At 71.7% G+C, this 113,203-nt stretch carries 102 protein-coding genes, 1 rRNA gene and 3 pseudogenes (1 of these 106 cut by a window edge); 36 read left to right on the top strand and 70 right to left on the bottom strand.

The window, feature by feature from the left end:
- The 5 genes in view from nuoE to ABZ386_RS26840 are tightly spaced (at most 13 nt apart) and all read right to left on the bottom strand, a layout consistent with a single transcriptional unit that may run on beyond the window.
- Positions 1-813: the 5' portion of an NADH-quinone oxidoreductase subunit NuoE gene (nuoE, locus tag ABZ386_RS26860; protein WP_351337811.1), read on the bottom strand. It extends 48 nt beyond the left edge of the window; 813 of the gene's 861 nt are visible here — the first part of the coding sequence; the start codon lies at positions 811-813; its stop codon lies off the left edge, out of view.
- Entirely contained in the window at positions 810-2,132 is a 1,323-nt protein-coding gene (locus ABZ386_RS26855; RefSeq protein ID WP_351337814.1) for an NADH-quinone oxidoreductase subunit D, read from the bottom strand. Before ABZ386_RS26855 ends, nuoE begins: the two co-directional genes overlap by 4 nt.
- Positions 2,129-2,869, bottom strand: coding sequence for an NADH-quinone oxidoreductase subunit C (locus ABZ386_RS26850; RefSeq protein WP_351337816.1), 741 nt, complete (start codon positions 2,867-2,869; stop codon positions 2,129-2,131). Before ABZ386_RS26850 ends, ABZ386_RS26855 begins: the two co-directional genes overlap by 4 nt.
- Positions 2,866-3,420, bottom strand: coding sequence for an NADH-quinone oxidoreductase subunit B (locus tag ABZ386_RS26845; protein WP_007383964.1), 555 nt, complete (start codon positions 3,418-3,420; stop codon positions 2,866-2,868). The genes ABZ386_RS26850 and ABZ386_RS26845 overlap by 4 nt, the downstream gene beginning before the upstream one ends.
- A gap of 13 nt (positions 3,421-3,433) precedes the next feature.
- Positions 3,434-3,793, bottom strand: coding sequence for an NADH-quinone oxidoreductase subunit A (locus ABZ386_RS26840; RefSeq protein WP_003992243.1), 360 nt, complete (start codon positions 3,791-3,793; stop codon positions 3,434-3,436).
- A 735-nt stretch (positions 3,794-4,528) separates the two neighbouring features.
- Here ABZ386_RS26840 and ABZ386_RS26835 point away from each other — a divergent pair.
- The gene (locus ABZ386_RS26835) at positions 4,529-5,368 is read left to right on the top strand and encodes a C40 family peptidase (protein ID WP_355717989.1); all 840 of its coding nucleotides are present in this window, start codon (positions 4,529-4,531) and stop codon (positions 5,366-5,368) included.
- Positions 5,369-5,555: 187 nt separating this feature from the next.
- Here the strand turns inward: ABZ386_RS26835 and ABZ386_RS26830 are convergent, their stop codons facing one another.
- Positions 5,556-7,409 carry an FAD-dependent oxidoreductase gene (locus ABZ386_RS26830; RefSeq protein WP_358966180.1) on the bottom strand — a complete coding sequence of 618 codons (1,854 nt, stop codon included), beginning with the start codon at positions 7,407-7,409 and terminating at the stop codon, positions 5,556-5,558.
- Between the two features lie 90 nt (positions 7,410-7,499).
- Between ABZ386_RS26830 and def the strand changes: the two genes are divergently transcribed.
- Positions 7,500-8,126, top strand: coding sequence for a peptide deformylase (def, locus tag ABZ386_RS26825; RefSeq protein WP_355717993.1), 627 nt, complete (start codon positions 7,500-7,502; stop codon positions 8,124-8,126).
- Here def and ABZ386_RS26820 read toward each other — a convergent pair whose 3' ends face one another.
- Positions 8,127-9,419 carry a geranylgeranyl reductase family protein gene (locus tag ABZ386_RS26820; protein ID WP_351337823.1) on the bottom strand — a complete coding sequence of 431 codons (1,293 nt, stop codon included), beginning with the start codon at positions 9,417-9,419 and terminating at the stop codon, positions 8,127-8,129.
- A gap of 256 nt (positions 9,420-9,675) precedes the next feature.
- On the opposite strand from ABZ386_RS26820, the gene ABZ386_RS26815 reads away from it, so the two are divergent.
- On the top strand, positions 9,676-9,987 hold the full coding sequence (locus ABZ386_RS26815) for a PASTA domain-containing protein (RefSeq protein ID WP_351337825.1): 312 nt from the start codon (positions 9,676-9,678) through the stop codon (positions 9,985-9,987).
- Between the two features lie 4 nt (positions 9,988-9,991).
- Here the strand turns inward: ABZ386_RS26815 and ABZ386_RS26810 are convergent, their stop codons facing one another.
- The 4 genes from ABZ386_RS26810 to ABZ386_RS26795 are packed head-to-tail and all read right to left on the bottom strand — an operon-like array spanning position 9,992 to position 14,625.
- Positions 9,992-10,687, bottom strand: coding sequence for a demethylmenaquinone methyltransferase (locus ABZ386_RS26810; RefSeq protein WP_114254693.1), 696 nt, complete (start codon positions 10,685-10,687; stop codon positions 9,992-9,994).
- A gap of 23 nt (positions 10,688-10,710) precedes the next feature.
- Positions 10,711-11,985: an acyltransferase gene (locus tag ABZ386_RS26805; RefSeq protein WP_358966178.1), complete on the bottom strand. Its 1,275-nt coding sequence runs from the start codon at positions 11,983-11,985 to the stop codon at positions 10,711-10,713.
- Positions 11,985-14,201: a bifunctional polysaccharide deacetylase/glycosyltransferase family 2 protein gene (locus ABZ386_RS26800; RefSeq protein ID WP_358966175.1), complete on the bottom strand. Its 2,217-nt coding sequence runs from the start codon at positions 14,199-14,201 to the stop codon at positions 11,985-11,987. Before ABZ386_RS26800 ends, ABZ386_RS26805 begins: the two co-directional genes overlap by 1 nt.
- A gap of 13 nt (positions 14,202-14,214) precedes the next feature.
- Positions 14,215-14,625, bottom strand: coding sequence for a hypothetical protein (locus ABZ386_RS26795; RefSeq protein WP_351337833.1), 411 nt, complete (start codon positions 14,623-14,625; stop codon positions 14,215-14,217).
- 208 nt (positions 14,626-14,833) lie between these two features.
- Here ABZ386_RS26795 and ABZ386_RS26790 point away from each other — a divergent pair, with 208 nt between their 5' ends.
- Complete coding sequence (locus tag ABZ386_RS26790) at positions 14,834-15,865, top strand: hydrolase (protein WP_355718003.1); 1,032 nt, start codon at positions 14,834-14,836, stop codon at positions 15,863-15,865.
- 30 nt (positions 15,866-15,895) lie between these two features.
- On the opposite strand, the gene ABZ386_RS26785 is transcribed toward ABZ386_RS26790, so the two are convergent.
- The 6 genes and pseudogenes from ABZ386_RS26785 to ABZ386_RS26760 form a co-directional block, all read right to left on the bottom strand.
- The gene (locus tag ABZ386_RS26785) at positions 15,896-16,342 is read right to left on the bottom strand and encodes a hypothetical protein (RefSeq protein WP_355718006.1); all 447 of its coding nucleotides are present in this window, start codon (positions 16,340-16,342) and stop codon (positions 15,896-15,898) included.
- A 17-nt stretch (positions 16,343-16,359) separates the two neighbouring features.
- On the bottom strand, positions 16,360-17,559 hold the full coding sequence (mqnC, locus tag ABZ386_RS26780) for a cyclic dehypoxanthinyl futalosine synthase (RefSeq protein ID WP_114254691.1): 1,200 nt from the start codon (positions 17,557-17,559) through the stop codon (positions 16,360-16,362).
- A gap of 70 nt (positions 17,560-17,629) precedes the next feature.
- Positions 17,630-18,388 carry a prepilin peptidase gene (locus ABZ386_RS26775; protein ID WP_358966172.1) on the bottom strand — a complete coding sequence of 253 codons (759 nt, stop codon included), beginning with the start codon at positions 18,386-18,388 and terminating at the stop codon, positions 17,630-17,632.
- Between the two features lie 353 nt (positions 18,389-18,741).
- Positions 18,742-19,308 (bottom strand): annotated as a pseudogene (locus tag ABZ386_RS26770) (hypothetical protein); the annotation flags it as partial.
- A gap of 407 nt (positions 19,309-19,715) precedes the next feature.
- Entirely contained in the window at positions 19,716-19,946 is a 231-nt protein-coding gene (locus ABZ386_RS26765; RefSeq protein ID WP_351337847.1) for a hypothetical protein, read from the bottom strand.
- Positions 19,947-20,254: 308 nt separating this feature from the next.
- Positions 20,255-20,464, bottom strand: a pseudogene (locus tag ABZ386_RS26760) (hypothetical protein); the annotation flags it as partial.
- Position 20,465: 1 nt separating this feature from the next.
- Here ABZ386_RS26760 and ABZ386_RS26755 point away from each other — a divergent pair.
- A pseudogene (locus ABZ386_RS26755) lies at positions 20,466-20,848 on the top strand (hypothetical protein); the annotation flags it as partial.
- Positions 20,849-20,958: 110 nt separating this feature from the next.
- Here ABZ386_RS26755 and ABZ386_RS26750 read toward each other — a convergent pair.
- The 3 genes from ABZ386_RS26750 to ABZ386_RS26740 form a co-directional block, all read right to left on the bottom strand.
- Positions 20,959-23,346, bottom strand: coding sequence for a PQQ-binding-like beta-propeller repeat protein (locus tag ABZ386_RS26750; RefSeq protein ID WP_358966169.1), 2,388 nt, complete (start codon positions 23,344-23,346; stop codon positions 20,959-20,961).
- A 125-nt stretch (positions 23,347-23,471) separates the two neighbouring features.
- Positions 23,472-25,286, bottom strand: coding sequence for a serine/threonine-protein kinase (locus ABZ386_RS26745; protein WP_358966165.1), 1,815 nt, complete (start codon positions 25,284-25,286; stop codon positions 23,472-23,474).
- A 94-nt stretch (positions 25,287-25,380) separates the two neighbouring features.
- A complete protein-coding gene (locus tag ABZ386_RS26740) occupies positions 25,381-26,229 on the bottom strand; it encodes a menaquinone biosynthesis protein (RefSeq protein ID WP_351337855.1) in 849 nt (282 codons plus the stop codon).
- A gap of 321 nt (positions 26,230-26,550) precedes the next feature.
- Here ABZ386_RS26740 and ABZ386_RS26735 point away from each other — a divergent pair, with 321 nt between their 5' ends.
- The 3 genes from ABZ386_RS26735 (at position 26,551) to ABZ386_RS26725 (ending at position 27,889) form a co-directional block, all read left to right on the top strand.
- Positions 26,551-26,754, top strand: coding sequence for a cold-shock protein (locus ABZ386_RS26735; RefSeq protein ID WP_004984723.1), 204 nt, complete (start codon positions 26,551-26,553; stop codon positions 26,752-26,754).
- Positions 26,755-26,887: 133 nt separating this feature from the next.
- A complete protein-coding gene (locus tag ABZ386_RS26730) occupies positions 26,888-27,127 on the top strand; it encodes a hypothetical protein (RefSeq protein ID WP_351337860.1) in 240 nt (79 codons plus the stop codon).
- 102 nt (positions 27,128-27,229) lie between these two features.
- Positions 27,230-27,889, top strand: coding sequence for a methyltransferase domain-containing protein (locus tag ABZ386_RS26725; RefSeq protein ID WP_356669337.1), 660 nt, complete (start codon positions 27,230-27,232; stop codon positions 27,887-27,889).
- 138 nt (positions 27,890-28,027) lie between these two features.
- On the opposite strand, the gene kstD is transcribed toward ABZ386_RS26725, so the two are convergent.
- The 6 genes from kstD to ABZ386_RS26695 form a co-directional block, all read right to left on the bottom strand.
- Positions 28,028-29,818, bottom strand: a complete 1,791-nt coding sequence (gene kstD / locus ABZ386_RS26720; protein ID WP_356614552.1) for a 3-oxosteroid 1-dehydrogenase — start codon at positions 29,816-29,818, stop codon at positions 28,028-28,030.
- Positions 29,819-29,900: 82 nt separating this feature from the next.
- Positions 29,901-31,073 (bottom strand): MFS transporter, encoded by a 1,173-nt coding sequence (locus ABZ386_RS26715; RefSeq protein WP_358966162.1) that lies wholly within the window; start codon positions 31,071-31,073, stop codon positions 29,901-29,903.
- Positions 31,074-31,185: 112 nt separating this feature from the next.
- Positions 31,186-31,785: a helix-turn-helix domain-containing protein gene (locus ABZ386_RS26710; protein WP_356502653.1), complete on the bottom strand. Its 600-nt coding sequence runs from the start codon at positions 31,783-31,785 to the stop codon at positions 31,186-31,188.
- A gap of 86 nt (positions 31,786-31,871) precedes the next feature.
- Positions 31,872-32,993 (bottom strand): substrate-binding domain-containing protein, encoded by a 1,122-nt coding sequence (locus ABZ386_RS26705; protein WP_351337874.1) that lies wholly within the window; start codon positions 32,991-32,993, stop codon positions 31,872-31,874.
- A 106-nt stretch (positions 32,994-33,099) separates the two neighbouring features.
- Positions 33,100-35,019, bottom strand: a complete 1,920-nt coding sequence (locus ABZ386_RS26700) for a long-chain fatty acid--CoA ligase (protein ID WP_351337877.1) — start codon at positions 35,017-35,019, stop codon at positions 33,100-33,102.
- Between the two features lie 231 nt (positions 35,020-35,250).
- A complete protein-coding gene (locus ABZ386_RS26695) occupies positions 35,251-36,534 on the bottom strand; it encodes an acetyl-CoA C-acetyltransferase (RefSeq protein WP_358966159.1) in 1,284 nt (427 codons plus the stop codon).
- Between the two features lie 94 nt (positions 36,535-36,628).
- Here ABZ386_RS26695 and ABZ386_RS26690 point away from each other — a divergent pair, with 94 nt between their 5' ends.
- A complete protein-coding gene (locus tag ABZ386_RS26690; RefSeq protein WP_358966314.1) occupies positions 36,629-37,936 on the top strand; it encodes a 3-oxoacyl-ACP reductase in 1,308 nt (435 codons plus the stop codon).
- The gene (locus tag ABZ386_RS26685) at positions 37,936-38,784 is read left to right on the top strand and encodes a MaoC/PaaZ C-terminal domain-containing protein (protein WP_358966156.1); all 849 of its coding nucleotides are present in this window, start codon (positions 37,936-37,938) and stop codon (positions 38,782-38,784) included. Before ABZ386_RS26690 ends, ABZ386_RS26685 begins: the two co-directional genes overlap by 1 nt.
- On the opposite strand, the gene ABZ386_RS26680 is transcribed toward ABZ386_RS26685, so the two are convergent.
- The 9 genes from ABZ386_RS26680 to ABZ386_RS26640 all read right to left on the bottom strand — a co-directional run bounded on the left by ABZ386_RS26680 (position 38,772) and on the right by ABZ386_RS26640 (position 45,149).
- On the bottom strand, positions 38,772-39,437 hold the full coding sequence (locus ABZ386_RS26680) for a TetR/AcrR family transcriptional regulator (RefSeq protein ID WP_114254674.1): 666 nt from the start codon (positions 39,435-39,437) through the stop codon (positions 38,772-38,774). The two genes, ABZ386_RS26685 and ABZ386_RS26680, sit on opposite strands and share 13 nt — an antisense overlap.
- A gap of 106 nt (positions 39,438-39,543) precedes the next feature.
- Entirely contained in the window at positions 39,544-40,845 is a 1,302-nt protein-coding gene (locus ABZ386_RS26675; RefSeq protein WP_351337885.1) for a dicarboxylate/amino acid:cation symporter, read from the bottom strand.
- Positions 40,846-40,907: 62 nt separating this feature from the next.
- Positions 40,908-41,009 carry a putative leader peptide gene (locus ABZ386_RS26670; RefSeq protein WP_343236404.1) on the bottom strand — a complete coding sequence of 34 codons (102 nt, stop codon included), beginning with the start codon at positions 41,007-41,009 and terminating at the stop codon, positions 40,908-40,910.
- Positions 41,010-41,156: 147 nt separating this feature from the next.
- The gene (locus tag ABZ386_RS26665; protein ID WP_031117074.1) at positions 41,157-41,456 is read right to left on the bottom strand and encodes a DUF4229 domain-containing protein; all 300 of its coding nucleotides are present in this window, start codon (positions 41,454-41,456) and stop codon (positions 41,157-41,159) included.
- 75 nt (positions 41,457-41,531) lie between these two features.
- The gene (locus tag ABZ386_RS26660) at positions 41,532-42,056 is read right to left on the bottom strand and encodes a GNAT family N-acetyltransferase (RefSeq protein ID WP_351337891.1); all 525 of its coding nucleotides are present in this window, start codon (positions 42,054-42,056) and stop codon (positions 41,532-41,534) included.
- Between the two features lie 16 nt (positions 42,057-42,072).
- Positions 42,073-42,723, bottom strand: coding sequence for a UdgX family uracil-DNA binding protein (locus ABZ386_RS26655; RefSeq protein WP_356502647.1), 651 nt, complete (start codon positions 42,721-42,723; stop codon positions 42,073-42,075).
- Positions 42,724-42,747: 24 nt separating this feature from the next.
- Positions 42,748-43,911, bottom strand: a complete 1,164-nt coding sequence (mqnE, locus tag ABZ386_RS26650; RefSeq protein WP_114254669.1) for an aminofutalosine synthase MqnE — start codon at positions 43,909-43,911, stop codon at positions 42,748-42,750.
- A 37-nt stretch (positions 43,912-43,948) separates the two neighbouring features.
- Positions 43,949-44,404, bottom strand: a complete 456-nt coding sequence (locus tag ABZ386_RS26645) for an Lrp/AsnC family transcriptional regulator (RefSeq protein WP_031117078.1) — start codon at positions 44,402-44,404, stop codon at positions 43,949-43,951.
- Positions 44,405-44,462: 58 nt separating this feature from the next.
- Positions 44,463-45,149 carry a UbiX family flavin prenyltransferase gene (locus ABZ386_RS26640; RefSeq protein ID WP_351337897.1) on the bottom strand — a complete coding sequence of 229 codons (687 nt, stop codon included), beginning with the start codon at positions 45,147-45,149 and terminating at the stop codon, positions 44,463-44,465.
- 91 nt (positions 45,150-45,240) lie between these two features.
- Between ABZ386_RS26640 and ABZ386_RS26635 the strand changes: the two genes are divergently transcribed.
- Positions 45,241-45,858, top strand: a complete 618-nt coding sequence (locus ABZ386_RS26635) for a rhomboid family intramembrane serine protease (protein ID WP_355715830.1) — start codon at positions 45,241-45,243, stop codon at positions 45,856-45,858.
- Between the two features lie 190 nt (positions 45,859-46,048).
- Here the strand turns inward: ABZ386_RS26635 and mqnP are convergent, their stop codons facing one another.
- On the bottom strand, positions 46,049-46,951 hold the full coding sequence (gene mqnP / locus ABZ386_RS26630; protein ID WP_356614557.1) for a menaquinone biosynthesis prenyltransferase MqnP: 903 nt from the start codon (positions 46,949-46,951) through the stop codon (positions 46,049-46,051).
- Entirely contained in the window at positions 46,948-48,399 is a 1,452-nt protein-coding gene (locus tag ABZ386_RS26625) for a menaquinone biosynthesis decarboxylase (protein ID WP_358966152.1), read from the bottom strand. The genes mqnP and ABZ386_RS26625 overlap by 4 nt, the downstream gene beginning before the upstream one ends.
- Positions 48,400-48,467: 68 nt before the next feature.
- Here ABZ386_RS26625 and ABZ386_RS26620 point away from each other — a divergent pair, with 68 nt between their 5' ends.
- Complete coding sequence (locus ABZ386_RS26620) at positions 48,468-48,761, top strand: PLD nuclease N-terminal domain-containing protein (RefSeq protein WP_351337907.1); 294 nt, start codon at positions 48,468-48,470, stop codon at positions 48,759-48,761.
- 3 nt (positions 48,762-48,764) lie between these two features.
- Here the strand turns inward: ABZ386_RS26620 and ABZ386_RS26615 are convergent, their stop codons facing one another.
- On the bottom strand, positions 48,765-48,875 hold the full coding sequence (locus ABZ386_RS26615) for a DUF397 domain-containing protein (protein WP_232840777.1): 111 nt from the start codon (positions 48,873-48,875) through the stop codon (positions 48,765-48,767).
- Complete coding sequence (locus ABZ386_RS26610) at positions 48,823-49,782, bottom strand: helix-turn-helix transcriptional regulator (RefSeq protein ID WP_356614561.1); 960 nt, start codon at positions 49,780-49,782, stop codon at positions 48,823-48,825. Before ABZ386_RS26610 ends, ABZ386_RS26615 begins: the two co-directional genes overlap by 53 nt.
- Before the next feature lie 106 nt (positions 49,783-49,888).
- On the opposite strand from ABZ386_RS26610, the gene ABZ386_RS26605 reads away from it, so the two are divergent.
- Entirely contained in the window at positions 49,889-50,497 is a 609-nt protein-coding gene (locus ABZ386_RS26605; protein ID WP_356502641.1) for a hypothetical protein, read from the top strand.
- Between the two features lie 14 nt (positions 50,498-50,511).
- Here the strand turns inward: ABZ386_RS26605 and ABZ386_RS26600 are convergent, their stop codons facing one another.
- Positions 50,512-50,928: a DUF6281 family protein gene (locus ABZ386_RS26600; protein ID WP_356668765.1), complete on the bottom strand. Its 417-nt coding sequence runs from the start codon at positions 50,926-50,928 to the stop codon at positions 50,512-50,514.
- Between the two features lie 111 nt (positions 50,929-51,039).
- Complete coding sequence (gene uvrA, locus ABZ386_RS26595) at positions 51,040-53,487, bottom strand: excinuclease ABC subunit UvrA (RefSeq protein ID WP_351337918.1); 2,448 nt, start codon at positions 53,485-53,487, stop codon at positions 51,040-51,042.
- An 81-nt stretch (positions 53,488-53,568) separates the two neighbouring features.
- Between uvrA and ABZ386_RS26590 the strand changes: the two genes are divergently transcribed.
- Complete coding sequence (locus ABZ386_RS26590) at positions 53,569-54,297, top strand: MerR family transcriptional regulator (protein WP_358966149.1); 729 nt, start codon at positions 53,569-53,571, stop codon at positions 54,295-54,297.
- Positions 54,298-54,400: 103 nt separating this feature from the next.
- Here ABZ386_RS26590 and ABZ386_RS26585 read toward each other — a convergent pair whose 3' ends face one another.
- Positions 54,401-55,039: a hypothetical protein gene (locus ABZ386_RS26585; RefSeq protein ID WP_198678250.1), complete on the bottom strand. Its 639-nt coding sequence runs from the start codon at positions 55,037-55,039 to the stop codon at positions 54,401-54,403.
- Positions 55,040-55,376: 337 nt separating this feature from the next.
- Between ABZ386_RS26585 and hemL the strand changes: the two genes are divergently transcribed.
- From hemL to ccsB, 7 genes are all read left to right on the top strand, one after another.
- Positions 55,377-56,693 carry a glutamate-1-semialdehyde 2,1-aminomutase gene (gene hemL / locus ABZ386_RS26580; RefSeq protein WP_351337923.1) on the top strand — a complete coding sequence of 439 codons (1,317 nt, stop codon included), beginning with the start codon at positions 55,377-55,379 and terminating at the stop codon, positions 56,691-56,693.
- Complete coding sequence (locus ABZ386_RS26575; RefSeq protein WP_358966146.1) at positions 56,690-57,412, top strand: histidine phosphatase family protein; 723 nt, start codon at positions 56,690-56,692, stop codon at positions 57,410-57,412. The genes hemL and ABZ386_RS26575 overlap by 4 nt, the downstream gene beginning before the upstream one ends.
- A 117-nt stretch (positions 57,413-57,529) precedes the next feature.
- The gene (locus tag ABZ386_RS26570) at positions 57,530-58,825 is read left to right on the top strand and encodes a hypothetical protein (protein ID WP_358966144.1); all 1,296 of its coding nucleotides are present in this window, start codon (positions 57,530-57,532) and stop codon (positions 58,823-58,825) included.
- A gap of 66 nt (positions 58,826-58,891) precedes the next feature.
- Positions 58,892-59,533, top strand: coding sequence for a TlpA disulfide reductase family protein (locus ABZ386_RS26565; RefSeq protein ID WP_351337932.1), 642 nt, complete (start codon positions 58,892-58,894; stop codon positions 59,531-59,533).
- Position 59,534: 1 nt separating this feature from the next.
- The gene (locus tag ABZ386_RS26560) at positions 59,535-60,308 is read left to right on the top strand and encodes a cytochrome c biogenesis protein CcdA (RefSeq protein ID WP_356614567.1); all 774 of its coding nucleotides are present in this window, start codon (positions 59,535-59,537) and stop codon (positions 60,306-60,308) included.
- Positions 60,309-60,311: 3 nt separating this feature from the next.
- On the top strand, positions 60,312-62,042 hold the full coding sequence (locus ABZ386_RS26555) for a cytochrome c biogenesis protein ResB (RefSeq protein ID WP_351337937.1): 1,731 nt from the start codon (positions 60,312-60,314) through the stop codon (positions 62,040-62,042).
- The gene (gene ccsB, locus ABZ386_RS26550; RefSeq protein WP_114254649.1) at positions 62,039-63,118 is read left to right on the top strand and encodes a c-type cytochrome biogenesis protein CcsB; all 1,080 of its coding nucleotides are present in this window, start codon (positions 62,039-62,041) and stop codon (positions 63,116-63,118) included. Before ABZ386_RS26555 ends, ccsB begins: the two co-directional genes overlap by 4 nt.
- A gap of 12 nt (positions 63,119-63,130) precedes the next feature.
- Here the strand turns inward: ccsB and ABZ386_RS26545 are convergent, their stop codons facing one another.
- A complete protein-coding gene (locus ABZ386_RS26545) occupies positions 63,131-64,543 on the bottom strand; it encodes a condensation domain-containing protein (protein ID WP_351337941.1) in 1,413 nt (470 codons plus the stop codon).
- A gap of 291 nt (positions 64,544-64,834) precedes the next feature.
- On the opposite strand from ABZ386_RS26545, the gene ABZ386_RS26540 reads away from it, so the two are divergent.
- Positions 64,835-65,434 (top strand): hypothetical protein, encoded by a 600-nt coding sequence (locus ABZ386_RS26540; protein ID WP_358966141.1) that lies wholly within the window; start codon positions 64,835-64,837, stop codon positions 65,432-65,434.
- A 39-nt stretch (positions 65,435-65,473) separates the two neighbouring features.
- Here the strand turns inward: ABZ386_RS26540 and ABZ386_RS26535 are convergent, their stop codons facing one another.
- The 5 genes from ABZ386_RS26535 to ABZ386_RS26515 all read right to left on the bottom strand — a co-directional run bounded on the left by ABZ386_RS26535 (position 65,474) and on the right by ABZ386_RS26515 (position 70,978).
- On the bottom strand, positions 65,474-66,739 hold the full coding sequence (locus ABZ386_RS26535; protein ID WP_356502628.1) for an ArgE/DapE family deacylase: 1,266 nt from the start codon (positions 66,737-66,739) through the stop codon (positions 65,474-65,476).
- Between the two features lie 294 nt (positions 66,740-67,033).
- On the bottom strand, positions 67,034-68,452 hold the full coding sequence (locus ABZ386_RS26530; protein ID WP_351337950.1) for a HAMP domain-containing sensor histidine kinase: 1,419 nt from the start codon (positions 68,450-68,452) through the stop codon (positions 67,034-67,036).
- The gene (locus ABZ386_RS26525; RefSeq protein WP_351337953.1) at positions 68,453-69,172 is read right to left on the bottom strand and encodes a response regulator transcription factor; all 720 of its coding nucleotides are present in this window, start codon (positions 69,170-69,172) and stop codon (positions 68,453-68,455) included.
- Positions 69,173-69,288: 116 nt separating this feature from the next.
- Entirely contained in the window at positions 69,289-70,365 is a 1,077-nt protein-coding gene (locus tag ABZ386_RS26520; protein WP_351337956.1) for an LLM class flavin-dependent oxidoreductase, read from the bottom strand.
- 67 nt (positions 70,366-70,432) lie between these two features.
- Positions 70,433-70,978, bottom strand: a complete 546-nt coding sequence (locus ABZ386_RS26515; protein WP_356614572.1) for a hypothetical protein — start codon at positions 70,976-70,978, stop codon at positions 70,433-70,435.
- Between the two features lie 165 nt (positions 70,979-71,143).
- On the opposite strand from ABZ386_RS26515, the gene ABZ386_RS26510 reads away from it, so the two are divergent.
- Positions 71,144-71,479 carry a YnfA family protein gene (locus ABZ386_RS26510; protein ID WP_114254642.1) on the top strand — a complete coding sequence of 112 codons (336 nt, stop codon included), beginning with the start codon at positions 71,144-71,146 and terminating at the stop codon, positions 71,477-71,479.
- Positions 71,480-71,499: 20 nt separating this feature from the next.
- On the opposite strand, the gene ABZ386_RS26505 is transcribed toward ABZ386_RS26510, so the two are convergent.
- Positions 71,500-71,934 carry a nuclear transport factor 2 family protein gene (locus tag ABZ386_RS26505; RefSeq protein WP_351337962.1) on the bottom strand — a complete coding sequence of 145 codons (435 nt, stop codon included), beginning with the start codon at positions 71,932-71,934 and terminating at the stop codon, positions 71,500-71,502.
- A gap of 118 nt (positions 71,935-72,052) precedes the next feature.
- Between ABZ386_RS26505 and ABZ386_RS26500 the strand changes: the two genes are divergently transcribed.
- Positions 72,053-72,829 carry an SDR family NAD(P)-dependent oxidoreductase gene (locus ABZ386_RS26500; protein WP_351337965.1) on the top strand — a complete coding sequence of 259 codons (777 nt, stop codon included), beginning with the start codon at positions 72,053-72,055 and terminating at the stop codon, positions 72,827-72,829.
- A gap of 10 nt (positions 72,830-72,839) precedes the next feature.
- On the opposite strand, the gene ABZ386_RS26495 is transcribed toward ABZ386_RS26500, so the two are convergent.
- Positions 72,840-74,033 carry an RtcB family protein gene (locus tag ABZ386_RS26495; protein WP_358966138.1) on the bottom strand — a complete coding sequence of 398 codons (1,194 nt, stop codon included), beginning with the start codon at positions 74,031-74,033 and terminating at the stop codon, positions 72,840-72,842.
- Between the two features lie 171 nt (positions 74,034-74,204).
- On the opposite strand from ABZ386_RS26495, the gene ABZ386_RS26490 reads away from it, so the two are divergent.
- From ABZ386_RS26490 to ABZ386_RS26480, 3 genes are all read left to right on the top strand, one after another.
- Complete coding sequence (locus tag ABZ386_RS26490; RefSeq protein WP_358966136.1) at positions 74,205-75,023, top strand: DUF3558 domain-containing protein; 819 nt, start codon at positions 74,205-74,207, stop codon at positions 75,021-75,023.
- 119 nt (positions 75,024-75,142) lie between these two features.
- On the top strand, positions 75,143-76,027 hold the full coding sequence (locus ABZ386_RS26485) for a DUF3558 family protein (RefSeq protein WP_356614576.1): 885 nt from the start codon (positions 75,143-75,145) through the stop codon (positions 76,025-76,027).
- A 115-nt stretch (positions 76,028-76,142) separates the two neighbouring features.
- Positions 76,143-77,390: a DUF2637 domain-containing protein gene (locus ABZ386_RS26480; RefSeq protein WP_358966133.1), complete on the top strand. Its 1,248-nt coding sequence runs from the start codon at positions 76,143-76,145 to the stop codon at positions 77,388-77,390.
- Positions 77,391-77,452: 62 nt separating this feature from the next.
- Here the strand turns inward: ABZ386_RS26480 and lysS are convergent, their stop codons facing one another.
- Entirely contained in the window at positions 77,453-79,195 is a 1,743-nt protein-coding gene (gene lysS, locus ABZ386_RS26475; RefSeq protein WP_358966130.1) for a lysine--tRNA ligase, read from the bottom strand.
- Positions 79,196-79,344: 149 nt separating this feature from the next.
- On the opposite strand from lysS, the gene argS reads away from it, so the two are divergent.
- The 4 genes from argS to ABZ386_RS26455 all read left to right on the top strand — a co-directional run bounded on the left by argS (position 79,345) and on the right by ABZ386_RS26455 (position 89,032).
- Complete coding sequence (argS, locus tag ABZ386_RS26470; RefSeq protein ID WP_114254634.1) at positions 79,345-81,108, top strand: arginine--tRNA ligase; 1,764 nt, start codon at positions 79,345-79,347, stop codon at positions 81,106-81,108.
- Positions 81,109-81,249: 141 nt separating this feature from the next.
- Positions 81,250-86,721, top strand: coding sequence for an FxSxx-COOH system tetratricopeptide repeat protein (gene fxsT, locus ABZ386_RS26465; RefSeq protein WP_358966127.1), 5,472 nt, complete (start codon positions 81,250-81,252; stop codon positions 86,719-86,721).
- Between the two features lie 5 nt (positions 86,722-86,726).
- On the top strand, positions 86,727-88,004 hold the full coding sequence (locus tag ABZ386_RS26460) for a hypothetical protein (RefSeq protein ID WP_358966124.1): 1,278 nt from the start codon (positions 86,727-86,729) through the stop codon (positions 88,002-88,004).
- The gene (locus ABZ386_RS26455) at positions 88,001-89,032 is read left to right on the top strand and encodes a hypothetical protein (protein WP_358966121.1); all 1,032 of its coding nucleotides are present in this window, start codon (positions 88,001-88,003) and stop codon (positions 89,030-89,032) included. Before ABZ386_RS26460 ends, ABZ386_RS26455 begins: the two co-directional genes overlap by 4 nt.
- Before the next feature lie 47 nt (positions 89,033-89,079).
- On the opposite strand, the gene ABZ386_RS26450 is transcribed toward ABZ386_RS26455, so the two are convergent.
- Positions 89,080-89,580: a DinB family protein gene (locus ABZ386_RS26450; RefSeq protein ID WP_351337992.1), complete on the bottom strand. Its 501-nt coding sequence runs from the start codon at positions 89,578-89,580 to the stop codon at positions 89,080-89,082.
- Between the two features lie 93 nt (positions 89,581-89,673).
- Here ABZ386_RS26450 and ABZ386_RS26445 point away from each other — a divergent pair, with 93 nt between their 5' ends.
- Positions 89,674-90,477: a DUF4253 domain-containing protein gene (locus ABZ386_RS26445; RefSeq protein ID WP_356502608.1), complete on the top strand. Its 804-nt coding sequence runs from the start codon at positions 89,674-89,676 to the stop codon at positions 90,475-90,477.
- Positions 90,478-90,558: 81 nt separating this feature from the next.
- Here the strand turns inward: ABZ386_RS26445 and ABZ386_RS26440 are convergent, their stop codons facing one another.
- From ABZ386_RS26440 to hemB, 4 genes are all read right to left on the bottom strand, one after another.
- Positions 90,559-91,389 carry an arylamine N-acetyltransferase gene (locus ABZ386_RS26440; RefSeq protein WP_351337996.1) on the bottom strand — a complete coding sequence of 277 codons (831 nt, stop codon included), beginning with the start codon at positions 91,387-91,389 and terminating at the stop codon, positions 90,559-90,561.
- A 72-nt stretch (positions 91,390-91,461) separates the two neighbouring features.
- Positions 91,462-92,709: a PLP-dependent aminotransferase family protein gene (locus ABZ386_RS26435; RefSeq protein WP_358966118.1), complete on the bottom strand. Its 1,248-nt coding sequence runs from the start codon at positions 92,707-92,709 to the stop codon at positions 91,462-91,464.
- A gap of 123 nt (positions 92,710-92,832) precedes the next feature.
- Positions 92,833-93,735: an SAM-dependent methyltransferase gene (locus ABZ386_RS26430; protein ID WP_358966116.1), complete on the bottom strand. Its 903-nt coding sequence runs from the start codon at positions 93,733-93,735 to the stop codon at positions 92,833-92,835.
- A gap of 103 nt (positions 93,736-93,838) precedes the next feature.
- On the bottom strand, positions 93,839-94,831 hold the full coding sequence (gene hemB / locus ABZ386_RS26425) for a porphobilinogen synthase (RefSeq protein ID WP_356614596.1): 993 nt from the start codon (positions 94,829-94,831) through the stop codon (positions 93,839-93,841).
- A 226-nt stretch (positions 94,832-95,057) separates the two neighbouring features.
- On the opposite strand from hemB, the gene ABZ386_RS26420 reads away from it, so the two are divergent.
- On the top strand, positions 95,058-96,446 hold the full coding sequence (locus ABZ386_RS26420; RefSeq protein WP_356614598.1) for an FAD-binding oxidoreductase: 1,389 nt from the start codon (positions 95,058-95,060) through the stop codon (positions 96,444-96,446).
- 23 nt (positions 96,447-96,469) lie between these two features.
- Here ABZ386_RS26420 and ABZ386_RS26415 read toward each other — a convergent pair whose 3' ends face one another.
- The 5 genes from ABZ386_RS26415 to ABZ386_RS26395 all read right to left on the bottom strand — a co-directional run bounded on the left by ABZ386_RS26415 (position 96,470) and on the right by ABZ386_RS26395 (position 102,247).
- The gene (locus ABZ386_RS26415) at positions 96,470-98,176 is read right to left on the bottom strand and encodes a bifunctional uroporphyrinogen-III C-methyltransferase/uroporphyrinogen-III synthase (protein ID WP_351338006.1); all 1,707 of its coding nucleotides are present in this window, start codon (positions 98,174-98,176) and stop codon (positions 96,470-96,472) included.
- The gene (gene hemC / locus ABZ386_RS26410; RefSeq protein ID WP_114254623.1) at positions 98,173-99,132 is read right to left on the bottom strand and encodes a hydroxymethylbilane synthase; all 960 of its coding nucleotides are present in this window, start codon (positions 99,130-99,132) and stop codon (positions 98,173-98,175) included. The genes ABZ386_RS26415 and hemC overlap by 4 nt, the downstream gene beginning before the upstream one ends.
- Complete coding sequence (locus ABZ386_RS26405) at positions 99,129-100,892, bottom strand: glutamyl-tRNA reductase (protein WP_358966112.1); 1,764 nt, start codon at positions 100,890-100,892, stop codon at positions 99,129-99,131. Before ABZ386_RS26405 ends, hemC begins: the two co-directional genes overlap by 4 nt.
- Complete coding sequence (locus ABZ386_RS26400; RefSeq protein ID WP_114254621.1) at positions 100,889-101,653, bottom strand: redox-sensing transcriptional repressor Rex; 765 nt, start codon at positions 101,651-101,653, stop codon at positions 100,889-100,891. The genes ABZ386_RS26405 and ABZ386_RS26400 overlap by 4 nt, the downstream gene beginning before the upstream one ends.
- A gap of 315 nt (positions 101,654-101,968) precedes the next feature.
- The gene (locus ABZ386_RS26395; protein ID WP_351338012.1) at positions 101,969-102,247 is read right to left on the bottom strand and encodes a glutaredoxin family protein; all 279 of its coding nucleotides are present in this window, start codon (positions 102,245-102,247) and stop codon (positions 101,969-101,971) included.
- 160 nt (positions 102,248-102,407) lie between these two features.
- Here ABZ386_RS26395 and ABZ386_RS26390 point away from each other — a divergent pair, with 160 nt between their 5' ends.
- The 3 genes from ABZ386_RS26390 (at position 102,408) to ABZ386_RS26380 (ending at position 105,957) form a co-directional block, all read left to right on the top strand.
- A complete protein-coding gene (locus ABZ386_RS26390) occupies positions 102,408-103,325 on the top strand; it encodes an HAD-IB family hydrolase (RefSeq protein ID WP_114254619.1) in 918 nt (305 codons plus the stop codon).
- A 377-nt stretch (positions 103,326-103,702) separates the two neighbouring features.
- The gene (locus tag ABZ386_RS26385; protein ID WP_031117141.1) at positions 103,703-104,473 is read left to right on the top strand and encodes an ECF subfamily RNA polymerase sigma factor, BldN family; all 771 of its coding nucleotides are present in this window, start codon (positions 103,703-103,705) and stop codon (positions 104,471-104,473) included.
- 236 nt (positions 104,474-104,709) lie between these two features.
- Positions 104,710-105,957 (top strand): DUF5667 domain-containing protein, encoded by a 1,248-nt coding sequence (locus ABZ386_RS26380; RefSeq protein ID WP_358966109.1) that lies wholly within the window; start codon positions 104,710-104,712, stop codon positions 105,955-105,957.
- Between the two features lie 65 nt (positions 105,958-106,022).
- Here ABZ386_RS26380 and ABZ386_RS26375 read toward each other — a convergent pair whose 3' ends face one another.
- The 9 genes from ABZ386_RS26375 to rrf form a co-directional block, all read right to left on the bottom strand.
- Positions 106,023-107,078 (bottom strand): lysophospholipid acyltransferase family protein, encoded by a 1,056-nt coding sequence (locus ABZ386_RS26375; protein ID WP_358966107.1) that lies wholly within the window; start codon positions 107,076-107,078, stop codon positions 106,023-106,025.
- A 14-nt stretch (positions 107,079-107,092) separates the two neighbouring features.
- A complete protein-coding gene (locus tag ABZ386_RS26370; RefSeq protein ID WP_358966104.1) occupies positions 107,093-108,154 on the bottom strand; it encodes an NAD-dependent epimerase/dehydratase family protein in 1,062 nt (353 codons plus the stop codon).
- Between the two features lie 200 nt (positions 108,155-108,354).
- Positions 108,355-108,453: an AURKAIP1/COX24 domain-containing protein gene (locus tag ABZ386_RS26365; RefSeq protein WP_003948845.1), complete on the bottom strand. Its 99-nt coding sequence runs from the start codon at positions 108,451-108,453 to the stop codon at positions 108,355-108,357.
- A 156-nt stretch (positions 108,454-108,609) separates the two neighbouring features.
- Positions 108,610-108,822 carry a helix-turn-helix domain-containing protein gene (locus ABZ386_RS26360; protein WP_004984898.1) on the bottom strand — a complete coding sequence of 71 codons (213 nt, stop codon included), beginning with the start codon at positions 108,820-108,822 and terminating at the stop codon, positions 108,610-108,612.
- Between the two features lie 129 nt (positions 108,823-108,951).
- Entirely contained in the window at positions 108,952-109,767 is an 816-nt protein-coding gene (locus tag ABZ386_RS26355; protein WP_356502596.1) for a phosphatase, read from the bottom strand.
- Positions 109,768-109,987: 220 nt separating this feature from the next.
- Positions 109,988-111,160, bottom strand: a complete 1,173-nt coding sequence (locus ABZ386_RS26350) for an acetoin utilization protein AcuC (protein WP_351338025.1) — start codon at positions 111,158-111,160, stop codon at positions 109,988-109,990.
- On the bottom strand, positions 111,111-112,331 hold the full coding sequence (locus ABZ386_RS26345; protein ID WP_351338028.1) for an MFS transporter: 1,221 nt from the start codon (positions 112,329-112,331) through the stop codon (positions 111,111-111,113). Before ABZ386_RS26345 ends, ABZ386_RS26350 begins: the two co-directional genes overlap by 50 nt.
- A gap of 75 nt (positions 112,332-112,406) precedes the next feature.
- The gene (locus ABZ386_RS26340; protein ID WP_358966102.1) at positions 112,407-113,051 is read right to left on the bottom strand and encodes an HAD family hydrolase; all 645 of its coding nucleotides are present in this window, start codon (positions 113,049-113,051) and stop codon (positions 112,407-112,409) included.
- A 61-nt stretch (positions 113,052-113,112) separates the two neighbouring features.
- A 5S ribosomal RNA gene (rrf, locus tag ABZ386_RS26335) occupies positions 113,113-113,203 on the bottom strand; the annotation flags it as partial.

The following is a 113,203-nucleotide window of genomic DNA, read 5'->3' as shown; positions in this document are numbered from 1 at the left end:
GGCCGACGTGTCCTGCGGCGCGTCGTGCGAGCTCAAGTGCTCCGTCGGTGACGGGTCGTGCGGCGCGTCGGTCCGGGCCGTCTCGCCGCGCGGGTGCACCACCCGGGCGGGAGCGCCCTCCCCCTTGGCGAGCTTCAGGCCGACCAGGGAGGCGGGTCCCGCGCTTCCCCCGGACTCGACGGCCCCGTCCCGCTCGTCGGGGAAGCCGGCCAGGATCCGGGCGGTTTCCTTGAAGGTGCACAGGGGCGCCCCGCGCGTGGGCGCGACCGGCCGTCCCGCGCGCAGGTCGTCGACGAGGCGCTTGGCGCTGCTGGGGGTCTGGTTGTCGAAGAACTCCCAGTTGACCATCACGACCGGCGCGAAGTCGCAGGCCGCGTTGCACTCGATGTGCTCCAGGGTGACCTTGCCGTCGTCGGTGGTCTCGCCGTTGCCGACGCCGAGGTGCTCCTGGAGCTCCTCGAAGATCGCGTCCCCGCCCATGACGGCGCACAGGGTGTTGGTGCACACCCCGACCTGGTAGTCACCGCTCGGCCGGCGCCGGTACATGGTGTAGAAGGTGGCGACGGCGGTGACCTCGGCCGTGGTCAGGCCGAGCATGTCCGCGCAGAACCGCATGCCGGTGCGGGTCACGTGCCCTTCCTCGGACTGCACGAGGTGCAGCAGCGGCAGGAGGGCGGACCGGGAGTCCGGGTAGCGGGCGATGACCTCGCGCGCGTCCGTCTCCAGCCGGGCCCGGACGTCGTCCGGGTAGGCGGGTGCGGGCAGTTCGGGCATGCCCAGGCTGACGCCCCGCTCGGAAGACGATGTGGTCACCGGTCGACGCCTCCCATCACGGGGTCGATGGACGCGACGGCGACGATGACGTCGGCGACCTGGCCGCCTTCGCACATCGCCGCCATGGCCTGCAGGTTGGTGAAGGACGGGTCGCGGAAGTGGACCCGGTAGGGGCGGGTGCCGCCGTCGGACACGACGTGCACCCCGAGTTCGCCCTTCGGCGACTCGACCGCCGCGTACGCCTGTCCCGGCGGGACGCGGAAGCCCTCGGTGACCAGCTTGAAGTGGTGGATCAGGGCCTCCATGGAGGTGCCCATGATCTTCTTGATGTGGTCGAGGGAGTTGCCGAGTCCGTCGGGTCCCAGGGCGAGCTGGGCGGGCCAGGCGATCTTCTTGTCGGCGACCATGACCGGGCCGGGCTGCAGCCGGTCCAGGCACTGCTCGATGATCCGCAGCGACTGGCGCATCTCCTCCAGCCGGATCAGGAAGCGGCCGTAGGCGTCGCAGGTGTCGGCGGTCGGGACGTCGAAGTCGTACGTCTCGTAGCCGCAGTACGGCTGGGCCTTTCGCAGGTCGTGCGGCAGGCCGGTGGAGCGCAGGATCGGGCCGGTGGCGCCGAGGGCCATGCAGCCGGCCAGGTCGAGGTAGCCGATGTCCTGCATGCGGGCCTTGAAGATGGGATTCCCGGTGGCGAGCTTGTCGTACTCCGGGAGGTTCTTCTTCATCTTCTTCACGAACTCGCGGATCTGGTCCACCGCGCCGGGCGGCAGGTCCTGGGCGAGTCCGCCGGGGCGGATGTACGCGTGGTTCATCCGCAGGCCGGTGATCAGCTCGTAGATGTCGAGAATGAGTTCACGATCACGGAATCCGTAGATCATGATCGTGGTGGCGCCGAGTTCCATGCCGCCGGTGGCGATGCACACCAGGTGCGAGGAGAGCCGGTTCAGCTCCATCAGGAGCACGCGGATGATCGAGGCGCGGTCCGGGATCTGCTCCTCGATGCCGAGGAGCTTCTCGACGCCGAGGCAGTACGCCGTCTCGTTGAAGAACGGCGTCAGGTAGTCCATGCGCGTCACGAACGTGGTGCCCTGCGTCCACGTCCGGTACTCGAGGTTCTTCTCGATGCCGGTGTGCAGGTAGCCGATGCCGCAGCGGGCCTCGGTGACGGTCTCGCCCTCGATCTCCAGGATCAGGCGGAGCACACCGTGCGTGGACGGGTGCTGCGGGCCCATGTTGACGACGATGCGCTCGTCGTCGGCGCGGGCCGCGGACTGGACGACCTCGTCCCAGTCGCCGCCGGTGACCGTATATACGGTGCCCTCGGTGGTCTCCCGAGGGGAGGCGTGGGAAGTGCTCATGAGTACGACCTCCGCTGGTCCGGAGCCGGGATCTGGGCGCCCTTGTACTCGACGGGGATGCCGCCGAGGGGGTAGTCCTTGCGCTGCGGAAAGCCCTGCCAGTCGTCCGGCATCATGATCCGCGTCAGGGCGGGGTGGCCGTCGAAGACGATGCCGAAGAAGTCGTACGTCTCGCGCTCGTGCCAGTCGTTCGTCGGATAGACCTCGAACAGCGACGGGATGTGCGGGTCGCTGTCGGGGGCGCTGACCTCCAGGCGGATCAGCCGGTTGTGGGTGATCGAGCGCAGGTGGTAGACGGCGTGCAGCTCGCGGCCCTTGTCGTTCGGGTAGTGGACGCCGCTGACGCCGGTGCACAGCTCGAAGCGCAGGGCCGGGTCGTCGCGCAGGGTGCGGGCGACGCGGACCAGGTGCTCGCGCTCGATGTGGAAGGTCAGCTCGTCGCGGTCGACGACCGTCTTCTCGATGGCGTTCTCGGGGAGCAGTCCCTGTTCCTCCAGGGCGCCCTCCAGTTCGTCGGCGACCTCGTCGAACCAGCCGCCGTAGGGGCGGGTCGCCGGTCCCGGGAGCCGGACCGAGCGGACCAGGCCGCCGTAGCCGGAGGTGTCGCCGCCGTTGTCGGCGCCGAACATGCCGCGCTGGACGCGGATCTCCTCGCCGCCCTGGCCGCGCTGGCCGGGGAGGTTGGAGGCCGACAGGTCCTTCTCGGGGTTGACCTCGTTGCCGTTCGCGTCGCTCACCGCAGCAGCCCCTTCATCTCGATCGTGGGCAGGGCCTTGAGCGCCGCCTCCTCCGCCTCGCGGGCCGCCTCCTCGGCGTTCACGCCGAGCTTGGAGGACTGGATCTTCTGGTGGAGCTTGAGGATGGCGTCCATCAGCATCTCCGGCCGTGGCGGGCAGCCGGGGAGGTAGATGTCGACCGGCACGATGTGGTCGACGCCCTGGACGATGGCGTAGTTGTTGAACATGCCGCCCGAGGAGGCGCAGACCCCCATGGAGATCACCCACTTGGGGTTCGGCATCTGGTCGTAGACCTGCCGCAGCACCGGCGCCATCTTCTGGCTGACCCGGCCGGCGACGATCATCAGGTCCGCCTGGCGCGGCGAGCCCCGGAAGACCTCCATGCCGAAGCGCGCCAGGTCGTAGCGGCCGGCGCCGGTGGTCATCATCTCGATGGCGCAGCAGGCGAGGCCGAAGGTGGCGGGGAAGACCGAGGCCTTGCGCACCCAGCCCGCGGCCTGCTCGACGGTGGTCAGCAGGAAGCCGCTCGGCAGCTTTTCTTCGAGTCCCATGACGTGTGGCCCCTCAGTCCCATTCCAGGCCGCCGCGCCGCCATACGTACGCGTACGCGACGAAGACGGTGAGCACGAAGAGCAGCATCTCCACGAGCCCGAAAATCCCCAGGGCGTCGAAGGTGACGGCCCAGGGGTAGAGGAAGACGATCTCGATGTCGAAGACGATGAAGAGCATCGCCGTCAGGTAGTACTTGATGGGGAAGCGCCCGCCGCCGGCCGGCGTGGGGGTCGGCTCGATACCGCACTCGTAGGCCTCGAGCTTGGCCCGGTTGTACCGCTTGGGCCCGATCAACGTGGCCATGACCACGGAGAAGATCGCAAAGCCTGCCCCGAGGGCTCCCAGTACGAGGATGGGCGCATAAGCGTTCACCGCTCCTCGCTCCTCTCAGTCGGCACTGACTGCTGGCGGTTTGCATCGGGCTCACATCCGCCCCACCCGTCACCCGAACCCCGCCCGCCCCGGCGAAGATCGGGAACATGTGAAGCAGGTCACAAGCCCAACCGCGTGCATCTTATGCCCGACGCTCTGTGATCTGCGACACGGGGTATTGCACAAGCTTTGTGATCTCCACCACCTGACGATCGATCATGAAGTCGGATGAGCGGTGATCTTCACACCCGAAGCGTCCGAGTGATCACCAGAGGTGACATTTTGGCTTGTCAGTGCAGGCCGGAGGGTATGCGGAGAGCGCGTCTCAATATCAAGAGAGTTCCCTTGCATGCAAATTGGTGCTGGACTTGATCTCTTGATAGTGGCGCGTTCACACCTCAGGGGGTGTGTGAAACGGGGCGTGAACGCGTGCACGCGTTCACGATCTTCGCGAGGTCGTGACCCGGCCGTGATCTACGCGCCGGGACGCGACCGTCGCGGCAACCGTTCCGTGACCTCCGTCACACGGATGAGAGGCGCATGAGAACGGGGCTTGGCCAATCAACGCAACCAGTGGTAGGCGCGGGGCAATTCGGGCGTATTGATCAAACACCGTGATCACAGGCCGGTTACGCCGCGCCCGCAATGTCCGTTACGGCGTCAATAAAGGGCCTCGTTCGGGGGTTTTGGGGGCCCGGTTGAACAACTGTGGCGCAGCACACGTTTCTTGAAGATATGAAGGAGCCCCTGGTACCGGTTGTTCCCATGTCCCACACCGCTCACATACGCAGCCACCGGAAGCCCCGCCGCAGCGCGACCTCGACGATCGCCATGCGTGCCGGAGTTGCCGGTGGCGTTCTCAGCATGGCAGCGGCGGGTGCGTCGGCCTCGGCGAACGCCGCCGAACCGGTGACGCAGACCATCGAACTGCCCACCCTGACGGCGGACATGTCCGCCCAGGTCGCCGAGTCCGCGGCCGCCACGCAGCAGGCCGCCGCGAACTACGAGCTGCGCGCAGAGCGTGACGCCGCCGCCGCCAAGGCCGCCGCGGAGGCCAAGAAGGACCTCGCCGAGGCGAAGAAGAAGGCGGAGGCCAAGAAGAAGGCCGCCGAGGCCGCCCGCAAGGCCGCCGCCGAGCGCGCCACCCGCAGCGCCGAGCGTGCCACCCTGTCCGCCTCCGCGTCCGCGTCCGCCTCGGCGTCGGTGTCGGCGCCCGCCAGCGGCAGCGTCGCGACGGTCATCTCCTTCCTGAAGGCCCAGCTGGGCGACGCCTACGTCATGGGCGCCACCGGTCCCAACGCCTGGGACTGCTCCTCCCTCGTGCAGGCCGCGTACAAGCAGGTGGGTGTGGACCTGCCGCGCGTCTCGCAGGACCAGTCGATGGCCGGCACGGACGTCCCGCTGTCCAGCATCCAGGTCGGCGACATCCTGTACTGGGGCGGCAAGGGCTCCGCGTACCACGTGGGCGTCTACATCGGGAACGGCCAGTACCTGGACGCGGCCAACCCGTCCAAGGGCGTCGTCATCCAGGACCTGTCGGGCTACCCGGCGTCGGGCGCGGTGCGCGTCCTCTGACGTCGCGCACGCGCCGCATTCACACATAACGGGCAAGAGGGCCGCTGCCGCTCGGGGGCAACGGCCCTCCCGACCGTCCGGGGATCCTCCCGGCCGTCCAGGACGCCCTCCCGGCCCGCCTGGAGCCCCTCAGGCCCCCGGGGTCCCCTCAGACCCCCCGGATCCCCCCAGGGCCCGCTCACGGCCTCTAGCCGAGGTCGAACGTGTTCGGCAACCCCAGCCGGTACCGCAGTTCGTCCACGCGCTTCAGGGGCTCCAGCTCCGGCGGCCGGTACAGCTCCCAGACCCGGCAGCGCTCCGTGTCCGAATCGTCCGCATCGAGCAGTGCGTTGACGGCGTGTCGCGCGGACTCGTTGGCGCCCTCCATCGACGCGAGGTCGACGTCGGTGCGGACGTAGTCGCCCGCGAGGAAGAAGTTGGGCACCTTCGTGCGGGCGGTCGGGCGGTTGTGGAGCGTGCCCGTGGGGTGGACGAGAAGCTGTTCGCGGTTCTGCGGGTCGGGGCCGCCCAGGCCCGTCACCGCCGGGTCCATGAACCAGCCCAGCCGGTCCTCGTCCCTGAGGACCGTCCTGCCGGTGTCGTTCAGGCCGTCCTTCAGCTGGGCCCACAGCTCGGCGACGACCTCCTCCTTCGTGCACTCCTTTGCTGGCTTCCCGTACAGGATGCCGGGCTTGTCCCACTCCGAGATGATCGCGGAGAGGCAGTCGCGGGCCCGCCCGTCGCCGTAGTCGCGCGGGAAGTCCCGTCCGTCCCAGAACTGGGCCTGGCCGACGGCCGTCACCGACCAGGGCGAGTCGAGGCAGTTGATGTGACCGTGCACGACCGGGGTCGGGGTGCGCAGGTAGAACATCACGCCGGTCATCCAGTCGGTCTGCAGCGCGTCGCAGCGGGCGAGCTGCGGGTCGGCGGCGCGCAGGGCCCGGCCCCAGGTGCGGCGGGCGTGTTCCACGGGCAGGGCGCTGACGTAGTGGTCGGCGGTGACCACGCGCTCCTCACCACCGTCGCGGCCGGAGACCCGTACGCCGGTCACGCGGCCGCCGTCGTAGAGGACCTCGTGGACGTGGGTGCCGAGGGCGAACTCGACGCCGAGGGAGCGCAGGTGGGTCTCCCACGGGTCGATCCACGCCTCGCTCGTGGGGGCGTTCAGCACGCGGTCGACGTCGGCGTCGGCGCCGTCCATGCCGCGGCCGAGCAGGCCCCACAGCAGCAGCGCCTCGATGATGACCCGGCCGACGGTCCGCGTGGACGCCACCTCCGCGCGCGTGGCGACGAGGTTGCGGGTCTGGCCGATGCCGAGGACGGTGCGGTACTCCTCGCTCATCTCCTCGGCGCGGATGAAGTCCCACCAGGCGACCTTCTCCCACTGGCCCTCGCGGCGGGCCTCGCAGCTGGTGAGGTGGACGAGGAGGCGGTTGGCGAAGTAGGCGGCCTCGTGGGCGGGCAGGCGGGTGCCGAGGTCGAGCACGGACAGGATCTGGTCGCGGATCCAGGACGGGGTCAGGTCGCCGGGGCGGGGCGGGGTGGTGGCGCGGCGGAGCGGGAAGTGCAGGTCGGGGCGGCCCGCGCCGCGGGCGAACAGGGCCTCGGTGCCGGAGCGGAGGTTGCCGCGGACGCCGTCGGCGTTGCCCGCGAAGGGGATGCGGCGCATGGTGTCCGGCAGGTTCCGGTAGAAGCCGGGGAAGAAGCGGAAGCCGTGCTCGCCGGGGAGGGGGCGGCGGCCGCCGGTGCCGGTGCCGGGGACGTCCATGGAGCGGGCCTTGCCGCCGAGGGCGTCGTAGTACTCGTAGACGGTGACGGCGTAGCCGCGCTCGGCGAGTTCGTGGGCGGCGCTGAGGCCGGAGACGCCACCGCCGAGGACGGCGACGCGCTTGCCGGCGGAGGCGGGCGCGGCGTTCACGACGCCGACACCCGGGCCTAAGGCCGCGACGCCGACACCCGGCCCCGAGGCCACGGCGCCCGCCGCTCCCCCGGTCGCGGCGAGGAAGCGTCTGCGCGTGTGGCCGGACCGCCCCTGGGACTGCTGCGCGTGTTCTGTTGTCATGAGTCCCGGAGGGTAGGGAGGGACTCCCGGTGCCGGAAGTCGGCTTCCCGCCACCCTCAGCATCCTCACCCACACAAGGAGAGACAGCAGATGCCGAGTGTCTTCGTGCAGGGACGGCCCGTCGACTCGTACCCGCGGCTCGCGCCCGAGGCGCGGAACGGGAAGGTGCGGCGGATCACCGAGGTCGGCGAGGAGGTCCTGCACAAGCCGTGCCGGGACGTCACCGAGTTCGGGCCGGACCTCGCCGCGCTCATCGACGACATGTTCCTGACCATGTACATCGCGGACGGGGCCGGACTCGCGGCCAACCAGGTCGGGGTCGACCTGCGGCTGTTCGTGTACGACTGCCCGGACGACGACGGGGTGCGCCATGTCGGGCACGTCGTCAACCCGGTCCTGGAGCCGCTCGACGCCTCGCGCAGGAGGCTCCTCGACGAAGCGGAGGGCTGCCTGTCGGTGCCGGGCGCGACCATGGGCGTACCGCGTCCGGACCGGGCGGTGGTGCGCGGGTACGACCGGGACGGCGAGCCGCTCGTGATCGAGGGCACGGGGTACTTCGCCCGCTGCCTGGCCCACGAGACCGACCATGTGAACGGGCAGGTGTACCTGGACCGGCTGTCCGGGCGGGAACGCAAGGACGCGCTGCGGCAGATGGCGGACCGGCGGGAGGCGGTGCTCGCGCGCCGGGCCGCCAACATCCAGGCCCTGACCGGCTGATCAGGCCTTCGGCGCGACCTTGCTCAGGCCGTTGATGATGCGGTCCATCGCGTCGCCGCCCGTCGGGTCGGTGAGGTTCGCGAGGAGCTTCAGCGTGAACTTCATCAGCAGCGGGTGCGTGAGGCCGCGCTGGGCGGCGATCTGCATGACCTTCGGGTTGCCGATCAGCTTCACGAAGGCCCGGCCCAGCGTGTAGTAACCGCCGTAGGTGTCCTTCAGGACGCGCGGGTAGCGCTGGAGGGCCATCTCCCGGCCGGCCGGGGTGGAGCGCGCGTGGGCCTGGACGATGACGTCGGCGGCGATCTGGCCGGACTCCATGGCGTAGGCGATGCCCTCGCCGTTGAAGGGGTTCACCAGGCCGCCGGCGTCGCCGACCAGCAGCAGGCCCTTGGTGTAGTGGGGCTGGCGGTTGAAGGCCATGGGGAGCGCGGCGCCGCGGATGGGCCCGGTCATGTTGTCGGGGGTGTAGCCCCAGTCCTCCGGCATGGACGCGCACCAGGCCTTGAGCACCTCGCGCCAGTCCAGCTCCTTGAAGGACTCCGAGGTGTTGAGCACGCCCAGGCCGACGTTCGAGGTGCCGTCGCCCATGCCGAAGATCCAGCCGTAGCCGGGCAGCAGACGGTCGACGGGGCCGCGGCGGTCCCACAGTTCGAGCCAGGACTCCAGGTAGTCGTCCTCGTGACGGGGGCTGGTGAAGTACGTGCGCACCGCCACGCCCATCGGGCGGTCCTCGCGGCGGTGCAGGCCCATCGCGAGGGAGAGCCGCGTGGAGTTGCCGTCGGCGGCGACGACCAGCGGGGCGTGGAAGGTGACCTCCCGCTTCTCCTCGCCGAGCTTGGCGTGCACGCCGGTGATGCGGCCGGTGCGGTCGTCGATGATCGGCGCGCCCACGTTGCACTTCTCGAACAGCCGGGCCCCTGCCTTCTGGGCCTGCCGGGCGAGCTGCTCGTCGAAGTCGTCGCGCTTGCGGACCAGGCCGTAGTCGGGGAAGGAGGCGAGATCCGGCCAGTCGAGCTGGAGGCGCACTCCCCCGCCGATGATCCTGAGGCCCTTGTTGCGCAGCCAGCCGGCCTCTTCCGAGATGTCGATGCCCATCGCCACGAGCTGCTTGACGGCGCGCGGGGTGAGGCCGTCACCGCAGACCTTCTCGCGCGGGAACTCGGTCTTCTCCAGGAGCAGTACGTCGAGTCCGGCCTTGGCGAGGTGGTACGCGGTGGTGGAGCCGGCTGGCCCCGCGCCGACGACGATGACATCGGCGGTGTTCTCGGAGAGGGGCTCGGTCACGACACTCACGGCGGGATCTCCCCAAGGTTCGGAATCGGTGTGCCGCCCGGGCACAGGACATGGGCAGTCTATGCAGCGGCATCGATCACCCGGTTGAAGGGCTGCCTCCGGGCTGCCTCCTCATCCGCACCCAACCAGTCGGCGACGTACAGTAATCGACTGTCACAGAAAGACACCTGTCGCTTCCGGCCGGTGCGGGGCGGGAGTTACCCTTCCTGTACCGCTGGGGGTGACATCTGTGCATATATCCCGCAAGACACCCGAAATGCGCGTACCGCGTCTGGTCGGTCTGATGGCCGTCGACGCGCGCGAGACGGCCCGGGCGCGGGGGCTGTCCCTCACCGCGCCGGACCGGCCCGACTTCCACCTCGCCGTCGTCGACTACGTCGTACGCCAGTACCCGCAGCCCGGAGCCGAGGTGCCGCGGGACGCGATGGTCTACGTGTGGTTCGACTTCGGTCCCGGCGAGGGCGGCGGAGGCGTGCACGAGCCGCGGGTTCCGCGACCGCCGAGGGGCGGACTCCAGCGCGAGCTGGACGAGCCGGGGGACCCGTCCATGGTCCTCAGCCCCCCATAAGGCCTCAGCTGTCCTTGAAGCCCCGGTGCAGGGCCACGATCCCGCCGCTCAGGTTGCGCCAGGCCACCCGCGACCAGCCGGCCTTGCCCAGGCGCTCCGCCAGGGCGGGCTGGTCGGGCCAGGCGCGGATGGACTCGGCGAGGTAGACGTAGGCGTCGGGGTTGGAGGAGACGGCCCGGGCGACCGGCGGCAGGGCGCGCATCAGGTACTCGGTGTAGACCGTGCGGAACGGTGCCCACGTCGGGTGGGAGAACTCGCAGATCACGATCCGCCCGCCGGGCCGGGTCACCCGGTGCATCTCCCGCAGCGCGGCGTCCGTGTCCTGCACGTTGCGCAGCCCGAAGGAGATGGTGACGGCGTCGAAGGTGTCGTCCTTGAAGGGCAGCCGCGTCGCGTCGCCGGCGGTGTAGGGCAGCCAGGGCTGCCGCTGCTTGCCGACCTGGAGCATGCCCTGCGAGAAGTCGCACGGGACGACGTAGGCGCCGGTGCGGGCGAAGGGCAGCGAGGAGGTGCCCGTGCCCGCCGCGAGGTCGAGGACCTTCTGCGCGGGGCGCGCGTCGACCGCCTTGGCGACCTCCTTGCGCCATCGCCGGTCCTGGCCGAGGGACAGCACGTCGTTGGTCAGGTCGTACCGTTCCGCCACGTCGTCGAACATCGAGGCGACTTCGTGCGGCTGCTTGTCCAGGGATGCGCGGGTCACGGGCCCATTGTTGCAGCACCCCCTCACGGCAGGAGCCTGGGCTTCCGCCGTGCCGCCACGTCCTCCACCCACCCGCACAGCAGCACGAACACGGCGATCAGCACCCAGCCCACGCCGAACAGGAACCACTGGCTGTCCAGCGGCAGGTACGCCTCGAAGGCCGGCACCTCCCAGAACCGGTCGATCAGCGGTACGGCGAGGACGAGCGCGATCTCGTGCCAGAGGTAGATCGTGACGGCCCGCGCGTTGAAGAGGGTCACGAGCCGGTCGAGGCGCCGGTGGCGCGCCGGCAGCGCGCGGGGGAAGCGGCCCTTCGCGTACATCAGCAGCGTCACGAACCCCGCCGACCAGAAGGCCTGCGCGAGCGGGTTCTCGTCGAGGTCGTACGTGCCGTACTCGGCCTGGTGCGCGAGGGCGTACCAGCCGCCGCAGGCCAGGGCGGCCAGCGCGAGCGGCACCACCGCGGCGGGCTTCAGCCGGGCCAGGACGCCGTCGTGGTGGGCGAAGCCGAGGAGCCAGCAGCACAGGAAGGTCGCCAGGTCCCACAGCGCGGCACCGAGCCGGTCGTCCGGCGGCTGCCACGCGAACCGGAAGACGAGGACCGGGGTGAGGGACAGCAGCAGCGCTGTCAGGGGCGCGAGCCGGAAGATCCGCAGCAGGAGCGGGGAGAGGAGCACGAACCACAGGTACGTCCGCAGGTACCAGACGATCTCCCAGGCCTGCTCGCCCCAGGCGTTGCCCGGCGGGTCGCCGAGCGGCACGACCCAGTAGAGGATCTGCCGGCCCGGCATCCAGCCGTGCACCAGCATCGCGCCGACGACGAAGACGCCCCAGAACCAGAAGGGCGGCAGGAGTCTGCGGATCCGGCTCCTGATCACCGTGAGCGCGGGGCGCCGGAGGGACCGGGCCATCAGGGTGCCGGCCAGGCCGAACATCACGCCCATGGAGGGGAAGACCAGTCCGGCCCAGGCCCAGCCGAAGGTGTGGTACGCGACGACCCGGACGAGGGCGACCGCGCGGAGGGCGTCGAAGTAGCGGTCGCGACCGGCCGGGGTCGACGGGGACGGGCCGACGACCGGCTCCTCATCGTCCGCCTTGCGGTTCGCCAGTTTGCCGACCGGCTCCTCACCGGGCCTCGCCCTCTTGCCGGCCGCCTCGCCGACCGACGGAGACGAACCCGCTACCGCCACCTCACCGGCGGCCGCCTTGCGGTTCGCCGCCTTGCGGTAGGCCCGCATGCCGTGGGCCCGCATGCCGTGGGCCCGCATGCCGTGGGCCCGCTTGCGGTGGGCTCCCATCAGCCCGCCCCCGCCGGGGTTCCGACCTCGCCCGTGCGCTTCAGTTTCTGCCAGCGCAGCCGGCCGCCGGTGAGGGCGGTGACGCAGGAGTGGATGAGGACGAGGTACATCATCTGCCGGTAGGCCAGCTGCTGGAGCGGCATCATCAGCAGGTAGCGGTACCGCTCGCGGTCGAGGCGGAAGGCGTACGCGGCGCACAGGAGCTGGACGCCCAGCACCGCGAACCAGGCCAGCAGGGACGCCTGGAAGTCCACGAAGATCATCGCGTAGAGCGTGAACACGTCGATGAGCGGCGCGAAGACGGGCGTGACGATCTGGAAGAGCACCACCAGCGGCATGCCGACCCGCCCGAAGCGGCCCGAAGGCCCCTTGTCGGTCAGGGACTTGCGGTGCTTCCACAGTGCCTGCATGGTGCCGTAGGACCAGCGGTAGCGCTGGGACCACAGCTGCTTGAGCGAGCCCGGCGCCTCGGTCCACGCGCGCGCGTGCTCCTGGTAGACGACCCGCCACCCCGCGCGGTGCAGGGCGATGGTGATGTCGGTGTCCTCGGCGAGGGTGTCCTCGCTCATGCCGCCCACCTGGAGCACCGCCTCACGGCGGAACGCCCCGATCGCGCCGGGGATCGTCGGCATGCAGCGCAGCAGGTCGTACATGCGCCGGTCGAGGTTGAAGCCCATCACGTACTCGATGTGCTGCCAGGCGCCGATGACGGTGGTGCGGTTGCCGACCTTGGCGTTGCCCGCGACCGCGCCGACCTCCGGGTCGGCGAAGGGCTGGACGAGCTGCCGCACGGTGTCCGGCTCGAAGACGGTGTCGCCGTCCATCATCACGACGATGTCGTACCGGGCGCTGCGCACACCGTTGTTGAGCGCGGCCGGCTTGCCCGCGTTGGCCTGGCGGATCACGCGGACGTTGGGCATGCCGAGGGACTCGGCGATGTCGGCCGTGCCGTCCGTGGAACCGTCGTCCACGACGATGATCTCGATCGGATGGGTGCTCCGCGCCAGCGAGTCGAGGGTGTTGGCGATGCACTCCTTCTCGTTGTACGCGGGGACGATCACACTCACCGGCCGGGTGACGGTCGGTCCCCAGCTGAAGCGGCGCCGGTTGCGCTGCCGGTGGTGGCGGCGGGCGAGGAGGAGCATCAGCCCGAAGCGGCCCATGACGGCGACGCCGACGACCATGAGTCCGACGGACAGCGTGGGCACGGCGGCCTCGGCGACGGCGACGGCCGCGACCAGGGCCTTGCCCTCGTAGAGGATCGTGCCGGTGGCCTCGCGGTGGGCGGCCTGGAGCCGGGCTCCCCGGTGCTGCGGCGCCCCGGCCGGCGCCTGCTGCCGCTCGGCGAGAACGCCGCTGACGGTGGTGAAGGTGTAGCCCTTCGCCCGCATCTTCTCGATGTACTTCGGGAGCGCGGCGATGGTCTGCGAGCGCTCGCCGCCCGCGTCGTGGAAGAGGACGGAGGCGCCCTTGTTCTTCTCGGGCGTCGCCCACTGGACGATCTTCGTCACGCCCGGCCGCTTCCAGTCGTCGCTGTCGGTGTCGACGAAGACGCTGGTGTAGCCGTCCTGGCCGAGCTTCTTGTAGACGGGCCAGCTGTAGTTGTCGATGGCGTCCGTCCGGGAGGAGTACGGCGCCCGGAACAGGGTGGTGGTGATGCCGGCCGCGCCCGCCAGCGCGAGCTGGGTCTGCTCCATCTCGCGCCGGACGCGGGCGTCGCTCTGGTACGACAGGTCGACGTGCGTGAAGGTGTGGATGCCCACCTCGTGGCCCTGCTCGACCATGTCCGCCACGATGCCGGGGTGGCGCGACACCATCGAGCCGACCAGGAAGAACGTGGCGGGCACGTCGTACTTCTCCAGGATCGCCAGCACCTCGGGTGTCCAGGTCGGGTCGGGGCCGTCGTCGAAGGTGAGCGCGATGGTCTTGTCCGGGACGGAGACGGTCGTGGCCTGTCCGCCGCGGAAGGTGACGATCGGCCCGCCGTTCAGGATGTCGTCCGGTACGTCGCTGGAGCTGGCGCCGGTGCGGACGCGCTGGTCGCCGCCGACCTCGGCGCGCAGGTAGCCGTCGAGGAGCATCACGCAGACCAGCGCGAGCAGGAGCAGCAGGGCGAGGATGACGCGCGGCCGCTGCAGCGCGGCGGCCTTGCCGGCGGCCCGCTCCATCCGGGAGGGGGCGCGGCGGCGGCCGCGGGAGGGGGTGGTCGTGGTCATACGGCGGCCCCGGTCAGTCGGTGGCCGCGGAGGACGCGGAGGGGAGCGGTGTGGGAACGACGGTTCCGGCGCCGGGCGGTGCCGTCCGAGCCCCCGAGCCTCCGGGCGCCCCGGAGCCTCCGGGCGCTCCCGAGGCTCCGGGCGCTCCTGGCCCGCCGGGCACACCGGGGCCGCCCTCCGGGCCCGCGCCCGCGAACGGCAGCAGCTGCGACGGCGTGAGCGACGTCCCCCAGCCCATGAAGGCCGCGCCCAGCACGGCCGCGTACCCGAGGCAGCCGGCCCCCAGCAGGAGGCCGATCCGGCGCAGCAGCCGGGCCCGGCGCCCGGAGTTGTCAACGAACACGGGTCCTTCGGCGGACTCGTTGCCGCGTTTGCGGCGGCGACCGCGAGGAGCGCGGTTTTCGATGGCAGGCTCGGAATGCATTCCCCGGACACTAGGGCGCCTTTATGTGCCCCAAACGCGGGTTTCCATGTGAGAGACCCATGAGAAACGGCCCAAGCTGTCCTTTCTCTGAGAGTTCCCGGGAATGCCCGCGGAACGCGCCGTCAGCGACCGGCCTCGTGAGACGTTTGCTGCCGGGAAACGTACTTCCCGTCGACCCCCAGACCTCGCGAGAACGGGAGCGCACCTCATGAGGAGTTACCGGAAACCGGCGGCGATCGGGCTGGGCTGCCTGCTCGCCCTCGCCACCGCGGGCTGCTCCGGGCAGGGCGACGCGGCCCCGGCGTCCCCCACGACTCCCCCGGTGACAACCGCGGCCCCCGGCACCTCGACGCCCACCGAGGCCGACACGGCGTACGCCCCGTACGTCAGCTCCACGGACGCCGCCGGCACCGACTCCGCGGGCTCCCCCACGACGTACAACCTGGCCTTCGTCATAGCCGACGGCAGCGACTGCACCCCGCGCTGGAACGGCACGCACGCCATCGGCGATTCGGCGGTCGCGGCCCGGATCGCGCGGCTCAAGGAGGACGGCGGCCAGGTCCGGGTGTCGTTCGGCGGCGCCTTTGGCAAGGAACTCGCGGCGAACTGCGACAGCGCGTCGGAACTGGCGGCGGCCTACGGCAAGGCCCTCGACGCGGCCGGCACCGGCCTGGCCGATTTCGACATCGAGGGCGACGAGCTGGCCGACTCCGCGTCCATCGCCCTGCGTTCGCAGGCGATCGCCCGGTTGCAGGCGGAACGGGAGGACCTGGAGGTCTCGTTCACGCTCCCGGTCATGCCCTCGGGCCTGGGGCAGGACAGCCTGGCGCTCCTCGCCTCCGCCAACGACAACGGCGTACGGGTCTCGACCGTCAACCTGATGACGATGAACTACGGCACGTCGTACGACGGCGACATGGGCGGCTACGCCCGCACGGCCGCGCAGGCCGCGCACACCCAGCTGAAGAAGGTGTTCGGCACCTCGGACGCGGCCGCCTGGCGGGGCATGGCGCTCACCTCGATGATCGGCGTCAACGATGTCGACGGTGAGACCTTCACGCTCGCCGACGCGGCCGAGGTCCGGGCCTTCGCCGAGGAGAAGGGCATCGGCTGGGTATCGATCTGGTCGGCCGCCCGGGACCGGCAGTGCGCGAGCGGCTCCCGGTCGGACCGGCCGGCGACCGACTGCAGCGGGGTGACGCAGAGTTCGGGCGCGTTCGGGAAGGCGTTCGCCGGCTGACGCGGGCCGTTGCCTGAGGCCGACTTCCGCTCAGCGCCGCCGGTGCACCAGCCGTCCCGCGCACACCGTCGCGAGGCACTCCCCCGCGTCGTCGAAGACGGCGAGGTCGGCGCGGCCGGTCGGGACGATCGCGGTGCGGCGGGCCCGCGGCAGGACGACGACGTCGTTCCGCTCGGCGGCGGCCCGGAGTTCCGCCGAGTCGACGTACTCCTCCAGGACGGCCACCGCGCCGAGTTTCAGCACGGCGTGGACGCGTTCGCGCGGGCTCGGGGCGTCCGGCAGCGGGCCCTCGTGGACGCGGGCCGGGCCGAGGGTGCCGGGCCAGCTGCGCACCCGCGCGTTCGGGAACGCCTCGCGCACGTCGTCGAGGGTCCCGACGGCACCGATCCGGTCCCGTCCGACGACGACGGCGCCGCCCTTGACGGGATCGGAGTCCCAGGTGACGCGGACCGCGTCCGCCGTGTGAATGGTCTCCAACTCTTCTCCCGGGCGGGCTAGTTGGAGGCGATCAGCTTGAGCTCGGGGTGAGCCGTGCCGCCCTCGATGGCCGTGGACGAGATGTGCGAGGCCACGCGGTCGTCGACGGGGTCGTTCGCCGGGTCGTCGTGGACGACGAGGTGCTCGTACGTGGTGGACCGCTGCGCGGGCACCCGCCCCGCCTTCCGGATGAGGTCGATGATCTCCATCCGGTTGGACCGGTGCTTGGCGCCCGCGGAGGAGACGACGTTCTCCTCCAGCATGATCGAGCCGAGGTCGTCGGCGCCGTAGTGCAGGGAGAGCTGGCCGACCTCCTTGCCCGTGGTCAGCCACGAGCCCTGGATGTGGGCGATGTTGTCCATGAACAGCCGCGCGATGGCGATCATCCGCAGGTACTCGAAGATCGTCGCCTGCGTGCGGCCCTTCAGGTGGTTGTTCTCGGGCTGGTAGGTGTACGGGATGAAGGCGCGGAAGCCGCCCGTGCGGTCCTGGACGTCCCGGATCATGCGCAGGTGCTCGATGCGCTCGGCGTTGGTCTCGCCGGTGCCCATGAGCATCGTGGACGTGGACTCCACGCCCAGGTTGTGCGCGATCTCCATGATCTCCAGCCAGCGCTCGCCGGACTCCTTCAGCGGGGCGATGGCCTTGCGGGGCCGCTCGGGCAGCAGCTCGGCTCCGGCACCGGCGAAGGAGTCGAGCCCGGCGGCGTGGATGCGCCGGATGGCCTCCTCGACGCTGACCTTGGAGATCCGGGCCATGTGCTCGACCTCGGACGCGCCCAGGCTGTGGATGACCAGCTGCGGGAATTCCTTCTTGATCGCCGCGAAGTGCTTCTCGTAGTACTCGACGCCGTAGTCCGGGTGGTGTCCGCCCTGGAACATGATCTGGGTACCGCCCAGCTCGACCGTCTCGGCGCACCGGCGCAGGATGTCGTCGAGGTCACGGGTCCAGCCCTTGGCGGTGTCCTTGGGCGCGGCGTAGAAGGCGCAGAAGCGGCAGGCCGTGACGCAGACGTTCGTGTAGTTGATGTTGCGCTCGATGATGTACGTCGCGATGTGCTCGGTCCCCGCGTACCGGCGCCGCCGTACGGCGTCGGCGGCGGCGCCCAGTGCGTGCAGCGGGGCGTCCCGGTACAGCACGAGCGCCTCGTCCGGGGTGATCCGCCCACCGGCGGCAGCACGGTCGAGGATGGGCTGAAGGTCGGCCTTCTCGGTCACCGGGCGTCCCTTTCGTAAGGGTTGTGGACGGACCAGCCCAGCGTACGCCAGGGGTTCGGGGGGCTGGACGTCAGGCCGTGTACGCCCCCGCCAGGAGGCCCAGGAGCGCGCCCGTGATCAGGAACGGGCCGAAGGGGATCGCCGTCTTGCGGTCGGCTCGGCGGGCGAGGACGAGGGCGGCGCCGTACAGGGCGCCCAGCAGGAAGCCGGCGAAGGTGCCGAGCAGCACCGTCGGCCAGCCGTACCAGCCGAGTACGGCGCCGGCGCCGAGGGCGAGCTTGACGTCGCCGAAGCCCATGCCCGCGGGGTTGATGAGGAAGAGGACGAGGTAGCCGCCGCCGAGGGCCAGGGAGCCGAGGAGGGATGTCGTCCACTCTCCCGCGTGCTCGGGGACCAGGGCGGTCAGCCCGAGCAGGGCCAGGGCCGCAGCGGCGAAGGGGAGGGTGAGCGGGTCGGGGAGGCGCCGGACCCGGAAGTCGACCACCGTGAGCAGGACACCGACCGGGGCGAGCAGCAGCCAGACGCCGATCTCGGGGCGGGTGCCGGTCGCGGCGGCGAGGGCGGCGCAGACGGCAGCGGTGGCTACGGCCAGGGGGGTCGTACGAGGACCGTGTCCGTGTCCGTGTCCGTGTCCGTGTCCGTGTCCAGGGTCCTCGCAGTCCCGGCAGGAGGCCGGGCCCAGCCAGCCCCGGACGGCATGCCCGCCGGGGCACGCCGCACGCCACGGCTCCCCCGAGGGCGCCGAGAACCGGTACGCCGCGCGCGGCAGCAGCGCTCCCGCCGCCGCGCCCCACAGCGCGGCGACGGCGACCAGCAGCCCGGTGCTCATCCCGCCGCGGCGATCGTGTCGCGCCAGGTCGGCAGCAGCTCGTCGAGCAGCGCCTCGGTGCGCGGCGGCAGCCCGCGGGCCCCGCTGCGGCCGACGAGGTCGGTGGCGAGCACGGCCAGCCGGTCCGGGTCGCCGGTCTCGGTGCCGACGAGGCAGCCGATGCCCAGCCGGCTGGCGTCCGCGGCGAGTTCGGCGAGCCTGACGGCGTCCTCGGCGGACGGCTCGGCGGCGAGCAGCACGAGGTGCGGGGCCCAACGCGTGTGCTGGGCAGGGCCGGTGCGCCCCGTGAGCACGGAGTCCTGCCCGGCGGCACCCGGCGCCCCGCGCCGCTGCCGGGTCTCGGCCTCCATGGTCTCGACGAGGGCGGAGGCGGCGCCGGCGGCCTGCTCCTTCTGCTGCGCGAAGAGCCCGGAGATCTGCTGGGCCGCGGCGACGGCCGGCCTCTGGTGGACGTCATAGCCCTGCCCGAGCTGCGACAGCCCGGGCGTGGAGCTGGCCGCCGTGGCGCCGACGAGCAGCAGCGCGGCGACGAGCTGCCGGGCGAGCAACTGGCTGGGCCCGGCGCCCGGGACCCAACCCGGCACGCCGACACCCGACAGCGCGGCCTTCATCTCGACCAGCACGCACGCCGTGAACTGCGCCCAGGCCAGCCACACCACGACGGTGAGGATGTTCAGGAACGCCTGGACGGTGATCGCCTGCCGCAGCCGGTCGAGGCTGGGCACCTCGTTCGGCAGCGGCCAGCCGATCTGCGTGGCCAGCGCGAAGGGCACACCCACGAGCAGCACGAACAGGGCGACGAACGCCAGGAACGCCTTGACGACGTCCCCGAACGACCGCTGCCGCACCCGGACCGGCTGCGGCGTCCTGTTCCTCGGGGCCGTGGTTCCCGTCGAGCTTGAGGTGGGGCGTCGCGGCATGGCGGGTGTCCTGGGGTCCTGTGTGAGGAGTGAGAGATGTGCTGAGCCTACAGAGATCTTATGGACTCTCCTGGGGGCGTCGAAGGGCGAAGGGAAACAGCCCCTGTTGACGTCCAGTTGACGTCCAATTTGCCACCTTCGCGTTCGCTACGACGGCTTCGACCCGAAGGTCACGCTCGCCGGGAACGGCAGGGGCGCGTCACTCGGCTACTGCACGGACGAGACCGACGCGAAGACCATGAACCGCCAGTAAGGCTCCCGCAGCCCACACGGATCGGTGCGGGTACGTTCCGGAATCAAACCGAGAATAATCCGTCGGCCGGAATAGCGGCATACGGGCCGTACGGGTATACGGGCATACGCAAAGGCCCCGGATCCCAGATCCGGGGCCTTTCGCGTGCGTGTCGTCAGGAAGCGACGGCGGCGTTGAGGTGCAGGTCGGCCGCGACGCCCTGGGGCGAGACGGCGAGGCCCAGGCCGCCGCCGACGCCCGCGGTCAGGCCGGCGGCCGTGGTCTCGACGTAGAGACCGGCCGCGGCGCCGGCACCCGCGGCGACGCCGCCCGCCTGGCCACCGGCGATGCCGTCCAGCTCGGCGTCGGACATCTGGACGGTCTCGATCTGCGGGGTGAAGGCCATGGGAGGCGGTTCCCTTCGTTTCAAATAATTCGAAGTGCTCGAGCGCGACCGATCAAAGCACGTGGGGAGAAGGGACGGCCAGTCAGTGGTTTGCCGCGTGCGATGGATTTCGTGGGGCGTATTCATGAGTGTGCCCATTCCGTCACCGGGCAGCGCACCCTCTCCACATATCCCGCCACTTCGCGGTACAGAAATGTACGGCGCACGGTGGGAGATGAGCCGTGCTCTACTCCTGCCCGCCTTTCCTCCGACCTCTCGGTGAACGGTGTGCAGATCCGTCGAAGGTTCCGGATCACGGCCGGCGGGCGTCAACCGACCTCGTTCCGCGCCACCGCCTGGCCGTGGACGACCACGTCACCGCCGTAGAACATCCCGGTGAAGACCGGGGAGTACGTGAGCTGCACCTCGACCTCGACCTGCTCGGCGTCGGCCGCGACGCAGTGGGTCGCCGCGATGTCCGGACCCGTCATGTCCATCTCGCGGGCGATGGCCTTCACACGGGCGTCGCAGTTCTGAAAGCGTGTGGTTCTCGCAGCACCTCGTCCGTCACCGCTGCGCGATCTGGAGGGTGAGGACGGTGTCCTGAAGGTCTTCACCGGCGGCCCGGCCAAGCCGGAGGACCCGGTCGTCCTGGTGGACGACGCCGAGGTCTTGGAGGACTGCGATGCCGAGGACGTCATGAAGCGCATCATCGAGCGCGGCGCCGAGGAGGGTCTGGCCCTCGTCATCGCCGGTGACGAGGACGAGATCTGTGACGGCTTCTCCGGCTGGCAGGTCGACGCGAAGAAGGCCCGCCGCGGTGTGCTGCTCTCCCCGCAGGAGACGTCGTCGGGCGAGCGCCGGGCAAGGGCATGCTGCACCTGGGCAGCGGGGACCCTCTCACGGTCACGACGCCGGCCTGACCTGCGCCGGCACGCCGGCCATCGGCACACGGGCCACGGACGACGGGCCACGGGCCACGGGCGACGGGCCACGGGATCGGCCGGATCCCGTGGTCCGTCGCCGTCCAGGCTCACACCGCCGGCAGCGCGTAGATCTCGGCCCCGTGGGTCGTGAGCAGCCGGTTGCCGGCCAGGGCGGCCTGCCACGGCTCGCCCGTCTCCTTGTTGTCGTCGTACACCCAGCGGGACTTGCCCGTCCTGGCGTTCAGGGCGAAGACGCCGCCGCCGTCCAGCGGCCCCGAGGCCCCGTACAGGGTCGTCCCTGCCTTCAGGAACGTCTGCGGAGGCTCGTCGGCGCCTGGGTCCTCGCACAGCCAGAGGCGTTTGCGGGTCTTGACGCTCACGGCCCAGACGCCGCCGTCGAAGTCGGCGGCGTAGAGCACACCGTCGATGACGGCCGGGTTGTGGAAACCGCGCCGGCCGTTCGGCGACAGGGCCCACTGCCTCTTCCCCGTCTCCACGTCGACGGCGGTGAGTTGCTCGCCGGGCAGGAAGACCAGTCCGTTCGCGACGGTGGGCCGCCAGCTCCACTCGTCACCGATCTTCTGGGTCCACAACTGGTCCCCGGTGGCGGTGTCGCGCACGGTGACGTTCTGGTTGGAGTCGGTGTAGACGAGGTACTTGCCCGAGACCGTGCCCTGGACGTCGTAGTCCCTGGTGCCCCAGTCGCGCCGCTGGACCCACACCTTTTTGCCGGTGGTGTGGCTGATGGCGGCAACGGCCGTGCGGTACTTGGTGGCGCTGCGGGACTCGCCGTAGTCCTTCGCCGTGACGTACACGTTGCTGTCGTCGATGGCGATCGTGCCCTCGACGGTCAGTGTCCTGCCGAGCCGACTGCGCCATGCCTCCGCACCGGTCCGTACGTCGTAGGCGACGAGGACGCCGTCGTAGTCGCCGTCGGCCAGGTACACCTTGCCGCCGTGGAACAGGAGCGGGGCGCCGGGGCGGCAGATGCCCGGCTTGGACCAGCGGGCGTCGCCGGTCTTCACGTCGTACGCCACCAGTGGGTCGCCGCTGACCAGCAGCAGGCCGCCGTGCGTCAGGAGCGGCACGTCGGTGGCGGTGCTGTCCGGGGTCGCGCTCTCATGCCACAGGGGCTGCGGCGCCACCCCGGCCGGAGGCGTCGTGAAGTTCTCGCCGACGGGCTCGGCCACGCCTCCCTTGCCGCCTGCCGTGTCGGGCACGTCCCCGTCCCGGCCGAGCAGCCATGCCGTACCGCCGCCGATCGCCGCGACGGCCGCCGCGCCGCCGAGGGCGAGCGAGAGTGCGCGTCGGCGGGAGGGGCCGGAGCCGGTGGGGGCGGCGGGGCCCACCTGCGCGGCGCCTGGCGGGGGCGCGCTGTAGGCAGGGGTCGGGGTGCCGTAACCAAGGGGGGTGTTGCCGCCGGGGGGCGTGCCGTAGGCGGGGGCGGGCGTGCCGCCGTAACCGGGGGCGGGCGTAGTGCCGTAGCCGGGTGTCTTCGGGTAGCCGTATCCCGGTGCCGGTGTGGTGGTGGGCGTCGGCCCGCTGTCCAGCGTCGTCGGCGCGGGACCGAAGGATCCTCCGGCGGGTGCCGGTTCCTGAGGGGCCTCCAGGTCCAGGATTCCCGCCGCGTGGGTGGCGATCGTCGACGCCACCGCTGACGGCAGCCAGTCCTTGAGCAGGCCCTCGACGCCCTGCGGGGCCAGCGCTGTGACGATCTCCGAGGGCGTCGGCCGCCCGGCGGGATCCTTGAGCAGACAAGCGCGGATGAGTCCCAGCACGGACTGCGGTACACCGGTCAGGTCCGCCTCGCCGTGCACCACTTGGTAGAGCATCGACGCGTGCGAGGCGGTGCCGTCACCGAAGGCCGCGTGTCCGGTCGCCGCGAAGGTGAGGACGGCCCCGAGCGAGAAGACGTCGCCCGCTGTGCCGACGTCCTGCCCCAGTGCCTGTTCCGGCGGCATGTAGCCGGGCGAGCCGACCACGACACCCGTCTGCGTCATCCGGTTCCCGTCCACGGCCCGCGCTATGCCGAAGTCGATGACGCGCGGCCCGTCTGCGGCGAGCAGGACGTTGGAGGGCTTGAGGTCTCGGTGAATGAGGCCGGCCGCGTGGATCTCCTGGAGGGCGGCGGCAAGGCCCGCGGCCAGCGCGCGTACCGTGTGCTCCGGCAGCGCGCCGTGCGCGGCGACCACGTCCGTGAGGTCCGGGCCGAGCACGTACGACGTCGCCAGCCACGGCAGCGGCGCGTCCGGGTCGGCGTCCACGACCGGCGCGGTGTAGCGGCCGGACACCGCCTTGGCTATCTCGATCTCGTGCCGGAACCGGGCGCGGAAGTCGGTGTCCGCGGCAAGGTCCTGCCGTACGACCTTCACGGCCACGGTCCGGCCACCGGGCGACCGGGCGAGGTAGACGCGGCCCATTCCACCGGCGCCGAGTCTTCGCAGAAGGCGGTAACTGCCCAACTCCCGCGGATCATCCGGTTGCAGTGTTTCCATGACGGGCCTTCCCCGTTGCGAACCGTTCCTGGAGCACCCGGTTCATGTGATGGTCTTCGCTATCGCAGACACAGTAGTGACCATGGGGAACGGGCCGGGCAGGTGGGAGTGCCGGCCGGGGACACCTACTCGACCTTCGACATCCGAGCCTGCGGACGGCCCGACTCCGCGCTCTCCGACCGGTATTGGAGGTCGTCGCCGACCCGCGTGAGGTGGACGGTCGTGGGGGCCGGGTTGCAGCCCCCGTGGTTGGTCTTCGCTCCGACGGACGTCGCGACGAGCTCCTTCTTCGTGACCTGCTTCAGGGTCAGTACGTCGACGCAGACGCCGCCGATCTGGTCGGTCTGGCGGAGCCGGCCCAACTCCTGGCCGACCGTGGCTCGTTCGACCGTGATCCGGAACGTGCCGAGGGGCAGCCTGCCGTCGAGGGCGGTGCCCTGGCCCTCCCAGGTGCCGAGGTAGGCGGCGGGCACCGTACCCGAGGGGGCGGAACTCGCGGTCGCCGCCGGTGGTGAGTCGTTGCCCGCTCCGGAGCCGCCCGAGTCGTCGTCCTGGGAGATCCGGCCCGGCAGCAGGTCGAAGACGAACACCGACCCGATCGTCACGGCCGCCATCGCCCCCGCGACCGCCAGCGCCACGGAGCAGCTCAGCTTCCGCACCCGCCCGCCGCCCTCCGGCACGGACGTGGCCGACACGGAGACGGAGACCTTGCCGGGGCGCCGCCCACCGGCGGGGACAGCCGTGTCGACCGTGTCGACCGCGTCCTGCCGGTGCCCGTCACGGGGTTCGGGTACGGCGGAGGGAGGCGCCGGGGTGGATACGGACGGCGGCGGGGGTGGCGTGGCCCGTCCCCCTTCCGCCGGTGCCGGCATCGCCGGTGGTGGGCCGAACACCCCGGCGTGACCGTCCCCGGCGTCACCGCCCCCCACACCACCGCCCCCGGCCGTCTCCGGCGCCCCCACCGAGGGGCTGCTGAAGGCGATCGGCAACGAGGGGTCGCTGAAGGCGATCGGTCCCGAGGGGGCTTCGGGCGCCCCCGGCCCCGTCGCCTCCAGGTTCAGCAGGTGCACGGCGCTCCGGCTCACCTGCTCCACCAGTGCCCCGGGGAGCCACCCGCCCGCCACCAGCCGGGCCGCGCCGTCGGGGGCCAGTCGGCGGGCCACCTCCGTGGGGGTGGGCCGGGCGGCCGGGGCCTTGGTGAGGCACGCTGCCGTGAGGTCCCGCAGCTCCCCGTCCAGCGCGCCGAGTTCCGGTTCCTCGTGGACGACCTTGTAGTGCAGGGCGGCCGAGGAGTCGCCGGGGAAGGGCGGGGCGCCGGTCGCCGCGTACGTCAGGACCGCGCCCAGCGAGAAGACGTCCGCCGCGCCCGTGACGCCGTGGCCCAGGATCTGCTCGGGCGACATGTAGCCGGGCGAGCCGATCGACACGCCCGTGGACGTCAGGGACGCCGTGCCGTCCGTGGCCCGCGCGATGCCGAAGTCGATCAGCAGCGGGCCGTCGAGCGTGAGCAGGACGTTCGACGGCTTCACGTCCCGGTGGACGAGGCCCAGCTCGTGCACCGCCGCCAGCGCCTCGGCGAGCCCCGCTCCCAGGGCCCGTACGGTGGGGGCCGGCAGGGGACCGACGTCGGCGACCGCCGCGGACAGCGACGGGCCCGCCGCGTACGCCGTCGCCACCCACGGCACGCGCGCCTCCGGATCGGCGTCCAGCACGGGTGCCGTCCAGGCGCCGCCCACCCGGCGCGCGGCGTCGACCTCGCGCCGGAACCGGGCCCGGAACTCGTCGTCCAGCGCGAAGTGCGGGTGCACGATCTTCACCGCGACCGTGCGGCCGCCGGCGCTGCGGCCCAGGTAGACCCGGCCCATGCCGCCGGAGCCCAGCCGGCCGAGCAGCCGGTAGGGCCCCACGGCCGTGGGTTCGTCGACGTCGAGCGGCCGCATGGGCGTCACCCCTCCCCCGTAGGCGCGCGCAGGCCTTCGCCGGCCCCCGTACGCGCGCACTGCACAGCAGAGTAGTGCCGGAGCGGCGCCCGGCTCACGGCTGGAGCAGGTCCACCTTCACGTCCGCCGGGAAGCCGGTCGTCGGGCCGACGCGGCGGGCGAACTCGGCGACGGCCGCCAGCTGCGGGCCGCCGAAGCGGAAGTCGAGGGTCGTGAAGTAGCGGGCGAGGGTCTCCTCGTCGAAGGCCTCCCAGCGGGCGGCCTGCTCGGCGACCTTGCCGACCTCTTCGAGGGAGAGGTTGCGGGAGTCGAGGAAGGCCTCGTGCACCCGGCGGGTGAGGACCGGCTCGCGCTCCAGGTAGTCGCGGCGCGCCGCCCAGACCGCGAAGACGAACGGCAGGCCCGTCCACTCCTTCCACAGCGCGCCCAGGTCGTGCACCTCCAGGCCGAAGCGCGGCCCGTCGAGCATGTTGGCGCGCAGCGCCGCGTCGCCGATGAGGACGGCGGCCTCGGCCTCCCGCATCATCAGGCTGAGGTCGGGCGGGCAGGTGTAGTAGTCCGGCTGGACGCCGTAGCGCTCGGCGAGGAGCAGCTGGGCGAGACGGACGGAGGTGCGGGAGGTCGACCCGAGGGCGACGCGGGCGCCGTCGAGCCGGTCCAGGGGGACCTGCGAGACGATCACGCACGACATGACCGGGCCGTCGCAGCCGACGGCGATGTCGGGGAAGGCGACCAGCTCGTCGGCGTGCTTGAGGAACTCGACCAGGGTGATCGGACCGATGTCGAGATCGCCCTGCACCAGCTTCTCGCTGAGCTTCTCCGGGGTGTCCTTGGTGAGCTCGAAGTCGAGGAGCGTGCCCGTTCTGGCGAGCCCCCAGTACAGGGGCAGGCAGTTCAGGAACTGGATGTGGCCGACGCGCGGCCGGGTGCGAGGATTGTCCACATCGTGAGGCTAGCCCGCACGGCGTACGGACCGGCGCGCGACCCCGGTGTCGGCGCGCGAGCGGGGGCCACGCGCCTTCACCGCCAGTCGGCGGGGGGATGTTCAAACATTCGGGTGACGTGATCTTGACCCCTATTGCATTCCGGTGTCCGCGTGCTAGGCTCGTCGCAAGTTGCAGTTTGGTTTCCCTTGCAGTACAGAGCCTGCGGAGCATGTGACCGCGGGCTCTCGTCATTCTCAGACGTATGCAGTTGTGCAGAATTCATCTTCACACTTGCTGGTTCTGGAGCAGGGCAACCCTTTTGGGCCCAAGGAGGGCTTATGGCTACCGGAACCGTTAAGTGGTTCAACGCCGAAAAGGGCTTTGGTTTCATCGCCCAGGAGGGCGGCGGCCCCGACGTCTTCGTCCACTACTCCGCGATCAATGCGACCGGATTCCGGTCCCTCGAGGAGAACCAGCAGGTGTCTTTCGACGTCACGCAGGGCCCGAAGGGCCCGCAGGCTGAGAACGTCACGCCGGTCTGATAGCAGTACCCAAGGAGCCCCGCGCCGTCAGGCGGCGGGGCTCCTGCCTTTTCCCGGCCCGCTTGCGGCCCGGCCTTCCGTGAATTCTTGGCGAATTCTCCTCCTCGACGGCCGGACTCGGGAGAATGTTCGGATGCGGAACGACGAACAGAACGGTGGCTCCCCCGGGAACAGCCACCTCGCGACCGGCCTGTCACTCGGCCTCTCACTCGGCACGGCGACCGGGCTGGTGCTCGGTATCACGGTCTTCGACAACCTGGGTCTCGGCCTGGCCCTGGGCCTGGGACTCGGCACGGCGATCGGCGCCGGAGCGGGCCTCGGCGCCGCACGGGCCCGAGAAGGCCGGGAGACCGAATCGCCGAGTGAGGGATAGGCCCCCAGGAACGCCGGGCGGAGGCCAGGGCGGTGTGGACAGCCAGGCCGGAAACGTGCGGTCGGGCGGTCGGGCGGTGAGCCCTGGTCCTAGGCTCCGCGCATGACCGATGCCGACTTCCTCATCGAGACCCGTACCTTCTACGACACCGTCGCCGAGGACTACGCCGAGCACTTCCGGGACGTCGGCGTGGGCACGGCCTTGGACCGGGGACTGCTGGCCGGTTTCGCGGAGCTCGTCGGCGTCGGGGGCGAGGTCGCCGACCTCGGGTGCGGGCCCGGCCGGGTGACGGCGTACCTGGCGGCCCGGGGGCTGTCCGTCTTCGGCCTGGACCTGTCGGAGTCGATGCTCGCGATCGCCCGCCGCGAGAACCCCGGCCTGCGGTTCGTGAAGGGCTCGATGCTGGAGCTGGACCTGCCCGACGGTTCGCTGGACGGTGTCGTGTCCTGGTACTCGACCATCCACACCCCGCTGGACCGGCTCCCGGACGTCTTCGCCGAGTTCGGCCGCGTGCTGCGCCCCGGGGGCCATCTGCTCGTCGCCTTCCAGGCCGGTGACGAGCCCCGCCGCTACGAGGAGGCCTTCGGCCACAAGGTGGCCCTGGACTTCCGCCGCCGCCGGCCGGAGCGGATCGCCGCACTGCTGGAAGCCGCCGGGTTCGCCCTGCGCTCACGGACGGTACGGGAGCCCGACGAAACCCTCGGCGAGCCGGTCGCCCAGGCCTGCCTCGTGGCCCGCAAACCGCCGACGGCTGTCGCATAGGGCCCAGGCAGGCCCCGGCGGCGGTCGCGTAGGGCCCAGGCGGCAGGCCCCGGCGGCCGCCACATAAGGTTCAGGCGGGCCCCGGCAGCCGGCGCGGACGGCCCTCGGCGCAGCCACCCGGGAAAGCGACCAGAGCCCCTACAGCACCCCCGCGACATCCCTCGCCGCGATGTACCCGAACGTCATCGCCGGGCCGATCGTCGAGCCCGCCCCGGCGTAGCTGTGGCCCATGACCGCCGCGCTCGCGTTGCCCGCGGCGTACAGGCCCGGGATCGCCGAGCCGTCCTCGCGCAGCACGCGGGCGCGGGCGTCCGTGCGGAGGCCGCCCTTGGTGCCGAGGTCGCCGGGGACGATGCGGAAGGCGTGGTAGGGCGGGAGCCGGAGGGGGGCCAGGCAGGAGTTCGGGAGGACCGACGGGTCCGTGTAGTAGTGGTCGTAGGCGCTGTCGCCGCGGTGGTGGTCGGGGTCCGCGCCGCGCAGGGCGTGGGTGTTGAAGCGGTCGACCGTGGTGCGCAGGGCCGCCGGCGGGACGCCGATCGACGCGGCCAGGGCGTCCAGCGTCCAGGCCTTGTGCGCGGCGCCGGAGTCGTACCACCCGGCGGGCAGCGGCAGCGTCGGGGCGATGTCCTTGAAGAGGTACCGGTTGCGGTAGTTCTGGTCGACGATCAGCCAGGACGGGATGGCCGGGTCGGTGTCGTGGACGTCGTACATGGTGTGGACGACGTCGCCGTAGGGGGCGGCTTCGTTGACGTAGCGCCGGCCCGAGGCGTTGACCAGCAGGCCGCCGGGGAGTGTGCGTTCCGCGAGGCAGAAGTACGGCTGGCCGGGCAGCGGGATCATCGGGCCCCACCACGCGTCGTCCATCAGGTCGAGGGCGGCGCCGAGCCGCTCCCCCGCCCGGATGCCGTCGCCGGTGTTCTCCTTCGCGCCGATCGTCCAGTCCGTGCCGATGGGCGGGCGCTGGAAGCGTTCGCGCATCGCCGCGTTGTGCTCGAAGCCGCCGGAGCCGACGATCACGCCCCGGCGGGCGCGGACCAGGCCGGGGGCGCCGTCGCGGGTGACGACGGCTCCGGTGACGGTGCCGTTCTCGACGTGCAGGTCCGTCAGCGGGGTGTTCAGCCACACCGGCACCCGGGCGGAGGCGAGCCCCGCGCGCAGGCCCGCCGCGAGGGCCTGGCCCATGGTGAGGGGTTTCTGCCCGAGCAGCGCCGCCTTCGTGCCCCGGGCGAGGCACTGCGCGGCGACCGCTGCGCCCCGGGCGTTCACGGCGGCCAGGGCGAGCCACTTGTAGTCGGCGCTGAAGACGACCATGCCGGCGGGGACGTCCATGTACGGCGGGTTGAGCCGGGCCAGTTCGGCGCCGAGGACCGTGCCGTCGAGCTGGTCGGGTTCGATGGAGCGGCCGTTCGGCAGGCCGCCGGGCAGCTCGGGGTAGTAGTCGCTGTAGCCCTCCATCCAGCGGAAGCGCAGGGGGCTGTGGGCCATGACGAGGGAGAGCGCCGCCGGGCCGTGGGCGAGGAAGGCGCGCTGCCGGTCGGCGGGGACGTCCGGGCCGACGACCGCGGCGAGGTAGGCGGCGGCCTTGGCGGGGGTGTCCGGGACGCCGGCCGCGAGGATCACCGGGTTGTTCGGGATCCAGATGCCGGCGCCGGAGCGGGCGGCCGATCCGCCGAAGGCCGGCGCCTTCTCCAGGACGACGCAGCTCAGGCCCTGCCGGGCCGCGGTCAGCGCGGCGGTCATCCCGGCGGCGCCCGACCCGATGACGACGACGTCGTACGTGCCGAGCGGGCGTAAGTCGGCGGCTCGGGCGCCCTGTTGGACTCCCGCGGCGACGGCGAGCCCGGCCCCGGCGGCGCCGGCCAGCAGTCGTCTTCGGGACGGCGTTCCCGGCGGTCCGGGAGTTGCTGCGGAGTTCGTACCTGCGGTCATGGCGGCTCCAGCCCGGCTCGGGAAGGTGAGAGGGGTGGGGACTGTCGCGCGGGGGTCTTGTGAAGTCAAGGCCCGTTGAACATCAAGGGAGTTCGGCCGCGACACCGGCAGGCGTCCTGGATCGCCCGGAGGTGAACTCCGGCAGCAGGGTCGCCAGTCCGAGGACGGCCATGCCCGCTCCGAGCCAGAGGGCGGCGCGCAGCCCCCAGGCGTCGATGGCGACGGCGCCGAGGGAGGAGCCGAGGATGACGCCGAGGGTGATGAAGGAGGAGTGGACGGTGTTGACCAGGGGGCCCGCGTTGGCGGTCCGCTGGACGCGGGTGACCATCGCCGGGTTCATGGTGACGCCGGCCAGCCCGATGCCCAGCATGCAGACGACGGCGGGGACGGGCAGCTCGGCGAGGAGCGCGAAGCCCGTGAGGAACAGCGCGTTGAGCAGCAGGCCGGCGGTGAGGACGGGTACGGTCCGCCGGTCGGCGAGGCGGCCGACGACGGTGTTGCCGACGACGGTGGCGGCGCCGTAGGCGATGAGCAGGGCGGGGACGGTGCCGCTGGAGAAGCCGGTGACCTCGGTGAGGATCGGGTTGAAGTAGCTGAAGGCGGAGAAGGTCGCGCCGATGATCAGGGTGCTGGTGGACAGCGCCAGCCACAGCTTCGGGTTCCGGAAGACGCCGAGTTCCTCGCGGAGTCCGCCCTCGCTGCCGGGGCGCTCAAGGCGCGCTACGCCGACGAGGGTCACGGCCGCGGCCACCAGGGCCAGGCCCGAGATCGCCCAGAACGCGGCGCGCCAGCCGAACCGCTCGCCGACCAGGGTGGACAGGGGCAGGCCGAGCAGCGTGCCGAGCATCAGGCCGTTCATGACGACCGCGATGGCCCGGCCGCGCAGCTCGGGGCGGGCGAGCTGGACGCACAGGGAGACGGCGACGCCGAAGAAGGCCTGGGAGGCCACGCCGGTGATGATCCGGGCGGCCGTCATCACGGCGTAGCCGGGTGCGGTCGCGGCCAGGACGTTGCCCGCCAGGAAGATCGCGAAGAGGGTCATCAGGGCGGTGCGGGGGGCGAGTTTCCCCACCGCCATGGTGAGGAAGGGGCCGCCGGCCGCCATGGCCGCGGCGAAGACGGTGATCAGGTAGCCGATCTGCGGGACGGTGACGTGCAGGCCCTCCGCCATCTGGGGCATCAGCCCGGCGACCACGAACTCGCTGGTCACCATGGCGAAGATGCCGAGCGCCAGGACGTATACGGCACGGGGCACGGTGAGGCTCCTTCTCTTCCGCGGCAGTTGTGTATCGAGCAGTTCAAAAGTTATGTATCGATCAGTTCAAAACATGGGCGTGCGAAAGCCCGAGGGCTCCCTCGGGGCGGGTTCAGGACGTCAGCGCGCCCATGGCGGTCTCGGCGATCATCTCCAGCTCGGCCCGGCCGGCGCCGCCCTGGCTGGAGACGCGCAGCCCGGCGACCGTCGCGTTGAGGAACCGGGCGAGCGCCTCCGGGTCACGCGCGGCGGTGATGCTGCCGTCGCGCCGGCCCTGCTCCAGCACGGCCCGGTAGGCGGCGAGGCGCCGCGCGGTGTCGCGCTCCAGCACCGCGGCCGCCGCGGGGTCACGGCCGGCCAGCTCCACGACGGTGTTGACGCCCAGGCAGCCGAGGGCCCGCCCGGAGTCGATCCGGCACTCCGCCTCGCTCTCGACGACCTGGGCGAGCAGCGCGCGCACGCGGTCGGCGGCCGGCCGCTCCACGTCGTCCAGCACCGCCGTCTGCACCGCCGTCATGGTGTCCAGGTAGTGCGCGAGCGCCCGTTCGAACAGGTCGTGCTTGCTCTGGAAGGTGTTGTAGATGCTGCTGCGCCCCAGACCGGTGGCGTCGCACAGGTCCTGGGTGGAGGTGGCCTCGTAACCCCTCTCCCAGAACACGCGCATCGCCGCGTCCAGGGCCCGCTCCTCGTCGAACTTCCTCGGCCGGGCCATGGCGGCACGCTAGCACGTTTTGAACTGATGGTTCCAATACCCTGGGGGCCGCCCCATGACCGCCCTATGACCGCCCAGCGGTCGCCCTACTTCAGCCCGATCGCAGCGCAGTCCGCCTTGTACTTCGGCGTGCAGATGTCCTTCACGGTGTACACGCCGTCCGTGATCACCGTCTCCTTGATGTTGTCCTTGGTGAGGGCGACCACCGGCACCAGCATCGCCGGGATGTTCTTCTGCGTCGGGCTGTCCACCGTCTCCCGGGTCAGCGCGGCGAACTCGATCGAGCGGCCCTGGACCTTCGCCACGGCGATCTTCGCGGCGTTCGTCGCCTCCAGCAGGAAGGACTTGTACACCGTCATGTACTGCTCCCCGGACACGATCCGCTGCACGGCGTCCAGGTTGGCGTCCTGCCCGGTCACGGGCGGCAGCTTGGTGGCGCCCGCCTCCTTCATCGCCTCGATGACGGCGCCCGCCATGCCGTCGTTGGCGGAGTAGACGGCGGCGATGTTGTTCAGCCCGATGGCCTTGATCGCCTTCTCCATGTTCGCCTTGGCGATCGCCGGCTTCCACTCCTTGGTGTCGTACTGCCGGACGATGTCGACCTGGCCCTGGAGTTCGCCGAGCGCGCCCTGCTTGAACCGTGCCGTGTTCGGGTCGGCGGGGTCGCCGTTCATCATGACGATCTTGCTCTTCTCGGCGTTCTCGCCGAGTTCGCCCAGGATGGCGCGGCCCTGCACCTGGCCGACGAGTTCGTTGTCGTGGGAGACGTAGGCGTCGATCGGGCCCTCGGCGAGCCGGTCGTAGGCGACGACCGGGATGCCGGCGTCCTTGGCCTTCTGCACGTCCGGGGCGATGGCCTTGGCGTTCAGCGCGTCGACGAGGATGACGTCCACCTTGTCGTCGATCATCTGCCGGAACTGCTCGCTCTGCCGGGCGACGCTCGCCTCGGCGTTGGCGTAGCGGACCTTGCCCTTGTTCTCGGTGAGGGAGGCGACCTCCTGCTTGATGAGCGGGTAGTCGAACTTCTCGAAGCGGGCCGTGTCCCGGTCGGGCAGCAGGAGGCCCACCGTGATGTCGTTGCCCTTCTTCACGACGGCGTCGTCACTCCCCTCGCCTCCGCACGCGGCGAGGGACAGGACCGACACGGAGACCGCCAGGGCTATCGCGACGGGGCGCACAGCGGTCCGGCGGGTGTTACGCGCTTTCACTGGTGGTGCCTTCCGATGGGGGGGCATCGCTACGAGGTGGCTGAAAGCCAACGGGCATACGCCTTGCGCCGTCAAGAAGCACGTGTGAAGGGATCGCAAAGGTGCGTCACCGCGTGTACAGGGCTTCCACCTCCGCCGCGAACGCGCGCAGGACCGCTTCGCGGCGGAGTTTCATCGACGGGGTCAGGTGGCCCGCTTCCTCGGTGAAGTCCTGGGGGAGGACGGCGAAGCGGCGGATGGACTCCGGGCGCGAGACCAGCTTGTTGGCCTCGTCGACGGCGCGCTGGAGGACGGCGCGGAGTTCCTCGTCGTCGACGAGGAGTGCGGGCGGCACGGGGTGTTTGCCGTTCATGCGGCGCCAGTGGGTGATACCGGCCTCGTCGAGGGTGATCAGGGCGGAGACGTAGGGGCGGCCGTCGCCGAGGACGAGGCACTGGGAGATCAGCGGGTGGGAGCGCAGCCAGTTCTCCAGGGGCGCCGGGGCGACGGACTTGCCGCCCGCGGTGATGAGGAGTTCCTTCTTGCGGCCGGTGATCGTGAGGTAGCCCTCGTCGTCCAGTTCGCCGAGGTCGCCGGTGGCGAGCCAGCCGTCGGGGGCGGCGGGGACGACACCGCCGGCCTGGGGGTCCCAGTAGCCGCGCAGGACGTGGTCGCCGGCGACGAGGATCTCGCCGTCGGCGGCGATGCGGACGCGGGTGCCGGGCAGCGGCCAGCCGACCGTGCCCAGGCGGGGTTTCAGGGGCGGGGTGACGGTCGACGCGCCGGTGGTCTCGGTCAGTCCGTAGCCCTCGAAGATCTCGATGCCGGCACCGGCGTAGAACGCGGCGAGGCGGCGGCCGAGCGGTGAGCCGCCGCAGATGGCGTAGCGGACCCTGCCGCCCATGGCGTTGCGGATGCGGCGGTAGACCAGCGGGTCGTAGAAGGCGCGGGCGGCCTTCAGGGCACGGGTGGGGCCGGGGCCGGTGCCCGTCTGGCGGGCCTCCATGGCCTCCCCGTAGCGCTGGGCCACCGCCACCGCGCGGTCGAACGACGTCAGCCGGCCGCCCGCCTCGGCCTTGGCGCGGGCCGTGTTGAAGACCTTCTCCAGCATGTACGGGATGGCCAGCAGGCAGGTCGGCCGGAAGCTCGCCAGGTCCGGCAGCAGGTCCTCCGCCTTGATGCTCGGCGCGTGCCCGAGCCGTACCCGGGCCCGGATGCAGGCGATGGCCACCATGCGGCCGAAGACGTGGGACATGGGCAGGAACAGCAGGACGGAGGCCTCTTCGCTGGTCCTGGCCCGGAAGACGGGGTAGAGCAGCTCGATGGCGTTGTCGACCTCGGCGAAGAAGTTGCCGTGGGTGAGCGCGCAGCCCTTGGGGCGGCCCGTGGTGCCGGAGGTGTAGATGAGGGTGGCGAGGGTGTCGGGGCCGAGCATGCCGCGCCGCACCTCCACCTCCTGGTCGGGCAGGTGCGCGCCGGCCTCCGCGAGCCGGTCCACGTGTCCCTTCTCCACGACCCACACGTGCTTGAGGTCGGGCAGGCGCTCCCGCTCGGGGCCGAGGGCGGCGGCCTGCCCGGCGGTCTCGGTGACGAGGGCGACCGCGCCGGAGTCCTGGAGGATCCAGCGGGCCTGGAAGACGGAGGAGGTGGGGTAGACGGGGACGGTGACCAGACCGGCCGCCCAGGCCGCGAAGTCCAGGACGGTCCACTCGTAGATCGTGCGGGCCATCACGGCGACCCGGTCGCCCGGCAGCAGCCCCTCGGCGATCAGCCCCTTCGCCACGGCCAGCACCTGGTCGGCGAACTGCGTCGCGGTGACGTCGCTCCAGCGGCCGTCGGCGTCCTTGCGGCTGAGCACCACGGCACCCGGGTGCGCGCTCGCGTTGTCGAACGGCAGGTCGGCGAGCGACCCGTGCGTCCACGGCGGCGCCAGCGGCGGCACGGACGCCTCCCGCACCGCGCCGTCGAGCCGCCGCACCTCGGGGGCGACCAGGGCCGGTCCGCCGTACACGTCGCCGTAGGCGGAGGAGGGATAGGCAGTGGACACGGGCGGCTCCTGGGGCGTGCAGCGGTGAAACTGCTTGCTGCATGACGTACGTGCCTCGCACGCCGAGGCGCTCAACCGGCGGAACCCCAAAAAAAGTGGTTACTGACGGTAGGAACGGGATCGTACGGCCCTTGCGTGGCGGGTCTGTGCGGGTTCGGGGGTGGTCCGGAGCCAGGCCTGTGCATTCTCGGGGGTTACGTGAGGGTCTCTCAGGTTCGGTTTGCCGTGCGGTCAGGCGCGCTCCAGGATCGCCGTCACGCCCTGCCCGCCCGCCGCGCACACGGAGATCAACCCCCGGGCGGGCGCGTCCCGTTCGGCGAGCAGCTTGGCCAGGGTGGCGACGATCCGGGCGCCGGTGGCGGCGAAGGGGTGGCCGGTGGCGAGGGAGGAGCCGGCGACGTTCAGCCGGGCGCGGTCCACCTGGCCGAGGCCGCGCTTCTCCCAGGCGGCGAGCGTGGCCAGCACCTGGGAGGCGAACGCCTCGTGGATCTCGACGAGGTCGAAGTCGTCCAGGCCGAGTCCGGCCCGCTCCAGCATGCGCGGGACCGCGTACGCCGGTGCCATGAGCAGCCCGTCCTCGCCGCCGGCGACATCGCCGCCCACGAAGTCGACGGCAGCCGTCTCGTACGCCGTCAGGTACGCCAGCGGTTCCAGGCCGCGCTCCCGGGCCCACTCCTCGCTCGCCAGCAGGACGGTCGCGGCACCGTCCGTCAGGGGTGTCGAGTTCCCGGCCGTCATGGTCGGGTCGGGGTGGCCGAGCCCGAACACCGGCTTCAGGGGGGCCAGTTTCTCCGGGGTCGAGCCGGGCCGCAGGTTCTGGTCGCGGGCCAGGCCGCGGAAGGGGATCACGAGGTCCTGGAAGAAGCCGCGTTCGTACACCGCCGCCAGCCGCTGGTGGCTGGTCGCGGCGAGTTCGTCCTGGGCCGCGCGGCCGATGCCCCAGGCGCGGGCGGTGACGGCGGCGTGTTCGCCCATGGACAGGCCGGTGCGCGGCTCGGCGTTGCGCGGGATGTCGGGGACGAGGTGGCCCGGGCGCACCTTCGCCAGGGCCTTCATCCGGCCGCCCAGCGTCTTCGCCCGGCGGGCTTCCAGCAGGATGCGGCGCAGGGAGTCGTTGACGCCGAGGGGCGCGTCGCTCGCGGTGTCGGCGCCGCCCGCGATCGCCGAGTCGGTCTGGCCGAGGGCGATCTTGTTGGCGGCGGCGATGACGGCCTGGAGGCCGGTGCCGCAGGCCTGCTGGATGTCGTAGGCGGGGGTGCGGGGGTGGAGTTTGGAGCCGAGGACGGTCTCGCGGGCGAGGTTGAAGTCGCGGCTGTGCTTGAGGACCGCGCCGGCGACGAACTCCCCGACCGCGCCCGGCTCCGTCAGGTCGTACCGCTCGACGAGGCCGTCCAGGGCGGCGGTGAGCATCTGCTGGTTGGAGGCGGTGGCGTACGGGCCGTCGGAGCGGGCGAAGGGGATGCGTGCTCCGCCGATGACCGCCACGCGCCGCACCGACATCTTCTGGGGGCTCATCTCGACCTGCTCCTCGCCTGTGACGTAGCCTTACCTCCGGTAACCTTACTCCAGAGTAAGCATGTGTGAGCAGTCATCCGAGCTGGGAGTCGCCATGGCCGACCGTTATCTGAGCTTCACCGCCACCGGGCCCGGCCGTTTCCTCACCCGCCGGCTCGGTCTTCCGCAGCCCGCGGCCCTGGCCCGCTGGTCCCCCGAGCGGCCCGCCCTGGACGGCGGACTGCGCCACCTCACGGCCGGCGCGTCCGGCCTGGACCTGGCGCCGGTCCTCGCCCGCACCAGGATCGGCCCGGCCGGCGCCGACCGGGCGGGCGCCGTCGTCCTGGACGCGACCGGGGTGCGGGACGTGGAGGGGCTGGCCGAGGTCCACGCCGCCCTGCACCCCGTCGTCCGGTCGGTCGCGGCGAGCGGCCGCGTGGTCGTGCTCGGCGCCCCGCTCGACCCGGCCGACCACCACCAGGCGGCGGCCCAGCAGGCCCTGGAGGGCTTCACGCGCTCGCTCGGCAAGGAGATCGGCCGGGGCAGGACCGTGAACCTGGTCCGCCTCACGGACGCCTCGGCCGCCGAGTCCACGCTGCGGTTCCTGCTGTCGCCCAAGTCGGCGTACGTGAGCGGGCAGGTGATCGACGTGGGCCCGTCCCAGGAGACCGCCGACCCCGTCGACTGGGACCGCCCCCTGACCGGCCGCACCGCGCTCGTCACCGGCGCCGCCCGCGGTATCGGCGAGGCCGTCGCCGAGACGCTCGCCCGGGACGGCGCCCGGGTCGTCGTCCTCGATGTGCCGCAGGCCGGGCAGGACGCCCGGCGCGTCGCCGACCGGCTCGGCGGCACCGCCCTGCTCCTCGACATCACCGCCGCCGACGCGGGAGCCCGGATCGCCGAGGCCCTGCCCGACGGCCTGGACCTGCTGGTCCACAACGCGGGCATCACCCGCGACCGGCGGCTGGTGAACATGCCGGCCGAGCGCTGGATCTCCGTGCTGGAGGTCAACCTGGCGAGTGTGCTGCGCACGACGGACGCCCTGCTGAAGGCGGGGACGCTGCGGCGCGGCGGCTCGATCGTGGCCACGGCCTCGATCGCGGGTCTCGCCGGCAACGCGGGGCAGACCAACTACGGGGCGAGCAAGGCGGGCGTCGTCGGCCTGGTCCGCTCCCTGGCGCCGCGCGCGCTCGCGGAGCACGGCGTGAGCGTCAACGCGGTCGCGCCGGGCTTCATCGAGACGAAGATGACGGCCGCGATCCCGCTGTTCATCCGCGAGGCGGGCCGCCGCATGAACTCCCTCGCACAGGGCGGACTCCCCGTCGACGTCGCCGAGACCACCGCCTGGCTCGCGCACCCGGCCTCGGGCGCGGTCAACGGCCAGATCGTCCGCGTCTGCGGGCAGAGCCTGCTGGGGGCGTGATGGCCGGCCCCACCGCTCTCGTCCTCACCGGGTCCCCCTCCCTGGCGCCGCTCCTCGCCCGCGGCGCCCTGCTGTCCCCCTTCAAACGCCCGGCCCCCGACGCGGAGTTCCCCCGCGCCCGGCTCGTCCTGCCCGGCCTGCGCGTCGACCTCGCGCGGCTGGCGGCGTACGAACGGGTCTGCGGGTTCCCGACCGGGGCGGACGCGCTGCCGGTGACGTATCCGCACGTGCTGGGTTTCCCCCTGGCGATGCGGCTGATGAGCGGCCGGGGCTTCCCGCTGCCGCTGCTCGGCCTCGTCCACACGTCGATCACGATCACGCGGCACGCCCCCATGCCGGCGTCCGGCGTCTACGAACTCTCCGTCCACATCGAGAGGTTGGCCCCCCACCGGCGCGGCACCCAGGCCACGGTCGTCACCGAGGCACGCGGCGCCGGGGACGTCGTATGGGAGTCGAAGAGCACGTACCTGGCCCGGCACCGCACGGGACGCCCCGCCGAGGAACCCGTCAAGGAGATACGCAAGCCGCTGCCCGCGGTCGCCGAGTGGCGGCTCGGCGGCGATGTCGGACGGCGTTACGCGTCCGCCTCCGGCGACCGCAACCCGATCCACCTCCACCCGCTCACCGCCCGGCTGTTCGGCTTCCCCCGGGCCATCGCCCACGGCATGTGGACGGTGGCCCGCTGCCTGGCCGCGCACGGCACGCCGGACTCCTGCCGGGTACGGGCGGACTTCAAGGCGCCGGTCCTGCTGCCCGGAACGGTCACGTACGCGGCGGAGGGCGGCCGCTTCGAACTACGCGGCCGGGAGGACCGGCCGCATGTGACAGGGGACGTCTACCCGACGTGAGCCTCCGGCGGCTCCTCCGGGGGCGACCAGGGCCGGTCCGCCATGAGGTCGCCGAGGCCGGCCCAGGCGAAGTTCATCATCGTGGCCGCCGCCTGGCGGGCGGTGACGCCCGGGGTGGCGTTGGCCCAGGCGGCGAGCGACTCGGCGGCGCCGACCAGCGCTTCGGCGAGCCCGGCGACCTCGCGCTCGGGGAGGTCGGGGTCGCGGTGGGCCTCGCGGGCACCGGCGAGGATCAGCTGCGTCACGAACGCGACGATCTCCTCGCGCATCGCGGCGACCTCGGCGGCGAACGGCTCGCCGTGCGTACGGGCCTGGAGGTGCAGGACCGACCAGGCGTCGGGGTTCTCGGCGGTGTGCGCGAAGAACGCGCGGAGGCCTTCCCACAGTTGCCGGTCGGCGGGCAGGTCGCGGCGGACGCCGGCCCGTACCGCCTCGACGAGGGCCCCCGCCTCCCGGCGGATGCAGGCGGTGAAGAGGTCTTCCTTCGAGTTCAGATACAGGTAGACCAACGGCTTGGAGACGCCCGCGAGTTCGGCTATCTCGTCCATCGACGCGGCCATGTAGCCGCGTTGGCCGAAGATCCGCACGGCGGCGTCCAGCATCTGCTGTTCACGGACCGCACGCGGCATCCGCTTCGTCTTCACGGCACCCATACCGCTTAGCGTACGGGCCTCCCGGCCGGCCCTCGGCCGGGAAAGCGCCAAGGCCGGCCCTCGACGGGGAAACCCGCCCAGGACCGGCCAGGGGGCCGTCGGTGCGTCAGGCCGCCGCGGGCACCTGCTCGGGCCGCGCGTCCCGCGGCTCGTCCAGGGAGGAGCCGTCGGCCGTGGCGTAGGCGTCCCGGTCGAGGAGGTTCTCGCGGGCCGAGACCAGGACCGGGATCAGCGCCTGCCCGGCGACGTTGGTCGCGGTGCGGATCATGTCCAGGATCGGGTCGATCGCGAGGAGCAGGCCCACGCCCTCCATCGGCAGGCCGAGGGTGGAGAGGGTGAGGGTCAGCATGACCGTCGCGCCGGTGAGGCCGGCGGTGGCGGCGGAGCCGACGACCGAGACGAACGCGATCAGCAGGTAGTCGCCGACGCCCAGCTGGATGTCGAAGATCTGCGCGACGAAGATCGCGGCGATGGCCGGGTAGATCGCGGCGCAGCCGTCCATCTTGGTCGTGGCGCCGAACGGCACCGCGAAGGAGGCGTACTCCTTCGGCACGCCGAGCCGCTCGGTGACCTTCTGGGTCAGCGGCATGGTGCCCACGGAGGAGCGGGAGACGAAGGCCAGCTGGATCGCGGGCCAGGCGCCCTTGAAGAACTGGACCGGGTTGGCCTTGGCGACGGTCGCGAGCAGCGTCGGGTAGACGCCGAACAGCACGATGAGGCAGCCGATGTAGATGTCGGCGGTGAACGTCGCGTACTTGCCGATCAGGTCCCAGCCGTAGGTGGCGATGGCGTGGCCGATGAGGCCGACCGTGCCGATCGGGGCGAGCCGGATGACCCACCACAGCGCCTTCTGGAGCAGGCTGAGGACGGACTCGCTGAGGGTGAGGATCGGCTGGGCCTTCTCGCCGAGCTGGAGGGCGGCGATACCGGCGACGGCGGCCATGAAGACGATCTGCAGCACGTTCAGCTCGGTGAACGGCGTGATGACGTCGGTCGGCACGATGCCGGTCAGGAAGTCGATCCAGGAGCCGGTCGTCTCGGGCTTCGCGCCGTCCTTGGGCGTGAGGCCGGTACCGGCACCGGGGTTGGTCACCAGGCCGATGATCAGGCCGATGCTCACCGCGATCAGCGAGGTGATCATGAACCACAGGAGGGTGCGCGAGGCCAGGCGGGCCGCGTTGTTGACCTTCCGCAGGTTGGTGATCGACACCAGGATCGCGAAGAAGACGAGCGGGGCGACGGCGAGCTTCAGCAGCCCGATGAAGGTGTCGCCGACCTTCTCCAGGGTCGTGACCAGCCAGGAGAGGTCCTGGTCACGGGCGAGCCACCCGAGCAGCACACCGAGGACGAGACCGGCGATGATCTGGGCCCAGAAGGGCACCTTGAAAGAATTCAGGCGTGAGGACACGGACTGACTCCGTTGGGGGACGCGTAGGGACTGACGTGGGAGACGACGGGGGTTGCGTTACGTCAGGGACGACAGAAAGCGGACGCGCACCGACAGAGATCCACGTGCAGACGCGCCACGAGCGGAAGGCTCCGGGGCGGAAGAGACGCGACTGCTGACTTCATAGCATCGACCTTAACACCTGAACTTTGAGGACCCCAAAGCCTGGCTTTGACAGGTGACGGGGCACACACACCCATACAAGGCAAAGCGCCCTGTTTCCGAGCAAGTACGGAAACAGGGCGCTGCGAGGCGTGTGTGCGGGGGGGACGTTACGAGGTCTGCCCCTGGGCCCGGGCGGTGTCGTCGGCCACGTCCTCCTGGCTGCGGTTGGCGTCCAGGTTGGCCTTCATCCGGTCGACCCGCTGGGCGACCTGGATGGACGCCCGGTCCCGCTCCTTGCGCAGCACGACGAAGCTGATCGGCGCGGAGATGAGCAGGGCGAGCAGCACGACCCACAGGCCGTTGCTCGCGCCGAGGCCGCGCGGGGCGAGGCCGGAGTAGACGGCGCCCCAGACGACCACGAGGCAGCCCACGAAGATTCCGAGGCGCATCAGCGTGTAGCGGAGCATCTCAATCCACTCTTCCGATTCCAAAAGGGGCCGGTGTTCAGTGAAGCACGCCGCACGGCCGATCTTGCACGGGGGTCAGCTCAGCGGCAGGAGCATGATCACGTCATCGCGGTCGTCGCCCGGCGCGACCCGGATGGCGCCCGGGATCCGGCCGACCTCCTTGTAGCCGCACGCCTCGTAGAACCGCTCCAGCCCGAGCCCGCCCCGGCACGTCAGCCGGATCGCCTCGATGCCCTCGCAGCCCCGGGCCGCGTCCGCCGCCGCGGCCAGCAGATCGCGGCCGTACCCCTTCCCCTGGTGCCGCGGATGCACCATCACGGTGTACAGCCACAGCCAGTGGGTCATCAGGTGGTGCGTGTTGAAGGTGAGGAACGCGGTCGCCGCGACCCGCCCCTCCTCGTCATGTCCGACGAGGAGCCTGACCCGCCCTTCCGCCATCGACGCGAAGTGCGTCAGCAGCTGGGGCCGAACCTCCTCACGCGTCACCGGGGGCACGAAGCCGACGGCCCCGCCGGCGTTGGACACGTCGGTCCACAGATCGAGGATGCCGTCGCGAAGATCCGGGGTGACGGCCGGGTCGAACGTGAAGGTAAGGGGCATGCAGGGATTCTAGCCATTACCCCAGGGCCTGTGCGGCCACTTTCAGATCGGAGACCAGCCCTCGGTAGGCGGCCTCGCGGTCGTCGGCCCGCAGCACGGAGGACGGATGCACGGTCGGCACCAGCCGCTCGGGCCGCCCGTGGATCTCCTCCTCCAGCACGGTGCCGCGCACCTGCGTGACCCGGAACGAGGAGCCGAGCAGCGCCTTCCCGGCGGTGGCCCCCAGCACGACGATCAGCTCCGGCTCGACGACCGCCAGCTCCGCGGCCAGCCAGGGCCCGCACGCGGTCATCTCGCGCAGGTTGGGCGCCTTGTGGATCCGCCGCTTGCGGGGCTCGGCCTGCGTGAACTTGAAGTGCTTCACGGCGTTGGTGACGTAGGCCTCGGCGGGATCGATCCCCGCCTCCGCCAGGGCCCGGTCCAGCAGCCGACCGGCCGGCCCGACGAACGGCTTGCCCTGCCGGTCCTCCTGATCCCCGGGCTGCTCCCCCACGAGCATGACCCGGGCATCCTTGCTGCCTTCCCCGAACACGGTCTGGGTGGCGTCCCGGTGCAGCGGACACCCCCGGCACTCGGCAGCGGCCCGCCGCAGCGCGGGAAGCCCACCGCGACCGGGAACGAAGGGCTCAGCGGTATAGGCGTCCTCAGGCGCCTCGGTCCTGACCATGCCCTCCGGGTACCCACCCCGGCTTCACACCCGCATGGGCTGAGGTGATTCCCTGCGCTCGGGGTCGGGCCCGTCGTACTCCCGGATGATCTCGTACCGCGTGTTCCGCTCCACGGGCCGGAACCCGGCGTCGCGAATCAGATCCAGCAGATCCTCTCGGGTCAGCTTGTTCGGCGTCCCGTAGTTGTCCGCGTCGTGCGTGATCTTGTACTCGACGACCGAGCCGTCCATGTCGTCCGCACCGTGCTGCAGCGCCAGCTGAGCCGTCTGCACCCCGTGCATCACCCAGAAGACCTTCACGTGCGGCACGTTGTCGAACAGCAGCCGCGACACGGCGAAGGTCTTCAGCGCCTCCGCACCGGTCGCCATCTGCGTCCGCGCCTGCAGCCGGTTGCGGACCTTCCCGTCCTGCATGTCGACGAAGTCGTGCTGGTACCGCAGCGGGATGAAGACCTGGAAACCGCCGGTCTCGTCCTGCAGCTCGCGCAGCCGCAGCACGTGGTCCACCCGGTGCCGGGGCTCCTCGATGTGCCCGTACAGCATCGTGCACGGGGTCTTCAGACCCTTCTCGTGCGCGAGCCGGTGGATGCGGGACCAGTCCTCCCAGTGGGTGCGGTGGTCCACGATGTGCTGCCGGACCTCCCAGTCGAAGATCTCGGCGCCGCCACCGGTCAGCGACTCCAGACCCGCGTCGATCAGCTCGTCCAGGATCTCGGACGCGCTCATCCCGGAGATCGTCTCGAAGTGGTGGATCTCCGTGGCCGTGAACGCCTTCAGCGAGACGTCCGGCAGCGCGGCCTTCAGCTCGCGCAGCGACCGCGGGTAGTACCGCCACGGCAGGTTCGGGTGCAGCCCGTTGACGATGTGCAGCTCGGTGAGGTTCTCCGACTCCATCGCCTTCGCGAGCTTCACGGCCTCCTCGATGCGCATCGTGTACGCGTCCTTCTCCCCCGGCTTGCGCTGGAAGGAGCAGTACGCGCAGGAGGCCGTGCACACGTTCGTCATGTTGAGGTGCCGGTTGACGTTGAAGTGCACGACGTCGCCGTTCTTGCGCGTGCGCACCTCGTGCGCGAGGCCGCCGAGCCAGGCCAGGTCGTCCGACTCGTACAGCGCGATGCCGTCCTCACGGGTCAGGCGCTCACCGGCCCTGACCTTCTCCTCCAGCTCGCGCTTGAGCCCGAGATCCATGCCCACACCTTTCTACGACGACGTCCCAACCGTACGACTACGCCTCTTCGGGCAGTTCCCCGACCCGGTTCTCCCACTTCGTGGACAGCACGATGGTCGTACGGGTCCGGGAGACGCCCTTGGTCCCGCTGAGCCGCCGGATGATCTTCTCCAGGCCGTCCACGTCCGCCGCCCGCACCTTGAGCATGTACGAGTCGTCGCCCGCGATGAACCAGCAGTCCTCGATCTCCGACAGGTCCCGCAGCCGCTGCGCCACGTCCTCGTGGTCCGTGGCGTCGGAGAGCGAGATGCCGATCAGGGCGGTGACGCCGAGGCCGAGCGAGGCGGCGTCGACGGTGGCCCGGTAGCCGGTGATGACACCGGCCGCCTCCAGCCGGTTGATGCGGTCGGTGACGCTGGGTCCCGACAGTCCGACGAGGCGGCCCAGCTCCGCATAGGAGGCCCGGCCGTTCTCCCTCAGGGCCTGGATGAGCTGCCTGTCCACCGCGTCCATTGCGATCGAAGCCTTCCGCTGAAGTTGTCTGTGAGTCCGATGGGGTCCGGGGTCGTGCTCAGTCGGCGCGGTGCGCTCCGCCGCCGAGCTCACCTTGCCAACGGCGGTAGAGCCGGTGCGGCACGCCCGCCGCGTCGAGTACGCGTCCGGCGACGAAGTCCACCAGGTCCTGGATGTGCGTCGCGCCCGCGTAGAAGGCGGGTGAGGCGGGTACGACGGCCGCGCCCGCGTCGTCGAGGGTGACCAGGTGCCGCAGGGTCTGGCCGTTCAGCGGGGTCTCGCGCACGGCCACGACGAGGGGGCGGCCCTCCTTCAGGGTCACGCTCGCCGCCCGCTGCAACAGGTCCTTCGACAGCCCGAGCGCGACCCCGGCCACGCTCGCCGTCGAGGCGGGCACGATGAGCATGCCCTTGGTGGGGTACGACCCCGAGGAGGGGCCGGCGGCCAGGTCGCCGGCGCTCCAGTGCCGTACGGCGTCGATGTCCACGGAGAACGTGGCGGGCTTGCCGTCGGCGCCCCGGGACAGCCATTCGCGCAGGTCGTCCTGCCAGTGGGCGTCCCGGAAGGAGATCCCGGTCTCGTCCAGCAGGGTGAGCCGGGAGGCCCGGGACACCACGAGGTCGACGCTCTCGCCGGCGGCGAGAAGCGCGCGCAGCACGGCAGCGGCATACGGGGTGCCGGAGGCGCCCGACACCCCTACGATCCAAGGCGTACGGGGTGTCTCGCCTGGCTTGACTGGGTTCACAACACCGAGCCTATCCGGCGTCGCAGGGTGGGAACCGGCCAAGGGGTGCGGGCCGTTGCACAGACGGGATGAGCGAGCACTGGGGGTCGCCATGTCGAACGTGGGAACCGGGTGGTCCCGGAGCGACCGTGCGCTGGCCGCGGGCAAGCTGATGCTGGCCTGGATCGCGCTGCTGTGGCTGCTGGAAGTGGTGGACGCGGCGACGGGTCACGCGCTGGACGGCTTCGGCGTCACGCCACGCGACCCGTCCGAGCTGGTCGACGTCGTCCCGTCGGCCTTCATCCACTTCGGCTTCGCCCATCTGGCGGCGAACACCCTGCCGCTGCTGGTCCTGGGCTTCCTGGCGGCCCTCGCGGGTCTGCGCCGCTTCGTCCTCGTCTGCGCGCTGATCATCCTCGTCGACGGCCTGGGCGTCTGGCTCATATCCCCGGCGCACACGAACACCGCGGGCGCCTCCGGCCTGATCTTCGGCCTCTTCGGCTTCCTCCTGGTCAGCGGCTTCGTCGAGCGCCGCCCCTGGGGCATCCTGGCCGGCGTCCTCATAGCCGCGATCTGGGGCGGCTCGATCCTGGCGGGCCTGGCCCCGACGCAGAGCGGCGTGAGCTGGCAGGGCCACCTGCTGGGACTGCTGGCGGGCGTCGCGGCGGCGTTCGTACTGCGCCGCCGGCCGGCTCGGGGCCCACGGGAAGCCGACTGGTCTCGACGGTGACTCAGCAAGACACCGAACCCCGCACCGGCGGGGATCACGAACCACCCCCGCGTCGGCGGGGACCACTTGACCGTGAACGGGTTCATGGGAATCGCCCTCGGACCACCCCCGCGTGGGCGGGGAACGCATGGCGAGGCTGCTCGCCGTGCGCGCCGCACAGGACGCGCCCGCCGCTGATCACCCGATCAGGTCACACCGTGAGCCCGCGCACCAGCAGATCGATCAGGGCGCAGATGAAAAGACTGATGCCGATGAAGCCGTTCGTGCTGAAAAACGCCCTGTTGAGGCGCGACAGGTCGTGCGGGCGGACGATCGTGTGCTCGTACACGAACGCGGCGGCGACGATGAGCAGGCCCAGCCAGAAGAAGGCGCCCGCGTCGGTGGCCAGGGCGTACCAGACGAACAGGGCCGTCGTGAGGGCGTGGCAGACCCGGGCGCTCCAGATGGCCGCCGGGATGCCGAAGCGGGCCGGGACGGACATGACGCCGATCTCCCGGTCGGTCTCCACGTCCTGGCAGGCGTAGATCAGGTCGAAGCCGCCGATCCAGATGCCCACGGCGAGACCCAGTATCACCGCGTCCCAGGACCAGGAGCCGGTGATCGCCAGCCAGCCGCCGACCGGGCCCATCGCCTGGGCGAGACCGAGGATGGCCTGCGGGAAGTTCGTGAACCGCTTGCCGTAGGGGTAGACCACCATCGGGATCACGGCGATGGGGGCCAGGGCCAGGCACAGGGGGTTGAGCAGGGCCGCCGCGCCCAGGAAGACCGCCAGGGCGATCAGCGCGCCCGTCCACGCGTGCTTCACCGACATCGCGCCGGTCACCAGCTCGCGGTGCGCCGTGCGCGGGTTCCGCGCGTCGATCTCCCGGTCGATGATCCGGTTGACGGCCATCGCGAACGTCCGCAGCCCGACCATGCAGACGGTGACGAGCAGCAGCCGGCCCCAGTGGATGTTCTTGTCCCACTGGTACATCGCCGTCAGCGCGGCGATGTACGCGAAGGGCAGCGCGAAGACCGAGTGCTCGATCATCACCAGCCGCAGGAACGCCTTGGTGCGTCCCGGCCGGGGGATCGCGGCGGAAGCGGAGGTCACAGGCCGTACTCCTTCCAGCGGCGGTCCACCTTCGCCGCCGTCTCCGGATCGGACTCCACCATGTCGGGCCAGCCGCCGTCGCGCGTGTAGCCCTCCTCGGGCCACTTCTTCGTCGCGTCGATCCCGGCCTTGCCGCCCCAGAACTGCTGGTAGGAAGCGTGGTCGAGGTGGTCGACGGGGCCTTCGACGATGCTCAGGTCCCGGGCGTAGTCCGTGTTGCCCAGCGCCCGCCACGCCACCTCGTGCAGGTCGTGCACGTCGCAGTCGGAGTCGACGACCACGATCAGCTTGGTCAGCGACATCATGTGCGCGCCCCAGATGGCGTGCATGACCTTCTGCGCGTGCTTCGGGTACTTCTTGTCGATCGAGACGATCGCGCAGTTGTGGAAGCCGCCCGCCTCGGGCAGGTGGTAGTCCACGATGTCCGGCACGATGATCTTCAGCAGCGGCAGGAAGAAGCGTTCCGTCGCCCGGCCCAGCGGCCCGTCCTCCGTCGGAGGCCGCCCCACCACGATCGACTGGAGCAGCGGCCGCTTCCGCATCGTCACGCAGTCGATCTTCAGCGCCGGGAACGGCTCCTGCGGCGTGTAGAAACCGGTGTGGTCGCCGAAGGGCCCCTCGGGCAGCATCTCGCCCGGCTCCAGCCAGCCCTCGATCACGACCTCCGCCTGCGCGGGCACCTGGAGCGGCACGGTCTTGCAGTCGACCATCTCGATCCGCTTGCCCGCGAGGAACCCGGCGAACAGGTACTCGTCGATGTCCCCGGGCAGCGGCGCGGTGGAGGCGTACGTCACGGCGGGCGGGCAGCCGAAGGCGATCGCGACGGGCAGCCGCTCGCCGCGCCTGGCCGCCACCTGGTAGTGGTTCCGGCTGTCCTTGTGGATCTGCCAGTGCATGCCGATGGTGCGCCGGTCGTGCCGCTGGAGCCGGTACAGCCCGAGGTTGCGGATGCCCGTCTCGGGGTCCTTGGTGTGGGTGAGCCCCAGGTTGAAGAACGACCCGCCGTCCTTGGGCCAGGTGAACAGGGCGGGCAGCTGGTCGAGGTCGACGTCGTCCCCGGTGAGGACGATCTCCTGCACCGGGCCGTCCTTCACCTTCTTCGGCGGTACGTGCGTCATCGCGCCGAGCTTCCCGAAGGCCTCGCGCACGCCGACGAACCCGTGCGGCAGCTCGGGCTTCAGCAGCCCGCCGATCCGCTCCGAGATCTCCGCGTACGACTTCAGGCCCAGGGCCTTCAGCAGCCGCCGGTCCGTGCCGTACACGTTCATCGCGAGGGGCATGGTCGACCCGCGTACGTTCTCGAAGAGCAGCGCGGGGCCGCCGGCCTTCTGCACCCGGTCGACGATCTCCCCGACCTCCAGATACGGGTCGACCTCGGCCTTGATGCGCTTGAGGTCTCCCTCGCGCTCCAGTGCCCTGAGCAGGGAGCGAAGATCGTCGTAAGCCATGGGGTCCAGTATCCCCGAGCGGCTACCCTGGCCTGGAACCGCCCACCGCTTTCGCTGAGAGGCCGCGCATGCTCCGGGTACTGATGTTCCTCGTGCCGCTGGCGCTGAGCGTGTACGCGTTCATCGACTGCATCAGCACGAAGGACGACGACATCCGTCACATGCCCAAGCCGTTGTGGGCGATCCTCGTGCTGCTGTTTCCGCTCGTCGGCTCGATCTCCTGGCTGATCGCCGGCAAGAAGCGGACGCCGGCGGGCCGTCCCCGTCCCGGGCAGTGGGTGGCGCCCGACGACAACCCCGAGTTCCTGAAGTCCCTGGACGACGAGAAGAAGGACGAGGATCCCAAGCGGGACGAGCCGTAGCGCTCAGAGAGCGGCCGTGAACGCGGACCAGGCGGACCGGGTGACGAGCAGGACGGGCCCATCAGGGTTCTTGCTGTCGCGGACGGGGACGGTTTCGGGGAAACCGGGGGCTATTTCGATGCAGTTGCCGCCGTTGCCGTCGCTGTAGCTGCTCTTGACCCAGGTGATCGCGCCGAGCTCGTTCCGGCCCATGATGCTCGTACCTCTCCATCGTTTCGTGGATCAGAGCGGCGGACTGGGGAGCTGACAGGGCGTCCGCCCTGAGCACATCATAGAACTGGTTATAGCGCTCGTAGAGGGCCGGATCGTTCGTGAAATGGCCGCGGTCGAGCGACTCCGAATACAGCCAGTGGCGCCCTTCGGGCAGCGTGATCAGCGACATGGAACCACTGGGGCGGACGATTTCGACGGGCCCTGCGGGGGCGACCTGGATCCGGATGTTGGGACGCCGCCCGAGGTTCAGCACGTGCGCGCACTGCTCTCGCATGACAGCCGGACCGCCCACCACGTTGCGCAGGCAGCTCTCGTCGAGAACGACGACGTACAGCGGTCCGCCGTCGGCGAGGAAGCGCTGCTGTCGACTGAGTCGAGCCCGCACACGTTCCTCCAGCTCCAGACCGCTCACGTAACGCGAGGACAGCGCCCGGGCGTACGCAGAGGTCTGCAACAAACCCGGCATCACGCGCTCCTGGTACTCCCGGAGGGTCACGGCCTCCTCATCCATCTCCGCCCGCCGCCGGAACCAGTCGGGATGCTCCACCTGCGGATACCAGTCGATCCGGCCCCACAACCGGAACAACACCCCACCCGTGCCCAGGAGTTCGTCGCAGGTCTTGGCGAACGAGTCCTGCGGCACCCGCGTGCCCGCCTCCACCCGCGCCACATGCGACCGGTCGCACGGGATCTGCCGCGCCAGACCCTCCTGCGTGAGCAGCGCCGCCTCGCGGAAGTGCCGCAGCACCTCCCCGAACACGGCCGCCGTACTCGCCCCCGACTCCGCCCCGCCGTTCCGTCGGCTCACCGCTCCCCCCCTCCGTGACAGTGCACCGGTGTCACACGCCAAGCATTGAACCGGACCATTCCCGTGCGCAACGCTCAGTACACCGAGAGTGACGGAGGTGCACGAAATGGAACCGGGAACGCTCGTCTACGACCAGCGGGCGCGCAGGGTCGGCGAGTACCAGGACAGGTCCGGCCCGCACGTGATGCTGCGCCCGGTCGGCGGCGGCCGCGAGTGGCAGGCGGACGTGGCCGAGATCCGGGTGGCGACGCTGGACGAACGGCTCAGCGCGGGCGTCCGCGCGCTCAACGAGCGGTCGAGGGAAGGGCTGTCGGCCGATCCGACCCGGCCCCCGGTGCCCGTGCCGGGGTGCGCGGCGTGTGAGGAGCTGGCCGTCCGGCGGGACAAGGCACGGGCGGCGTTCGACGGAAGTGCCGTGACGGACGCGAACGTCCTGCTGCGCCAGCACCAGCGCAAGGAGCACGGCGGGGAACCGGCGTCCGGCCGCAGGGTGTTCCGGTACGTGCCGTACACGATCGTGCAGGACGCGTCGGCCCTGCCGGAGTACCAGGCGTACTGCGTCTCCGGTGAGGACGCGGACTGCGGGGCGAGTTCGGGGCCGTGTCAGTCGCCCGGCGAGGTGGAGGAGTGGCAGCGCAGGCACACGCAGGAGACGCGGCACCTGCGCTACCGCCGCAGTTTCGCCGACTACGCGGTGCTGGAGCGGCAGGGCTGAGGCGCGGACGGGTGTCAGGAGCGGTCGGTCAGTTTCCGCAGCTCCGGCGGGAGTTCCTCGACGGTGTCGGCGACGACGAGACGGTACTCGCCGGGGTCCTCGGCCACCGCGATGGCGACCGCGGGGTCCACGCCCGGCAGGGCGAACGCGGTCATCGGGGCCGGGCCCTCCCCGTCGTCGCCGTCGCCGGGTGTGTCGTCGCAGGCCGCGCGGGTGGCGGTGCCGAGCGACTCCGCCACGGGGACGTCCGTCTCCTCTCTCCCGAGGTAGCTGCGGCTGTCGTACTCGACGACGTAGGCGCAGGACGCCTCGGGCCGCGCGCCGTCGCCGTCCGGGGACGCCGGCGCGCAGGCCACGGACAGCGGGGCGAGGGCCGTCGCCAGCAGGGCCCAGGCGGGTCCGCGGCCCGCGCGCTGGGGTGACGCCTTCATCGGTACGCCTTCATCGGTTCCATCGGTCCGCCTTCATCGGTACGCCTCCTTCTGGAGCCTCGGCTCCGGCCGGGTGATACGCACCGAAGACGCGCGGGCGGCCCGGTCGGTTCAGTTTCCGGGCGCTCCCTGCGCCACCAGCTGTCCCCCGCCCGCACCGCCCTGCGGTCCCAGGTCGATCAGCCAGTCGGAGGCCCGGATGACATCGACGTTGTGCTCGATGGTGACGACCGAGTGCCCGGCGTCGACGAGGCGCTGGAGGACGTCGAGGAGGCGGGCGGTGTCGGCGGAGTGCAGGCCCGTCGTCGGCTCGTCCAGGAGGTACAGGGCGCGGCCCGTCGTCCGCCGGCCGAGTTCCTTGGCGAGTTTCAGGCGCTGGGCCTCGCCGCCGGAGAGAGTGGTGGCGGGCTGGCCGAGAGGCAGGTAGCCGAGGCCGACATCGGCCATGCGGCGCAGCCGGGCGGCGACCGGCGGCACGTCCGCGAAGACGCCCAGCGCCTCGTCCACCGTCGCTTCGAGCACCTCGGCGATGTCGTGTCCCTCGTACCGGACCGACAGCACCTCCGGCCGGAACCGGCGGCCCTTGCACCCCGGGCAGCGCACCTCCACCGCCGGGAGGAAGTGCATCCGGACGGTGAGCACGCCCGCGCCCTCGCAGCGTTCGCAGCGTCCGCCCGGGACGTTGAAGGAGAAGTGCCCGGCGGTGAGGGCGCCCCGGCTGCGGGCCGCGAAGACCTCGCGAATCGGGGTGAAGACGTCCGAGTAGGTCGCCGCGTTGGAGCGTGGGAGGCGGCTGATGGGCTCCTGGTCGATGAGGACGGCCTTGGACAGGTGCTCCCAGCCGTCGATGCCGTCGTGCTCGGCGGGCAGTTCCCCGGCCCGGTGGAAGTGCCGGCGGGCGGCCCGGCCGAGGATGTCCAGCAGCAGCGTCGACTTGCCGGAGCCGGACGGGCCGGTGACCGTGACCAGGCGGCGCAGCGGTATCCGTACGGTCAGGTCCTTGAGGTTGTGGGCGCGGGCCCCGCGGATCACCACGGCCGTGTCGCTGTCGCCGCGTGCGCGGGACGGGGGTACGGAGAGCCGGCCCGACAGGTACGCGCCGGTCACCGAGCCCTCGGTCCGGGCGACCTCCTCGGGCGTGCCCGCGGCGACGATCCGGCCGCCGTCGCGGCCCGCGCCCGGGCCGACGTCGACCACGTGGTCCGCGGCGCGCAGCACCTCCAGGTCGTGCTCGATGACCAGCACGGTGTTGCCGAGGTCGCGCAGGCGGCGCAGGACGTCGACGAGGCGGGTGGTGTCCGAGGGGTGCAGGCCGATGGTGGGCTCGTCGAGGACGTAGAGAACGCCGGTCAGTCCGGAGCCGAGCAGGGCGGCCAGGCGCAGGCGTTGCGTCTCCCCGGCGGAGAGGCTGGGCGTGGCCTGGCCCAGGGTGAGGTAGCCGACGCCGACGTCCACCAGGCGCCGTACCCGCTCCTTGAGGTCGGCGACGACCGGCTCCACGAGCAGCCACTCGTCGCCGTCCGACCGGTGGCGCAGGCCGGTCAGCCAGGTGGCGAGGTCGGTCAGCGGAAGTCCGGCCGCGTCGACGATGGAGAGGCCGTGCACGGTCACCGCCCGGCTCTCCGCCCGCAGCCGCGTCCCTCCGCACTCCGTACAGGGCTGCTTCACCAGGCCCTGCTGCTCGGCCCGTTCGCGGTAGTCGGGGTCGTCGGCGCGCTCGGTGTAGCGGCGCAGCAGGGCCGTCGCGACGCCTTCGAAGCGGCCCGCGGAGACGGTGGCCGGTGGGGCGGTGTCGGGGAAGTGCCGCCGGAACTCGGGGCTTTCGACACCGTGCAGCAGCAGGTCCCGTAGCGGTGCGTCCATGTCGTCGACCGGCCGGTCGGCGTCGAAGGCGAGGCCGTAGTGCGCGGCGGCGGCGCGCAGCACGGGCAGGGCCCACTCGGTGTACTTGGCGTTCCAGCCGCGTACCGCCCCCTCGGCGACGGACCGGGAGCCGTCCAGGAGGCGCTGGGGGTCGGGCCGGATGACCTCGCCGAGGCCGGTGCAGGCCGGGCAGGCGCCGGCGGGCTTGTTGAAGGAGAAGGAGCCCATGACGAGTTCGGGCACGAGGGTGCCGCAGTGCGGGCAGGGCCGCTGCTCGGCCTCGGCGTCCTCGTCGGGTTCGGTGTCGTCGGCGTACGCGGGCGGGATGCCCTGCCCGCAGCCCGGGCACGGCCGTACGCCGATGCGCGACCAGAGCAGGCGCAGGTAGGTGAACACCTCGGTGACGGTGCCGACCGTGGAGCGCGGGCTGCGGTTGGTGTGGTGCTGGTCGACGCTGATGGACGGGGACAGGCCGGAGATCGAGTCGACGGCGGGCTTGCTGACCAGGCCGGTGACCATGCCCAGCGACTCCAGGTACTGCCGCTGGCCCTCCCGGTGGAGGGTGTCGAAGGCGAGGGTGGACTTGCCGGAGCCGGACAGGCCGGTCAGGACGATCAGCTTGTTCTTCGGGAGGGAGAGGGAGACGTTCCGCAGGTTGTGGAGGCGCGCACCGGTGACGTGAATGCAGGAGTCCATTCCTTCAAGTCTTCCATTGAAGTCCGATATTGAGACTTCAGAGCTGCCAATGCGGCCTCTCCTGCCATAACCTTCAAATCGATGACGAACGACGACCGCCGTCTGCGCCCAGTCGACCTGGCCCGCCTGGCCGGTGTCTCGACGCAGCAGATCCGCAACTACGAGGAAGCCGGGGTGCTCCCGCCGGCGGCGCGGACGGCGTCCGGCTACCGCGTCTTCGGGGAGGTGCACCGCCGTGCGCTGCTGGCGTACCGGACGATGCTGCGGGGGTACGGCCCGGTGACGGCGACGCGGATCATGCGGACCCTGCACGGCGGGGACACCCCGGGCGCCCTCGCCCTGGTCGACGCCGCGCACGCCGCGCTGCACGAGGAGCGGGTGTCCCTCCGGGCGGCGAGCGAGGCCCTGGAACTCCTGGCGGCGCAGCCCCCCGCCCCGCTCCCCCGCTCCGGCGGCGGCCTCCGCATCGGCGAGGTGGCCGCACTCCTGGGCGTACGGACGTCAGCACTACGGGTATGGGAGAGCGCCGGCCTCCTCACCCCGGCCCGCGAACGCGGCACGGGCTACCGGCTCTACGACCCCACCGACGTCCGCGACGCCCGCCTGGTCCACACCCTGCGCCGCAGCCACTACCTGTTCGACCAGATCAGACCGGTCCTGGAGGACCTGCGCCGGGAGGGCAGCACGGAGGCACTCCGCGCGGCGATCGCGGCGCGGGGGGAGGCCCTGACGGCGCGGACGCGGGGGATGATCGAGGGGGCGGGGGCGCTGCGGGGCTACCTGGAGGCGTGCGAGGGGGACGGGATGTAGCCGTGTCCTCAACGCGCCCTGGCCACCTGATGGCCCCTCCCGGTGCATGACGAGGGCGAGGCCCGAAAGCCCCGCCCGCATCTCATGAAACCCGAACTCCAGGTCAGGGCCACACCAGGCAGTACGGCTGGTGTCCCGCCTCGTGCAGTCGGTGGCTGAAGTCCTGCCACTCATGCAGCAGTTGATACACATTGAACGCGTCCCGAGGACCACCCCGGTCCGGGACCGTCGACCAGATGAACGCCGCCGCGCCGACCGCCTCCTCGCCGATGCCGCGCAGGGGGTCGACGACCGTCATGGGGAGTTTCACGACCGCGTAGTCGGGGTGCAGGACGACCAGTTCCAGGGGCGGGACCTTGTGCAGGGGGACGCCCTCGATGCCCGTGAGGACCATCGCCGCCATGGTCTCCGGCTTGATCTTCGTGAACATGCCGTTCATGCCGAGCTCGTCGCCGCCGAGTTCCTCGGGGCGCATCGAGATCGGGACGCGGGCCGCGGTCGCGCCGTCGGGCGCGCCGAAGTACTTGTACGTCACCCCCACCCGACCACCATTCCTGCTCCCCGCCCGAAGATCGTCCACTCGGCGTTCAGTACGTCCGTCGAGCCGCTCCGGTTCACCGGGCACACCCTGAGCCTGACGTGTTTCCTGCGTGTCCTCCGCTTCGCGCCGGTGCCTTCCCCGCCGGGCACGTCGAGGACCCAGGTCATCAGTCCCCTCGCCCAGTCCGCCACCGCGATGCATATCTCCACCCGACTGCTTTTTTCTAGGACGCGTCGCCCCCGCCGCGCAACCCGATCATCGTGTCAGTGACCTCCCCCACGGCCGCCCGCCGAAACGTGCGCTGAAACATCTGTCCGCAGGATCTTCGCAGCCTCTGACCACGCCGGGCCGTTCGAGCTGTGTGTATCAGGTCCCAGTCTCGCAGACGACGGCGGCCCGGGGACCGGTTGTCCGACCGCCCTTCCTCCCAGCCCCCTTCCTCCCACCCCCCTTGCGCCTACCCCCCTGGCCTACCCTGAACAGGTCACTGGCACCCGGAGCCCGACAACGTCGGAGAAGGTCGGAGAAGTCGCAGGTCATGAGCGAACTGTCATATCCGTATGAAGCACCGGCCTCGCAGGCTCTGTTCGACCGCGCGGCCGCCGTCACGCCGGGCGGCGTGAACTCGCCGGTCCGGGCCTTCCGGGCCGTCGGCGGCACCCCGCGGTTCATGGTGTCCGGGACCGGCCCGTACCTGACGGACGCCGACGGGCGGGAGTACGTCGACCTGGTGTGCTCCTGGGGCCCGATGATCCTCGGGCACGCGCACCCCGAGGTGATCGCGGCCGTGCAGGACGCCGTCGCGCGCGGTACGTCCTTCGGCACGCCCGGTGAGGGCGAGGTCGCGCTCGCCGAGGAGATGATCGCCCGGGTCGCGCCGCTGGAGCAGGTGCGACTGGTGTCCAGCGGGACCGAGGCGACGATGTCGGCCATCCGGCTCGCGCGCGGGTTCACCCAGCGGACGAAGGTGATCAAGTTCGCGGGTTGCTACCACGGCCACGTCGACTCACTGCTCGCCGCGGCCGGCAGCGGCGTCGCCACCTTCGCGCTGCCCGACACCCCGGGCGTCACCGGCGCCCAGGCCGGCGACACCATCGTCCTGCCCTACAACGACCTCGACGCCGTGCGCGAGGCCTTCCGGGCCCACCCCGGCGAGATCGCCTGCGTGATCACCGAGGCCTCCCCGGGCAACATGGGCGTCGTCCCGCCCGGCGAAGGGTTCAACCAGGGCCTGAAGGACCTCTGCTCCGAGAACGGCGCCCTGTACATCTCCGACGAGGTCATGACCGGCTTCCGGACCAGCCGCGCCGGGTGGTTCGGGGTCGACGGTGTCGTGCCCGACCTCATGACCTTCGGCAAGGTCATGGGTGGCGGCTTCCCCGCTGCGGCGTTCGGCGGACGTGCGGACGTCATGGCGCACCTCGCCCCGGCCGGGCCCGTCTACCAGGCCGGCACCCTCTCCGGGAACCCCGTCGCCACCGCCGCCGGGCTCGCGCAACTGCGGCTGCTCGACGACGCCGCCTACGCCAAGGTCGACGCCGTGTCGAAGGAGATCCAGGGTCTCGTCACCGACGCGCTGACCAAGGAGGGCGTCGCACACCGGCTGCAGACCGCCTCCAACATGTTCTCCGTGTTCTTCACCGACCGGCCGGTGCGGAACTACGAGGACGCCAAGGCGCAGGAGTCCTTCCGCTTCACCGCGTTCTTCCACGCGATGCTCGCGAACGGCGTCTACCTGCCGCCGTCCTCCTTCGAGTCCTGGTTCGTGTCCACCGCGCACGACGAGCGGGCCGTGCAGAAGATCGCCGACGCCCTCCCGACGGCGGCCCGTGCGGCGGCGGAGGCGACGGCATGAGCGACGCGATGAGCCCCAAGAGCGACAAGAGCAGCAGCAAGAGCGACCAGGACATCACCGTCGTCCACCTCATGCGGCACGGCGAGGTCGCCAACCCGGACGGCATCCTCTACGGCCGGCTGCCCGGCTACCACCTCTCCGAGCTCGGCCGCCGCATGGCCGACCGGGTCGCCGAGCACCTGGCCACGCGGGACGTGACGTACGTCGTCGCCTCGCCGCTGGAGCGGGCGCAGGAGACGGCCGAGCCGATCGCCAAGGCGCACGGGCTGGACCTCGCGACGGACGAGCGGCTGATCGAGGCCGGGAACATCTTCCAGGGCAAGACGTTCGGCGTCGGGGACGGGGCGCTGCGCAGGCCCGGCAACTGGCGGCACCTGGTCAACCCGTTCCGGCCGTCCTGGGGCGAGCCGTACGTCGACCAGGTCGTGCGGATGATGAGCGCGCTGGGCGCGGCGAAGGACAAGGCTCGCGGGCACGAGGCGGTCGTGGTCAGCCACCAGCTGCCCATCTGGATCGTGCGGTCGTACGTCGAGCGGCGGCGGCTGTGGCACGACCCGCGCAAGCGGCAGTGCACGCTCGCCTCGCTGACGACCTTCACCTACCGGGGCGACCGGATCGTCTCCGTCGGCTACACCGAGCCGGCCCGCGATCTCGTCCCGCCGCATCTCCTGGCCGGCGCCAAGCCGGTGAAGGGGAAGGCCAAGGCGTTCGGCGCGTAAGCCCTTCTGTTCCCTTCTGACGCCTCCGTTACGGAATCTGCAAATTTCGACGGAACCTCCCCGTTCATCACGTCCTCTGACTGGGTGACCAGCACGATGTGATGAATCGGGGATGCCATGCGCGCTCTCACCCGCAGGGGAATGCTCGGAATCGGCGCGGGAGCCGCCGCCGCCGTCTCGCTCACCGGCTGCGGAGGCGGCCTCACGGGCTCGGACGAGTCCGGCCACCCGGACGGTTCCGGCAGCGACAAGGCCCAGGGCGGATCGAAGCCCAAGCCCGCCGCCCGGCCCATCGGCGACGGCTCCACCGCCTACACCGGCAAGCAGCCCCACCAGCCCGCGAAGCCCGAGCCGCTGGAGCCGGGTCAGACCCCGCCGCAGTTCGTCGTGTTCTCCTGGGACGGCGCCGGCGAGGTCGGCAACGGCCTCTTCCCGCGCTTCCTGGACCTCGCCAAGGAGCACGGCGCGAGCATGACGTTCTTCCTGTCCGGGCTGTACCTGCTGCCCGAGTCGAAGAAGCGCCTCTACGACCCGCCGAACAACCCGCGCGGCGCCTCCGACATCGGCTACCTCACCGACGCGCACATCAAGGACACGCTGACGAACGTCCGCCGGGCCTGGCTGGAGGGCCACGAGATCGGCACCCACTTCAACGGCCACTTCTGCGGCGAGGCCTACGGCTCCGTCAAGAACTGGACGCCGCGGCAGTGGCGCAGCGAGATCGACCAGGCGAAGTCCTTCGTGAAGGAGTGGCGCACCAACACCGGCTGGAAGGACCTGCCGCCGCTGCCGTTCGACTACGACAAGGAGCTGGTCGGCGGCCGGACGCCCTGCCTGCTCGGCCAGGACAACCTGCTGCCCACCGCCCGCGAGCTCGGCTGGCGCTACGACGCCTCCTCCCCGGGCGGCCGCCAGGTGTGGCCGGTGAAGCGGCAGGGGATATGGGACCTGCCGTTGCAGCAGATACCTTTCCCCGGCCGGGGCTTCGAGGTCCTCTCCATGGACTACAACATGCTGGCGAACCAGTCGCTGAACTCCACCAAGGCGCCCGCGCACAACTACCCGGGCTGGCGCGAGCAGTCGGCACAGGCGTACATCCAGGGATTCAAGCGGGCATACGAGACAAACCGGGCACCATTCTTCATCGGCAACCACTTCGAGCAGTGGAACGGCGGCATCTACATGGACGCCGTCGAGGAGGCCTTCAAGCACATCGCCCGGGAGAAGGAGAAGGGCGCGGATGTGCGTCTCGTCTCCTTCCGGCAGTACGTCGACTGGATGGACGCGCAGCGGCCCGAGGTGCTCGCGAAGCTGCGCAGCCTGGACGTCGGGCAGCAGCCGGCGGGCGGCTGGCGGGAGTTCCTGAAGGCCACCCCCACCGGCTCCGGGACGCCCTCCGCAAACGCCGCCTGAAATGCGGTTTTCCGCCCGCAAGGGGGGTGGGCGAGATCCCCAGAACGGACATGCGAAACTTTTCACATGAGTGCCGCCAGCCGCGCCCCCCTGCGCTCGAACCGCACCCGTCGCACCTTCACGGGCCCCCGCCGTGCCACCCTGCTCACCGCCGGTGCCGCGGCGGCGGCGCTGACCCTGTCCGCGTGCAGCTCGGGCGGTACGTCCAGCGGAGGCGGTGACACCAACTTCGTCCTGGGCAAGGACGGCATCGCCACCGCGGACAAGGGCGAGCGCGCGGACGCCCCGGACCTGTCCGGCAAGACCATCGACGGCAAGCAGCTCGACGTCGCCGACTACAAGGGCAAGGTCGTCGTCGTCAACGTCTGGGGCTCCTGGTGCCCGCCCTGCCGCGCCGAGGCGCCCGGCTTCGAGAAGGTGTGGAAGGACCTCAAGGGCAAGGGCGTCCAGTTCGTCGGCATCAACACCCGCGACACCAGCACCGGCCCGGCCCTCGCCTTCGAGAAGGCGTACGGGGTGACGTACCCGAGCCTGTACGACCCGACGGGCAAGCTGATGCTCCGCTTCAAGCGCGGCACCCTCAACCCGCAGGCGATCCCCTCCACGCTCGTCTTCGACCGGGAGGGCAGGATCGCCGCCCGCTCGCTGCAGGCCCTGAGCGAGGAGAAGCTGCGCAAGATGATCGCCCCGGTCCTCGCGGAGAAGTGACGTGACCCCGGCAGTCACCACGCTCGCGGCGACGGGCTACAACGGCACGGTGCTCAACGGCGCCCTGCTGGTGGCCCTGCCCATCGCGCTCCTCGGCGGTCTCGTCTCCTTCTTCTCGCCGTGCGTCCTGCCGCTCGTCCCCGGCTACCTGTCGTACGTGACCGGCGTCACCGGCACCGACCTGGCCGAGGCCCGGCGCGGCCGGATGGTCGCGGGTGCCTCCCTGTTCGTGCTCGGCTTCACCGCCGTGTTCGTCTCCTCCGGGGCGCTGTTCGGCTACTTCGGCGACACGCTCCAGGCCAACCGGGGCGTGCTGTCCAAGGTGCTGGGCGGGCTCATGATCCTCATGGGTGTGTTCTTCATGGGGCTGATGCCCTGGATGACGCAGCGCGAGTTCCGCCTCCACAAGCGGCCCGTGACCGGGCTCGTCGGGGCGCCGCTGCTGGGCGCGCTGTTCGGGATCGGCTGGACGCCGTGCATCGGACCCACCCTGTCCTCCGTGCTGATCCTGTCCCAGGACCAGGGCAGCGCGGGCCGCGGGGCCCTACTGACCGTCGCGTACTGTCTCGGTCTCGGCGTGCCCTTCGTGCTCGCCGCGGTCGCCTTCCGCAAGGCCCTCGGCGCCTTCAGCTGGGTCAAGCGCCACTACGTCTGGGTGATGCGCATCGGCGGCAGCATGATGATCGTCACCGGTCTGCTGCTGCTGACCGGCGCCTGGGACCGCATCGTGCAGGAGATGCAGACCTGGTCCAACGGCTTCACTGTGGGGATCTGATCGATGAGCAAGACCAGCACCACCGACCCGGCCCCCGCCGGCGGCCCGGAGGACCAGGACCTCGGCGACGCGGGATCGCAGCTGTCCACCGCCCCCAAGGAGGACGGGCCGGGCCTGCCCTCCCTCGGGGTCATCGGCTGGGTCCGCTGGTTCTGGCGGCAGCTCACCTCCATGCGGGTCGCGCTGCTGCTGCTCCTGCTGCTGTCGCTCGGCGCGATCCCCGGCTCGCTCATCCCGCAGACCGGCATCGACGCCACCAAGGTCGCCGAGTTCCGCAAGAACAATCCCACCCTCGGCGACATCTACGACAAGCTCGGGATGTTCCACGTCTACAGCTCGGTGTGGTTCTCCGCGATCTACATCCTGCTGTTCGTCTCGCTCATCGGCTGCATCGTGCCCCGCACCTGGCAGTTCGTCGGCCAGCTGCGCGGCCGCCCGCCGGGCGCTCCCAAGCGGCTGACCCGGCTGCCCGCCCACACCACGTGGCGCACGACGGCCGAGCCCGAGCAGGTCCGCGAGGCCGCGCTCGCCCTGCTGAAGAAGCGCCGCTTCCGCGCGCACCTCGCCGGTGACGCGGTCGCCGCCGAGAAGGGCTACCTGCGCGAGGTCGGCAACCTCGTCTTCCATCTCGCCCTCATCGTGATGCTGGTCGCCTTCGCCTGGGGCCAGCTGTTCAAGGCCGAGGGCTTCAAACTGGTCGTCGAGGGCGACGGCTTCTCCAACACCCTCACCCAGTACGACGACTTCAAGTCCGGGAACCTCTTCACCCAGGACGACCTGAACCCCTTCAGCTTCCGCCTGAAGGACTTCGAGGGCACCTACGAGGCGAGCGGCCCGAACCGCGGCACCCCGCGCACCTACCAGGCGACGGTCGACTACAGCGTGGGCGCCTACGGCAAGGACGAGCACAAGACCATCAAGGTCAACGAGCCGCTCACCATCGGCGACACCAAGGTCTACCTCGCCAGCCACGGCTACGCCCCGGTCGTCACCGTCCGCGACGGCAAGGGGAACGTCGTCTACCGCGACGCCGTGCCGCTGCTCCCGCTGGACGGCTTCGCGACCTCCTCGGGCGCCATCAAGGTCATGGACGGCTACCGCAACGCCCAGGGCCAGAAGGAGCAGCTCGGCTTCCAGGCGTTCTTCGTGCCCACCTACAACGGCGGCGCGATGGTCTCCCAGTTCCCGGCGCTGACCCGCCCGGTCCTCGCGCTGAACGCCTACCACGGCGACCTGGGTGTCGACTCGGGCCTGCCGCAGAGCGTGTACCAGCTCGACAAGACCAACATGAAGGAGTTCAAGGACTCCAAGGGCCAGCTGCTGAAGAAGCTGCTCAGGCCCGGCCAGACGATGCAGCTGCCGAACGGCGCCGGCTCGATCACATTCGAGAAGGACATCAAGGAGTGGGCGCAGTTCCAGATCACCCAGCAGCCCGCCAGCGGCTGGGCCCTGGGCGGTGCCATCGCCGCGATCTTCGGCCTGGCCGGCTCGCTGTTCATCCAGCGCCGCCGCGTCTGGGTCCGCGCGGTCCGGGGCGCCGACGGCGTCACCGTCGTCGAGATGGCGGGCCTCGGCCGCAGCGAGTCGGCCAAGGTCCCCGAGGAACTGGGCGACCTCGCCGGGATCCTGTACGACCGGGCGCCCGGAGCATCCGACCCCGCAGATTCCCCCGACCCCGACCAGGAGCCGGGCACCGAAACCCCCGTACCTGCCGAAGGGGCTGAGAAGAAGTGACTCTCGCCGCCGCCACCAACGAACATCTCGCCAATATCAGCAACACGCTGATCTACTCCGCGATGGCCGTCTACACCCTGGCCTTCTTCGCGTACATCGCGGAGTGGCTCTTCGGCAGCCGCAGCAAGGTCGCCCGGACCGCCGCCGCGCTCACCACCGAGCAGGCGGCCAAGAAGGCGCCCGCCGTCACCGTGAACCAGGCGGGCGGCACCGCCGTGCTGGAGCGGCCCAAGGTCACCGTGCGGGCCGCGGCCGGTCAGCGCGACGTGCCGGACGGGCCCGGCGCCCACGGCGGTGACGAACAGGGCGACCTCTACGGACGGATCGCCATCTCCCTCACCGTGCTCGCCTTCCTGATCGAGCTGGGCGGCGTCATCGCCCGCGCGGCCTCGGTGGAGCGGGCGCCGTGGGGCAACATGTACGAGTTCAACATCACGTTCTCCACGGTCGCGGTCGGGGTCTACCTCGGCCTGCTGGCGCTGAAGAAGAACGTCCGCTGGCTCGGCCTGTTCCTGACCACCACCGTCCTGCTCGACCTGGGCCTCGCCGTCACGGTCCTGTACACCGCCAGCGACCAGCTCGTCCCGGCGCTGCACTCGTACTGGCTGTACATCCACGTCTCCACGGCGATCTTCTGCGGCGCGGTGTTCTACGTGGGCGCGGTCGGCACGATCCTGTACCTCTTCAAGGACTCCTACGAGAACAAGCTGGCGAGCGGCGGCACGCCCGGCACCTTCGCCACCTCGGTGCTGGAGCGGCTGCCCTCCTCCGCCTCCCTCGACAAGTTCTCCTACCGCGTCAACGCGGCCGTCTTCCCCCTGTGGACGTTCACGATCATCGCGGGCGCCATCTGGGCCGGCGACGCCTGGGGCCGCTACTGGGGCTGGGACCCCAAGGAGACCTGGTCCTTCATCACCTGGGTCGCCTACGCCGGTTACCTGCACGCCCGCGCCACGGCCGGCTGGAAGGGCCGCAAGGCCGCCTACCTGGCCCTGCTCGCCTTCGGCTGCTGGCTGTTCAACTACTACGGCGTGAACATCTTCGTCTCCGGCAAGCACTCGTACGCGGGCGTGTAGGCCCGGGGCGGCTCACCGCCTGGTGTGGGGAGCGCGGTCCGCGACCGACAGGATGATGTCGCGCAGCCGGTCGGCGTACAGCCGCAGGTTCTTGTGGGCGACGTCGGTGTCCGGGTGGCGGGCCGCGAACCACAGCCCCTCGTGCAGCCGGGTCACCCAGGCGCACACCTGGTCGCCGTAGGAGACCCTGATCAGGCCGTAGGCGTTGCGCTCGGTCCAGGTCGTGGAGTCCGGGATGGCCCGGGTGTCGGTGTACGACACGATCGAGTACATGTCCGGGGAGGTCGGCCGGAAGTCGGCGCCCAGCAGCCGCAGCACCCGGGCGAGCGGCATGCGGGCCAGCGGCCGGGCGGTGTGCAGCGCGTTGCGCACGGTCGTCAGCGCGGCCGGGAAGTCGGGCGTGCGGGCCACGGGCACCTCGATCGGCGCGCCGCCGACGTACCAGCCGACGGAGTCCGAGTACGCCGACCTCGCCCGGGTGTGGAAGGGCACCACGGTGCGGTAGACGGACTCGCCGCCGATCTCGTGGACGATCAGCGCGGTCGCCGCCAGCAGCCCGACCTGGGTTCCGCCGCAGGGGCGGCAGTACGCCTCGAACGCGGCGGCGGCGTCCGCGTCCACGAGCATCTCCCGCATCAGCTTCTGGGTGGGCAGCGCACCGCCGGGCTCCAAGCCGAGGTCGACGGGGAAGCTCGGCAGCCGCCCGTCGCAGCGCTGGATGAACTCCCGCCAGCGGGCGACGATCTCGTGGTCGGCGTCCATCCGGTCCGCGTCCGCCCGCTCGGCCTCGCAGAAGTCGACGTAGCTGCTGACCGGCGCCTGGTCCGGGGCGCGGCCGGTGCGGTGGGCGGCGTACAGCTCGCGGATCTCGGCCGGCATGCGGTAGATCGAGAACGCGTCGACGTTGCTGTGGTCGAAGGCCAGGTACACGCTGGTGCTGTCGTCCCGGAGAACGGCCGTGTAGATGAGGTTGGGCCAGCGCAGGGCGTCCGCCGTGGTGTCGAAGCGGTCCTGGAGGTGCTGGGCCAGGGCCGCGGGGTCGGTGAAGTCGCCGACGTCCTCGCGGTGCAGGGACACGGCGTCGGCGTCGAGGGTGAAGCGGCGCAGCTCGTCGCCGGAGCCGCCCGCCCAGCGGAAGCCGCTGCGCAGTGTCTCGTGCCGCAGGGTCCAGCCGCGCAGCGCCTCGCCCAGGGCGTCGAGGTCGGCCCGGCCCGGGAGGTCGAAGGCGGCGCCGATCCAGGTCGGCACGAACAGGCCGTCGTCGCGCACGGTCCGCGCGGTCCGCAGGTGCGACTCCTGGATGTAGGCGGGCGGCCGGGAGTCCTCCGGCAGGCCCTTCGCCGTCGCGACGGTCGCCGGACTGAGCGTCCATTCGACGAGTCGTCCAGGCCGGACCTCGCAGCGCTGGATGTCAGTCATTCGCACGGGGCGTCTCCGTTCGCAGATGGGACAGACCCGATCAAGGGAATGCCGAGCCCGCGACCGGCCACACCGGGTGTCGCCACATTTCAGGGGAACGAATGGCATCTCGAACGGCGATACGAGGCCGCGCCGTCGCCCGCCGGTTGACGGCGTTCGGCATACCAGCAGATCAGCGGGTTTTTGTACCGCCCCCGGGCCCCCGGCGTGCGTAAAGCAGTTGACCGTCCCACGGCGCCCTCGGGCACGATCACGGTTCCACCGCCGCCCCGCGTCCGTACGAGAAGGAGCCCTCCCGTGCCCACCGCCCTCTTCCCGGATCTCACCCGCCCCGGCACGCTGGTCATCGGCACACGGCACGCCGACGGCCCCGACCGCCAACGGGCGCTCGTGGCAGCCGAGTCGGGAGCGCTGGAGACCCCGCCGCCGGGCCTCGCCGCCGTCAGCTGGTTCCTGAGCACGGACGGGGAGACCGTGCTGACGCTCGCCCAGTGGGACGACGACACGGCGGTTCCGTTCGCCGGCCCGCCCCGCTACCGCCTCGACCGCAGCCTGGCCGAAGACCACGAGACCCGTGTCCCGGGCTGCCTCATCACCGCTGCCTTCGATGTCGACGGGCCCGAGCGGCAGCGCTTCTTCACCGACGCGGTGATCGCTGCCCAGCCGCGGGACGACGGCCACCCCGGGGCCATCTCCGCCCACTTCCTGCACAGCGTCGACGGCAGCCGCGTACTGCTCTACACCGAGTGGACGAGTGTCGAGGCCCACCAAGAGGCCGCCGAGGCGGGCGACCACGACCAGGGGCACGAGATTTTCTCGGGAACGCCGGGGGTGCGGCTCACGCACGGCGGGCGGTTTCATCTCCAGCACGCGCTGCGGTGCGGGGCCGCGAGCTGACCGACCGTCTCGGGCGCCGTGGCGTCCGCCGGGTGGTGGTCACTTCGTGCCGACCACCCGCAGCGCCCCGACCACCAGCGCCCGCGTCACCGCCACCACCTCCCGTAGCGACACCCGTTCCGCCGCGCTGTGGGCCACCTGGATGTCCCCCGGCCCGAACTGCAGCGTGGGGATGCCGGCCCCGGCGTACAGCCGCAGGTCGCTGCCGTACGTCGCGCCGCGTTCGCGCAGGGCGGGGCCGCCCGCCGTGTCGGACCAGGCGCCGCGCAGAACGCCGGGCAGGGGGTGGCCGGCGGGCAGGCGGCCGGGGGCGAACTGGCCGCCGGGCCAGGTCACGGCCGGCGGGTGGGCGCGGAGCCAGGGGTCGGCGGCGCAGGCCTCGGCGACGCACTCCTCCAGGGCGCGGCGCGCCTCGGCCGGGTCCTCGTCGAGGCGTACGCCGAGCCGGCCCTCGGCGACGAGCAGGTCGGGCACGCTGCTCGCCCAGTCGCCGGAGCGCACCGTGCCGACGGAGAGCGCGTAGGGGATGGGGTACTCGGCCAGGAGCGGGTCCGGGTCGGTGTTGCGTACGGTCTCCAGGCGGGCCAGGGCCTGGTGCAGGGGCAGGTACGCGTCGATCGCGCTCACGCCCCGCTCCCGGGAACTGGCGTGGGCGGCCCGGCCGGGCACGGTGACGCGGAACGTCAGGGCACCGGCGTTGGCGGTGATCAGCGTGCCCGCGGTGGGTTCGGCGATGACGCAGGCGTCGCCGCCGTGGCCCCGCTGGAGGGTGCCGAAGGCACCGAGGCCGCCGTCCTCCTCGCCGACGACGAAGTGCGCGGCGATCCGGCCGCGCAGGCGGATCCCGGCCGCGCGGATCGCGGCCAGCGCGGCGAGGTGCGCGGCTATGCCGGCCTTCATGTCGCAGGCGCCGCGCCCGTGGACGACGTCCCCGGTCACCCGGGGCACGAACGGGTCGCCGTCCCAAGCGGCGAGGTCGCCGGGCGGTACGACGTCGACGTGGCCCTGGAGGATCAGGGTGGGCCCGTCGCCGCCGTCGGGGGTGGTACCGACCAGGCCCCAGGCCTCGTCGCGGGGCGCCTCCGTGCCCGGGAAGTCCGGGTGGGCCCGCAGGGCGGCCAGGTCCATGGACCACAGGTCGGTCTCCAGGCCGAGCCACTCCAGCCGGCCCGCCAGCTGGTGCTGCAGCTCCGACTCGGCGGCGCTGCCCGTCACGCTGGGCACGGCGATCAGCTCCTGCAGGGTCCGGGCCAGGGCCGCCTCGTCGATCTCCGCCAGGGCGGCGGCCTCCTCGTCACTCAGCACGCTGCCGGTCCTCCCCTCGCCCGGGGCGCGACGGTCGCGTCCCCGCACGCATATCTGCTCGGCCCGGGGGGTTCGTACGCGGGGAGACGGCCCGGGTCTCGCGGCCCGAGTACGGACGGCCGGGGTCCAGCAGCCGGGTCAGGCGGCCCGGATGCGGCAGCCCGGGCGCGGGCGGCCGCGGTTCGGCAGCCCGACCGCGCGCGGCCCCAGTACGGACGGCCCGGGTCCGCCCCGAGTACGGACGGCCCGGGTCCGCGCGGCCCGAGTAAGGGCATCCCTGGCGCGACAGGTGTGTCAGTCGATGCCGCCGCCCACCGTGAAGCCGATCACCGTGCCGCCGCCGTCCCGGCGGAACGCGAACGGTGCTCCGCCGTGCGCGAGGGCCACCTCGCGGACGATGGACAGGCCCAGGCCGGAGCCCGGCAGGGAGCGGGCGTCGGCCGCGCGGTAGAAGCGGTCGAAGACGCGGTCGAGGTCCTTCTCGGCTATGCCGGGGCCCCGGTCGAGGACCTCGACGCGGATCGCGCCGGGCCGGGCCGGCCCGGCGACGACGATCTCGATGGGGGCCGTGCCCCGCTGGTCGAACTTCACGGCGTTCTCGACGAGGTTGGACAGCGCCCGGGTCAGCATCCCGGGCCGCCCGTCGGTCGTGGTGTCGCCGCTCGCGCGCAGCACGATCCGCCGCCCGCTGCGGCGCCGGGCGAGGCCCGCCACCTCCTCCGCGATGTCGGCGATGTTCACCCGCTGCGGCGGCTCCGTGTCGGACTGCCCGGCCGCGAGGTCGACCAGCTCGTTGACCAGGTCGGTCAGCTCCCGGGCCTCCTGCCCCAGGTCGGCGACGAGTTCCTCGCGGGTCTCCGGCGGGAGTTCGTCGATCCGGCGGAGCAGGGAGATGTTCGTCCGCAGCGAGGTCAGCGGCGTGCGCAGTTCGTGGCCCGCGTCCTGGACCAGGCGGCGCTGGTCCTCCTCGGACTGGGCGAGCCGCCCGAGCATGCGGTCGAAGGCCCGGCCCAGCCGGCCCACCTCGTCATGGCCGGCGACGGGCACCTGGATGCCGAGGCGGCGGGTGCGGGCGACGTCCTCGGCCGCGTCGGTCAGGACGACCAGGCGGCGCGTGATCCGCCGGGCCAGCCACCAGCCGAACAGCCCGGCGCCGATCACCACGGCGGCCATCAGGAGCAGCGTCCGCTGCTGGAGCGCCCGCAGCAGGTCCTCGACGTCGCTGAACTCCTGCGCGACCTGCACCGCGCCCCGGCCGCCGCCGAGGGAGACGGTCGCGACGCGGTAGACGTCGTCGCCCACGTCGACGTCCTTGTGCTCGACCACCCGCCCGGACGTCGACGCGGCGGCGATCCGCACATCGGCGCCGGTGACCGGCAGCCCCGGGCGGCCCGGGTCGACGACATGCCCGTCCGGGCCGAGCACCTGCACGTCCGTCCGGGCGGGGCGCACCAGGTCGTGGCCCGGCGCGGCGGACGAGAAGTCGCCGGGCGTCATGTGGTTCTGCCGCACCTCGTCGCGCAGGTCCTGCACGACCTCGTCGAACACCGTCTGCTGGTCCACCCGCACCAGCCGGGCCGCCGCGCTGTACGACAGGATGCCGACCAGGATCGTCACGGCCGCCGTGACCGCCGCGAACGACACCGCGAACGTGGTCCGCAGCGAGACCAGTCCCGGCCGCCGCCCGGCCAGCAGCCGGCGCAGACGGCCCACTCAGTCCTCCCGCAGCACGTAACCCACGCCGCGCACCGTGTGGATCAGCTGCGGCGCGCCCGGCTCGTCGAGCTTGCGGCGCAGGTAGCCGACGTAGACGGCGAGGTTCTTCGAGCCGGGACCGAAGTCGTAGCCCCAGATGCGGTCGTAGATCGTCGAGTGGTCGAGGACGATGCCCGAGTTGCGGACCAGCAGCTCCAGCAGTTCGAACTCGGTGCGGGTCAGTTCCAGCTCGCGCGCGCCCCGCCAGGCCCGGCGCGCCTGCGGGTCCATGCGGATGCCGGCGGCCTCGATGAACCGTTCGGGCACCGGCCGGGGCGCCTCGGCCACCGGCGCGCCGCCGACGCCCACCGGGCTGGTGCGGCGCAGCAGCGCGCGCAGCCGGGCGAAGACCTCCTCCACGTCGAAGGGCTTCACGACGTAGTCGTCTGCGCCGGCGTCCAGCCCGGCGATCCGGTCGGCGGTCTCCACGAGGGCCGTCAGCATCAGGATCGGCGTCCGGTCGCCCTCGGCGCGCAGCACGCGGCACACCTGGAGTCCGTCGATGCCGGGCATCATCACGTCCAGGACGAGGACGTCCGGGCGGTTGCGGTGGGCCTGCGCCAGTGCCTCGACTCCGTCGGCGACGGCCATGACCTGGTAGCCCTCCAGGGTCAGGGCGCGCTCCAGGGCGTTGCGGATGGCGCGGTCGTCTTCGGCGAGCAGCACTGTTTGGGACACGCGTCCAGTGTGCCCCGCCGCCGGGTCTGCGCGAGGGGATGAGCTGCGCCGGGGCGTCCTTCTTACTGCCCTCTCACCAGGGGCGCGCAACCGCGGGCAGGGTGCCTACCGTCCTCTCACCTCTGGGTCGCGGCGAGCCGGGCGGCGTGTGTCGGGGCGTCCGGGACGTCCGCCGGGCGGCCCACGGCGAACTCCTTGCGGAGCACCGGCACGACCTCCTCGCCCAGCAGGTCGATCTGCTCCAGCACGGTCTTCAGCGGCAGCCCGGCGTGGTCGACGAGGAACAGCTGGCGCTGGTAGTCGCCCGCGTAGTCGCGGAAGGCCAGTGTCTTCTCGATGACCTGCTGCGGGGAGCCGACGGTCAGCGGCGTCTGGTCCATGAAGTCCTCCAGCGACGGTCCGTGCCCGTACACCGGCGCGACGTCGAAGTAGGGCCGGAACTCGCGCACCGCGTCCTGCGCGTTCTTCCGCATGAACACATGCCCGCCGAGGCCGACGATCGCCTGCTCGGGCGTGCCGTGGCCGTAGTGCGCGTACCGCTCCCGGTACAGCTCGACCATGCGCCTGGTGTGGTCGGCGGGCCAGAAGATGTTGTTGTGGAAGAAGCCGTCGCCGTAGAACGCGGCCTGCTCGGCGATCTCCGGCGAGCGGATCGACCCGTGCCAGACGAACGGCGGTACGCCGTCCAGGGGGCGGGGCGTGGCGGTGAAGCCCTGCAGGGGCGTACGGAACTCCCCCTCCCAGTCGACGGCCTCCTCGCGCCACAGCCGGTGGAGCAGGGCGTAGTTCTCGATCGCGAGCGGGATGCCCTGCCGGATGTCCTGGCCGAACCAGGGGTAGACGGGGGCGGTGTTGCCGCGGCCCAGCATCAGGTCCACCCGGCCGTCGGCCAGGTGCTGGAGCATCGCGAAGTCCTCGGCGATCTTCACCGGGTCGTTGGTGGTGATGAGGGTGGTGGCCGTGGAGAGGATCAGCCGCTCGGTGCGGGCGGCGACGTAGCCGAGCATCGTGGTCGGGGACGAGGGCACGAACGGCGGGTTGTGGTGCTCGCCGGTCGCGAAGACGTCGAGCCCGGCCTCCTCGGCCTTGAGCGCGATGGCGACCATCGCCTTGATCCGCTCCCGCTCGGTCGGTGTCCGGCCGGTGGTCGGGTCGGGCGTGACGTCGCCGACGCTGAAGATCCCGAACTGCATGCTCGCTCACCCTCCAGGTTGTTTACCGTTCAACCATACCGTGGAGTGGTGTCCGGGGCACGGCACCTCAGAAGTGGTACGGGTCCCCGGTGTCCAGGACGAGCACCCGCTGCCGGTCGTTCCCCCGATGACGGTCCACCGCCCCGCCGCCCCACACCGTCTCCAGCTCCACCACCAGCTCCGACGGCGCGCCCAGCACCCGCACGCGCAGACCGATCCGCTCCCCCGCCCCGTCCGCGGGCAACGCCCCCGTCCGGCACAGCACCACCTGCCGGCCCGAGCGCGCACACCCCTCCGGCAGCTCCTGCCGGTCGGTCAGCGGCGCCGACCACCGCAACCGCACGGTCGCGTCCGCGACGGCGGCCGGACCGTGGTTGCGCGGCGTGAACGCCAGGTCGACGAGCCCGGCGGACATCACGGCGAACCCGTGGTAGGCGAGATCGGCCTCCGGCACCGCGCCACCGGCCGCGGCGGCGCCGCCGCCCGCGGAACCCACCGCCCCTGCCGCCGCCGGCACCGCCGCCCCCACCACCAGCCCCGCCACGGCCGCGCCCCACGCCAGGCCGCGCCACACCAGCCCGCCCCGCACCACACCGACCCGCACTCTCCCCATACCGCCCACTCCTCAGCCGCCGGGACACCCGCACACTCGTATGCGCACGGGCGCTCGTACTCGCACTCGCACTGCGATGTATCCCACGCGAAGCCCCCCGCAGGCGCCGTCCATCAGGTGACACCCGCCCCGGCGGAGTGCCCCCTGACATGCCAAGCTGCCCGCATGTCGATCCTGCGTTCCGCCGCCCTCTTCGTCCTCGCCGCGCTGCTCGAGATCGGCGGCGCGTGGCTGGTCTGGCAGGGCGTGCGCGAGCACAAGGGCTGGCTCTGGGCGGCCGGCGGCGTCCTCGCGCTCGGCGCGTACGGCTTCGTCGCGACGTTCCAGCCCGACGCCCACTTCGGCCGCGTCCTCGCCGCGTACGGCGGGATCTTCGTCGCCGGTTCGATCCTGTGGGGCGTGGTCGCGGACGGCTACCGCCCGGACCGCTGGGACATCACGGGCGCGCTGATCTGCCTCGCGGGCATGGCGGTCATCATGTACGCCCCGCGCGGCAACTGACCGGCCCCCTCGGGGCGGCCTCAGAACGGCTCGTCGGGCAGCAGCCCCAACTGACCGAGGAAGTCCATCTCGTCGAAGTACAACCGGTAGTCGACGATCCGTCCGTCCCGCACGGTGGCGATGTCCACCCCGCGGATCCTGATCTCCTTCTGTGTCGGCGGCAGCGTCTCGCCGTTCGGCAGCTCCAGCGGCCCGGTGTTGCGCCCGCTGAAGATGCCCTCGTCGATGGCCGTGTCACCGACCTCGTAGGAGTGCAGCGGCTGGAACGTCGCCTCGGGGACCGCCTCCGTCATCGTCCGCCAGTACTCGACGATGTTGTCGCGCCCGCGCAGCTCGCCCTCGTCCGGCGTGAAGGCGACCGCGTCCTCGGCGTACAGATCGGCGACGACCTTCAGATCGGCGTGCCTGGTGACCGCGTCCGTGAGCCGGTCCATGACCTCACGTGCCTCGCCCATGATCCACCTCCAGGGAAACAGGGGATCACCCGCCCTCATTCTCCCACCGCGAGGCCCGCCTATCCTGGCGGGAAGCCCGGCCGCACACGTCGGCCGCACCCACGCCCGAGGAGCTCCCATGGCCACCGCCGCCCCGTCCGCAGCCTCCCGCATCGCCGTCGTCACGGGTGCGAGCAGCGGAATCGGCGCCGCCACGGCCCGGCAACTCGCCGCGGCGGGCTACCGCGTCGTCCTCACCGCGCGGCGCAAGGACCGCATCGAGGCGCTGGCGGAGGAGATCAACAAGGCGGGCCACCAGGCCACGGCGTACGCCCTCGACGTCACCGACCGCGCCGCGGTCGACGAGTTCGCGACGGCCTTCAAGACGATCGGCGTGCTCGTCAACAACGCGGGCGGCGCGCTCGGCGCCGACCCGGTCGCGACCGGCGACCCGGCCGACTGGCGGCAGATGTACGAGACCAACGTCATCGGCACGCTCAACCTCACCCAGGCTCTGCTGCCCAAGCTGATCGCGAGCGGCGACGGCACGGTCGTGGTCGTCTCCTCCACCGCGGGCCACGGCACCTACGAGGGCGGCGCGGGCTACGTCGCCGCCAAGCACGGCGCCCACGTCCTGGCCGAGACCCTCCGCCTGGAGATCGTCGGACAGCCGGTCCGCGTCATCGAGATCGCCCCCGGCATGGTCAAGACGGACGAGTTCGCCCTGACCCGCTTCGGCGGCGACGAGGAGAAGGCCGCCAAGGTCTACGAAGGCGTCGCCGAGCCCCTCACCGCCGACGACGTCGCCGACACGATCACGTGGGCGGTCACCCGCCCCGCCCACGTCAACGTCGACCTCCTGATCCTCCGCCCCCGCGCCCAGGCGTCGAACACGAAGGTGCACCGGGAGGCGTAGGGCCGGCCGGTCAGCCCTTCACACAGACGACCTGCTTCAGCTTCGCCACGACCTCCACCAGGTCCCGCTGCTGGTCGATGACCTGCTCGATCGGCTTGTAGGCCCCGGGGATCTCGTCCACGACGCCGGAGTCCTTGCGGCACTCCACGCCCCGGGTCTGCTCCTCCAGGTCCTTCGTCGAGAACCGGCGCTTGGCCGCGTTGCGGCTCATGCGCCGGCCCGCGCCGTGCGACGCGGAGTTGAAGGACTTGTCGTTGCCGAGGCCCTTCACGATGTACGAACCCGTGCCCATGGAGCCCGGGATGATCCCGTACTCGCCGGAACCGGCCCGGATCGCGCCCTTGCGGGTCACGAGCAGGTCCATGCCGTCGTAGCGCTCCTCGGCGACGTAGTTGTGGTGTGCGCTGATCTCCGGCTCGAAGGCCGGCTTGGCCTTCTTGAACTCCTTGCGGATCACGTCCTTGAGGAGCGCCATCATGATCGAGCGGTTGTACTTCGCGTACTCCTGCGCCCAGAACAGGTCGTTGCGGTACGCGGCCATCTGCGGGGTGTCCGCGACGAACACCGCGAGGTCCCGGTCGACCAGGCCCTGGTTGTGCGGGAGCTTCTGGGCGATTCCGATGTGGTGCTCGGCCAGTTCCTTGCCGATGTTCCGGGAACCGGAGTGCAGCATGAGCCACACCGAACCAGAGGTATCTATACAAACTTCAACGAAATGATTTCCCTGTCCGAGCGTTCCCATCTGCTTCGTCGCCCGCTCCTGGCGGAACTTGACCGCTTCCGCTACCCCGTCGAACCGCCCCCAGAAGTCCTCGAACCCGGCGGTGGCCAGCCCGTGAAAGCGGCCCGGGTCGACCGGGTCGTCATGCATCCCCCGCCCCACCGGAATCACCTGCTCGATCCGCGACCGCAGCCGGGACAGGTCGCCGGGCAGGTCGTTCGCCGTCAGGGACGTCTTCACCGCCGACATTCCGCAGCCGATGTCGACGCCCACCGCCGCCGGGCACACCGCGCCCCTCATCGCGATGACCGAACCGACCGTGGCGCCCTTGCCGTAGTGCACGTCCGGCATGACGGCCAGGCCCTTGATCCACGGCAGCGTGGCGACGTTCCGGAGCTGCTGGAGCGCCGACTCCTCGACCGAGGCCGGGTCGGTCCACATCCGGATCGGTACCTTCGCACCCGGTATCTCTACATACGACATAGCGTCCTCAATCCCCCGTAAATGAACAGAAGTCCTCAAGAGCACTTACCGGCGCCAAGGTCGACGAAAGGGAAATCGGACCGGCGTCCACGGCTGTGCGTGCGATACACATTGTGTTCATCGGCCGCCCCGCGGCGGCAAGCCAATATCCGCGTCGAGAGGAGCCCCCACGTGCAACGGAAGGCGTGCGTACCGGGTGTCGCCGCGCTCCTCGCGGCGCTGCTGGCCGGCTGCACCGGCGGCTCGGGCGACGGCGGCCCGACCGACGACGCCAACCCGGGGGACGCCGGCACGGCCTCGCCCGCCGCCGAGCCGGGCCGCTACCGCACCCTGCCCGAGCCCTGCGACGCCCCCGGCCAGAGCACGCTCGACGAACTCCTGCCCGGCATCCGGCAGATCAGCGACCCGGATCAGCGCGAGAAGGCCTACGACGGCGAGGCGACGCTCACCTACGACACCGACCGCAAGGTCGGCTGCCGCTGGAAGGTCGACTCCCAGGACGCCACCGACCACCTGCTCATCGACTTCGAACGGGTCGTCTCCTACGACAACGCCGTCAGCGACGACACCCAGGCCGAGCAGCTCTTCGCGGAGAAGGAGGCGGCGGCCCATCTGCCCGAGCCGACCGCCACCGAGTCCGCCGTCAGCGGCAGCACCCCGGCGGGCGGCACCTCCGACGCCCCGAGCGGCTCGCCCTCCCCGTCCGGTTCGTCCTCGCCCTCGGCGTCCGCCTCCGCCGCCCCGACCGAGCTCCGGCCGCGCGTCCTGGAGGATCTGGGCGACGAGGCGTTCCTCGACGACGAGCTGAGCAGTTCCGGTTCGACGGCCAAGCAGCGGACGGTGACTGTGGCGTTCCGCACGTCCAACGTCATCGTGACCATCGAGTACGCCGAGCAGCCGGCGGCGATCGGGGTCGTCCCGGACAGCCAAGAAATGCAGGACAGGGCCCAGAAACTGGCCTCCCAGCTGGCCGATTCGCTGAGCGACTGAGGGCCCTTCACGCCCCCTTCACGCGCCCCCGCAAAGCGCCCGAAGGAAGACCACACCGCTGCCTCACCGCGTACCGTGACCACTCGGACCCGTTCCGACCGCAGGGAACCACGAGCGTCATGAGTGAAGGAACCATGCAGCGACGAGAAGAGCGAGACCAGCGAGCGAAGCGCCTCAACCGCGTCCTTGTCTGCGCGGCCGCCGTCCCCGTGATGCTGGTCGCCGCCGGCTGCTCCTCGGACTCCGGCTCCGGCGACAGCACGGACAAGGCCGCGAAGGCCGCCGCGTCGGCGTCCGCGAGCCCGTCGCCGACCGTGGAGGCGGCGGCGTACGGCAAGCTTCCGGAGGCGTGCAAGACGCTCTCGAAGAAGACGCTGGAGGACCTCGTCCCGGAGAGCAAGTCGGGCAAGGAGGGCAAGTCGGACGACATCTCCACGCGCGGCAGCTGCTCCTGGAACAGCCTCGACAACAACGGCGTGAAGGGCTCGCAGTTCCGCTGGCTCAACGTGTCGATGCTGCGCTTCGAGTCGGACGTCACCCGCGGCCCGGCCGACAAGCTCGCCCACGAGTACTTCGAGAAGCAGGTCCAGGACGTCCAGGCCGCCGAGGGCGCCAAGAACGCCAAGTCGGAGCCGGTGTCCGGGACGGGCGACGAGGCGACGGCCGTGCGCTACGAGCTGAAGAAGAAGGAAGGCACCTTCAAGCAGCAGACGATCGTGGCGCGCGTGGAGAACGTCGTCGTCACCATCGACTACAACGGCGCGGGCCTGGCCGGTGACAAGTCCCCGAGCGCCGACGACCTGCTGAAGGACGCGAAGAAGGCCGCCGAGGAGGCCGTGGCGGCGGTGTCCGAGGCCAACGGCGCGGGCGGCGGCGAGGCGGGCGGCGAGCCGTCCAGGTCTCCCTCCAAGTCCCCTTCCAAGTCCGCGTCCACGTCCCCCTCGGCGTCCCCGTCGAAGTCGGCGTCGCAGTCGCCGTCGAAGAAGCCCGCGGCGGAGAGCTGAACAGACCCGTCGGGAACCGGCCACCCGTCCTCCGCACACATGTGCCACCCTGTTGCGCGCAACAACACGCAAGGGGAGGGGAGTACGGGTGGCCGCGCCACTGCAGCTGACTCGGATGCACCGCGTTCTCATCGGCGTGGTCGTGGCCGGCGCCGTGATCATCGCCGGCATCGGCTTCGCCGGTTCGTACGCGGCGGTCCGCGAGTTGGCCCTGAAGAAGGGCTTCGGGAACTTCTCCTACGTCTTCCCGATCGGCATCGACGCGGGCATCTGCGTCCTGCTGGCCCTGGACCTGCTCCTCACTTGGATCAGGATCCCGTTCCCGCTCCTGCGCCAGACGGCGTGGCTCCTGACGGCGGCGACGATCGCCTTCAACGGCGCGGCGGCCTGGCCGGACCCGCTGGGCGTGGGCATGCACGCGGTGATCCCGATCCTGTTCGTGGTCGCGGTCGAGGCGGCCCGCCACGCGATCGGCCGGATCGCCGACATCACGGCCGACAAGCACATGGAGGGCGTCCGCCTCACCCGCTGGCTCCTCTCCCCCGTGCCCACGTTCCTCCTCTGGCGCCGCATGAAGCTCTGGGAGCTGCGCTCCTACGAGCAGGTCATCAAGCTGGAGCAGGAACGTCTCGTCTACCAGGCCCGGCTGCGGTCCCGCTTCGGACGGGCGTGGCGCAGGAAGGCCCCGGTGGAGTCCCTGATGCCGCTGCGGCTGGCCCGCTACGGCGTTCCCCTGGCGGAGACGGCCCCGGCGGGCCTGGCGGCGGCGGGCATCGAACCCGCCCTGATCCCCCCGCCGCCGCAAACGGACCCGGATGCGGGCAGTCGTGCCGCCGGGGCGGCACCCGTCCCGCAGAGAGCGGCGCCTCCCGGCGAGCAGCGCCCCCAACTCGAGAGCAGCCAGGACGCCGAGTACCCGGAACCGGAGCCCGAGCCGGACCAGAGCCCTTGGTTCAACGCTCCCCGGGAGGTCGAGTACCAGGGCGGTTACGACCCGGCCTACGACCCCGACCAGTACGCCCAGTGGATCGCCGAAGAGCAGGGGGCCGAGCAGTACCAGCCCGAGTACGACCCTGCCCCCTCCCCGGAGGACACCGGCAGCTTCCCCATCCCGGTGGGTCCCAACCGCACCCGGGAACTGGGCGACGGCGGCGGCACGCCACCGGCTCCCGAGCCGGACGAGGAGGCGTACTACCAGGTGTTCCGGCAGTCGATAGACGGCAGCTACCCCACGCCGCGCGCCCTCGGCGACAACATCCAGGCCACCTACGGCACGACGCTGAGCCCGGGCGAACTGAAGTCCCTCGCGGAACGCTTCCAGAAGCGCCACACGGCGGAGCTGGAAGAGGACCACATCGCGTAGAGGCCGGTGGACGCAAAACGGGAAGGGGCCCTCGGTGACGAGGGCCCCTTCCTGTTCACCGCCTAGTCGCCGAGCAGGTGCCGGACCCGCTCCTGCCCCACCGCCAGCAGCAGCGTGGGCAGCCGCGGCCCCGTGTCCCGCCCCACCAGCAGGTGGTACAGCAGCGCGAAGAAGGACCGCTGGGCCGTCTTGATCTCCGGCGGCAGTTCCTTCGGCGTGGCGTCGGCGGAGAAGCCGGCCTGCACCTTGGGCACGCCGTACACGAGGTGGGTCAGCCCGTCGAGCGACCAGTGCTCGGCCAGCCCGTCGAGCAGCAGCCGCAGCGACTCACGGCCCTGCTCGTCGAGCGACTTCAGCAGCTCGGCGTCGGGCTCGTCGCGCACGATGGTGCGCTGGTCGGCCGGGACGTGCGTGTTGATCCAGGCCTCGGCCTTGTCGTACCGGGGCCGGGCCTCCTCCAGCGAGCCCAGCGGCCGCGACGGGTCCAGTTCGCTGAGGATGCGCAGGGCCTGGTCCTCGTGCCCGGCGGTGATGTCCGCGACGGACGCGAGCGTCCGGTAGGGCAGCGGCCGGGGCGTGCGCGGCAGCTCACCGGCGGCCGTGCGCACGGCGCGGGAGTGCGCGGCGGCGTCGGCGGGCAGGGCGCTGCCGTCGGCGACCTTGGCGTCGAGCCGGTCCCACTCGTCGTAGAGCCGCTGGATCTCCTGGTCGAAGGCGACCTTGAAGGACTGGTTGGGCCGGCGGCGGGCGTAGAGCCAGCGCAGGAGCTGCGGCTCCATGATCTGCAGGGCGTCGGCCGGGGTGGGCACGCCGCCCTTGGAGGACGACATCTTGGCCATGCCGGAGATGCCGACGAAGGCGTACATCGGCCCGATGGGCTGCTTGCCGCCGAAGATCCCGACGATCTGTCCGCCGACCTGGAACGACGACCCGGGAGAGGAGTGGTCGACGCCGGAGGGCTCGAAGACCACGCCCTCGTACGCCCACCGCATCGGCCAGTCGACCTTCCAGACCAGCTTGCCGCGGTTGAACTCGTTCAGCCGGACCGTCTCCGAGAAGCCGCACGCGGTGCAGGCGTAGGTCAGCTCGGTGGAGTCGTCGTCGTAGGAGGTGACGGTGGTGAGGTCCTTCTCGCAGTTGCCGCAGTACGGCTTGTACGGGAAGTAGCCGGCGGAGCCGGAGCTGCCGTCGTCCTCGGCGGCGGCGCCGGAGCCCTCGGCGGCCTCCAGCTCGGCCTCGTCGAGGGGCTTCTGCTGCTTCTTGGCGGGGGCCTTCTTCGTCCGGTACTGGTCGAGGATGGCGTCGATGTCGCCGCGGTGCCGCATGGCGTGCAGGATCTGCTCCCGGTACACGCCGGAGGTGTACTGCTCGGTCTGGCTGATCCCGTCGAACTCCACGCCCAGCTCGGCCAGCGACTCGATCATCGCGGCCTTGAAGTGCTCGGCCCAGTTCGGGTACGAGGAGCCCTTCGGCGCCGGGACGGACGTCAGCGGCTTGCCGATGTGCTCGACCCACTCCGCCTTGTCGACACCGGGGATGCCCTCGGGCACCTTGCGGTACCGGTCGTAGTCGTCCCAGGAGATCAGGTGCCGCACCTGGTACCCGCGGCGGCGGATCTCGTCGGCGACGAGGTGCGGGGTCATGACCTCGCGGAGGTTGCCGAGGTGGATGGGGCCCGACGGGGAGAGGCCGGACGCGACGACGACGGGTTTGCCCGGGGCCCGGCGCTCCGACTCCTCGATGACCTCATCCGCGAAACGGGAGACCCAGTCGGTGGTCTCGGTGCTCTGAGCCACGATCGGCACGTCCTTCTTTCTGCATCGGGCAGCCGGTACGGTCGCACGGCTGACCGCAACATTGTCCCAGACCTGCTCGCGCCCGGAAAAACGGCTTTACCCCCATGGGATACTGGCCGTGTCTATCGATTCCCTCGAGGAGAACGGCACCCTTACCTATGGCCTCGGTCACGTCCCTCAGCGACTCCGTCCACCAGCGCCTCGCGGCGGCCCTGTCGGCGGCTCTGCCGCAGGCCGGCTCCGCGGACCCGCTGCTGCGACGAAGCGACCGGGCCGACTTCCAGGCCAACGGGATCCTGGCCCTGGCGAAGAAGGAGAAGGCGAACCCGCGGGAGCTGGCGACGCAGGTCGTCTCCCGGGTCGAGTCGGGTGAGCTGATCGGGGACGTCGAGGTCTCGGGGCCCGGCTTCCTGAACATCACGATCACCGACCGGGCGATCACGGAGAACCTGGCCGCGCGCTACGCCGACGACACCGGCCGCCTCGGCGTGCCGCGCGCGGAGCACCCGGGCACCACGGTCGTCGACTACGCCCAGCCGAACGTGGCGAAGGAGATGCACGTCGGTCACCTGCGCTCCGCGGTGATCGGCGACTCGGTGACGCGGCTGCTGGAGTTCACGGGCGAGTCGGTGGTCCGCCGCCACCACATCGGCGACTGGGGCACCCAGTTCGGCATGCTCATCCAGTACCTGGAGGAGCATCCGCACGAGCTGGACCACGAGTCCGCCGAGGTGAGCGGCGAGGAGGCGATGTCGAACCTGGACCGCCTCTACAAGGCCGCCCGCAAGCTCTTCGACTCCGACGAGGAGTTCAAGACGCGCGCCCGGCGCCGGGTGGTCGACCTCCAGGCGGGCGACCCGCAGACGCTCGCCATGTGGCAGAAGTTCGTCGACGAGTCGAAGATCTACTTCTTCTCCGTCTTCGAGAAGCTGGACATGGAGATCCGGGACCCGGACATCGTCGGCGAGTCCGGCTACAACGACATGCTCGCGGAGACCTGCCGCCTGCTGGAGGAGTCGGGCGTCGCGGTCCGCTCCGAGGGCGCGCTCTGCGTCTTCTTCGACGACGTCAAGGGCCCGGACGGCAAGCCGGTCCCGCTGATCGTGCAGAAGTCGGACGGCGGCTACGGCTACGCGGCGACGGACCTCTCGGCGATCCGCGACCGCGTCTTCGACATCAAGGCGAACACGCTCCTGTACGTGGTGGACGCCCGCCAGTCGCTGCACTTCCGGATGGTCTTCGAGACGGCCCGCCGCGCCGGCTGGCTGAACGAGGACGTGCGCGCGGTCCAGTTGGCCTTCGGCACGGTCCTCGGCAAGGACGGCAAGCCGTTCAAGACCCGTGAGGGCGAGACGGTCCGCCTGGTCGACCTCCTCGACGAGGCGATCGACCGCGCGTCGGCCGTGGTCCGGGAGAAGGCCCAGGACCTCTCCGAGGAGGAGATCGCCGAGCGCGGCGCCCAGGTGGGCATCGGCGCGGTGAAGTACGCGGACCTGTCGACGTCGGCGAACCGGGACTACAAGTTCGACCTGGACCAGATGGTCTCGCTGAACGGCGACACGTCCGTCTACCTCCAGTACGCCTACGCCCGTATCCGGTCGATCCTGCGCAAGGCCGGCGAGGCCCGCCCGGCCGCGCACCCGGAGCTGGGGCTGCACGCGGCGGAGCGCGCGCTGGGCCTGCACCTGGACTCGTTCGGGGCGACGGTGGCGGAGGCGGCGGCGGAGTACGCCCCGCACAAGATGACGGCGTACCTGTACCAGTTGGCGTCGCTGTACACGACGTTCTACGACAAGTGCCCGGTACTGAAGGCCGAGTCGCCGGAGCAGGTCGAGAACCGCCTGTTCCTCTGCGACATCACGGCCCGCACCCTGCACCAGGGCATGGCCCTGCTGGGCATCCGGACGCCCGAGCGGCTCTGACGGCGGGGGGTGGCGGCGGACGGCGCCGCCACCCCGCACCCCGGTGACAACTCCGTTTCGTCCCCGTACAGTTGCATATTCCTTCAGTGCCGCGGGCGGGTGACGACGCGGCCTGGTGCGGGTGATCGACACGGGGGAGTCATGATCATCTCTGAGGAGTCGCGGGCCGCGGGGGCTGCCGTCCTGGAGCGTGGCCTGGCGGTGCCGGGGCAGGCCGGTGGCCGTTTCCGGCCGGGCGGCAATCCGCACACCGAAGAGCACACGACGGTGCTGCCGGAGCCGGCGAAGTCCGCCGCCCTCACGATCGATCCGCCCGCCCGGCTGGACAACCTGCCCGCCCTGCCCTCGGCCCCTTTCGTCGGTCGCACGGACGACCTGGGCCGGTTACGTACCTCCCTGCGGTCCGGCGGCGGGGTCGTCACCCAGAAGGCCGCGACCGCGCTGAGCGGTCTCGGCGGCATCGGCAAGACCACCCTGGCACTGCACTACGCCCACCGGAGCGAGGCGTACCGGCTCGTGTGGTGGATCACCGCCGAGAGCGAGGAGCGGATCGCCTCGGGCTTCGGTGAACTGGCCCTGCGCCTGTACCCGGAGTGGGCCCGCCGGGCCACCGCGAAGGAGCGCACCGAGTGGGCCCTGGCCTGGCTGGAGAACCACTCCGACTGGCTGCTGGTGTACGACAACGTGGAGCGGCCCGAGCACCTCACCCCGTTCCTGGGCCGACTCCTCGACCGCGGCCACCAGTTGGTGACGAGCCGGTGCCGGACCGGCTGGCCCGAGGGGGCCCGCCTGGTCAGCCTGGACGTACTGGACCACGGGGAGGCCGTCGACCTGCTGTGCGCGACGGCGGGCCTGGGCGAGGACCGCTCCGCCGCCGAGCGCGCGCAGGCCGCGCGGCTCGCCGAGGACCTCGGGCACCTGCCGCTGGCTCTCACGCAGGCGGGCGCCTACCTCCGGGAGACCGGCATCGGCTTCGCGGCCTACCGGGCGAAACTGGCCCGCGTCCCCGACGCGGTGCTCAACGACGGAGCGGGCCGCTCGGGCCGTACCATCGCCCAGATCTGGCGCACCAGCCTGGCGGCCATCCGCTCCCGCCGCCCGCTGGCCGTACCGCTGCTGTACACGCTGGCCTGGTTCGCCCCGGAGGCGGTGCCGCGTGAGGTGCTGCGGCATCTGGGCCGCTCCGAGCGGGAGATCGAGGAGTCGGTCGACGCGCTGCGCGACTACCACCTGATCACGTCCGGCCCCGAGGGCCTCGCCCTGCACCGCCTCGTCCAGCAGACCCTGCGGCACGCCGACCCTCCTGAGGTGCCCGGGGCGCGGGACGCGGCCGAGCGGGCCCTGGCCGCGGAACTGTCGGGGGCCCCGGCCGAGGCGGTGCGACGGCTGCTCGTCCACGTCCAGGCGCTCGCGGAGACGGGCCCGGCCGCGGAACCGGGCTCCGAGGCGATCGAGATGTACCGGCGGGGCGCCGACGAGCTGGCGGCGCGCGAGCAGCACGTGCTGGCGATCCCCCTGATGACACGGGCCGTCGAGGGCAGCGAGGCACTGCTCGGGGTCGACGACGACACCACGCTCGACCAGCGCGACCGGCTGGCCGAGTGGCATGCGAAGGCCGGCGACCCGGCGCGGGCGGTCCGGCTGTGCCAGAACGTCTACCTCGACCGCCGCCGGCTCTGCGGCCCGGACGCGAGGGAGACGCTGACCGCCCGGGAGCGGCTGGCGTACGCGTACCGCAAGGCGGGCGATGTGATGCGGGCGGTCGAGGAGCTGACCGCCGTGGTCGCGGACCGTCGCCGGATCCAGGGCGAGCAGCACCCCGACACGCTCGGCAGCCGCAACAACCTGGCCTACGCGCTCCAGACCGCGGGCCGGTACCAGGCCGCCGTCGAGGAGTTCGCGGCGGTCGTCGCCGACCGGGAGCGTCTCCTGGGCGAGGGGCACCGGGACACGCTCGCCAGCCGCACCAACCTCGCCTACGCGTACCGGGAGGCCGGTGACCACCGCACCGCGCTGGCGCTGTACGAGCAGGCGGTCGAGGACCGGCGACGGGAGCACGGCCCCGACCATCCCGACACGCTCACCAGCCGCGGCTGGCTCGCCGCGGCGCACTCCGCCGCGGGTGATCCGCAGCGGGCGGTGGCCGTGTACCGGGAGGTGGTCGCCGACCGGGAGCGCGTGCAGGGTCCGGACCATCCGGACACGCTGCGCAGCCGGCAGGACCTGGCGTACGAGCTGGCCGAGGCGTACGGGCCGGACGCGGCGCTGCCGGAGTTCGAGTCGCTGGCGGCGGACAGCGCCCGGATCCAGGGGCCGGACCATCCGGCGACCCTCGACTACCGTGACGACATCGCGGAGGCCCACCGGGAGCGGGCCGACTACGCCCGGGCGGTCGCGGATTACCAGGCGGTGATCGCCGACTACGCGCGGGTACGGGGCCCGTACCACCGGGACACGCTGCGGGCACGGGAAGGGCTGGCCTACACCCGGCAGCTGATGGGGGACCATCGCAGCTCGGTCCGTGAGCGCCGGGCACTCGTCGCGGACCGCACACGCGAACAGGGCGGCGATCACCCGGCGACCCTCACCGCGCGCGCCCATCTGGCCTTCGCCCTCCGGGAGGCCTCCGATCTCCCGGAGGCCATCGAGGTGTTCGAGGAGCTGCTGCGGGACCGCGGCCGGGTCCTCGGCCCCCAGCACCCCGATGTGTTCGCCACGCGCGAGGCCCTGGCCCGCACCCGCCAGTGGGCGGGCGACCACCTGCGCGCGGTCGCGGAGCTGGAGCACCTCCTCCGGGACATGGAGCCGCTCCTGGGGCAGGACCATCCGCGCGTCCTGTCGATCCGCCACTCCTTCGCCCAGGTGTTCGCCGAGGAGGAGCGCTACGCGCGGTCGCTGGAGCTGTACGGCCGGCTCGTGGAGGACTACGAGCGGGTCTACGGCGGTGATCACCCGTCGTCCCTCGGCATGCGGTCGTGGCTGGGCGCGACCCTGCGTTCGGCGGGTGAGTACAGCCGGGCGGAGGAGGTGTTCGACGCGCTGCTGGCCGACCGGACGCGGGTGCAGGGCGCGGACCACCCGGACACGCTCGAAACCAGCAGCTGGCGCGCCTGGGTCTTCCGGTCGGCGGGCCAGCACCAGCGCGCCATCTCGGTCTACGAGGAACTGGTCGAGGCCCGGACCCGGGTCCTGGGCGCCGAGGCGCAGGCGACGCTGAACTCCCGCACCGGCCTGGCGCTGGCCCGGCTGGGCGCCGACGACCACGAGGGCGCGATCGCGGGGTTCACCGAGCTGCTCGCCGACCGCCGCCGGCTGCTGGGCGACCACGCCCCGGACACGCTGCTCATGCTGGAGAACCTGGCCGACGCCTGCTCGGCCGCCGAGCGGCACGGCCGGGCCATCGCCCTGTACGAGGAAGCCGTCGAGGCCTGGACCCGCGCCTGGTCGGCCACTCATCCGCGCACCCTGCGCGCCCGGCGGGACCTGGGCCTGGTGCAGAAGACGGCCGGCCGGCACCAGGAGGCGCTCGCCACGCTGGAGTCGGTGCTGGAGGAGCGCGGGCGTCTGTTCGGGCCCGACCACCCGCAGGTGCTGGACGTCCGCTTCGATCTGGTCAGCGCGTCGTGCGCGGTGGGCGACTACAGCCGGGCCGCCGAACTCGCCGAGCGACTGGTCGCCGACTGTGCCCGGGTGCGGGGCCGGGACCACGTCATGACCCTGAACGCACGCTCGTGGCTGGCGTACGCGTGGGCGCGGTCCGGGTCGTACCAGAGGGCGATCGTCGCGTTCGAGGGGCTGGTGGAGGACCGGACCCGTTTCCATGGGGCGGACCACGGCGAGACGCTGGCGACCAGGTACCTGCTGGCGGATTCCTTCGCAGCGCGGTGGGACTACGAAGAGGCGGTCGTACTCGGCCAGGCATTGGTGGACGACCTCGCCCGGATCCACGGTCCCGCCAGCCCGCAGGCCTTCGACGACCGCGCGATGCTGGCCCGCTGGCGGGAGTGCACGGGCGACCGGGTGGGAGCGCTGCGGGACCTGGACGCGCTGCTGCGCGACCACGAGCGGACGCTCGGACCCGACCACCGCGACACGCTGGCCCTGCGGCGCACGATCGCCTGGGTCTGGCTGGGGGCCTCCACCGCCCGCCGGGCCGTCGCGATCGCCGCGAGCGTCGTCGACGACTCGGCCCGGGTGCTGGGCCCGGACCACCCGAGGACGCTGACCGCGCGCGGCACCCTCGCCGCCGCCCACGGCGCGGCGGGTGAGATCGCGCACGCGCTGCGGCTGCGGACGTCTCTCGTGGACGACCACCTGCGGACCCACGGCCCCGACCACAGCGCGGCCCTGGGCGCGCGCCGCAGCCTGGTCTCGGCCCGGCGCCGGGCCGGTCGGCGCGTGCTGAGCGTCCGGGACGCCGTGGCCCTGGTCGAGGACAGCGAGCGCGTCAGGGGCCCGCGGCACCCCGATACCCTCGGCTGCCGCAATCTCCTGGGGCACGCCTGCTGGGAGGCGGGCGATCCGCACCGCGCGGCCGCGGTCTTCGAGGAGCTCTGGAAGCAGTGCGAGGAGGTCCTCCCCGAGGAACACGAGACGACGTTCTGGGTGCGCGGCAACCTGGCGTGGCTGACGGCGGACACCGGCCCGGCGGACGACGCGGTGCGGTGGGCCCGGAACCTGGTCGACGACGCCACCGAGCTCTTCGGCCCGGACCACCGGCGCACCCTGGAAGTGCTGCCCGTGCTGGCGCACGCCCTGGCGCAGGCGGACGAGCCGGAGCAGGCCCTGGAGGTGCTGCGGGACCTGCTGCGCCGCACCGCGCGGCTGCTGGACCAGCCGGAGTACCCGGAGACGGTCGACGACGTCGTCCGCGTCCACCAGCAGGCCGCCGCGCGGGACGGCGAGCCGACGCCGGCCGGCCGACCGGCGGAGACGGAGGACGAGGACGGCATCCTCCTGGGCGTGCTCGTCGAGATGTTCGCCACTCGCTTCGGCGGCTTCCTGCCGACCCTGGCCACGCAGCTCGCCCACGCCGTCGGTGACGCGGGCGATCCCGCGGACGCGGTGGCCGTGCTGAAGGCCGTGCACGCCGGGCGCGCACGGATGTTCGGCCCGGACCATCCGAACACCCTGGAGAGCCTCGCCGAGCTGGCCTTCGCCTGTCTGGAGGCCGACGACCCGGACTCGGCGCCGTCCCACGAGGAGCTGCTGGCGGGCTGGGAGCGGACGTTCGGCCCCGACCACCCCGAGACGGCGGAACTGCGCTGGCGGCTGCGCACCGCCCGGCCGGCCTGGCGGGCCCGGCTGACGCTGGTCACGGACGACGTGACCGCCGGCCGTCCCGTCACGATCGAGGTCCGGCTGGAGCGTGAGGAGAGGGCGGCGGCGACCGCGCCGCCCCGGCTGATGGTGGCCGTCAGCTGCCCCACGGCGGCCGCGGTCGACCCGGCCACGGCCGAGTACGACCCTGGCGGCGCGCCGACGCGTTTCACCCTGACCGCCTCCGAGCCGGGCGCCCACGACGTCCGCTTCACCCTGTACGACCACGCGTCGGGGTTCGTGCTGCAGGAGCTGAAGACCGTTGTCCACGTGCAGGGTGCCAGGGAGGGCTGACCCGGATGCCGCAGGAAATGGCCGTGGAGGTAGTGCGGGACCCCTCCCACGGCTTCACAGGGGTACCGCCGCAGCCCGGGAGCACACCGCACCCGCCGGAGGGGGAGCGTCCGGCGGAGCTGCGGGTGAAGCTGTACCGCACCAGCGAGAAGACGCTGACGATCTTCGCCTGCGCCCCGGACCCGGCCGCCCCGCGCTGGCACGAGGCGCCGCTGGAGGTCTCCCCCGACGACCTGCGGGAACGGGCCGACCGCCTGCGGAACCGGTGGCACGACCTGGTGGTGTACTACCAGTGCGAGGGCGACGAGCTCGGTGCGCGGGTCGGCAGCCGTCCCTTCGCGGAAGCCGCCGACCTCAGCGAACTCGCCGACCGGGCCGAGTCGGTGACGGCCCGGCTGGCCGAGGAGGGCTACGACCTGCTCGACGTGATGCTGCACGGCAGCGGCTACGACCTCGGCCGTTTTCGTGAGTTCCTGTTCACCGCCCTCGGCGGCAAGGAACCGCTGCGCGTCAGCTTCGACTCCGAGGTGCACCTGCCGTGGCCCATGCTCGCCGTGGACCCCTCGACGTGCGCCACGCCCTGGGAGGCGTTCCTGGGACACCGCCACCAGGTCGAACAGACCAACTCCGGCTACCCCTGGGACCACGCCCCGCTCGGCGACCGGGACCTGGCCACGACCAGCCTGAACAAGGACGACTCCCTGGACCTGGTGGGCCGCGCACGGGAGGTGCACAAGCTCCTGGAGCAGCGCTCGCGGCTGATCGTCCGCTCGCACGGCAGCGACCTGCTGCACGCCCTGGCAGCCCCCGTGCTCAACGAGGACGTCATGTACTTCTGGTGCCACGGCCGCATGGTGCACGGCGACCCGTCGACCCCGGGCCTGTCCATCCGGCTCTCCGACGACGAACACATCGACGGCCCGGTGGTGTCCCGGAAACCGCGCCGCTTCCGCCGCGACTCGCACGCCAGGTTCAAGCCGTTCGTGCTGCTGAACGCCTGCGGCACGGCACGGGCCGCGGCGCCCGGCCGGCTCAAGCATCTCGGGCAGGAACTGATCGACATGGGCGCGGACGGCGTCCTCGCCCCCCAGATCGACATGCCGCAGGACTTCGCGACGGAGTACGCGTACGCGTTCCTCGACCTGTACCTGACCGGCCGTTACACCGCGGGAGAGATAAGCCGGCTGCTGGTGCGGCGCTTCGCCTCGGAGTTCCGCAACCCGCTCGCCCTGGCCTACGCGCTGCACTGCGGCATCGACAGCCGGCTGAGGCTCGCCTCGTGACCGCCCCGAGCACCCGGCTGCCCGCGCCGGTGGAGATCGACCTGGACGACCAGGGCAGGCTGACGCTGCCGGACGGCGTCACGCCCGTGCCCGCGAACCGCGTCGCCGAGCACCTGGCCCGGAGGCTGGCCGTGCCTCGCTGGGCGACGGACATCCATGTGTACGTGCACGGCTGGCAGACCGCGCCGAGCAGCGCCACCCGGACCGCCCTGCGCCTGCTCCGGCAGTCCCTGGACCTGTACGAGGCGGCGCCCGGCCGCTATCCGGGGCTGAAGGCGGGCTACCGCCCCTGGTGCGTGGTGGTGCGCTGGCCGTCCTCCAGCCTGCCCACGCTCAAGGGCTACCGCAGGATCCGCGACCGGGCCCACGCGATGAGCGCCGAGGGCACCGGGCACGCCCCGTACGTCATCGGCCACCTCCTCGGCTACCTGGACGGCGAGCGCGCCGACCCGACGGGCCCGGCGGTACTGGCCAACCAGCACGGGCAGTTCCTGCACCTCGTCGGGCACTCCTTCGGCGGGCGGTTCCTGTGCGAGGCCGTGCAGCGGGCCGCCGAGCGGCCTCCCGTCCTCGGCTGGAGCACACCGCACGACCCCCGCCGGCCGTTCACCGTGGACAGCGCCCTGATCTTCCAGATGGCCGCCCCGCGCGACGCCTTCGTCCGGCACTTCGGCACGTTGTTCCCGCGCGCGGGCCGTCCGGGCGCACCGCTGCGCGGCCCCCTCGTCCTGACACACTCGCGCTGGGACCGGGCCACGGGCTTCTGGCACCTGCGCGCCGAGAAGGCGCCCGGAATCGGCCACTCGGGCACCGGCGCGGCGCCGGTCCCGCAGTTCACCACCAGGCTGCTGCCGACCCACGAGGTGTACGAGCAGACCACGCTGGACCACCGCGTGGTGAACGTGGACGCCGACTGGCTCTACCGCGGCAGCCGCCGTACCCGTCTGCATCCCTCGGGCGCCCACTCCGACTTCCTGCGACCGGAGTCCGCGCACCTGCTGCTGACCTTGGCGGAGCGCTCCCGCTGACGGACACGCCCGGGGCGCCCGCGCGCGGGGTGACGGCCTCGGCCGGTTCAGCGCTGGGCGGTGGTGTTCGCGCCGTCCAGGGCCTCCCGGATGATGTCGGCGTGCCCGGCGTGCTGGGCGGTCTCCCGGATCAGATGCAGCAGGATCCGGCGCGCCGACCAGTGCTCGGGCTCGGGCGGTGACCAGGGGGTCCGCGGCAGGGGCACGCCTCGGTCGAGGTCCGGCAGCCCGGTCACGGCGTCCTCGGTCGCCCGGGCGGCCGCCGCGTGACGCTCCAGGAGGCCTTGGAGCGTGTCGCCCTCGGCCATGCGGTACTGCCCCATGTCCAGCATGCCGTCGGGCAGTTCACCGTCGCCCTTGACCATGATCTGCGTCCACACCTCCTCCCCTTGCGCGAGGTGCTTCACGATCCCGCCGAGGGTCAGCTCGCTCACGGTCGTGCGTCGCGCGGCCTGCTCGTCGGTGAGTCCGCGCACGGTGATCAGCAGCAACTCCCGCTGCTCGGCGAGCGCGTCCAGCAGGTCCGTCTTCTCCCAGGAAGTGGTCATGGCAGGACCGTAGGGAGCAACTAGGTCAAGGGATGTCCTCTTGTGGCTTCTCGGCCGGTCCGATTGTCAGTGGCCGGCTCTACAGTCACCCCCATGGCGACACTTCCGAATCCCTTGCCGACGCTGGCGGCGGACCCGAGCGGCCGCGCGCTCGGACTGCGCCTCCCCGCCGGGGCACTCGTGGACACGACCGCCGAGGGCCCCTGGCACGAGCCGCTGCTGTGGCGCGCGGACGAGCGGGCGGTGCCCGGCGGCTGGGCGGCGCTGGAGCCGGCCCGCCGTACGGGTCTGCTGCCGGTCGTTCTGGACGTGGGCGACGGCCATGGCGGGCCGGACCGCTGGGAGTTGCGGCCCGGCGGGATGTCGTACCCGGGGGACCACGACGCCGAGGAGGTCCTCGCGGAGTACTGGGAGGAGTGCGCCGGAGAACCGGACGCCTGGCCCGGCCTGGCCGAGCCCCGCCCGCAGGACCACGACCACGCCCCTGCCCCGGACCCGGACGCGGTGGCGGCGCGCGTCGCGGACTCCCTGCTCGCCGACGGCGGCCCGCTCAAGGCACCGCACCTCGCCCTCGTCCCGGCCCGCCGCAGCGCCGACATCCCGACGGCGATCGGCTGGACGGGCCCGGCGAACCACGAGGGCGACACGGCCCGGCTCAGCGCGGTGCTGCGCTCCTGGGAGGACCGCTTCGGCATACGGGTCGTGGCGCTCGGCTTCGACCACCTGCTGCTGTCGGTCGCCGCCCCGCCCGCCACGCCGGCCGAAGCCGAGGCCCTCGCCGCCGAGCACGTCGCGTTCTGCCCGGACAACCTCGGGCAGGGCGGCGACCGCACCGTACGGGCCTACGCCGAGCACCGGATCCTCGACCAGCCTGCCTGGCACTTCTGGTGGGACTAGGGCCTGTCGTTTGGATCACGCCGGTGAAAAGCGCCGTCGCATTCCTGCGACCTGATCCAAACGACAGGCCCTGGCGGCCCCTCAGTCGGTCAGCAGCGTCATCCCCTCCGGCGGGGTGATGCCGAACTCCTCCTCCAGGAGCCGGTGCGCCTCCGCCTCGCCGGTCACCTCCCGCTCGGTGACCGTGCCGTCGGCGTGAGTCTCCGTCAGCATCCGCCCGTCGAGCAGCAGATGCCGGGCGGCGCTGACGTTCTGGGCGTAGACGCGCCGGGTGAACGGCGAGCGCGGGCTGGTGCCGATGTACCAGTTGATCATGTCGAAGTCGGGCTTCTCGAAGGGCTCCAGGGTGAAGGCGTACTGGGCGGTCCAGTCGTCCTTGCCCGGGTCGTGTGCCTCCAGCACCCACATCTCCAGGGGACCGTCGTGCGGCGCGTGCACCAGCCGGTGCCGCCGCCCGGCCCCGGTGAACTCGGTGTCCGCCACCAGCGGCACAGGCTCCAGCAGCGAGCCGATCGCCCCGAAGCCCACGTCCGCGAGGTACGGCCGCGGCTCGCCCGGGATCTCGGTCAGCAGGGCCATGTGCGTGCGCGGCCGGCTCGCGATGCTGTCGGCGCCCACGACGACCCGCGCGACCAGCAGGGTCACCCGGAAGCCCAGCGCACGGAGGGCACCGGCGAACAGCGTGTTGTGCTCGTAGCAGTAGCCGCCGCGCCGGCTGTGGACCAGCTTGGCCATGAGGTCGGCCGGATCGAGGGAAGGGGCCTGGCCGCGCAGGGCGTCGAGGTTCTCGAACGGGATGGCCCGCGCGTGCGCCAGATGCACACCCCGCAGGGTCGCCACGTCGGCCCGACGCTCCCCCTCCCATCCGATCCGTCGAAGATACGCATCGAGATCGAACATGTAGTCGGACATGCCGTCACCGTAACCACGGCCGCCCGCCCCGGTCGGCGGGCCACAGCCGTAACACCCGCTCCGCCTTTGGCCCTAAGCCCCCGGAGCAGACCCCTCCCGGGCTCGGGGAGCCGCACCCCGCAGCCCCTCCCCCAGCCTGCGCAGCCCTTCCCCGATCTCCTCCGGCGTCTGCGTCACGAAGCACAGCCGCAGGGTCGTGCGGTCGGGCGGGCCGGCGTAGAAGGGGGCGCCGGGCACGTACGCCACGTCGTGCCGCACCACCCGCGGCAGCAGCGCCGTCGTGTCGTACGGCTCGGGCAGGCTCGCCCAGAGGAACATGCCGCCCTCGGGCCGGTTCCAGACCGACCCCTGGGGCAGCGCCCCGGGCAGCCCCGCGAGCATGGCGTCGCGGCGTTCGCGGTACACGCGGGCGACGCGCGCGACGTGCGCGTCCAGGTCACTGTCGGCCAGGTACCGGGCCGCGGCGAGCTGGTTGACGGTCGGGGTGTGCAGATCGGCGGCCTGCTTGGCGACGGCACAGGCGCGCCGCAGCTCCCCGGGCGCGCGCAGCCAGCCCAGCCGCAGTCCGGGCGCCATGACCTTGGAGAAGCTGCCGAGCAGCACCGTACGGTCCTCGGCGCCAGGGTGGGCGGCGATCCACGGCACGCGGTCGCCGTCGTAGCGCAGCTCCCCGTACGGGTCGTCCTCGACGATCCACAGCCCGCACCGGGCGGCGACGGCGGCCACCGCGGCGCGCCGGTCGGCGGGCAGCGTCCGGCCGGTGGGGTTCTGGAAGGTGGGCACGGTGTAGAGCAGCTTGGGCCGCTCGCGCACCACCAGCTCCTCGAGCGCCTCCGGATCGAGGCCGTGCCCGTCGCCGGGCACGGGCACGACCCGGGCACCCGTGAAGCCGAAGGCCTGGAGCGCGGCCAGGTAGCAGGGGTTCTCGACGAGGACGGTGTCCCCGGGTTCGAGCAGCGCGGTGGCCAGCAGGGACAGGGCCTGCTGCGAGCCGGTGGTGACGAGCAGGTCGTCGGGCCCGGTCGGCAGGCCACGCGCGGTGGTCCGCCCGGCCAGGGCGGCTCGCAGGCCGGGCTCGCCCTCGGTCGTGGAGTACTGCAGCGCCCGCCCGGGCGTCTCGGTGAGCACCGCCTGGTAGGCGGCCGCGATGGCCTCGGCGTCGAACAGCTCCGGCGCCGGCAACCCGCCCGCGAAGTTGATCACCTCGGGGCGGGCGGTGACGGCGAGGATGTCCCGCACGGGAGAGCCGCCGACCGAACGCGCCCGCGCGGCGAGCGGCGGCGCCGGAGAGTGGGTGGGCGTGGGCTCGGTGAGGGTCATGACACGGCTCCTTCGGCTGCGGTGACGACGCGTGCGCCGCAGCCTAGAGACATACTTGCCACCTACAAGAACATTTCCGGGATCCGGACAGCGGGGTGGGACTACCGGGCGGGCGCCCGCCGCTCAGCCCTTGGCCCCGATCGCCGCGTACACGTTGATGTCCGCGTCCGTCACGTCGTTGATGTCCTGGTAGCGGACCTTCTCGATGGCGTCGAGGCCGGCGAGGAAGGACTCCTCCGGCCGCTCGGGGACGGGGGCCGCGTGGTCGGGCCGCCAGCGGTGCGCGGGGACGATCCCCGGGTCGGCGATCTCCAGCTGGTTCTCCGTGAAGAACTTCTCGACCTCCGCCCGGGACCGCAGCACGAAGGTGAACCCCCGCTCCGTGTACGTCCGTTGGACGGCGCGGATGTTCTCCGGGTTCAGGTCCTCGGTCAGGTGGCTGAGCACCAGCCGGCTGCCGACGGGCAGCGCGTCCAGCAGCTCGCGCACCAGCGGATACGCCTCCTCGTCCGCGACGAAGTGCAGGATCGCGACCAGGCAGAGCGCGACCGGCCGGTCGAAGTCCAGGGTCTTGGCGGCCTGTTCCAGGATGCGGCCCGGGTCACGCAGATCGGCGTCGATGTAGTCCGTGCGTCCCTCGGGGCCGCTGGTCAGCAGGGCGCGCGCGTGCGCGAGCACGACCGGGTCGTTGTCGACGTACACGACCCGCGTCCCGGGCTCGATCCGCTGCGCGATCTGGTGCACGTTCTCGGCGGTCGGCAGTCCCGTGCCGATGTCGAGGAACTGCCGGATGCCGTCCTGTTCCACCAGCGCGGTCACCGCGCGGCGCAGGAAGTCGCGGTTGTGCCGCACGTCGAGGTACCCGCGCGGGTTCGCGGCGAGCGCGGCGGCGGCCGCGTCCCGGTCCGCCGGGTAGTGGTCCTTGCCGCCGAGGAACACGTCGTAGACCCGCGCCGGGTGCGCCTTGCTGCTGTCGATCCTCCTCCGCAGCTCGGCGGGATCCTGACTGAGGGCGTCACCGGACATGGACGTCTCCCTGAAGAGTAGGTCGTTCAATCAGCAACCACTTCGCTGGTCAACAACCTAACGCTCCAGGGGACTTGATGGTGCCCCTCCGGCCGACGCCGGGCTAGCTCAGCTTCTGCGCCACTTCGGTGGCCCAGTAGGTGAGGATGTTCCGCGCGCCGGCCCGCCGGATGCCGGTCAGGCTCTCCAGGATCGCCCGGTCCCGGTCGATCCAGCCCTTCTCGGCGGCGGCCTCGATCATCGAGTACTCGCCGGAGATCTGGTAGGCGGCGACGGGCACGTCCACGGCGTCCGCGACCCGGGCGAGGATGTCCAGGTAGGGCCCGGCCGGCTTGACCATCACCATGTCGGCGCCCTCCTCCAGGTCGAGGGCGAGCTCGCGCAGGGACTCGCGCGCGTTGGCCGGGTCCTGCTGGTAGGTCTTGCGGTCGCCCTGGAGCGAGGAGCCGACGGCCTCGCGGAAGGGCCCGTAGAAGGCGGAGGCGTACTTCGCGGTGTAGGCGAGGATGGCGACGTCCTCCCGCCCGATCTGGTCGAGGGCGTCCCGGATCACCCCGATCTGCCCGTCCATCATCCCGCTGGGGCCGACCACATGGGCGCCGGCGTCGGCCTGCACCTGGGCCATCTCGGCGTACCGCTCCAGGGTCGCGTCGTTGTCGACCCGCCCCTGCGCGTCGAGCACCCCGCAGTGGCCGTGATCGGTCGTCTCGTCCAGGCACAGGTCGGACATGACGAGCAGGTCGTCGCCCACCTCGGCCCGCACGTCCCGGATGGCGACCTGGAGGATCCCGTCCGGATCGGTCCCCGGCGTCCCGAGCCCGTCCTTCTTCGACTCCTCCGGCACGCCGAACAGCATGATCCCGGAGACCCCCGCCGCGACGGCCTCCGCGGCGGCCTTCTTCAGACTGTCCCGCGTGTGCTGCACGACCCCGGGCATGGCCGCGATCGGCACGGGCTCGCTGACGCCCTCCCGCACGAACGCCGGAAGGATGAGGTCGGCGGGGTGCAACCGGGTCTCGGCGACCATCCGACGCATCACGGGGTTGCTCCGCAACCGCCGCGGCCGCGCACCGGGAAAAGATCCGTACGTCGTCATGCCCTCTACGCTACGCCCGCCCCGAACGCCCCGATGCCGACGTACTGTCGGAGCTCAACTGGGCCCCACCCGCCCCAGCACCGCGCCGAGCACGCCACAGCCCCGCCATGCGCCCCCACCCACCACGGTCCATCCTGAAAACAGCAAGAAGAAGGACAAGGACCCCGACGGCCCGCCACCCCCTCGCCGCCGCCGTCCCTCCGTACCCGCCCCCACGGAGGACGCGATGACCGCCCCCCACCACACCCCCGACCTGTTCGCCCTCTCGGAGATCTCCGGCCCCGTCCTGCGCCCCGGCGACGACGCCTACGCCGACGAAGTCACCGGCTTCAACCTGGCCGCCCTGCACACCCCGGACGTCGTCGTGGGAGCCACCGGCACCGACGACGTCGTCGCCGCGATGCGCTGGGCCCACGCCACCCACACCCCCGTCGCCGTCCAGGCCACCGGCCACGGCGCCAACTTCCCCATCGAACGCGGCCTGCTGATCACCACGTCCCGCATGACGGACGTCCAGGTCGACCCCGCCACCCGCACCGCGAGGATCGCCGCGGGCGCGAAGTGGAGCCACGTGCTGGCGGCCTGCGCCCCGCACGGCCTGGCCGGCCTCTGCGGCACCTCCACCGACGCGGGCGTCGTCGGCTACACCCTCGGCGGCGGCCTCCCGGTCCTCGGCCGCGCCTACGGCTACGCCGCCGACCTGGTCCGCTCCTTCCAGGTCGTCACCCCCGACGGTCACCTGCGCGAGGCGGACCCCCAGCACGAGCCGGAACTCTTCTGGGCCCTGCGCGGCGGCAAGGGCAACGTGGGCGTGGTCACCTCCCTGGTCACCGAGCTGCTCGCGCTGCCCCGCCTCTACGGCGGCGGCCTGTACTGCCACGCCGAGCACACCGAGGCCCTGCTGCACGCCTGGTCGGAGTGGACCCGCACGGTCCCGGACGCGATGGGCAGCATGTTCTCGGTGCTGCGCCTGCCGCCCATCCCGCAGATCCCGGAACCCCTGCGCGGCGGCTTCTGGGCCCGGGTCGCGATCGCCTGGCCGGGCGACACGGCCGAGGGCGAAGCACTGATCGCCCCGCTGCGCCGAGCGGCCCCCGTGGCCGTCGACATGGTCGAGGAGATGGACTACGCGGCCCTGGACCGCATCCACATGGAACCCCAGGACCCGCTCCCGGCACGGGAGTGCTGCATGCTCCTGCGCGACCTGCCCCCCGACGCCCTGAGCACGTTCCTGGAGCAGGTCGGCCCCGCGGCCGGGGTCGACCACCCCCTGCTCGTCGCCTCGGTGCGCCACATGGGCGGGGCACTGGCGCGCCCGGCCGCCGTCGAGGACGCCGTCTGCGCCCGCGACGCCCGCTACTTCATGGAGTCGGTCGGAATCATGCCCGCCCCGCCCATGGCCGAGGCCGTCGAACAGGCGACCCGCCGCCTCTACACCGCCATGGCCCCCTACGGCACCGGCCGCACCATGGTCAACATCCACGGCACCCCCGGCGACGAACAGGACATCGCCCGCGCCTGGACCCCGGAGGTCTACGCCCGCCTACGCCACGACAAGGCCACCTACGACCCGGACAACCTGCTGCGCTACGGCCACGCGGTGACTCCCGCGTAGCCGCAGCAACCCAGCAGGACCAGCTACGTCGTCGACCGCCGCCGCCGCGCCCCCGGCCGCCGCTCGCTCGGCCGGGTCACCGGGTCGCCGGCCTCCAGGGCCGCGGCCCGGCGCTTCGCGCCGAAGTCGGCCAGGGCCTCCGCCAGCTTCAGCACGGACGGCTCCGGAGCCATGACGTCCACCCTCAGCCCGTGCTCCTCGGCGGTCTTCGCCGTGGCCGGGCCGATACAGGCGATCACGGTGACGTTGTGCGGCTTGCCGGCGATGCCGACCAGGTTCCGCACGGTGGAGGACGAGGTGAAGAGCACGGCGTCGAAGCCGCCGCCCTTGATCGCCTCACGGGTCTCCGCCGGCGGCGGCGAGGCCCGCACGGTCCGGTAGGCCGTGACGTCGTCGACCTCCCAGCCCAGCTCGATCAGCCCGGCGACCAGCGTCTCCGTGGCGATGTCGGCACGCGGCAGGAAGACTCTGTCGATCGGGTCGAAGACCGGGTCGTAGGGCGGCCAGTCCTCCAGCAGACCCGCGGCCGACTGCTCACCGCTCGGCACCAGGTCGGGCTTCACGCCGAACGCGATCAGCGCCTTGGCGGTCTGCTCGCCGACGGCCGCGACCTTGATGCCCGCGAAGGCACGCGCGTCGAGCCCGTACTCCTCGAACTTCTCCCGCACAGCCTTGACCGCGTTCACCGAGGTGAAGGCGATCCACTCGTAGCGGCCCGTGACGAGTCCCTTGACCGCGCGCTCCATCTGCTGGGGCGTGCGCGGCGGCTCGACGGCGATCGTCGGCACCTCGTGCGGCACGGCCCCGTACGACCGCAGCTGGTCGGAGAGCGACACCGCCTGCTCCTTCGTGCGCGGCACGAGCACCTTCCAGCCGAACAGCGGCTTGGACTCGAACCACGCGAGCTGGTCGCGCTGGGCGGCGGCGGAACGCTCACCGACCACGGCTATCACCGGCCGGCCGCCCTCGGGCGAGGGCAGCACCTTGGCCTGCTTCAGCGTCTGCGCGATCGTGCCGAGCGTGGCGGTCCAGGTGCGCTGCCGGGTGGTCGTACCGGCGACGGTGACCGTCATCGGGGTGTCCGGCTTGCGCCCGGCGGAGACGAGCTCGCCGGCCGCCGCGGCGACGGAGTCCAGGGTCGTGGAGACGACGACCGTGCCGTCCGACGCCCCGACCTCCGTCCAGCACCGGTCCGAGGCCGTCCGCGCGTCGACGAACCGCACGTCCGCGCCCTGCGCGTCCCGCAGCGGCACACCGGCGTACGCGGGCACCCCGACGGCGCTCGCGATCCCGGGGACGACCTCGAAGGGCACCCCGGCGGCGGCGCACGCCAGCATCTCCTCGGCCGCGTACGTGTCGAGGCCCGGGTCACCGGACACCGCACGCACGACCCGCCTGCCGCCCCGCGCGGCCTCCATGACAAGATGTGCGGCATCCCGCACCGCGGGGACGGGCGCGGTGGTTGACGTGCCGTCAACTACCGTCAGCTGGGGCGTCCCTGTGCCCGGAGCCGGCTCCTGGGAAGGATCCGCGTCCGTGTGCACCTCGGAGACGCCCTGCCTGGCGTGCTGACGTACGACGTCGAGCACTTCGTGCTCGGCGACGAGGACGTCCGCGTTGGCCAGTGCCTCGACGGCGCGCAGAGTCAGCAGTCCCGGATCTCCGGGTCCGGCACCCAGGAAGGTGACGTGCCCGTGTTCAGGACCGGCGGAAAGGGCGGTGGGGCTCAATGTGCTCGCTCCCCCATCAGACCGGCCGCGCCCTGGGCGAGCATCTCGGCCGCGAGTTCGCGACCGAGCGCCATTGCCCCGTCGTGCGTCTCGGGCACGGGACCGGTGGTGGACAGCTGCACCATGCGCGTGCCGTCGGTGGTCCCGACGACGGCGCGCAGGCGCATTTCCTTGACAATCTGCCCGTCGGCCAGAAGGTCGGCCAGCGCGCCCACAGGGGCGCTGCAACCGGCCTCCAGGGCGGCGAGCAGTGACCGCTCGGCCGTCACGGCGACCCGCGTGAACGGGTCGTCGAGTTCGGCGAGCGCGGCGACGAGGTCCGCGTTGCCCGCGGTGCACTCGATCGCCAGGGCCCCCTGGCCGGGGGCGGGCAAAACCGTGTCGACCGACAGGAAGTCGGTCACCTCGTCACCGCGGCCGATCCGGTTCAGTCCGGCGGCGGCCAGCACGACGGCGTCGAGTTCGCCCTTGCGCACGAACCCGATGCGGGTATCGACGTTGCCGCGGATCGGGACCGTCGCTATGTCCAGGCCGTGGCTGCGGGCGTACGCGTTGAGCTGGGCCATGCGGCGCGGCGAACCGGTGCCGATGCGCGCCCCGGAGGGCAGGTCGGTGAACTTCAGCGCGTCCCGGGCGACGATGACGTCCCGCGGGTCCTCCCGCACGGGCACGGCGGCCACCACCAGCTCGTCGGGCTGCGTGGTCGGCAGGTCCTTCAGCGAGTGCACCGCGAAGTCGACCTCGCCCTTGAGCAGCGCGTCGCGCAGGGCGGTGACGAACACGCCAGTGCCGCCGATCTGGGCGAGCTGCTCGCGCGAGACATCGCCGTACGTGGTGATCTCGACGAGCTCCACGGGCCGCCCGGTCACCCGGCTCACGGCCTCGGCCACCTGGCCGGACTGGGCCATGGCGAGCCTGCTCCGCCGGGTACCGAGCCTCAGCGCCTTGTCAGTCATGCCGGGCCTCGGTCTCTCTGGGTGGTGCTGTCCTCGGCCCGGGAGACGGCGGCCACCGTCTCGGGGTCGAGGTCGAACAGGGTCCGCAGCGCGTCCGCGTACCCGGCGCCGCCGGGCTCGGCCGCGAGCTGCTTGACCCGCACGGTCGGCGCGTGCAGCAGCTTGTCGACCACGCGCCGCACGGTCTGGGTGATCTCCGCGCGGTGCTTGTCGTCGAGGCCGGGCAGTCGCCCGTCCAGCCGGGCGATCTCGCTGGCCACGACGTCGGCGGCCATGGTGCGCAGGGCGACCACGGTCGGCGTGATGTGCGCGGCCCGCAGTGCTGCCCCGAAGGCCGCGACCTCGTCGGAGACGATACGCCTGACCTGGTCCACATCGGCAGCCATCGGAGCGCCCGCGGAGGCCTCCGCCAGCGACTCGATGTCCACCAGCCGCACGCCGGCCAGCCGGTGCACGGCCGCGTCTATGTCGCGCGGCATCGCCAGGTCGAGCAGGAAGAGCACGGGCTCGGGCCGCTGCGGCTCCTCGACCGGCTCGGGCCGGCGCCGCTCGGGGATCCGCCCGACGGTGGCGACGGTCGCGGCGAGCGCGGCGATGGCGTCGGTCTCCGCGGCCGGGTCGAGGACGCCGGGGCGGGCCGGGCTCGCGGCCCGCTGGCCGCCACCGGCCGTGCCGTTGTCCACCCACGCCGCGTGCTGTTCGAGGTCGGCGGCGGCCATCCCGGCCACGGCCGCCTCGCCCAGCACGGAGAACCCGGCGGTGCCCTGCACCGCGGAGAGGTCGAGCGGGCAGCCGTCCTCACTGCCGAGGCTGGTGGCCGCCGGACCGCCCTGCCGCGCGTCCGGCCCGGCCGTACGGCCGGAGCCGCCGCCCGGTGCCGCCGGTCCCTCGCCGCCGGTCCCGGGGGCCGGGGCGGGCGTCCGGCCCCCGACCGCCTCCGCGACCGAGTCGGCCGTCAGGACCAGGCCCGTCGCGCCGGTGCAGGAGACGGCGACGTCGGCACGTGTCAGCTCGGCCGGCACCGATTCCATCGGGACCGCGCGGGCCGGCACGTGCGTGTCGTCGCCCTCGCTCAGGATCCGCGCGAGCCGCTCGGCGCGGTCGAAGGTGCGGTTGGCGACGACGACCTCGGCGACCCCGGCCCGCGCGAGCGTGGCCGCGGCCAGGGAGGACATCGAACCGGCCCCGATGACCAGGGCCTTCTTGCCCCGGGCCCATTCCTGGACGTCACCGCCCCGCGCCAGCTGCTCCAGGCCGAACGTGACCAGGGACTGCCCGGCGCGGTCGATGCCGGTCTCGGAGTGGGCGCGCTTGCCGACCCGCAGGGCCTGCTGGAACAGGTCGTTCAGCAGCCGGCCCGCGGAGTGCAGCTCCTGCGCCCGGGCCAGGGAGTCCTTGATCTGGCCGAGGATCTGCCCCTCGCCGACGACCATCGAGTCCAGCCCGCAGGCCACCGAGAACAGATGGTGGACGGCCCGGTCCTCGTAGTGCACGTACAGATAAGGAGTGAGCTCCTCCAGGCCGACCCCGCTGTGCTGGGCGAGCAGCGTGGACAGCTCGGCGACACCGGCGTGGAACTTGTCCACGTCGGCGTAGAGCTCGATGCGGTTGCAGGTGGCGAGCACCGCGGCCTCGGTGGCCGGTTCGGCGGCGACCGTGTCCTGGAGCAGCTTGACCTGCGCGTCCGCGTTCAGCGAGGCCCGCTCCAGCACGCTGACCGGGGCGCTGCGGTGGCTGAGTCCGACGACGAGGAGGCTCATGCCGGCATCACGGCGGGCATGTCCCCGTCGGGCCCCTGGTCGGCGGACTCGCTGCGCGCGGCGACGGCCGGGACGCCACCGTCGGAGGCGGCGGCCTCCTCGCCGGCCTTGCGCTGCTCGTGGAAGGCGAGGATCTGCAGCTCGATGGAGAGGTCGACCTTGCGCACGTCGACGCCGTCCGGCACGGACAGCACGGTCGGCGCGAAGTTCAGGATGGAGGTGACACCGGCGGCCACGAGCCGGTCGCAGACCTGCTGGGCGGCACCGGCGGGGGTGGCGATGACACCGATCGACACGCCGTTGTCCTGGATGATCTTCTCCAGGTCGTCGGAGTGCTGCACGGGAATGCCGGCGACGGGCTTGCCCGCCATGGCCGGGTCGGCGTCGATCAGCGCGGCGACCCGGAATCCGCGGGAGGCGAAACCGCCGTAGTTGGCGAGGGCGGCGCCGAGGTTACCGATACCGACGATCACGACCGGCCAGTCCTGGGTGAGCCCCAGTTCGCGGGAGATCTGGTAGACGAGATACTCGACGTCGTAGCCGACACCCCTCGTCCCGTACGAGCCGAGGTACGAGAAGTCCTTGCGCAGCTTCGCGGAGTTGACCCCCGCCGCGGCCGCGAGCTCCTCGGAGGAGACCGTGGGCACCGAGCGCTCCGACAGCGCGGTCAGAGCGCGAAGGTACAGCGGAAGCCGGGCGACGGTGGCCTCGGGAATCCCTCGGCTGCGGGTCGCCGGTCGGTGAGTTCGGCCAGTTGCCACGGTGCTCCTGCGGGTAGAGCGGGGCTGTAGGCGGTCATACGTCCCTACATGACCGCCCCGTCGAAAGCAGGCTATGTCTTTGTGAACGCGTGCACAAAGATGGTGTCCGTTTTGCCCGCCCAACGTGACCGGGCTCACGCGCCCCCGGCGCACGCGTCGGGAACCGGCACACGGGCACCACCGTTCCTTGTCTTCTGGGGGCAAAACAACACACTCTCCTCAGTGAATCCCGCCCCCGAGACCAAGTCGCCATCGATCCTAAGCGACCTCGGGGGCCGCTTTGGACTGCTCGGTCAGTCGTCCCACCGGTCGGGATCAGTCGGTCAGCGCCTTGCGCAGACGGTCCTCGTTCACGCGCCAGAACGTGTGCTGCCTGCCGTCCACCAGCACGACCGGGATCTGCTCCCAGTACTGGTCGTGCAGTTCCCGATCCTCGGTGATGTCCTTCTGCTCCCAGGGGACTCCCAGATCACCGCACACCTTCTCCACAACGACCTGTGCGTCATCACACAGATGACAGCCGGGCTTGCGGATCAGCGTGACGAGCCGGTCCCGTGGGGGCTTGCGACGGAAGAGAGGGCTCATGCCGGCCATTGTCGCGCGCCGACGGAGGAGGGGAACCCCGCGAACGGCCGCCGGACGCGCTCGCCGCGCCCGCCCCGGGCGGTGTCTTTAACGACACGCTTGCCGAGAGTTCACAGGCTTCAAACCTCACGACTCCGGAACCCCCGAACAAACTGGCTATGCTCACGCCATGGCCGCTCTCGGATGGCTCACTCCCCGTAGGCGCTCCGCCACGGCGCGGAGCGTTTTGGCAGGCGAGGCCTCGGCGGAGGCAGCACGCAAGTCCTCACAGGAAGCCGCCGGCACGACCGAGGAACCGCAGTTCCCGGTCCACGGCGACGACCGGGCCGCCGCCTTCTTCGACCTGGACAACACCGTCATGCAGGGCGCCGCCCTGTTCCACTTCGGACGGGGCCTGTACAAACGGAAGTTCTTCGAGACCCGCGAGCTGGCGAGGTTCGCCTGGCAGCAGGCGTGGTTCCGGCTGGCCGGCGTCGAGGACCCCGAGCACATGCAGGAGGCCCGCGACTCGGCCCTGTCCATCGTCAAGGGCCACCGCGTCGCCGAGCTCCAGTCGATCGGCGAGGAGATCTACGACGAGTACATGGCCGAGCGCATCTGGCCCGGCACCCGCGCCCTAGCCCAGGCCCACCTGGACGCGGGCCAGAAGGTGTGGCTCGTCACCGCCGCCCCGGTGGAGATCGCCCAGGTCATCGCCCGCCGCCTGGGCCTGACCGGCGCCCTGGGCACGGTCGCCGAGTCGGTCGACGGCGTCTACACGGGCAAGCTCGTCGGCGAACCGCTGCACGGCCCCGCGAAGGCCGAGGCCGTCCGCGCCCTGGCCGCCGCCGAGGGCCTGGACCTCGGCCGCTGCGCCGCCTACAGCGACTCGCACAACGACATCCCGATGCTGTCCCTGGTCGGCCACCCCTACGCCATCAACCCGGACTCCAAGCTGCGCAAGCACGCCCGCGAGCTGGACTGGCGCCTGCGCGACTACCGCACCGGCCGCAAGGCCGCCAAGGTCGGCATCCCCGCCGCCGCGGGCGTCGGCGCGGTGGCCGGCGGCACGGCGGCCGCCATCGCCCTGCACCGCCGCCGCCGCTGACCAGTCGCCGCTGACCATCCGCCGCCGACCGGTCGATCAAACCGGAACACCTTCGTTTACGGGATGACAAACCCCGTAAATCCAACTGGCGTACCCCCACAACCTCGTGTCCAGTCCTCTTGGCTGGACACGGCCACAACACGCCCTGGACTCAGCCGCAATACGAACCTTTCCGATCAACAACCGCTCACCCTCCGGCACTTGATCCGGCGTCAATCGGTTACGGAAGCGACGCAATCGATGATTTGAGCAACTCGGTGTAGCAGCGCCTGCACGAAGCGTTATTCTCCTCAGACGCAAACCGGTACCCCTCCGTCGCTACGACGGGTGAAAGGTCCCGCACTGCACGTGATGGAAGCTCTGCCTCTGGGAGTCCCGTGTACCCACACGTCGGGGTTGACGCCTCGGGCCTGGCTACGCTGCGCGCAACGGTCCTCGACCTGTTGCGCGGCTTCGTCCCCACCGCGTACGCCGTCCCCGCATTCGCCACCGCCGCGCCCGTCGGCCCGTGCTACGCACTGGCCGACGGCAGCGCCGCGGTCGGCAGACGAGGCCGCCCGTCCGGGGCGGCCACCGCCCGCCGCCCGGCGGCGGACAGCGACAGCGCCCGGATGATGGACCTCGTCGAGCGCGCCCAGGCCGGCGAGGCCGACGCCTTCGGCCGCCTCTACGACCAGTACAGCGACACCGTCTACCGGTACATCTACTACCGGGTCGGAGGAAAGGCCACCGCCGAGGACCTCACCAGCGAGACCTTTCTGCGTGCCCTGCGCCGCATCGGCACCTTCACCTGGCAGGGCCGCGACTTCGGCGCCTGGCTCGTCACCATCGCCCGCAACCTCGTCGCGGACCACTTCAAGTCCAGCCGCTTCCGGCTGGAGGTCACCACCGGCGAGATGCTCGACGCCAACGAGGTCGAGCGCTCCCCCGAGGACTCCGTCCTGGAGTCCCTCTCCAACGCCGCCCTGCTCGACGCGGTGCGGCGGCTCAACCCCCAGCAGCAGGAGTGCGTGACGCTCCGCTTCCTCCAGGGCCTCTCCGTCGCCGAGACCGCCCGGGTCATGGGCAAGAACGAGGGCGCCATCAAGACCCTCCAGTACCGGGCCGTCCGCACCCTCGCCCGGCTCCTCCCGGAAGACGCCCGCTGACCGGACGGCACCCTCGGCGACGGTCAACTCACGTTCCGTGAAAGTCCGTTGACTTCTCCAACCGATCGTTCTCCGTCCGTAACCCAAGTGCCAAGCCGCTCGTTGTGCGGGATGCAGGCTCCCTGTGGTCACCCCCTGGCCGACTCCGATCACCCGATCGTGTGGTTGTGGTCAGGGTGTGCAACCCTCAGGACCCCCTGGGGAGTCGACCGTCATGACGAGAGGAGGTGCCGCCAGTGATCGCGAACGTATCGGCGCACCGGCGGGCGAACGCCTTCGCCCAGGCCTTGGAGGAGCAGTCCGAGCAGGGCACGGCGGCCGAGCAGTCCGAAGGATCGCCACCGGCCCCGGAAGCCGCGGAACCGACCGAGGGGGCGCGCCTGCTGGCGCTCGCCTCCGGTCTCGGCGCGCTGCCCAAGCCGGAGCTCGACCCGGAGGTCAAGGTCGTCCAGCGGGCCCAGCTGGTGGCCGCGTTCGAGGCCATGCTCCAGGAGGGCACCGCGGGAGGCGGGGCGACGGACCGTGCGGTCCCCGAGCAGCGCTCCAGCCGGGCCCGTGGCGCCCACCGCGCGGGCTCGCTGAAGAAGTTCCGGCCGCGTTCGCGCCTCGCCAAGGGCCTCACCGCGGGCGGACTCAGCGTGGGTGTGGCCGCGAGCGCCTTCGGCGGCGTCGCCGCCGCCAGCTCCGACGCCCTGCCCGGCGACTCGCTCTACGGCCTCAAGCGCGGCATCGAGGACGTCAAACTCGGGCTCGCGGACAGTGTGGACGAGCGCGGCCGGGTCTACCTCGACCACGCCTCCACCCGGCTCAGCGAAGCCCGCCGCCTGATGGAGCGCGGCCGCAGCGGCCCCCTGGACCACGAATCCCTGGGCGAGATCCGCCGCGCCCTGTCCGGCATGCGGCACGACGCCTCGGAGGGCCACCGGCTGCTCAGCGAGGCGTACGCGCGCGACCCGGACTCGCTCGGCCCCATCCAGGCCCTGTCCGCGTTCTCCCGCTCCCACCGCGAAGCCTGGGGCGAACTGCGCGAGCGCCTCCCCGTCCAGCTCGGGGACGTCAGCGACGAGGTGTCGTCGGTGTTCGACGCCATAGAGGAGGACGTCGCCCCGCTGCGGTCCCTCCTCCCCGAGCCCCCGGCCACGGGCGGCGGCGACGGCAGGCGCCAGGGCAGCTCCGAGTCGGCCTCCAGCGGCTCCTCCGCCACCGACCGCTCGGCCCAGCCCAGTGACAGCGGCGGCGGGCGCACCGACAAGGGCAGCAGCGACAGCGGCAGCCCCAGCCGCTCGGCCGGCTCCGGCAGCGACAGCGACGGCCTGCTCGGCGGCAACACCGGCGGCCTGCTCGACCCCCCGCAGGACAGCGAGGCCAGCACCTCCCCGTCGGCGGAGCGCACCACACCCGCCCCCGAGCCGGATGTGACGCTCCCGCCGCTCCTGCCCGACCTGCTGCCCGGCCTGGGCATCGAGGGCGAGGACGCCGACTAGCCGGCGGTGGTACGACAGTGGGGGCGCCCCTTTCGGCAAGGGGCGCCCCCATCGTCGTACCGGTATCAGAAGAAGACCGACCGGCGCTGCACCAGCAGTTTGTACAGCGTGTGCTGGATCTGCTCCCGGACCTGGTCGGTCAGGTTGAACATCAGCATCGGGTCCTCTGCCGCTTCCGGCGGATAGCCGTCCGTGGGGATCGGCTCGCCGAACTGGATCGTCCACTTGGTCGGCAGCGGCACCGCTCCGAGCGGCCCGAGCCATGGGAACGTGGGCGTGATCGGGAAGTACGGGAAGCCCAGCAGCCGGGCGACCGTCTTGGCGTTGCCGATCATCGGGTAGATCTCCTCGGCGCCGACGATCGAGCAGGGCACGATCGGCGTCCCGGCGCGCAGGGCGGTCGAGACGAAACCGCCGCGGCCGAAGCGCTGCAGCTTGTAGCGGTCGGCGAAGGGCTTGCCGAGGCCCTTGAAGCCCTCGGGCATCACCCCGACCAGCTCGCCCTGCTGCAGCAGCCGGGACGCGTCCTCGGCACAGGCCAGCGTGTGGCCCAGCTTGCGGGCCAGTTCGTTGACCACGGGCAGCATGAACACCAGGTCGGCGGCGAGCAGGCGCAGATGCCGGCCCGCCGGGTGGTTGTCGTGCACGGCAACCTGCATCATCAGGCCGTCCATCGGCAGCGTCCCGGAGTGGTTGGCGACGATCAGGGCGCCACCCTCGGACGGGATGTTCTCGATGCCCTTCACCTCGACCCGGAAGTACTTCTCGTACAGCGGGCGCAGCAGGGACATCAGGACCTGGTCGGTCAGTTCCTCGTCGTAACCGAAGTCGTCGACCTCGTAGTCACCGGTGAGGCGGCGGCGCAGGAAGGCCAGGCCGCCCGCGATCCGCTGCTCCAGACCGCCGTCGCCGTCCCGGGACTGCTCCGGCGGCTGTTTCTCGGATGTCACGGGAACATCATCCTGCGGAACAGCCCTGGTGGGCAGGGGCTGCACCTCACGGACCGGCACGGACTCCGTGCCCGGGCGCCGGCTCGCCCCGCTCCGGCGCCGCTGGGGGCGCTGCGCGGCGCTCCCCCGGGACCGGTCGTCGTCGAACGGAATGACCTTGGCATCCGCCATCGTTGATGCGCTCCTCAGTCGGCGCTCTGCGTCGGGGTCTGGCCGCCACCCGCGACGGGCAGCGCGGCGATCCGGTCGACGGCCCCCGCGAGGGCCTCCGGCGGAAGAAGTCCGGGGCCTTGGCTGCGTGCGAAGTCCGCGAACGTCTCCGCGGTCGTGTACTTGGGCTGGAATCCCAGCGTCTCGCGCATCTGGCCCGTGGCCACGACCCGGCCGTGGGTGAGCAACCGGATCTGCTCGGGCGAGAAGTCCGACATCCCCAGCGTACGCACCAGCGAGCCCGCCCAGGTGACGGCCGGGAGCAGCAGGGGCACGGTGGGACGCCCGAGGCGCCGGGAGCACTGGGAGAGCAGCAGCACGCCGTCGCCGGCGATGTTGAAGGTGCCGCTGTTGAGGGTGCCCCGCCGCGGCTCGTGCGAGGCGATGCGCAGCACCTCGATCACGTCGTCCTCGTGCACGAACTGCAGCCGCGGGTCGTAGCCGAACACGGTCGGCAGGACCGGCAGCGAGAAGTACGAGGCGAGCGGGGTGTCCGCCGTCGGGCCGAGGATGTTGGCGAACCGCAGCACGCACACCGCCACGTCGGGCCGGCGCCGGGCGAAGCCGCGCACATAGCCCTCGACCTCGACGGTGTCCTTGGCGAAGCCGCCGCTGGGCAGGGACTTGGGCGGGGTCGTCTCGGTGAAGACGGCCGGGTCGCGGGGCGCGGAGCCGTAGACGTTCGTGCTGGACTTCACGACCAGCCGACGCACGGCCGGGGACTTCTGGCAGGCACCGAGCAGCTGCATGGTGCCGATGACGTTGGTCTCCTTCAGGGAGGCCCGGTTGCCGCTGCCCAGCGGTGTACCCGTCACGTCGAGGTGGACGATCGTGTCGGCGCCCGTCTCGGCGAGCACCCGCGCGATGGTGGGCTGCCGGATGTCGGCCGGGACGAAGTCGGCCCCGCCCAGATGGTGCTCGGGGGGCACCGCGTCCACGGCGATGACCCGGTCCACCTCGGGATCCCGCTGGATCCGCCGCACGAACCGGCCCCCCAGCTGGCGGGCCACTCCGGTCACGAGCACGACCTTGCCCAAGATCAGCGCCTTTCTTCCAGAACCTCTTGTCCCGCCGCGTTCCCCCGTGGGGCCAACTTAGCGGTTCGCTGTTGCGCTGTGATGACCGCCCGATGCGGCAGGTGACGGAAGCAGCCGGACGTACGAGCCGATACACGTGTGGCCCCCCACCTGTGGTGGGGGGCCACACGCAACGCTCTCGCGGCGTCCGCGTCGCGAACTTACTTCTTGTTGCGACGCTGGACGCGCGTGCGCTTGAGCAGCTTGCGGTGCTTCTTCTTCGCCATCCGCTTGCGCCGCTTCTTGATAACAGAGCCCACGACTACCCTCGCTCACTTCTCATCACTCGGTTGTTTGGGCGCCATGGGCCCACACGACCTACGAGGGGCTAGCCTACCCGCCCGAGCGCTGAGGTCGTAATCGAGGGGGCCAGGGTGGTCCCGAGTGCCCTGTGAGGGACCACCCCGCCCCAGCCGTCAGGCGGTTTCCACCCCCACGTAACTCTCGCGGAGGTACTCGTGAACCGCTTGCTCCGGGACGCGGAAGGACCGCCCCACACGGATCGCGGGCAGATGACCGCTGTGCACCAACCGGTACACGGTCATCTTCGACACTCGCATCACCGAGGCGACTTCCGCCACGGTAAGGAACTGAACCTCGTTCAGAGGCCTCTCGCCAGCTGCAGCCATGACACACCTGAACCTTCCGCACTCGACGGCCACCGGCTTCCCCTTCCGGTGACTCTTCGTCGCTGCGTGCTCACTCCCCAATGTAGGGGCGGGTGATGCGAGTGGGGAAGAGGTGCACCCATCGGCGGCCTACTGTGACAGACACGCCCGATTGAGTACGTAGCGGGTAAGCGGCAGGTAGTAATCAGACCGCACACCGTCATCAAGTGGAACGACGACGGACACGGACCCCTCGGCCTCGCCGACGAACGGAGCCGGATCGTCCGCATCAGCCGGCCCGATGGCCTCGAACCCCAGCTGACCTGCTCCGCAGACCCACCCGTGGTCCCCGATCACCAGCTCCGGAAGGGGCCCGCCGACCTCCGCGAGAGCGGCCAGTACGGTACGAACCGGGAGAGGTGAGTGCGTATGTGCGCCGGGCTCACAACCGGGGCGTTCTGCGCCGGGGGTCCGCACCAGCGCGACTCCTCGTACGTAGTCGAGGTTGTACGTACGTAGGCCGAACCGGGTCGTTATGTCGACACAGCGACCCTGCGCGGGGGTGAGGACGGCACATCCCGCCGCCGACAGGGCGTCTGCCAGCGCGGCGTAGAAACCGAGCAGCCGGTGCGGGTGCCCGGTGCCGAGGAGCACGGGCGCACCCCTCCGGGCGGCCTCGGCGAGACGGTCCGCGAAGGCGTCCAGCGCGGCCAGGGTCCGCTCCGGAGCGATCACCTCTTGGCCGGAAGTCCGCCGGAAATCGGCTGGAACTCCGCACCGGTCCGCCATCAGCTCGATCAAGTCCCGCTGGCTCCAGGCACCTTCGGGGTCGATACCGAGCAGCACCCGAGGGTCCCGGGCGGCGAAGAGCCGGTATCTGCGCAGGCTCTCCTCGCGCGAGGTCGCCACGGTCCCGGCGAGCCGTGCGCCGACCAGGTGCGCACGAAGGGCTTCGGGGGTCAGCACGTTGTGATCGTGCGCGAGCCGCGACGCGCGTGTCCCGGGAACGGGCGAACACCGCACGGTCGGCGTACGGGCGGCCTCAGGCAGGGCTTCTCCGGCGGAGCTTCTCCGGCCCTGCTATCTCAGGCCGGGCTTCTCAGAGCGGGCCTGGGCCTCTCAGCGGGCCTGGGCTTCTCACACCGGGCCTGGGCCTCTCACCCCCGGCCCCTCCCACACCCGGCCCTCACGCCAGCAGCCCCCGCAGCGGGAACACCGCCCGCCGGGCCGCCAGCACCGCCTGGTCGAGCCGGTCGGCGGGGTCGTAGCCCTCCTCCCAGCCGGACCAGGTGACCGGCCAGCGGCCGTCCGTCATCCGCGCCGGGGCCAACTGCCGCGTCTTCGCGAACACTTCCTGCCGCCACCCCTCGGGGATCATCGCCTCGGGCTCCACGGCCCGCCCGGCCGCGATCGCGACCAGATGCGTCCAGGACCGCGGTACGACGTCCACCACCGCGTAGCCGCCCCCGCCGAGGGCCACCCACCGCCCGTCGGCGTACTCGTGCGCCAGGTCGTGGCAGGCGGCCTGCACCGCCCGCTGCGCGTCCAGCGACACCGCCAGATGCGCCAGCGGGTCCTCGAAGTGCGTGTCGGCCCCGTGCTGCGTCACCAGCACCTGCGGCCGGAAGTCCGCGATCAGCTCCGGCACGACCGCGTGGAACGCCCGCAGCCACCCGGCGTCCCCGGTCCCGGCCGGCAGCGCCACGTTCACCGCAGAGCCCTCCGCCGAGTCCGCCCCGGTCTCCTCCGGCCACCCGGTCTGCGGGAACAGCGTCCGGGGATGCTCGTGCAGCGAGATCGTCAGCACCCGCGGGTCCTCCCAGAACGCCGCCTGCACCCCGTCCCCGTGATGTACGTCGACGTCGATGTACGCGACCCGCTCCGCCCCGAGCTCCAGCAGCCGGGCGATGGCGAGGGAGGCGTCGTTGTAGATGCAGAACCCGGACGCGCCGCCCGGCATCGCGTGGTGCAGCCCGCCCGCGAAGTTGACCGCGTGCAGCGTCTCACCCCGCCACACGGCCTCCGCCGCCCCCACCGACTGCCCGGCGATCAGCGACGACACCTCGTGCATCCCCGCGAACGCCGGATCGTCCATCGTCCCCAGCCCGTACGACTGGTCCGCCGCCCCGGGATCCGCGGAGGCCGCCTTCACCGCCGCGATGTAGTCCTCCCGGTGGACGAGCCGCAGCGTCGACTCCCCGGCCGCCTTGGCGGCGACGACGTCCACCTCCCGGTCCAGCCCGAAGGCGTCGATCAACCTCCGGGTCAGGGCGAGCCGGACCGGGTCCATCGGATGCCCCGGCCCGAAGTCATAGCCCGTTACTGCCTCGTCCCACATCAGCTGTGCGCGGCCGCTCATGCCCGCCACCGTATCGGTCCGGTTGAGCGGCGAACGACCGGGCGTACACGAGCGTCACCAGCACCAACACCATCGGCACGAGCATCGCCCCGCGGTAGCTCCACACGTCCCCGAGCGCACCGACCAGCGGAGAACCGATCAAAAACCCCACATAGTTGAAGACGTTCAGCCGTGCGACGGCGGCGTCCGAAGCCCCCGGGAACAACCTGCCGGCCGCCGCGAACGTCTGCGGCACCAGCACACACAGCCCCAGGCCCAGCAGCGTGAACCCCAGCATGCCGACCCACGCCCCCGGCGCCCCCGCCACCACCGCGAAGCCCCCCGCCGCCACGAGCGCACCCGCCCGCACCACCGCGACGGCCCCGAACCGCCGCACCCCGAAGTCCCCGAGCGCCCGCCCCAGCAGCGTGGTGACCATGTACACGTTGTACGGCACCGTCGCCAGCTGCTCCGAACTCCCGAGCACGTCCTGGAGGTACTTCGCGCTCCAGTTGGAGACGGTCGAGTCCCCGATGTAGGCGACGGTCATCACCAGACACAACGGCAGCAGCCACTTGAAGACCACGACCTGGCCCTCGCCGTCCGCCCCCTCCTCCGCCACGGGCCCCGCGTCCCGGTCGTCGACGTACCACCGGCTCCCCACCAGCACCGCCGGCAGCAGCACCGCCACGACCGGCAGATACGACACCCACAACGCCAGATCCCAGTGCGCCCCCACCCACGCCAGCGAGGCCCCCGCGATCCCGCCCAGGCTGTAGGCCGCGTGGAAACTGAGCATGATGCTGCGCCCGTACGACCGCTGCAGGCTCACCCCGAGCATGTTCATCGACGCGTCCAGCACCCCGACGGCGAGCCCGAACGCGGCGAGGGCCACGCCCAGTTCCACCATCCGCTCCCCGGCCCCGACCCCGAGCAGCGCCAGCAGCACCACGGGCTGGGACCAGCGCAGCAGCAGGCTCGGCCGCACCCGCTTCACCAGCCGCTCGGTGGTCACGCTCCCGATCCCGGCCAGGATCGGCACGGCCGCCAGAAACGCCGGCAGCAGCGCGTCGGACACTCCGTACCGGTCCTGGATGGCCGGAATCCGCGTCACGAGCAGAGCGAAGGCGACCCCCTGCACCAAGAAGCTGAACGCCAACGAGGCCCTGCCGCGCCGCAGCACATCAGTCATGGCGGCGAGCGTAGGCCCCAGGCTTACTCATGGGTAGATCCAGCCAAAGATGAATTCGGCTCAGCTTCTACGCCCTCACATGAGCAGCTCGGTCAGCTCCCTCATGTCGGAGAAGAGCCGCCCGGCCCCGGTCAGCCTCTCCGCCGGCGTCATGGCGGTGAACCCGTACACGTCCATCCCCGCGGCGACGGCCGCCTGTACCCCCAGCGGACTGTCCTCGATGACGACGCACCGCTCCGGCGCGACCCTCATCCGCTCGGCGGCGTACAGGAACAGATCCGGGGCCGGCTTCCCCCTGCCCACGTCCTCCGAACTGAAGATCCGCCCTTCGTCGAACCACCGGTCGAGCCCGGTCGTCCGATGCCCCACCCGGATCCGCTCATGGCTCCCGGACGACGCCACGCAGTACGGCACGGAGTCGGCGGCGAGTTTCTGCAGGACCTCGTCGACACCGGGCACGGCCTTCAAGTCCCGCTCGAAGGCAGCGAAGACCCGCGCGTGGAACACATCGTCGAAGTCCGCCGGCAGCCGCTGCCCGGTCCGCTCGGCCACGAGGTCGTGTATGCGGTGCATGGCGGAGCCCATGTAGTCGCGCAGGGAGTCCTCGTAGGACGTGGGGTGCCCGAGCTCGGTCAGATAGGCGGCGAGGAGCCGGTTGGAGATGGGCTCACTGTCGACGAGCACACCGTCGTTGTCGAAGATCACGAGGTCATAGCGCATGGCTCGACCCTAAACGCAGAAAACCCCCGCATCCGAAGATACGGGGGTTTTCCCAAAAATTGTTCGGCGGCGTCCTACTCTCCCACAGGGTCCCCCCTGCAGTACCATCGGCGCTGTAAGGCTTAGCTTCCGGGTTCGGAATGTAACCGGGC

Origin of the sequence: Streptomyces sp. NPDC006140, assembly GCF_040628815.1 — a bacterium.
In the GTDB taxonomy this organism is placed as follows: Bacteria; Actinomycetota; Actinomycetes; order Streptomycetales; family Streptomycetaceae; genus Streptomyces.
The sequence above is the reverse complement of the archived record's forward strand: the minus strand, read 5'-3'. Positions and strand labels throughout refer to the sequence as shown.

Excerpts from the sequence above, each read along its gene's own strand:
- ABZ386_RS26855 (WP_351337814.1), bottom strand. The coding sequence starts at position 2,132 with ATGAGCACTTCCCACGCCTCCCCTCGGGAGACCACCGAGGGCACCGTA.
- ABZ386_RS26845 (WP_007383964.1), bottom strand. The coding sequence starts at position 3,420 with ATGGGACTCGAAGAAAAGCTGCCGAGCGGCTTCCTGCTGACCACCGTC.
- ABZ386_RS26835 (WP_355717989.1), top strand. The coding sequence starts at position 4,529 with ATGAAGGAGCCCCTGGTACCGGTTGTTCCCATGTCCCACACCGCTCAC.
- ABZ386_RS26830 (WP_358966180.1), bottom strand. The coding sequence starts at position 7,409 with ATGACAACAGAACACGCGCAGCAGTCCCAGGGGCGGTCCGGCCACACG.
- def (WP_355717993.1), top strand. The coding sequence starts at position 7,500 with ATGCCGAGTGTCTTCGTGCAGGGACGGCCCGTCGACTCGTACCCGCGG.
- ABZ386_RS26815 (WP_351337825.1), top strand. The coding sequence starts at position 9,676 with ATGCGCGTACCGCGTCTGGTCGGTCTGATGGCCGTCGACGCGCGCGAG.
- ABZ386_RS26805 (WP_358966178.1), bottom strand. The coding sequence starts at position 11,985 with ATGGGAGCCCACCGCAAGCGGGCCCACGGCATGCGGGCCCACGGCATG.
- ABZ386_RS26800 (WP_358966175.1), bottom strand. The coding sequence starts at position 14,201 with ATGACCACGACCACCCCCTCCCGCGGCCGCCGCCGCGCCCCCTCCCGG.
- ABZ386_RS26795 (WP_351337833.1), bottom strand. The coding sequence starts at position 14,625 with ATGCATTCCGAGCCTGCCATCGAAAACCGCGCTCCTCGCGGTCGCCGC.
- ABZ386_RS26790 (WP_355718003.1), top strand. The coding sequence starts at position 14,834 with ATGAGGAGTTACCGGAAACCGGCGGCGATCGGGCTGGGCTGCCTGCTC.
- ABZ386_RS26775 (WP_358966172.1), bottom strand. The coding sequence starts at position 18,388 with ATGAGCACCGGGCTGCTGGTCGCCGTCGCCGCGCTGTGGGGCGCGGCG.
- ABZ386_RS26765 (WP_351337847.1), bottom strand. The coding sequence starts at position 19,946 with ATGGCCTTCACCCCGCAGATCGAGACCGTCCAGATGTCCGACGCCGAG.
- ABZ386_RS26750 (WP_358966169.1), bottom strand. The coding sequence starts at position 23,346 with ATGGAAACACTGCAACCGGATGATCCGCGGGAGTTGGGCAGTTACCGC.
- ABZ386_RS26745 (WP_358966165.1), bottom strand. The coding sequence starts at position 25,286 with ATGCGGCCGCTCGACGTCGACGAACCCACGGCCGTGGGGCCCTACCGG.
- ABZ386_RS26735 (WP_004984723.1), top strand. The coding sequence starts at position 26,551 with ATGGCTACCGGAACCGTTAAGTGGTTCAACGCCGAAAAGGGCTTTGGT.
- ABZ386_RS26730 (WP_351337860.1), top strand. The coding sequence starts at position 26,888 with ATGCGGAACGACGAACAGAACGGTGGCTCCCCCGGGAACAGCCACCTC.
- ABZ386_RS26725 (WP_356669337.1), top strand. The coding sequence starts at position 27,230 with ATGACCGATGCCGACTTCCTCATCGAGACCCGTACCTTCTACGACACC.
- kstD (WP_356614552.1), bottom strand. The coding sequence starts at position 29,818 with ATGACCGCAGGTACGAACTCCGCAGCAACTCCCGGACCGCCGGGAACG.
- ABZ386_RS26710 (WP_356502653.1), bottom strand. The coding sequence starts at position 31,785 with ATGGCCCGGCCGAGGAAGTTCGACGAGGAGCGGGCCCTGGACGCGGCG.
- ABZ386_RS26695 (WP_358966159.1), bottom strand. The coding sequence starts at position 36,534 with ATGAGCCCCCAGAAGATGTCGGTGCGGCGCGTGGCGGTCATCGGCGGA.
- ABZ386_RS26690 (WP_358966314.1), top strand. The coding sequence starts at position 36,629 with ATGGCCGACCGTTATCTGAGCTTCACCGCCACCGGGCCCGGCCGTTTC.
- ABZ386_RS26685 (WP_358966156.1), top strand. The coding sequence starts at position 37,936 with ATGGCCGGCCCCACCGCTCTCGTCCTCACCGGGTCCCCCTCCCTGGCG.
- ABZ386_RS26680 (WP_114254674.1), bottom strand. The coding sequence starts at position 39,437 with ATGGGTGCCGTGAAGACGAAGCGGATGCCGCGTGCGGTCCGTGAACAG.
- ABZ386_RS26670 (WP_343236404.1), bottom strand. The coding sequence starts at position 41,009 with ATGAAGTCAGCAGTCGCGTCTCTTCCGCCCCGGAGCCTTCCGCTCGTG.
- ABZ386_RS26665 (WP_031117074.1), bottom strand. The coding sequence starts at position 41,456 with ATGCTCCGCTACACGCTGATGCGCCTCGGAATCTTCGTGGGCTGCCTC.
- ABZ386_RS26660 (WP_351337891.1), bottom strand. The coding sequence starts at position 42,056 with ATGCCCCTTACCTTCACGTTCGACCCGGCCGTCACCCCGGATCTTCGC.
- ABZ386_RS26655 (WP_356502647.1), bottom strand. The coding sequence starts at position 42,723 with ATGGTCAGGACCGAGGCGCCTGAGGACGCCTATACCGCTGAGCCCTTC.
- mqnE (WP_114254669.1), bottom strand. The coding sequence starts at position 43,911 with ATGGATCTCGGGCTCAAGCGCGAGCTGGAGGAGAAGGTCAGGGCCGGT.
- ABZ386_RS26645 (WP_031117078.1), bottom strand. The coding sequence starts at position 44,404 with ATGGACGCGGTGGACAGGCAGCTCATCCAGGCCCTGAGGGAGAACGGC.
- ABZ386_RS26635 (WP_355715830.1), top strand. The coding sequence starts at position 45,241 with ATGTCGAACGTGGGAACCGGGTGGTCCCGGAGCGACCGTGCGCTGGCC.
- ABZ386_RS26625 (WP_358966152.1), bottom strand. The coding sequence starts at position 48,399 with ATGGCTTACGACGATCTTCGCTCCCTGCTCAGGGCACTGGAGCGCGAG.
- ABZ386_RS26620 (WP_351337907.1), top strand. The coding sequence starts at position 48,468 with ATGCTCCGGGTACTGATGTTCCTCGTGCCGCTGGCGCTGAGCGTGTAC.
- ABZ386_RS26605 (WP_356502641.1), top strand. The coding sequence starts at position 49,889 with ATGGAACCGGGAACGCTCGTCTACGACCAGCGGGCGCGCAGGGTCGGC.
- ABZ386_RS26600 (WP_356668765.1), bottom strand. The coding sequence starts at position 50,928 with ATGAAGGCGTCACCCCAGCGCGCGGGCCGCGGACCCGCCTGGGCCCTG.
- uvrA (WP_351337918.1), bottom strand. The coding sequence starts at position 53,487 with ATGGACTCCTGCATTCACGTCACCGGTGCGCGCCTCCACAACCTGCGG.
- ABZ386_RS26590 (WP_358966149.1), top strand. The coding sequence starts at position 53,569 with ATGACGAACGACGACCGCCGTCTGCGCCCAGTCGACCTGGCCCGCCTG.
- ABZ386_RS26585 (WP_198678250.1), bottom strand. The coding sequence starts at position 55,039 with ATGCATCGCGGTGGCGGACTGGGCGAGGGGACTGATGACCTGGGTCCT.
- hemL (WP_351337923.1), top strand. The coding sequence starts at position 55,377 with ATGAGCGAACTGTCATATCCGTATGAAGCACCGGCCTCGCAGGCTCTG.
- ABZ386_RS26575 (WP_358966146.1), top strand. The coding sequence starts at position 56,690 with ATGAGCGACGCGATGAGCCCCAAGAGCGACAAGAGCAGCAGCAAGAGC.
- ABZ386_RS26570 (WP_358966144.1), top strand. The coding sequence starts at position 57,530 with ATGCGCGCTCTCACCCGCAGGGGAATGCTCGGAATCGGCGCGGGAGCC.
- ABZ386_RS26565 (WP_351337932.1), top strand. The coding sequence starts at position 58,892 with ATGAGTGCCGCCAGCCGCGCCCCCCTGCGCTCGAACCGCACCCGTCGC.
- ABZ386_RS26555 (WP_351337937.1), top strand. The coding sequence starts at position 60,312 with ATGAGCAAGACCAGCACCACCGACCCGGCCCCCGCCGGCGGCCCGGAG.
- ABZ386_RS26520 (WP_351337956.1), bottom strand. The coding sequence starts at position 70,365 with ATGCAGTTCGGGATCTTCAGCGTCGGCGACGTCACGCCCGACCCGACC.
- ABZ386_RS26515 (WP_356614572.1), bottom strand. The coding sequence starts at position 70,978 with ATGGGGAGAGTGCGGGTCGGTGTGGTGCGGGGCGGGCTGGTGTGGCGC.
- ABZ386_RS26510 (WP_114254642.1), top strand. The coding sequence starts at position 71,144 with ATGTCGATCCTGCGTTCCGCCGCCCTCTTCGTCCTCGCCGCGCTGCTC.
- ABZ386_RS26505 (WP_351337962.1), bottom strand. The coding sequence starts at position 71,934 with ATGGGCGAGGCACGTGAGGTCATGGACCGGCTCACGGACGCGGTCACC.
- ABZ386_RS26500 (WP_351337965.1), top strand. The coding sequence starts at position 72,053 with ATGGCCACCGCCGCCCCGTCCGCAGCCTCCCGCATCGCCGTCGTCACG.
- ABZ386_RS26495 (WP_358966138.1), bottom strand. The coding sequence starts at position 74,033 with ATGTCGTATGTAGAGATACCGGGTGCGAAGGTACCGATCCGGATGTGG.
- ABZ386_RS26485 (WP_356614576.1), top strand. The coding sequence starts at position 75,143 with ATGAGTGAAGGAACCATGCAGCGACGAGAAGAGCGAGACCAGCGAGCG.
- ABZ386_RS26480 (WP_358966133.1), top strand. The coding sequence starts at position 76,143 with ATGCACCGCGTTCTCATCGGCGTGGTCGTGGCCGGCGCCGTGATCATC.
- argS (WP_114254634.1), top strand. The coding sequence starts at position 79,345 with ATGGCCTCGGTCACGTCCCTCAGCGACTCCGTCCACCAGCGCCTCGCG.
- fxsT (WP_358966127.1), top strand. The coding sequence starts at position 81,250 with ATGATCATCTCTGAGGAGTCGCGGGCCGCGGGGGCTGCCGTCCTGGAG.
- ABZ386_RS26460 (WP_358966124.1), top strand. The coding sequence starts at position 86,727 with ATGCCGCAGGAAATGGCCGTGGAGGTAGTGCGGGACCCCTCCCACGGC.
- ABZ386_RS26450 (WP_351337992.1), bottom strand. The coding sequence starts at position 89,580 with ATGACCACTTCCTGGGAGAAGACGGACCTGCTGGACGCGCTCGCCGAG.
- ABZ386_RS26445 (WP_356502608.1), top strand. The coding sequence starts at position 89,674 with ATGGCGACACTTCCGAATCCCTTGCCGACGCTGGCGGCGGACCCGAGC.
- ABZ386_RS26440 (WP_351337996.1), bottom strand. The coding sequence starts at position 91,389 with ATGTCCGACTACATGTTCGATCTCGATGCGTATCTTCGACGGATCGGA.
- ABZ386_RS26435 (WP_358966118.1), bottom strand. The coding sequence starts at position 92,709 with ATGACCCTCACCGAGCCCACGCCCACCCACTCTCCGGCGCCGCCGCTC.
- ABZ386_RS26430 (WP_358966116.1), bottom strand. The coding sequence starts at position 93,735 with ATGTCCGGTGACGCCCTCAGTCAGGATCCCGCCGAGCTGCGGAGGAGG.
- hemB (WP_356614596.1), bottom strand. The coding sequence starts at position 94,831 with ATGACGACGTACGGATCTTTTCCCGGTGCGCGGCCGCGGCGGTTGCGG.
- ABZ386_RS26420 (WP_356614598.1), top strand. The coding sequence starts at position 95,058 with ATGACCGCCCCCCACCACACCCCCGACCTGTTCGCCCTCTCGGAGATC.
- hemC (WP_114254623.1), bottom strand. The coding sequence starts at position 99,132 with ATGACTGACAAGGCGCTGAGGCTCGGTACCCGGCGGAGCAGGCTCGCC.
- ABZ386_RS26405 (WP_358966112.1), bottom strand. The coding sequence starts at position 100,892 with ATGAGCCTCCTCGTCGTCGGACTCAGCCACCGCAGCGCCCCGGTCAGC.
- ABZ386_RS26395 (WP_351338012.1), bottom strand. The coding sequence starts at position 102,247 with ATGGCCGGCATGAGCCCTCTCTTCCGTCGCAAGCCCCCACGGGACCGG.
- ABZ386_RS26390 (WP_114254619.1), top strand. The coding sequence starts at position 102,408 with ATGGCCGCTCTCGGATGGCTCACTCCCCGTAGGCGCTCCGCCACGGCG.
- ABZ386_RS26375 (WP_358966107.1), bottom strand. The coding sequence starts at position 107,078 with ATGGCGGATGCCAAGGTCATTCCGTTCGACGACGACCGGTCCCGGGGG.
- ABZ386_RS26360 (WP_004984898.1), bottom strand. The coding sequence starts at position 108,822 with ATGGCTGCAGCTGGCGAGAGGCCTCTGAACGAGGTTCAGTTCCTTACC.
- ABZ386_RS26350 (WP_351338025.1), bottom strand. The coding sequence starts at position 111,160 with ATGAGCGGCCGCGCACAGCTGATGTGGGACGAGGCAGTAACGGGCTAT.
- ABZ386_RS26345 (WP_351338028.1), bottom strand. The coding sequence starts at position 112,331 with ATGACTGATGTGCTGCGGCGCGGCAGGGCCTCGTTGGCGTTCAGCTTC.
- ABZ386_RS26340 (WP_358966102.1), bottom strand. The coding sequence starts at position 113,051 with ATGCGCTATGACCTCGTGATCTTCGACAACGACGGTGTGCTCGTCGAC.